The organism is Ruegeria sp. AB5, assembly GCF_056542645.1.
Map to the genome: position 1 here is coordinate 282,963 of NZ_JBQGAE010000002.1, position 108,715 is coordinate 391,677.

Annotated in this window: 124 protein-coding genes and 1 pseudogene (2 of these 125 only partly in view); 73 read left to right on the top strand and 52 right to left on the bottom strand. The window is 59.0% G+C overall.

Going from position 1 to position 108,715, the window contains the following annotated elements:
* On the top strand, positions 1-39 hold the 3' portion of the coding sequence (gene moaD, locus ACR0L4_RS06650; protein WP_170750002.1) for a molybdopterin converting factor subunit 1. The gene continues 207 nt to the left of window position 1, outside the view; only the last 39 of its 246 coding nucleotides appear in the window; its start codon lies beyond the left edge, outside the window; its stop codon occupies positions 37-39.
* Position 40: 1 nt separating this feature from the next.
* Positions 41-484, top strand: coding sequence for a molybdenum cofactor biosynthesis protein MoaE (locus ACR0L4_RS06655; RefSeq protein WP_170750001.1), 444 nt, complete (start codon positions 41-43; stop codon positions 482-484).
* Between the two features lie 14 nt (positions 485-498).
* Here the strand turns inward: ACR0L4_RS06655 and ACR0L4_RS06660 are convergent, their stop codons facing one another.
* The 3 genes from ACR0L4_RS06660 to ubiA form a co-directional block, all read right to left on the bottom strand.
* Positions 499-819, bottom strand: coding sequence for a hypothetical protein (locus ACR0L4_RS06660; protein WP_170446384.1), 321 nt, complete (start codon positions 817-819; stop codon positions 499-501).
* Position 820: 1 nt separating this feature from the next.
* Complete coding sequence (locus tag ACR0L4_RS06665) at positions 821-2,719, bottom strand: OmpA family protein (protein WP_170750000.1); 1,899 nt, start codon at positions 2,717-2,719, stop codon at positions 821-823.
* Between the two features lie 64 nt (positions 2,720-2,783).
* A complete protein-coding gene (gene ubiA / locus ACR0L4_RS06670; protein WP_480511550.1) occupies positions 2,784-3,746 on the bottom strand; it encodes a 4-hydroxybenzoate octaprenyltransferase in 963 nt (320 codons plus the stop codon).
* Between the two features lie 12 nt (positions 3,747-3,758).
* Here ubiA and ACR0L4_RS06675 point away from each other — a divergent pair, with 12 nt between their 5' ends.
* Positions 3,759-4,484 (top strand): 16S rRNA (uracil(1498)-N(3))-methyltransferase, encoded by a 726-nt coding sequence (locus ACR0L4_RS06675; RefSeq protein ID WP_480511552.1) that lies wholly within the window; start codon positions 3,759-3,761, stop codon positions 4,482-4,484.
* Between the two features lie 321 nt (positions 4,485-4,805).
* On the top strand, positions 4,806-4,955 hold the full coding sequence (locus tag ACR0L4_RS06680) for a hypothetical protein (protein ID WP_170749997.1): 150 nt from the start codon (positions 4,806-4,808) through the stop codon (positions 4,953-4,955).
* Between the two features lie 62 nt (positions 4,956-5,017).
* Here the strand turns inward: ACR0L4_RS06680 and ACR0L4_RS06685 are convergent.
* Positions 5,018-5,760, bottom strand: a protein-coding gene (locus ACR0L4_RS06685) for an IS5 family transposase (protein WP_480511554.1) whose coding sequence is annotated in 2 segments (ribosomal slippage) — positions 5,018-5,448 and positions 5,448-5,760 — 744 coding nt in all. Because the reading frame shifts where the segments join, the coding sequence is not laid out codon by codon here.
* Between the two features lie 30 nt (positions 5,761-5,790).
* On the opposite strand from ACR0L4_RS06685, the gene ACR0L4_RS06690 reads away from it, so the two are divergent.
* From ACR0L4_RS06690 to ACR0L4_RS06760, 15 genes are all read left to right on the top strand, one after another.
* Complete coding sequence (locus ACR0L4_RS06690; RefSeq protein WP_480511556.1) at positions 5,791-5,952, top strand: hypothetical protein; 162 nt, start codon at positions 5,791-5,793, stop codon at positions 5,950-5,952.
* 16 nt (positions 5,953-5,968) lie between these two features.
* Positions 5,969-6,127: a hypothetical protein gene (locus ACR0L4_RS06695; RefSeq protein WP_480511558.1), complete on the top strand. Its 159-nt coding sequence runs from the start codon at positions 5,969-5,971 to the stop codon at positions 6,125-6,127.
* A gap of 36 nt (positions 6,128-6,163) precedes the next feature.
* On the top strand, positions 6,164-6,760 hold the full coding sequence (locus tag ACR0L4_RS06700; protein WP_480511560.1) for a SapC family protein: 597 nt from the start codon (positions 6,164-6,166) through the stop codon (positions 6,758-6,760).
* A complete protein-coding gene (locus tag ACR0L4_RS06705; RefSeq protein ID WP_480511562.1) occupies positions 6,757-8,073 on the top strand; it encodes a TolC family protein in 1,317 nt (438 codons plus the stop codon). Before ACR0L4_RS06700 ends, ACR0L4_RS06705 begins: the two co-directional genes overlap by 4 nt.
* 8 nt (positions 8,074-8,081) lie before the next feature.
* A complete protein-coding gene (locus ACR0L4_RS06710; RefSeq protein WP_170749993.1) occupies positions 8,082-8,933 on the top strand; it encodes a hypothetical protein in 852 nt (283 codons plus the stop codon).
* A 179-nt stretch (positions 8,934-9,112) separates the two neighbouring features.
* The gene (locus tag ACR0L4_RS06715; RefSeq protein ID WP_170749992.1) at positions 9,113-9,448 is read left to right on the top strand and encodes an ATP-binding cassette domain-containing protein; all 336 of its coding nucleotides are present in this window, start codon (positions 9,113-9,115) and stop codon (positions 9,446-9,448) included.
* On the top strand, positions 9,438-9,632 hold the full coding sequence (locus ACR0L4_RS06720; protein ID WP_170749991.1) for a hypothetical protein: 195 nt from the start codon (positions 9,438-9,440) through the stop codon (positions 9,630-9,632). Before ACR0L4_RS06715 ends, ACR0L4_RS06720 begins: the two co-directional genes overlap by 11 nt.
* Complete coding sequence (locus ACR0L4_RS06725; RefSeq protein WP_170749990.1) at positions 9,604-10,311, top strand: beta-barrel domain-containing protein; 708 nt, start codon at positions 9,604-9,606, stop codon at positions 10,309-10,311. Before ACR0L4_RS06720 ends, ACR0L4_RS06725 begins: the two co-directional genes overlap by 29 nt.
* A 257-nt stretch (positions 10,312-10,568) precedes the next feature.
* On the top strand, positions 10,569-11,096 hold the full coding sequence (locus ACR0L4_RS06730; protein ID WP_480511565.1) for a hypothetical protein: 528 nt from the start codon (positions 10,569-10,571) through the stop codon (positions 11,094-11,096).
* A gap of 64 nt (positions 11,097-11,160) precedes the next feature.
* Positions 11,161-12,531 (top strand): glutamate--cysteine ligase, encoded by a 1,371-nt coding sequence (locus ACR0L4_RS06735; RefSeq protein WP_480511567.1) that lies wholly within the window; start codon positions 11,161-11,163, stop codon positions 12,529-12,531.
* Between the two features lie 471 nt (positions 12,532-13,002).
* A complete protein-coding gene (gene pheS, locus ACR0L4_RS06740) occupies positions 13,003-14,076 on the top strand; it encodes a phenylalanine--tRNA ligase subunit alpha (protein ID WP_480511569.1) in 1,074 nt (357 codons plus the stop codon).
* Positions 14,077-14,225: 149 nt separating this feature from the next.
* Positions 14,226-14,654, top strand: coding sequence for a hypothetical protein (locus ACR0L4_RS06745; protein WP_480511571.1), 429 nt, complete (start codon positions 14,226-14,228; stop codon positions 14,652-14,654).
* 334 nt (positions 14,655-14,988) lie between these two features.
* Entirely contained in the window at positions 14,989-15,795 is an 807-nt protein-coding gene (locus tag ACR0L4_RS06750) for a prolyl oligopeptidase family serine peptidase (RefSeq protein WP_170749985.1), read from the top strand.
* Between the two features lie 78 nt (positions 15,796-15,873).
* The gene (pheT, locus tag ACR0L4_RS06755) at positions 15,874-18,270 is read left to right on the top strand and encodes a phenylalanine--tRNA ligase subunit beta (RefSeq protein ID WP_480511574.1); all 2,397 of its coding nucleotides are present in this window, start codon (positions 15,874-15,876) and stop codon (positions 18,268-18,270) included.
* An 83-nt stretch (positions 18,271-18,353) separates the two neighbouring features.
* On the top strand, positions 18,354-18,806 hold the full coding sequence (locus tag ACR0L4_RS06760; RefSeq protein ID WP_480511576.1) for a YtoQ family protein: 453 nt from the start codon (positions 18,354-18,356) through the stop codon (positions 18,804-18,806).
* Positions 18,807-18,851: 45 nt separating this feature from the next.
* On the opposite strand, the gene ACR0L4_RS06765 is transcribed toward ACR0L4_RS06760, so the two are convergent.
* On the bottom strand, positions 18,852-19,550 hold the full coding sequence (locus tag ACR0L4_RS06765) for a glutathione S-transferase N-terminal domain-containing protein (RefSeq protein WP_170749982.1): 699 nt from the start codon (positions 19,548-19,550) through the stop codon (positions 18,852-18,854).
* Between the two features lie 261 nt (positions 19,551-19,811).
* Between ACR0L4_RS06765 and ACR0L4_RS06770 the strand changes: the two genes are divergently transcribed.
* The gene (locus ACR0L4_RS06770) at positions 19,812-20,573 is read left to right on the top strand and encodes a mechanosensitive ion channel family protein (RefSeq protein ID WP_480511804.1); all 762 of its coding nucleotides are present in this window, start codon (positions 19,812-19,814) and stop codon (positions 20,571-20,573) included.
* Positions 20,574-20,763: 190 nt separating this feature from the next.
* Here the strand turns inward: ACR0L4_RS06770 and ald are convergent, their stop codons facing one another.
* A complete protein-coding gene (gene ald, locus ACR0L4_RS06775; protein WP_480511578.1) occupies positions 20,764-21,882 on the bottom strand; it encodes an alanine dehydrogenase in 1,119 nt (372 codons plus the stop codon).
* A 138-nt stretch (positions 21,883-22,020) separates the two neighbouring features.
* Here ald and ACR0L4_RS06780 point away from each other — a divergent pair, with 138 nt between their 5' ends.
* Both ACR0L4_RS06780 and ppk2 read left to right on the top strand, forming a co-directional pair.
* Complete coding sequence (locus ACR0L4_RS06780) at positions 22,021-22,479, top strand: winged helix-turn-helix transcriptional regulator (protein WP_170749979.1); 459 nt, start codon at positions 22,021-22,023, stop codon at positions 22,477-22,479.
* 397 nt (positions 22,480-22,876) lie between these two features.
* Positions 22,877-23,794, top strand: a complete 918-nt coding sequence (gene ppk2, locus ACR0L4_RS06785) for a polyphosphate kinase 2 (RefSeq protein ID WP_170749978.1) — start codon at positions 22,877-22,879, stop codon at positions 23,792-23,794.
* 51 nt (positions 23,795-23,845) lie between these two features.
* Here the strand turns inward: ppk2 and ACR0L4_RS06790 are convergent, their stop codons facing one another.
* Together ACR0L4_RS06790 and rpsU are read right to left on the bottom strand one after the other, a co-directional pair.
* The gene (locus ACR0L4_RS06790; RefSeq protein ID WP_480511581.1) at positions 23,846-25,012 is read right to left on the bottom strand and encodes a CAP domain-containing protein; all 1,167 of its coding nucleotides are present in this window, start codon (positions 25,010-25,012) and stop codon (positions 23,846-23,848) included.
* A 299-nt stretch (positions 25,013-25,311) separates the two neighbouring features.
* The gene (gene rpsU, locus ACR0L4_RS06795) at positions 25,312-25,518 is read right to left on the bottom strand and encodes a 30S ribosomal protein S21 (RefSeq protein ID WP_005614280.1); all 207 of its coding nucleotides are present in this window, start codon (positions 25,516-25,518) and stop codon (positions 25,312-25,314) included.
* Between the two features lie 111 nt (positions 25,519-25,629).
* Here rpsU and ACR0L4_RS06800 point away from each other — a divergent pair, with 111 nt between their 5' ends.
* Together ACR0L4_RS06800 and ACR0L4_RS06805 are read left to right on the top strand one after the other, a co-directional pair.
* Positions 25,630-26,322 (top strand): COQ9 family protein, encoded by a 693-nt coding sequence (locus tag ACR0L4_RS06800; protein WP_480511583.1) that lies wholly within the window; start codon positions 25,630-25,632, stop codon positions 26,320-26,322.
* 55 nt (positions 26,323-26,377) lie between these two features.
* Positions 26,378-27,364: an NAD(P)H-quinone oxidoreductase gene (locus ACR0L4_RS06805; RefSeq protein WP_480511585.1), complete on the top strand. Its 987-nt coding sequence runs from the start codon at positions 26,378-26,380 to the stop codon at positions 27,362-27,364.
* A gap of 39 nt (positions 27,365-27,403) precedes the next feature.
* Here the strand turns inward: ACR0L4_RS06805 and ACR0L4_RS06810 are convergent, their stop codons facing one another.
* Positions 27,404-28,261: a DUF2189 domain-containing protein gene (locus tag ACR0L4_RS06810; protein ID WP_480511587.1), complete on the bottom strand. Its 858-nt coding sequence runs from the start codon at positions 28,259-28,261 to the stop codon at positions 27,404-27,406.
* A gap of 194 nt (positions 28,262-28,455) precedes the next feature.
* Between ACR0L4_RS06810 and ACR0L4_RS06815 the strand changes: the two genes are divergently transcribed.
* Positions 28,456-29,439, top strand: a complete 984-nt coding sequence (locus ACR0L4_RS06815; protein ID WP_170749973.1) for an NADPH:quinone reductase — start codon at positions 28,456-28,458, stop codon at positions 29,437-29,439.
* A 54-nt stretch (positions 29,440-29,493) separates the two neighbouring features.
* On the opposite strand, the gene ACR0L4_RS06820 is transcribed toward ACR0L4_RS06815, so the two are convergent.
* The 10 genes from ACR0L4_RS06820 to ACR0L4_RS06865 all read right to left on the bottom strand — a co-directional run bounded on the left by ACR0L4_RS06820 (position 29,494) and on the right by ACR0L4_RS06865 (position 36,093).
* Complete coding sequence (locus ACR0L4_RS06820; RefSeq protein ID WP_480511589.1) at positions 29,494-30,024, bottom strand: outer membrane protein; 531 nt, start codon at positions 30,022-30,024, stop codon at positions 29,494-29,496.
* Between the two features lie 262 nt (positions 30,025-30,286).
* On the bottom strand, positions 30,287-30,760 hold the full coding sequence (locus ACR0L4_RS06825) for a YHS domain-containing (seleno)protein (protein WP_480511591.1): 474 nt from the start codon (positions 30,758-30,760) through the stop codon (positions 30,287-30,289).
* 192 nt (positions 30,761-30,952) lie between these two features.
* Entirely contained in the window at positions 30,953-31,222 is a 270-nt protein-coding gene (locus ACR0L4_RS06830) for a hypothetical protein (RefSeq protein WP_170749970.1), read from the bottom strand.
* Entirely contained in the window at positions 31,219-31,824 is a 606-nt protein-coding gene (gene plsY / locus ACR0L4_RS06835) for a glycerol-3-phosphate 1-O-acyltransferase PlsY (RefSeq protein WP_170749969.1), read from the bottom strand. The genes ACR0L4_RS06830 and plsY overlap by 4 nt, the downstream gene beginning before the upstream one ends.
* The gene (pyrC, locus tag ACR0L4_RS06840; RefSeq protein ID WP_480511593.1) at positions 31,824-33,104 is read right to left on the bottom strand and encodes a dihydroorotase; all 1,281 of its coding nucleotides are present in this window, start codon (positions 33,102-33,104) and stop codon (positions 31,824-31,826) included. Before pyrC ends, plsY begins: the two co-directional genes overlap by 1 nt.
* Complete coding sequence (locus ACR0L4_RS06845) at positions 33,101-33,562, bottom strand: hypothetical protein (protein WP_480511595.1); 462 nt, start codon at positions 33,560-33,562, stop codon at positions 33,101-33,103. The genes pyrC and ACR0L4_RS06845 overlap by 4 nt, the downstream gene beginning before the upstream one ends.
* A complete protein-coding gene (locus tag ACR0L4_RS06850) occupies positions 33,559-33,945 on the bottom strand; it encodes a hypothetical protein (protein WP_480511597.1) in 387 nt (128 codons plus the stop codon). The genes ACR0L4_RS06845 and ACR0L4_RS06850 overlap by 4 nt, the downstream gene beginning before the upstream one ends.
* Entirely contained in the window at positions 33,930-34,454 is a 525-nt protein-coding gene (locus tag ACR0L4_RS06855) for a hypothetical protein (RefSeq protein ID WP_480511599.1), read from the bottom strand. Before ACR0L4_RS06855 ends, ACR0L4_RS06850 begins: the two co-directional genes overlap by 16 nt.
* Positions 34,451-35,386, bottom strand: coding sequence for an aspartate carbamoyltransferase catalytic subunit (locus ACR0L4_RS06860; RefSeq protein ID WP_480511601.1), 936 nt, complete (start codon positions 35,384-35,386; stop codon positions 34,451-34,453). Before ACR0L4_RS06860 ends, ACR0L4_RS06855 begins: the two co-directional genes overlap by 4 nt.
* 59 nt (positions 35,387-35,445) lie before the next feature.
* The gene (locus tag ACR0L4_RS06865) at positions 35,446-36,093 is read right to left on the bottom strand and encodes a scavenger receptor class F, member 2 (RefSeq protein ID WP_480511603.1); all 648 of its coding nucleotides are present in this window, start codon (positions 36,091-36,093) and stop codon (positions 35,446-35,448) included.
* A 51-nt stretch (positions 36,094-36,144) separates the two neighbouring features.
* Here ACR0L4_RS06865 and ACR0L4_RS06870 point away from each other — a divergent pair, with 51 nt between their 5' ends.
* From ACR0L4_RS06870 to ACR0L4_RS06895, 6 genes are all read left to right on the top strand, one after another.
* A complete protein-coding gene (locus ACR0L4_RS06870) occupies positions 36,145-36,909 on the top strand; it encodes a uracil-DNA glycosylase (protein ID WP_480511806.1) in 765 nt (254 codons plus the stop codon).
* The gene (locus ACR0L4_RS06875; protein ID WP_480511605.1) at positions 36,909-37,508 is read left to right on the top strand and encodes a metallophosphoesterase family protein; all 600 of its coding nucleotides are present in this window, start codon (positions 36,909-36,911) and stop codon (positions 37,506-37,508) included. The genes ACR0L4_RS06870 and ACR0L4_RS06875 overlap by 1 nt, the downstream gene beginning before the upstream one ends.
* Positions 37,505-38,125 carry a LysE family translocator gene (locus tag ACR0L4_RS06880; protein ID WP_480511608.1) on the top strand — a complete coding sequence of 207 codons (621 nt, stop codon included), beginning with the start codon at positions 37,505-37,507 and terminating at the stop codon, positions 38,123-38,125. The genes ACR0L4_RS06875 and ACR0L4_RS06880 overlap by 4 nt, the downstream gene beginning before the upstream one ends.
* Positions 38,126-38,131: 6 nt before the next feature.
* The gene (moaB, locus tag ACR0L4_RS06885) at positions 38,132-38,674 is read left to right on the top strand and encodes a molybdenum cofactor biosynthesis protein B (RefSeq protein ID WP_480511610.1); all 543 of its coding nucleotides are present in this window, start codon (positions 38,132-38,134) and stop codon (positions 38,672-38,674) included.
* A 106-nt stretch (positions 38,675-38,780) separates the two neighbouring features.
* On the top strand, positions 38,781-40,223 hold the full coding sequence (locus ACR0L4_RS06890) for an efflux RND transporter periplasmic adaptor subunit (RefSeq protein ID WP_480511612.1): 1,443 nt from the start codon (positions 38,781-38,783) through the stop codon (positions 40,221-40,223).
* Positions 40,224-40,228: 5 nt separating this feature from the next.
* Positions 40,229-43,630 (top strand): efflux RND transporter permease subunit, encoded by a 3,402-nt coding sequence (locus ACR0L4_RS06895; RefSeq protein ID WP_480511614.1) that lies wholly within the window; start codon positions 40,229-40,231, stop codon positions 43,628-43,630.
* On the opposite strand, the gene ACR0L4_RS06900 is transcribed toward ACR0L4_RS06895, so the two are convergent.
* The gene (locus ACR0L4_RS06900; protein WP_480511616.1) at positions 43,627-44,046 is read right to left on the bottom strand and encodes an NUDIX hydrolase; all 420 of its coding nucleotides are present in this window, start codon (positions 44,044-44,046) and stop codon (positions 43,627-43,629) included. The two genes, ACR0L4_RS06895 and ACR0L4_RS06900, sit on opposite strands and share 4 nt — an antisense overlap.
* Positions 44,047-44,050: 4 nt before the next feature.
* Complete coding sequence (locus ACR0L4_RS06905; RefSeq protein ID WP_480511618.1) at positions 44,051-44,860, bottom strand: protein-disulfide reductase DsbD domain-containing protein; 810 nt, start codon at positions 44,858-44,860, stop codon at positions 44,051-44,053.
* Positions 44,861-45,008: 148 nt separating this feature from the next.
* On the opposite strand from ACR0L4_RS06905, the gene ACR0L4_RS06910 reads away from it, so the two are divergent.
* Positions 45,009-45,563, top strand: coding sequence for a YqgE/AlgH family protein (locus tag ACR0L4_RS06910; RefSeq protein WP_480511621.1), 555 nt, complete (start codon positions 45,009-45,011; stop codon positions 45,561-45,563).
* Here the strand turns inward: ACR0L4_RS06910 and ACR0L4_RS06915 are convergent, their stop codons facing one another.
* A complete protein-coding gene (locus ACR0L4_RS06915; RefSeq protein WP_480511623.1) occupies positions 45,564-46,511 on the bottom strand; it encodes an L-threonylcarbamoyladenylate synthase in 948 nt (315 codons plus the stop codon). It abuts the gene before it with no gap.
* Between the two features lie 129 nt (positions 46,512-46,640).
* On the opposite strand from ACR0L4_RS06915, the gene ACR0L4_RS06920 reads away from it, so the two are divergent.
* From ACR0L4_RS06920 to ACR0L4_RS06950, 7 genes are all read left to right on the top strand, one after another.
* A complete protein-coding gene (locus tag ACR0L4_RS06920; RefSeq protein ID WP_480511625.1) occupies positions 46,641-48,344 on the top strand; it encodes an acyl-CoA dehydrogenase in 1,704 nt (567 codons plus the stop codon).
* The gene (locus ACR0L4_RS06925) at positions 48,344-49,390 is read left to right on the top strand and encodes an MBL fold metallo-hydrolase (protein ID WP_480511627.1); all 1,047 of its coding nucleotides are present in this window, start codon (positions 48,344-48,346) and stop codon (positions 49,388-49,390) included. Before ACR0L4_RS06920 ends, ACR0L4_RS06925 begins: the two co-directional genes overlap by 1 nt.
* 3 nt (positions 49,391-49,393) lie before the next feature.
* Positions 49,394-49,846, top strand: a complete 453-nt coding sequence (locus ACR0L4_RS06930) for a DUF6173 family protein (RefSeq protein ID WP_170749951.1) — start codon at positions 49,394-49,396, stop codon at positions 49,844-49,846.
* Between the two features lie 56 nt (positions 49,847-49,902).
* Positions 49,903-51,741: a glycerophosphodiester phosphodiesterase family protein gene (locus ACR0L4_RS06935; RefSeq protein ID WP_480511629.1), complete on the top strand. Its 1,839-nt coding sequence runs from the start codon at positions 49,903-49,905 to the stop codon at positions 51,739-51,741.
* The gene (locus tag ACR0L4_RS06940; protein ID WP_480511631.1) at positions 51,728-52,288 is read left to right on the top strand and encodes a hypothetical protein; all 561 of its coding nucleotides are present in this window, start codon (positions 51,728-51,730) and stop codon (positions 52,286-52,288) included. The genes ACR0L4_RS06935 and ACR0L4_RS06940 overlap by 14 nt, the downstream gene beginning before the upstream one ends.
* 67 nt (positions 52,289-52,355) lie before the next feature.
* Positions 52,356-52,490, top strand: a complete 135-nt coding sequence (locus tag ACR0L4_RS06945) for an aa3-type cytochrome c oxidase subunit IV (RefSeq protein WP_170749948.1) — start codon at positions 52,356-52,358, stop codon at positions 52,488-52,490.
* A gap of 17 nt (positions 52,491-52,507) precedes the next feature.
* Positions 52,508-53,140, top strand: coding sequence for a hypothetical protein (locus ACR0L4_RS06950; RefSeq protein ID WP_170749947.1), 633 nt, complete (start codon positions 52,508-52,510; stop codon positions 53,138-53,140).
* Here ACR0L4_RS06950 and ACR0L4_RS06955 read toward each other — a convergent pair.
* Both ACR0L4_RS06955 and ACR0L4_RS06960 read right to left on the bottom strand, forming a co-directional pair.
* A complete protein-coding gene (locus ACR0L4_RS06955) occupies positions 53,129-53,461 on the bottom strand; it encodes an AzlD domain-containing protein (RefSeq protein WP_480511633.1) in 333 nt (110 codons plus the stop codon). The two genes, ACR0L4_RS06950 and ACR0L4_RS06955, sit on opposite strands and share 12 nt — an antisense overlap.
* On the bottom strand, positions 53,458-54,174 hold the full coding sequence (locus tag ACR0L4_RS06960) for an AzlC family ABC transporter permease (protein ID WP_480511635.1): 717 nt from the start codon (positions 54,172-54,174) through the stop codon (positions 53,458-53,460). Before ACR0L4_RS06960 ends, ACR0L4_RS06955 begins: the two co-directional genes overlap by 4 nt.
* A 67-nt stretch (positions 54,175-54,241) precedes the next feature.
* Between ACR0L4_RS06960 and ACR0L4_RS06965 the strand changes: the two genes are divergently transcribed.
* From ACR0L4_RS06965 to ACR0L4_RS06985, 5 genes are read left to right on the top strand one after another with little or no spacing between them, the layout of a single operon-like run.
* Positions 54,242-55,114, top strand: coding sequence for a formate dehydrogenase accessory sulfurtransferase FdhD (locus tag ACR0L4_RS06965; protein WP_170750263.1), 873 nt, complete (start codon positions 54,242-54,244; stop codon positions 55,112-55,114).
* Positions 55,107-55,754 carry a molybdenum cofactor guanylyltransferase MobA gene (mobA, locus tag ACR0L4_RS06970; RefSeq protein ID WP_480511637.1) on the top strand — a complete coding sequence of 216 codons (648 nt, stop codon included), beginning with the start codon at positions 55,107-55,109 and terminating at the stop codon, positions 55,752-55,754. The genes ACR0L4_RS06965 and mobA overlap by 8 nt, the downstream gene beginning before the upstream one ends.
* Positions 55,751-56,242 (top strand): molybdopterin-guanine dinucleotide biosynthesis protein B, encoded by a 492-nt coding sequence (mobB, locus tag ACR0L4_RS06975; protein ID WP_480511639.1) that lies wholly within the window; start codon positions 55,751-55,753, stop codon positions 56,240-56,242. The genes mobA and mobB overlap by 4 nt, the downstream gene beginning before the upstream one ends.
* 20 nt (positions 56,243-56,262) lie before the next feature.
* Positions 56,263-58,308 carry a molybdenum cofactor synthesis domain-containing protein gene (locus ACR0L4_RS06980; protein ID WP_480511809.1) on the top strand — a complete coding sequence of 682 codons (2,046 nt, stop codon included), beginning with the start codon at positions 56,263-56,265 and terminating at the stop codon, positions 58,306-58,308.
* Positions 58,305-58,898 carry a GNAT family N-acetyltransferase gene (locus ACR0L4_RS06985; RefSeq protein ID WP_480511641.1) on the top strand — a complete coding sequence of 198 codons (594 nt, stop codon included), beginning with the start codon at positions 58,305-58,307 and terminating at the stop codon, positions 58,896-58,898. The genes ACR0L4_RS06980 and ACR0L4_RS06985 overlap by 4 nt, the downstream gene beginning before the upstream one ends.
* Here the strand turns inward: ACR0L4_RS06985 and ACR0L4_RS06990 are convergent.
* The 3 genes from ACR0L4_RS06990 to ACR0L4_RS07000 form a co-directional block, all read right to left on the bottom strand.
* The gene (locus ACR0L4_RS06990; protein WP_480511643.1) at positions 58,895-59,890 is read right to left on the bottom strand and encodes a hypothetical protein; all 996 of its coding nucleotides are present in this window, start codon (positions 59,888-59,890) and stop codon (positions 58,895-58,897) included. The two genes, ACR0L4_RS06985 and ACR0L4_RS06990, sit on opposite strands and share 4 nt — an antisense overlap.
* A gap of 14 nt (positions 59,891-59,904) precedes the next feature.
* Positions 59,905-60,375, bottom strand: coding sequence for a transcription elongation factor GreA (gene greA, locus ACR0L4_RS06995; protein WP_170749941.1), 471 nt, complete (start codon positions 60,373-60,375; stop codon positions 59,905-59,907).
* A gap of 235 nt (positions 60,376-60,610) precedes the next feature.
* Positions 60,611-60,991 carry a VOC family protein gene (locus ACR0L4_RS07000; protein WP_480511646.1) on the bottom strand — a complete coding sequence of 127 codons (381 nt, stop codon included), beginning with the start codon at positions 60,989-60,991 and terminating at the stop codon, positions 60,611-60,613.
* 86 nt (positions 60,992-61,077) lie between these two features.
* On the opposite strand from ACR0L4_RS07000, the gene soxR reads away from it, so the two are divergent.
* The 4 genes from soxR (at position 61,078) to ACR0L4_RS07020 (ending at position 65,944) form a co-directional block, all read left to right on the top strand.
* Positions 61,078-61,533, top strand: a complete 456-nt coding sequence (gene soxR, locus ACR0L4_RS07005) for a redox-sensitive transcriptional activator SoxR (RefSeq protein WP_170749939.1) — start codon at positions 61,078-61,080, stop codon at positions 61,531-61,533.
* Positions 61,534-61,669: 136 nt separating this feature from the next.
* The gene (locus tag ACR0L4_RS07010; RefSeq protein WP_480511648.1) at positions 61,670-63,316 is read left to right on the top strand and encodes an electron transfer flavoprotein-ubiquinone oxidoreductase; all 1,647 of its coding nucleotides are present in this window, start codon (positions 61,670-61,672) and stop codon (positions 63,314-63,316) included.
* Between the two features lie 101 nt (positions 63,317-63,417).
* On the top strand, positions 63,418-65,133 hold the full coding sequence (locus ACR0L4_RS07015; RefSeq protein WP_480511650.1) for a tetratricopeptide repeat protein: 1,716 nt from the start codon (positions 63,418-63,420) through the stop codon (positions 65,131-65,133).
* Positions 65,123-65,944: a 4-(cytidine 5'-diphospho)-2-C-methyl-D-erythritol kinase gene (locus tag ACR0L4_RS07020; RefSeq protein WP_480511652.1), complete on the top strand. Its 822-nt coding sequence runs from the start codon at positions 65,123-65,125 to the stop codon at positions 65,942-65,944. The genes ACR0L4_RS07015 and ACR0L4_RS07020 overlap by 11 nt, the downstream gene beginning before the upstream one ends.
* On the opposite strand, the gene ACR0L4_RS07025 is transcribed toward ACR0L4_RS07020, so the two are convergent.
* Positions 65,937-66,935, bottom strand: coding sequence for a polyprenyl synthetase family protein (locus tag ACR0L4_RS07025; protein ID WP_480511654.1), 999 nt, complete (start codon positions 66,933-66,935; stop codon positions 65,937-65,939). The genes ACR0L4_RS07020 and ACR0L4_RS07025 overlap by 8 nt on opposite strands.
* A 56-nt stretch (positions 66,936-66,991) precedes the next feature.
* Here ACR0L4_RS07025 and ACR0L4_RS07030 point away from each other — a divergent pair, with 56 nt between their 5' ends.
* The 3 genes from ACR0L4_RS07030 (at position 66,992) to ACR0L4_RS07040 (ending at position 68,263) form a co-directional block, all read left to right on the top strand.
* Positions 66,992-67,207 carry a putative signal transducing protein gene (locus ACR0L4_RS07030; protein ID WP_117870413.1) on the top strand — a complete coding sequence of 72 codons (216 nt, stop codon included), beginning with the start codon at positions 66,992-66,994 and terminating at the stop codon, positions 67,205-67,207.
* Positions 67,204-67,983, top strand: coding sequence for a tRNA1(Val) (adenine(37)-N6)-methyltransferase (locus ACR0L4_RS07035; RefSeq protein WP_480511656.1), 780 nt, complete (start codon positions 67,204-67,206; stop codon positions 67,981-67,983). Before ACR0L4_RS07030 ends, ACR0L4_RS07035 begins: the two co-directional genes overlap by 4 nt.
* A gap of 115 nt (positions 67,984-68,098) precedes the next feature.
* The gene (locus ACR0L4_RS07040; RefSeq protein ID WP_170749933.1) at positions 68,099-68,263 is read left to right on the top strand and encodes a DUF465 domain-containing protein; all 165 of its coding nucleotides are present in this window, start codon (positions 68,099-68,101) and stop codon (positions 68,261-68,263) included.
* Here the strand turns inward: ACR0L4_RS07040 and yddG are convergent.
* From yddG to ACR0L4_RS07090, 10 genes are all read right to left on the bottom strand, one after another.
* Positions 68,260-69,126 (bottom strand): aromatic amino acid exporter YddG, encoded by an 867-nt coding sequence (gene yddG / locus ACR0L4_RS07045; protein ID WP_480511659.1) that lies wholly within the window; start codon positions 69,124-69,126, stop codon positions 68,260-68,262. The genes ACR0L4_RS07040 and yddG overlap by 4 nt on opposite strands.
* Positions 69,123-70,070 (bottom strand): transcriptional regulator GcvA, encoded by a 948-nt coding sequence (locus ACR0L4_RS07050; protein WP_480511661.1) that lies wholly within the window; start codon positions 70,068-70,070, stop codon positions 69,123-69,125. Before ACR0L4_RS07050 ends, yddG begins: the two co-directional genes overlap by 4 nt.
* Positions 70,071-70,371: 301 nt before the next feature.
* A complete protein-coding gene (gene phbB, locus ACR0L4_RS07055; protein WP_170749930.1) occupies positions 70,372-71,094 on the bottom strand; it encodes an acetoacetyl-CoA reductase in 723 nt (240 codons plus the stop codon).
* Positions 71,095-71,280: 186 nt separating this feature from the next.
* Positions 71,281-72,456, bottom strand: coding sequence for an acetyl-CoA C-acyltransferase (locus ACR0L4_RS07060; RefSeq protein ID WP_170749929.1), 1,176 nt, complete (start codon positions 72,454-72,456; stop codon positions 71,281-71,283).
* 195 nt (positions 72,457-72,651) lie between these two features.
* Entirely contained in the window at positions 72,652-73,485 is an 834-nt protein-coding gene (locus tag ACR0L4_RS07065) for an EAL domain-containing protein (protein WP_480511664.1), read from the bottom strand.
* A 97-nt stretch (positions 73,486-73,582) separates the two neighbouring features.
* Positions 73,583-73,771, bottom strand: a complete 189-nt coding sequence (locus ACR0L4_RS07070; RefSeq protein ID WP_170749927.1) for a hypothetical protein — start codon at positions 73,769-73,771, stop codon at positions 73,583-73,585.
* Positions 73,772-73,865: 94 nt separating this feature from the next.
* Positions 73,866-74,837: a sterol desaturase family protein gene (locus ACR0L4_RS07075; protein ID WP_480511666.1), complete on the bottom strand. Its 972-nt coding sequence runs from the start codon at positions 74,835-74,837 to the stop codon at positions 73,866-73,868.
* Positions 74,834-75,220, bottom strand: a complete 387-nt coding sequence (locus tag ACR0L4_RS07080; protein ID WP_170749925.1) for a hypothetical protein — start codon at positions 75,218-75,220, stop codon at positions 74,834-74,836. The genes ACR0L4_RS07075 and ACR0L4_RS07080 overlap by 4 nt, the downstream gene beginning before the upstream one ends.
* 176 nt (positions 75,221-75,396) lie before the next feature.
* A complete protein-coding gene (locus ACR0L4_RS07085; protein WP_480511668.1) occupies positions 75,397-75,759 on the bottom strand; it encodes a hypothetical protein in 363 nt (120 codons plus the stop codon).
* Positions 75,760-75,813: 54 nt separating this feature from the next.
* The gene (locus ACR0L4_RS07090) at positions 75,814-76,380 is read right to left on the bottom strand and encodes a TlpA disulfide reductase family protein (protein WP_480511670.1); all 567 of its coding nucleotides are present in this window, start codon (positions 76,378-76,380) and stop codon (positions 75,814-75,816) included.
* Positions 76,381-76,401: 21 nt separating this feature from the next.
* Here ACR0L4_RS07090 and argH point away from each other — a divergent pair, with 21 nt between their 5' ends.
* From argH to ACR0L4_RS07115, 5 genes are all read left to right on the top strand, one after another.
* Positions 76,402-77,790, top strand: a complete 1,389-nt coding sequence (gene argH / locus ACR0L4_RS07095) for an argininosuccinate lyase (protein WP_480511672.1) — start codon at positions 76,402-76,404, stop codon at positions 77,788-77,790.
* A complete protein-coding gene (locus tag ACR0L4_RS07100; RefSeq protein WP_480511674.1) occupies positions 77,787-77,972 on the top strand; it encodes an argininosuccinate lyase in 186 nt (61 codons plus the stop codon). Before argH ends, ACR0L4_RS07100 begins: the two co-directional genes overlap by 4 nt.
* 91 nt (positions 77,973-78,063) lie before the next feature.
* Complete coding sequence (locus ACR0L4_RS07105) at positions 78,064-78,219, top strand: hypothetical protein (RefSeq protein ID WP_170749921.1); 156 nt, start codon at positions 78,064-78,066, stop codon at positions 78,217-78,219.
* 71 nt (positions 78,220-78,290) lie between these two features.
* Positions 78,291-79,556 (top strand): diaminopimelate decarboxylase, encoded by a 1,266-nt coding sequence (lysA, locus tag ACR0L4_RS07110; protein ID WP_480511676.1) that lies wholly within the window; start codon positions 78,291-78,293, stop codon positions 79,554-79,556.
* Between the two features lie 81 nt (positions 79,557-79,637).
* Positions 79,638-82,124: a TIGR02302 family protein gene (locus ACR0L4_RS07115; protein WP_480511811.1), complete on the top strand. Its 2,487-nt coding sequence runs from the start codon at positions 79,638-79,640 to the stop codon at positions 82,122-82,124.
* A gap of 7 nt (positions 82,125-82,131) precedes the next feature.
* On the opposite strand, the gene ACR0L4_RS07120 is transcribed toward ACR0L4_RS07115, so the two are convergent.
* Positions 82,132-82,845, bottom strand: coding sequence for a zinc-ribbon domain-containing protein (locus tag ACR0L4_RS07120; RefSeq protein ID WP_480511678.1), 714 nt, complete (start codon positions 82,843-82,845; stop codon positions 82,132-82,134).
* 184 nt (positions 82,846-83,029) lie between these two features.
* On the opposite strand from ACR0L4_RS07120, the gene ACR0L4_RS07125 reads away from it, so the two are divergent.
* The 4 genes from ACR0L4_RS07125 to ACR0L4_RS07140 are packed head-to-tail and all read left to right on the top strand — an operon-like array spanning position 83,030 to position 85,935.
* Positions 83,030-83,707, top strand: a complete 678-nt coding sequence (locus ACR0L4_RS07125) for a cell division ATP-binding protein FtsE (protein WP_480511680.1) — start codon at positions 83,030-83,032, stop codon at positions 83,705-83,707.
* Entirely contained in the window at positions 83,704-84,603 is a 900-nt protein-coding gene (locus tag ACR0L4_RS07130; protein WP_480511682.1) for a cell division protein FtsX, read from the top strand. The genes ACR0L4_RS07125 and ACR0L4_RS07130 overlap by 4 nt, the downstream gene beginning before the upstream one ends.
* Positions 84,603-85,343: a lysophospholipid acyltransferase family protein gene (locus ACR0L4_RS07135; RefSeq protein WP_480511684.1), complete on the top strand. Its 741-nt coding sequence runs from the start codon at positions 84,603-84,605 to the stop codon at positions 85,341-85,343. The genes ACR0L4_RS07130 and ACR0L4_RS07135 overlap by 1 nt, the downstream gene beginning before the upstream one ends.
* Positions 85,330-85,935 (top strand): pyridoxamine 5'-phosphate oxidase family protein, encoded by a 606-nt coding sequence (locus ACR0L4_RS07140; protein WP_480511686.1) that lies wholly within the window; start codon positions 85,330-85,332, stop codon positions 85,933-85,935. Before ACR0L4_RS07135 ends, ACR0L4_RS07140 begins: the two co-directional genes overlap by 14 nt.
* Before the next feature lie 21 nt (positions 85,936-85,956).
* Here ACR0L4_RS07140 and ACR0L4_RS07145 read toward each other — a convergent pair whose 3' ends face one another.
* The gene (locus tag ACR0L4_RS07145) at positions 85,957-86,550 is read right to left on the bottom strand and encodes an NAD(P)H-dependent oxidoreductase (protein WP_480511688.1); all 594 of its coding nucleotides are present in this window, start codon (positions 86,548-86,550) and stop codon (positions 85,957-85,959) included.
* Positions 86,551-86,651: 101 nt separating this feature from the next.
* On the opposite strand from ACR0L4_RS07145, the gene ACR0L4_RS07150 reads away from it, so the two are divergent.
* Positions 86,652-87,230: a TetR/AcrR family transcriptional regulator gene (locus tag ACR0L4_RS07150; RefSeq protein WP_480511690.1), complete on the top strand. Its 579-nt coding sequence runs from the start codon at positions 86,652-86,654 to the stop codon at positions 87,228-87,230.
* An 18-nt stretch (positions 87,231-87,248) separates the two neighbouring features.
* Here ACR0L4_RS07150 and lpdA read toward each other — a convergent pair whose 3' ends face one another.
* The 10 genes from lpdA to mdh all read right to left on the bottom strand — a co-directional run bounded on the left by lpdA (position 87,249) and on the right by mdh (position 98,772).
* On the bottom strand, positions 87,249-88,637 hold the full coding sequence (gene lpdA / locus ACR0L4_RS07155; protein WP_170749912.1) for a dihydrolipoyl dehydrogenase: 1,389 nt from the start codon (positions 88,635-88,637) through the stop codon (positions 87,249-87,251).
* Positions 88,638-88,710: 73 nt separating this feature from the next.
* A complete protein-coding gene (locus tag ACR0L4_RS07160; RefSeq protein ID WP_170749911.1) occupies positions 88,711-88,980 on the bottom strand; it encodes a hypothetical protein in 270 nt (89 codons plus the stop codon).
* A 2-nt stretch (positions 88,981-88,982) separates the two neighbouring features.
* Positions 88,983-90,494, bottom strand: coding sequence for a 2-oxoglutarate dehydrogenase complex dihydrolipoyllysine-residue succinyltransferase (gene odhB / locus ACR0L4_RS07165; protein WP_480511693.1), 1,512 nt, complete (start codon positions 90,492-90,494; stop codon positions 88,983-88,985).
* A 3-nt stretch (positions 90,495-90,497) separates the two neighbouring features.
* A complete protein-coding gene (locus ACR0L4_RS07170) occupies positions 90,498-93,455 on the bottom strand; it encodes a 2-oxoglutarate dehydrogenase E1 component (RefSeq protein ID WP_480511695.1) in 2,958 nt (985 codons plus the stop codon).
* Positions 93,452-93,994 carry a DUF805 domain-containing protein gene (locus ACR0L4_RS07175; protein ID WP_170749908.1) on the bottom strand — a complete coding sequence of 181 codons (543 nt, stop codon included), beginning with the start codon at positions 93,992-93,994 and terminating at the stop codon, positions 93,452-93,454. Before ACR0L4_RS07175 ends, ACR0L4_RS07170 begins: the two co-directional genes overlap by 4 nt.
* Positions 93,991-94,740, bottom strand: a complete 750-nt coding sequence (locus ACR0L4_RS07180) for a hypothetical protein (protein WP_170749907.1) — start codon at positions 94,738-94,740, stop codon at positions 93,991-93,993. Before ACR0L4_RS07180 ends, ACR0L4_RS07175 begins: the two co-directional genes overlap by 4 nt.
* An 80-nt stretch (positions 94,741-94,820) precedes the next feature.
* Complete coding sequence (sucD, locus tag ACR0L4_RS07185) at positions 94,821-95,702, bottom strand: succinate--CoA ligase subunit alpha (RefSeq protein ID WP_170749906.1); 882 nt, start codon at positions 95,700-95,702, stop codon at positions 94,821-94,823.
* Positions 95,703-95,739: 37 nt separating this feature from the next.
* Positions 95,740-96,300, bottom strand: a complete 561-nt coding sequence (locus ACR0L4_RS07190) for a hypothetical protein (protein ID WP_480511698.1) — start codon at positions 96,298-96,300, stop codon at positions 95,740-95,742.
* Positions 96,297-97,490 carry an ADP-forming succinate--CoA ligase subunit beta gene (gene sucC / locus ACR0L4_RS07195; RefSeq protein ID WP_480511700.1) on the bottom strand — a complete coding sequence of 398 codons (1,194 nt, stop codon included), beginning with the start codon at positions 97,488-97,490 and terminating at the stop codon, positions 96,297-96,299. The genes ACR0L4_RS07190 and sucC overlap by 4 nt, the downstream gene beginning before the upstream one ends.
* 319 nt (positions 97,491-97,809) lie before the next feature.
* Complete coding sequence (gene mdh, locus ACR0L4_RS07200; protein WP_170749904.1) at positions 97,810-98,772, bottom strand: malate dehydrogenase; 963 nt, start codon at positions 98,770-98,772, stop codon at positions 97,810-97,812.
* 160 nt (positions 98,773-98,932) lie between these two features.
* Between mdh and ACR0L4_RS07205 the strand changes: the two are divergent.
* Positions 98,933-99,688 (top strand): annotated as a pseudogene (locus ACR0L4_RS07205) (sulfite exporter TauE/SafE family protein).
* Here the strand turns inward: ACR0L4_RS07205 and ACR0L4_RS07210 are convergent.
* The gene (locus ACR0L4_RS07210) at positions 99,685-99,990 is read right to left on the bottom strand and encodes a hypothetical protein (RefSeq protein ID WP_480511702.1); all 306 of its coding nucleotides are present in this window, start codon (positions 99,988-99,990) and stop codon (positions 99,685-99,687) included. The pseudogene ACR0L4_RS07205 and the gene ACR0L4_RS07210 overlap by 4 nt on opposite strands.
* A gap of 169 nt (positions 99,991-100,159) precedes the next feature.
* Here ACR0L4_RS07210 and ACR0L4_RS07215 point away from each other — a divergent pair, with 169 nt between their 5' ends.
* From ACR0L4_RS07215 to ACR0L4_RS07265, 11 genes are all read left to right on the top strand, one after another.
* Positions 100,160-101,017 carry an HpcH/HpaI aldolase/citrate lyase family protein gene (locus ACR0L4_RS07215; protein WP_480511704.1) on the top strand — a complete coding sequence of 286 codons (858 nt, stop codon included), beginning with the start codon at positions 100,160-100,162 and terminating at the stop codon, positions 101,015-101,017.
* Between the two features lie 6 nt (positions 101,018-101,023).
* Complete coding sequence (locus ACR0L4_RS07220) at positions 101,024-101,575, top strand: NnrU family protein (protein ID WP_480511707.1); 552 nt, start codon at positions 101,024-101,026, stop codon at positions 101,573-101,575.
* Positions 101,576-101,593: 18 nt separating this feature from the next.
* Complete coding sequence (locus tag ACR0L4_RS07225; protein ID WP_480511709.1) at positions 101,594-101,800, top strand: DUF1737 domain-containing protein; 207 nt, start codon at positions 101,594-101,596, stop codon at positions 101,798-101,800.
* Complete coding sequence (locus tag ACR0L4_RS07230) at positions 101,800-102,828, top strand: MaoC family dehydratase (protein ID WP_480511711.1); 1,029 nt, start codon at positions 101,800-101,802, stop codon at positions 102,826-102,828. Before ACR0L4_RS07225 ends, ACR0L4_RS07230 begins: the two co-directional genes overlap by 1 nt.
* Before the next feature lie 53 nt (positions 102,829-102,881).
* On the top strand, positions 102,882-103,544 hold the full coding sequence (locus tag ACR0L4_RS07235; RefSeq protein ID WP_170749897.1) for a DUF1194 domain-containing protein: 663 nt from the start codon (positions 102,882-102,884) through the stop codon (positions 103,542-103,544).
* 211 nt (positions 103,545-103,755) lie between these two features.
* Positions 103,756-104,139: a succinate dehydrogenase, cytochrome b556 subunit gene (sdhC, locus tag ACR0L4_RS07240; protein WP_480511713.1), complete on the top strand. Its 384-nt coding sequence runs from the start codon at positions 103,756-103,758 to the stop codon at positions 104,137-104,139.
* 10 nt (positions 104,140-104,149) lie between these two features.
* Positions 104,150-104,521 (top strand): succinate dehydrogenase, hydrophobic membrane anchor protein, encoded by a 372-nt coding sequence (locus ACR0L4_RS07245; RefSeq protein WP_170749895.1) that lies wholly within the window; start codon positions 104,150-104,152, stop codon positions 104,519-104,521.
* A 22-nt stretch (positions 104,522-104,543) separates the two neighbouring features.
* Positions 104,544-106,352: a succinate dehydrogenase flavoprotein subunit gene (sdhA, locus tag ACR0L4_RS07250; RefSeq protein ID WP_170749894.1), complete on the top strand. Its 1,809-nt coding sequence runs from the start codon at positions 104,544-104,546 to the stop codon at positions 106,350-106,352.
* 99 nt (positions 106,353-106,451) lie between these two features.
* Positions 106,452-107,078, top strand: coding sequence for a sulfotransferase (locus ACR0L4_RS07255; RefSeq protein WP_480511716.1), 627 nt, complete (start codon positions 106,452-106,454; stop codon positions 107,076-107,078).
* 13 nt (positions 107,079-107,091) lie between these two features.
* A complete protein-coding gene (locus ACR0L4_RS07260; RefSeq protein WP_170749892.1) occupies positions 107,092-107,871 on the top strand; it encodes a succinate dehydrogenase iron-sulfur subunit in 780 nt (259 codons plus the stop codon).
* A 124-nt stretch (positions 107,872-107,995) separates the two neighbouring features.
* A complete protein-coding gene (locus tag ACR0L4_RS07265; RefSeq protein WP_480511718.1) occupies positions 107,996-108,142 on the top strand; it encodes a hypothetical protein in 147 nt (48 codons plus the stop codon).
* 281 nt (positions 108,143-108,423) lie between these two features.
* Here ACR0L4_RS07265 and deoD read toward each other — a convergent pair whose 3' ends face one another.
* Positions 108,424-108,715: the 3' end of a purine-nucleoside phosphorylase gene (deoD, locus tag ACR0L4_RS07270; protein WP_480511720.1), read on the bottom strand. 422 nt of this gene lie beyond the right edge of the window; the window shows 292 of its 714 coding nt (coding positions 423-714); the start codon falls outside the window, past its right edge; the stop codon is at positions 108,424-108,426.

Genomic DNA, 108,715 nt, shown 5'->3' on the forward strand with positions numbered 1-108,715 from the left:
CGCGAGGTGGCGTTCTTCCCACCGATGACCGGTGGCTGAGATGCGCGTCTCTGTTCAGCAGGAACCGTTCGATCTGGGGGCCGAGGCCAATGCCTTTGCCGCCGGAGACGATGCCAATGGCGCCGTTGTCACTTTCACTGGCATTGTTCGCGATCTTGCGTCGGGCGATCTGGATGCCATGGAGATCGAACACTACCCCGGCATGACCGAACGCGCCCTGACCAAGATCGCGCAAGAGGCAAAAGCCCGGTGGTCTTTGGGCGATGTCCTGGTGATCCACCGTCATGGCCGTCTGGCTCCGGGTGACCGGATCATGATGGTCGCCACCGCAGCGCCACACCGCAAAGATGCGTTTGAGGCGGCCGAGTATCTCATGGACTATCTTAAATCACGCGCCCCGTTCTGGAAAAAGGAAATCACCAAATCGGGTGCGGGATGGGTGGCTGCCAAGGATGAGGACGAAGACGCGCTAACGCGCTGGTAAGCTCCGTTCGTTAATCAATCTGCATTGTTGATCCGTCCGCGCAGTTCTTCCGCCTCCTGTCGGGCGGCGCGCAGGCCGTCCATTGCCGCCGCCAGTTCCGCCTCGGTCTGGGTCAGTTGGTTGGTCAGCTCGGCCTCGCGCTGTTGCAGGTAGGTGATGGCCTGATCGCGGGTTTCTTCTGCCTCGTGCAATTCCTGGCTCATGCGGTCCAGATCGGCTACGTCGCTCTGACGGACGCGGGACAGGCGATGCGCCAGCCAATTTGCGAACCAGCCCATGCAGAAGGCCGCGAACAGGATGATGGCGGTGGCGATGATGAATTCAATTCTGTTCAACTTACTGGTCCTCTGCACCCGCGTCAGATGCGGTCGTGTCGGTCTGGTCGTCCTCAGGAGCTTCCGCGTCGGATTCGGTGGCCTCGTTCGCCTCCGGGGTGATCAGGCGAAACTCAATCCGGCGGTTTTCTTCGCGACCTTCTTCGCTGTCATTGTCCGCGATGGGCTGCGTTTCCCCATAGCCGACAGCGGTATAGCTTGAGGTCGGGATTCGACGCCCGCGCAGCTCGTTCAGGATCGATTGTGCCCGTGCCTGACTGAGCTGCTGGTTCATCTCTTCGCGACCCTGGCTGTCGGTGTGGCCCTGAATCTCCATGCGGATGGGACCGCAGTCGCGTAGGATGTCGGCGATCTGGTTGACCGTATCGCGCGACCCTGAGGCAACCGTGGCCGAACCGGGTTCGAATGCGATCTTGCCGGCGGCCTGTACCTCGGCGATCCGTTCCTCGCACACTTCAGGATCGGGCAGGGCGTCTTCCGGCTCCGGCGGCGGCACATAGCTGATCGACAGGGTGAAGTCCTGCGCCTCGCCCAGCTTGTCCGACAGCAACCCGGCAATCCGCGCCTTGGCGTCCTCATCGTGGCTGACGCCACTCAGATCGACAGACTCCGGTGTCACGGTCAAGGCGCCGTTGTGCAACTGCGCCAGAGCCTCCAACCCGGTCAGAACGCGCACCGGCCAGTCCATCGGCAAATCCGGGGCCACGCGGGTGGCAGTATAGACATTATCCGACCCAAACGCGGCGCGGGCATAGCTGTCCACCATATCCCGTAGAATGTCATCGCCGACACGACCGCGCAGTTGAACCAGCCCTTCCGGGCTGCGGGTTGCCGAAAACTCGACCGGTCCGGCAACGTCTTCGGTTGCTGGTTCCGGCAATACGGCGTGCAGGGCAAAGACGTCTGGCAGGGCGCGTTCAAGCTCGCCGACCACGCGGTCGAACAAGGTGGGGTTGGTGCCTTGGGCCGCGATAAGAGTGATGTCCGCGTCTGACATTGTAACCGAGCCCTGACCAATTTCTGCAAGCGCCTGAATGCCCAGTTCCGCGGCCTCGGGCCACCGGGGCGAGGGCACACCCAGGCCAATCGTGCAGGAAGACGGCCCCGCAAGGCCCGCAGTTTGTGCGGCGGAAATGATGCGATCACGTGCCTGATTGTCCTGAGCTGAACATGCATCGAACTGACCACCGCTTTCGTCGATGAGATAGCGCAGCGTGAACGGGGTGATCACTGGACGCGGGGCCGAGATGGACAGGCCAATCCGCAGGCTTGGGGGTGCCGCGCGTGTCAGGTCCTGTTCCAGGTTTTCTTTTTCTTGCTGGCTTTTCGCAATCGCGGTGATCCGGACCAAACCGGGGCTTGCCGAGATTTTGGCCCGCGGCAGATCGGACAGGGCCGCCACTGCGTAAGCGATCGCGTCGTCCCAACCTTTGGGTTTTGGATAGTCGGCTGTCTCCATCAGATCCGAGACGGGCGGTGCCGCGTCCAGATCGCGCAGCCGGTCCATCAGGGCCTGGCGATCCATGCTGGCCGGGATCAGGCCGATGACGGATACGCCGCTGTCATTGCGCAGGATTTCGACCGAGAAATGCGGGGCGGCCAGCGCTGATGTCGCCGTCACATCCATTTCGTCAATGACCCGCGATGTATCGACTTCGGTTCCTGCGGCGGTCAGCGCGTTGAACCGTGTGGCTTCATCCGGTGCTGTCCCGGTCAGGACCACGCGCAGACCGTCGGATTCAACTTCGGCCCAGTCGTGGCCGCTCAGGTCCAACGCGCGTCGTACGGCGAATTCCGATGCATCCTCGACCTTTGTCACGGCATATCCCGCAAACAAAAGAGACAGCCCGGCGGAACCAAGGAAGATCAGGGAAACAGCTACAAAATAGGGCAGACGCATATGCGGGCTTGAGACTCCTCGGGCTTTTGCGCGGACTCTTACAGACCCCGGACCGCAGGTGCAATCAGAGCATCAGCGCGACGCAGAGGAAGATCAGCGGAATAAGGCCGGTATCGCGGTTCGAGCGGAACAGACGCAGAAGTTTTGCGTTGTCGTCGATATCCAGACTGCGCAACTGCCATGTCATGTGCCACCCCATGGCCCATGGGCCAAAGAGCGCAACGCAAACCGCCCAGATCGGGGCGTCGGGAACGCCTGCATCTATGATAGCCAAACCCAAAAGGGATACGGTTGAAATCAGAAAATACTTCAGCCATCTGGCCGTATCCGACCCGAACAGCCGGGCGGTTGACTTGATTCCGATCAGCGCATCGTCCTCGGCATCCTGATGGGCGTAGATCGTGTCATAAAACAACGTCCATGCAATTCCGGCCAGATACAGCGCCACCGCGGGCCATCCCAGCGACCCGGTATGGGCAACCCAGGCCAGCAGGGCACCCCAGTTGAACGCCAGCCCCAGAAAAACCTGCGGCCACCACGTAAAGCGCTTGGCGAACGGATACAAAGCGACGGGTGCCAATGACAACACACCCATCACAATCGCACCATTGTTGAAGCTGAGAAGAATTCCCAACGCCAGCAGCGCCTGTAGCCCCATCCAGATCACGGCCTGTCGGACGTTGACCTGACCGGAGGGGATCGGGCGGGACCGCGTGCGTTCGACCTGTGCGTCGAAGCGACGATCGGTAATGTCATTCCAGGTGCATCCGGCGCCACGCATCAAAAAAGCTCCGAACGCGCACCCTATGGCAATCCACAGATCCTCCGCCCTCGGTGAGCCGTCGCTCAGGATCGCCAATGCCAGCCCCCACCAGCACGGGATAAGCAGCAGCCATGTCCCGATGGGACGGTCCGCCCGGCTTAGGCGCAGATACGGGCGCAAGAAGGCGGGCGCGCGGGTGTCAACCCAATTGCCGGTGACGGCATCGGCGACCTGACCGTCTGGTGTTGGAGCATTGCCTTGCATATGTAGGGTCTCATGAGTGCGAAGATCAGACTGTATGTAGAGCAGCCCTTGGGTCAGGGGCAATCGGTTCCTTTGACGCGTGAACAGGCGCACTATCTGTTTGGCGTGATGCGGCAGAGTGTCGGGGCGCAAGTGGCCCTGTTCAACGGTCAGGACGGTGAATGGTTGGCCGAGGTGGCCGAGGCAGCCAAACGCGGTGGCGTGCTGACCTGTCTGCACCAGACCAAGCCATTGCAGTTGCCGCCAGACCTTTGGTTTTTGTTTGCACCGATCAAAAAGGCCCGCACCGATTTCATCGTCGAAAAGGCGGCCGAGATGGGCGCGGCGCAAATTCTGCCGGTGCAGACTGAATTCACCAACTCTGAACGCATACGGCAGGATCGATTGCAGGCCCATGCCGTAGAGGCGGCAGAGCAATGCGGTGGCACTTTCGTACCCGAGGTGGCCGATTTGCGCCGATTGGATCACGTGTTGGATACCTGGCCTCAAGATCGGCAGCTGATGTTCTGCAACGAGGCCGAAGTTGGATCGGCTTTGCGGCTGGCTGCACACAAAAAGGGCCAACCCTGGGCGATTCTTATTGGCCCCGAAGGTGGTTTTTCTGACCGAGAGCGCGCGCGTTTGTCCGCGTTGCCCTACGCGCATGTTGTCAGCCTGGGGCCGCGCATTCTGCGGGCAGACACCGCTGCGGTGGCGGCATTGACCATGTGGCAACAAGCCTTGGGCGATTGGTCCTGACTTGTTCGACCCGGACATTAGACGGGATACGGGAACACTTCATCAATCTGCCTGGAATTGTACGCGCGTTGCCGGCTGCTGACCTCGGACACCTTCTCCAATTGTGGAAACTCCCAATGCTGTTTCAGTGCATGAGGCAGCGGCGTGAGATGCGGGAATTCCGGGAATCAAGATGGTCAGAACGCTGCTCTTTCACGCAACCCCTTGAAAACAGGACAGCTTGAGTAGCTCGAAAACCATGAATTTGTTGACTGGTCTTCGGAAAGCCTGTTTTTTGTTGGTCAGTAAATTTAACAAGTGAAATGCAAATAGCGGGACAGTATGAAAAACGCTCTGATTGATTTCGTCGACGCATTGGCGGGGAAGATTTCCGCCGAAGATCGATGGAACGAAGCGATTGCGCAATCCAATCTTCCGGGCATTGATGCCATTTTGGTCGGAGAAGGCGACGGCGTCAAAAAGGAAATCTAATGGATGAACACAAACCTGCCAGAAGATCGGACCACCTAGGTTTTAGGCTCATTGATTTACATCTAGGACAGCACGGTGGCTGCGAGAACGATGGCCGACAGGAAGACTTTCGGGTATCTGTCATAGCGAGTGGCGACGCAGCGCCAGTCCTTCAATCGGCCGAACATGAACTCGATGCGGTTTCTGCGTTTGTAGCGACGCTTGTCGTACCGGATAGGCTTGTCGCGTGACTTTCGACCTGGGATGCGGGACTTCATTCCCAAGTCCTTAAGGGCTTCGCGGAACCAGTCTGCGTCATAGCCTCGATCCGCCAGCAGCCAGTCAGCCAATGGCAGACTGTTTACCAGAGCCCTGGCCCCTGTGTAGTCGCTAACCTGCCCAGCGGATATGAAGAAGCGGATGAGGCGTCCGAGGCTGTCAGTAACGGCATGCAACTTCGTATTCATGCCGCCCTTGGTTCGCCCGATCAGTCTGCCACGCCCCCCTTTTTCAACCGCAGGCTTGAGGCCGTGCGGTGTGCTTTGAGGTAGGTAGAGTCAATCATGATGGTCTTTCGATCGGTTCCTTCTGCAGCCAGTCCGGTCATGATCCCACCCATATCGCGCCACCGTTTCCGTAGGTTACATAGCGTCTTGGGCGGCCCAAATTCGCGAGGGGTATCAGACCACCGCAACCCGTTGCGATTGATGAAGACAATCCCACTCAGCACGCGTCGGTCATCAACCCTAGGCTTGCCGTGGCTCTTCGGAAAGCAAGGCTGAAGGCGAGACATCTGCTCGTCAGTCAGCCAGAATAGATTGCTCATCGCACCTCCTGAAACTCAGGGGCTTGAATCATGCAGCCACGTCGACTGCAACCAAATCAATGGGTCCAGAACTTGGGGGACACAATCGCGAACTTCACAAATTCAGACGTCAGCCAGTTTTCGGGGGGCTTCATTGATGGGTTCCTGAAATACTCGGAAATCGACTTGCCCCCGACATCGGAACTGGTGTGACGCTGCGGGGGTGCCTATGACTTCACCCGTCGCAAACAGACCGCGACCGCTGACTCAAGAAGGCTGCGCCGGTTTGCACTGGCGCAGTCCTTCGGATTTTCGCTTTGTAGTGCAGATGCCGTCAGTTCTGATCAGTGCCTCCGAATTGGCGGCGCTGACGCTGGAACTGCCCTAGTTTTTTGTCCCGGTTCGGGACAAATGGCGCGCGCTGGTGCCACTGCGCGCGTCTCGTAAGGCCAAATGTCCCTGGCTCAGGGCAGATGGCGGGTTGAGGCTGTGCACGGTTCCATTTTTACTGCGCGTTTACCCTTTTACCGTATTGCCGGAAGGGGACAGTCATGTGCTGGGCATTTGGCAAGACCCAGACTGCGTAGGCGCACAAGGCCAGTCTTTATACCAAGGGGGCGCGTTATCCCCTGTTCTTGAGCCTGTCGCGCGCGGGTTTGCTCAGTTTGTCACGGGGATGGAAATGATACACAAAATCGGATCCGCGTTGCAGGGGGCTGGCGTTCTGAAACAGGCCTCGGGCCCATACGGCGGAGGTGTCGCCCTGTTCGAACCGGATGAAGAGGCGTTGCGCCGCGCACCGGCGCAGGTCCTCGCATCGCTTGAGCAAAGCGGCGCGTTGGGAGCGGCACATACGCAGTTGTTGTCACGCCACAACTTAAAGAAACTGACAGCGCTCAAGGTTCCTTCCCAACCGCAAAATACTCCTGAAACGCGAGCAGAGGACCGCGCTTTTTTGGATGCATTGACCGATGATCTTTTTTCGGGCGCAGAACTGAAACCAGGAGCGTTGGCACCATGAAAGTATGGTTGTCGGTTGTAATGGCCACGATCATTTTGGCGGGCTGCAGCGAAGACTTGCAGGGAACACAGTCCTTTGATCCTGCAGCGGAAACTGCCCGAACCTCTGCCAGAACACAAAACAATCTGACGGGAACCGTGGCGCGGACGGAATTTGCGGAATTGGTCCGGACCTCTGTCGCCACATCACCCACCACGGCAGCCGGGGCCGCCAGTGTCCTTGCGTCCCGGTCGCGGATCGATGCGGAAAAGGGCGCCTTTCTACCCCAGATTGAAGCCGAGACGTCGCTGACTTCGGACGGGGATACCGTTCCGATCTTGCGCCTCAGCCAGATCATCTATGACGGCGGTAAAGTCTCTGGCCGCGTTGGATTGCGGCAGATCGAGGCGCGTCAGACTTGGTTGAACGAATTGTCAGAGTTGAGCGCGCTGAGCTTTGAAGCGATCGAGACCATTATCGATCTGGACCGCAATCGCCGTTTGGAGGAACAGGCCCGGCAGAATCTTGAGCGTACCAATGCCTTGGTCAGCGACCTGCAATCGCGCTTTGATGCGGGCGCCGGTTCAGTCGCCGATCTGTTGGCGGGGCAAGGGCGGCAATCAAACGCCGAAACTGAACTGGCGCAGGCACAAACGGATGTTGAATTGGCAACCGCAACCTGGATCGAGATTTTCGGAAGTCGCCCCGGCGCGATTCCGTCCATTCCCCCAGCGCCGGTCTTGTCCGCAGCCACCTCGCCAGAGATGGTCGAGCGCAGCCCGCGTCTTCGCACCCAGGTTGCTGTCAGCCAGGTGCGCCAGCAAGAGGTTGTGGTCGCAGAGCGTGCCACCCGACCGACGCTGTCGGCGATCCTTGAGACGGATTTCGATCAGGGCAGCATTGACGATGGGGCACAGGCCCGACTTGGTGTGTCCGTTCCGATCTATCAGGGCGGGTCGGCCCGCGCCAATGTTGAAACGGCCCGCGCCAATCTGCAACAAAGCGAGGCGGACGAAGAAGAATTGCGCCGCGAGTTGCAGCGCAACCTGTCGCAAGCGCTGGAAGAGACGAACTCGATCCAGCGACGGTTGGCCACGGCCCGCCGTGCGGTCGAGATCAACGAACAGGCGCTCGACGCAGCGCGGGGGCAATTCGACATCGGACGTTCGACGTTGGTCCAGATGCTGGATGCCCTGCGCGAATTGAATATAGCGCAAGTGCGGGTCATCCAACTTGAGGCGCAGGCGCGGCGGGCCGAATACGCGGTGCTCGCCGTAACCGGCGATATTCTGGACGCGTTAGGCGTAGCGCAAACAACCGATCCGACGTTGTGACGCCTACCATGACCCCAACCGCAACGGACCCGCTGATCACGCATCTTCAGCTTCTTACAGAGAGGATGGGTCACGGGTTGTCCGAGGCGGATTTCTTTCGAGTGTTCAAAGGCAACCACGAGGCCTTTGCGGTTGAAGACGCGGTAAGCGCTCTAGAGGCAGCAGGCTACAAGGCCGATTTCGGTAAGGCACGCTTGCTCAAACTCGACCCGATCCTGTTCCCTGTACTAGCGTTCGACGCGGACGGTGACCCCTTTGTGGTTCTGGACCGCGAAGACAAAGACCGTTTTCTTGTGATCGACGCCAGCAACGGCTCGACCGAGCCGCAAATCTGGCGGCGTCAGGACAAGCGCCTTATCAAAGCCCGTTGGATACTGCGTGCCTCACGCACACGCCGCTCGGATGAGGATCGTTCAACCCCACAGGGACATTGGTTCTGGTCCGCCTTCAGTGATCTGCGGGGCGTCTATGTGCAGATCATCTTGGCGGCAATGGTGACCAGTATTTTGGGTCTGGCGACGTCGCTGTTCACTATGGTGGTCTATGACCGCATCCTGCCGAATGAAGCGGTCGACAGCCTGTTGGCGCTGGTCGCAGGGGTCGGATTTGCACTGCTGTTCGATTTTCTGATCAAGAACCTGCGCTCGCGCTTTATCGACACGGCGGGCAAGCGCGCGGACCTGAAGATTGCCGAGCGGTTGTTCAATCATCCCATGGCACTGAAGATGAAGGCGCCGGCGGAGAGAACGGACGCATGGCTTCGATCCTGCGGGACTTTGAAGTGGTTCGCGACTTTTTCACCTCGGCTTCGCTTGTGGCTTTGGTTGACCTGCCGTTCCTGTTGGTTTTCATCGGTGTGATCTGGGCAATTGGCGGGCCACTGGCCCTTGTTCCAGCCATTGCGGTGCCGATCACTTTGCTGTCTGATCCTGGGCTTGTACGAACCTGATGACGGTGCGGTTCTGCTGGATGGTTTGGATGCGCGTGCGGTGTACCCGGTAGACAAGACCCGCAATATTGGTGCTGCCTTACAGGATTGTTGTCTGTTTTTCGGATCTTACGAGAAAACATCATCGCCGGGTGGTTTGGCTTCACCGATGATGAGGTCCATGGCAAGGCTACGATTTCACTGGCCGACAGGATCGCGGCGACACATCCACATGGGTATGACATGCAGGTGCATGAAGGGGGCGCAGGTGTGTCTGGCGGACAGCGTCAGGCGGTTGCCATTGCCCGGGCGTTGATTGGCGATCCACCAACGCTTGTCATGGATGAACCGACCTCGGGCATGGATGTACAATCCGAAGCGCAGGTCATCGACAATCCAAAAAAGCTGGCTGTCAGAGGATCGCACCTTTGTTCTGGTGACTCATAGAACCAGCCTGTTGCAGTTGGTAGACTGGGTGAATGTTCTGAATGGCGGCAAAGTCGCCTATGCCGGCAGCAAGGACGATATGCTTGTTCGCAATCGCCCGACAGCACCACCGTCGAAGGTGCGCTACTGGAAGCGGAACGGGTTTATTTTTGGCCATGGCAGCGCATCTGACAGCCGATCTTGAGGTTCTGGACGCCCGCCGCGAAATCAAGCTGGCCGAGATCGAAGCCGCCCGGATCAGCAAGGATGTCAACAACGAGACAATCGGGCATTTGGGAGAAGAGATCAGCGTCATCCAGCCTTTGGTAGAGCGCCGGATCGAAAGCCCCCTGGCGATGATCGATTTGCGCCGCGAACTCAGTCGTCAGAATGGTCAACTGAGTGATGCGGGAAACCGGATCCTGATGGCGGAGGCTGCTTTTACCGAGATTGACAGTCAGATTGTTGCCCGCACGCGCGAGTTCGGCTCGACCGCGAACCGGGAATTGACCGAAACGCAGGCCCGGCTGGCCGCGCTTGAGACGCGCCTTCCCGCCCTTCAGGCTCGATTGGCGCGCGCGGAAATCCGGGCCCCGGCGCGCGGGGTTGTCAATCAGGTCCTGATCTCGACACTGGGTGGCGTTGCTCAGCAAGGACAGACCGTGGCCGAGATCGTGCCGTTTGGCGATTCCGTTACAGTCGAGGCGTTTGTCGCGCCGGATGACATTGCCTTCATCCGACCGGATCAGGACGTGAAAGTTCGCAGTACGGCCTATGATGCCTCACGCTATGGCGCATTGGACGGGCGGGTGACACGGATCGGGGCCGATACGATTCTGGCCCCCGACGGGGAAACCTCGGTCTATGTGGTCGAGATACAGTAAGACGGATCGCTGACCGATGCGGACGGGAAAGCGCTGGACGTGATCCCGGGCATGGTCGCGCAGGTGGATATGCTTTCGGAACCCAAGACAGTTTTGGAATATCTGACCAAACCGGTGATCCGCGTCAAAGACCGTGCGTTCCGAGATTAGGATCGGAAATAGAACACCCCCTTGAAGATTGCGCGTGGTGGCCCGATTTTGAGCGGACCGGCTATTGACGAAGTTCGCCGTCACGGCGCTGAAACAGGAAGACCGATATGAGTTTCATTCGACCCGAAGCCAAGCTGGCCCTTTGGCGGTGGCGCGAGGTTGTTGTCGCGGCGTTTGTGCTGGTTCTGGGGCTCAGTTGGATCGGTGGCCCTGGCGGTTTGCTGGGTGTGTTGGGATGGTTGCTTGTTGCCCTATCGGTAGCTCTGACAGTCGTCGGCGTACAACGCGCCCGGTTTCGCACCGGGGCCGGTGGGCAGGGCGTGGTAAGCGTCGATGAGGGGCAGATCACCTATCTTGGCCCTTTGGATGGCGGCATTGTGGCTACCCGCGAAATCGAACGGCTAGCGCTCGACCCGACTTCGACCCCGGCACATTGGATACTGGATCAACCGGGCCAGCCGACGCTTCACATTCCTGTGAATGCGGAAGGGGCCGAGGCGCTGTTCGATGTATTCTCGACTTTGCCGGGGCTGAAAACGCAACAGATGCTTGCGGAACTGCATGGCGGCGCGCGACATCCGGTGGTGATTTGGGAACGCACGTCGTCGCGTCCGGCGCATCTCAGGCTGCATTGACACTGGCGTAGTTTGCCCCCACGACTGACCGAACGACAGACACATCAGGATCGGAGCACGGTTCATGTCCATCCCTCAGTCCGGCGGCGGTCCAATCGAGCGCCATGAGCAACTGGCCGAATATCTGGAATCCGGTTGCAAGCCCAAACCAGATTGGCGCATTGGCACCGAGCATGAGAAATTCGGATATTGCAAGGATACCCTGAAACCGCTGCCTTTCGAAGGCAAGCGCTCGATCGTTGCGGTGTTGGAAGGTCTGCGCGACCGGCATGGCTGGGGTGAAGTCCGCGAGGGCGGGCATCTGATCGGACTTGAAAAGGACGGTGCCAATGTCAGCCTGGAACCGGGTGGCGCGCTTGAGCTGTCGGGCGCACCGCTCGAAACCATCCACGAAACCTGTGACGAGGTGAACACGCATCTGCGTGAGGTGAAAGACATCGCGGACGAGATCGGTGTCGGGTTCATCGGCCTGGGTGCGGCCCCGATCTGGACCCATGACGAGATGCCGCTGATGCCCAAGGGGCGCTATCGGCTGATGAACGACTATATGGAAAAAGTCGGCACCATGGGTCGCGCCATGATGCGACGCACGTGCACTGTTCAGGTCAATATCGACTTTGGTTCCGAGGCCGACATGGTGCAAAAACTGCGCGTGGCGCTTGCGCTACAACCGGTGGCGACCGCACTGTTTGCCAACTCGCCCTTCTTTGAAGGCAAGGTGAACGGCCAGAAAAGCTGGCGCAGCTATATCTGGCGGCATCTGGATGACGCGCGTACCGGAATGCTGCCATTTGTGTTTGAAGAGGGTTTTGGGTTTGAACGCTACGTGCAATACGCGCTCGATGTACCGATGTATTTTGTCTATCGTGACGGTCAGTACATCAATGCACTGGGCATGTCGTTTCGGGACTTCCTGAAGGGCAAGTTGCCAGCGCTGCCGGGGGAAACCCCGACCCTGTCTGACTGGGCCGATCACCTTACCACAGCTTTCCCCGAAGCGCGGATCAAGAAGTTCATGGAGATGCGCGGCGCCGATGGTGGCCCGTGGCGCAGGCTGTGCGCGCTTCCCGCGTTTTGGGTCGGTCTGACCTATGATCAGGGCGCGTTGGACGCGGCCTGGGATCTGGTCAAAGGCTGGGACACCGAGACGCGCGAGGCGTTGCGGGTCGCAGCCGCCGAGGACGGGTTGCAGGCGCAGGTTGGCAACATCAACATGCATGATCTGGCGCGCGAGGTCGTTTCGATCTCGGAATCCGGTCTGAAGGCGCGCGCCTTCCCCGGGGCTGGTGGGCTCGTCCCCGACGAAACACATTTCCTGAATGCGCTGAAAGACAGTATCGAAACGGGCAAAGTCCCGGCAGACGAGTTGCTGGATCACTACAACGGCGACTGGAACGGCGACCTGACCCGGATATTCCCCGAATACAGCTACTGACAAAGGTGCCAAAAAACCGGCAGGGTTTGAAAATACTGTGCCAAGCCAGAGCTGCCGCCTTTCAATAGGGACCAGGGGCCGGATACTGGCCTGCGACCAACACCCCCGAGGGATAGTGCCCGTTTGCTGATCAACGGGTGCAGTGTGTGAGAGGCCCCCCGTGATATCCTCCACCACGTGCATCTGCTTTTCGACAAGCGTCAGCAGGTGAAGACGTCCGGTCTGGTTTAGGAAAGTTTCTTTCCGGCGCAAGAGGGGCTGGGCGTGCTCTTGGCGTTGACCCGGGCCAAACTGTTCGCCCTATTTCCTGATCTGCGCGGGTCTCTGACCGGTTATGGACCGGTCGTACGCCTGGTGCAGCAGGGCGGAAGCGTTGCATTGCTCCACGCGGCCTGATCGCCCTCTTGCTTTCGCGGGCGGCTGTGATAGCAGGACCTGAGCAGAATTCAGGGGCCACGATCAGGAAGCGTCATGGACGATCTAAAGGTAAAATATCTGGGTCAGATCGCCGAAGCGGGCGATGAGAACGTGCTTGAGGCGATCCGTGTTGCCGCCGTGGGTAAAAAAGGCGAAGTCGCGCTGAAAATGCGCGAGCTGGGCAAGATGACCCCCGAGGAACGTCAGGTCGCAGGCCCGGCTCTGAACGCACTGAAGGATGAGATCAACTCGGCCCTGTCCGCCAAGAAGGCCGCGCTGGCAGATGCCGCGCTGGATGAGCGTCTGCGCACTGAATGGCTAGACGTGACCTTGCCGACCCGCGCGCGTCGTCAGGGTTCGATCCACCCGGTCAGTCAGGCGACCGAGGAACTGACCGCGATCTTTGCCGAACTGGGTTTCTCGGTGGCCGAAGGGCCGCGGATCGAGACCGACTGGCACAACTTCGACGCCTTGAACATCCCGGGCCACCACCCCGCGCGGGCCGAGATGGACACGTTCTACATGCACCGCGCCGAGGGCGATAATCGCCCGCCACATGTGCTGCGCACCCATACGTCTCCGGTGCAGATCCGGTCGATGGAACTGCAGGGCGCGCCGATCCGCGTGATCTGTCCGGGCGGCGTCTACCGTGCCGATTATGACCAGACGCACACGCCGATGTTCCATCAGGTCGAGGGGCTGGCCATCGACAGGGACATCTCGATGGCGAACCTGAAATGGGTTCTGGAAGAGTTCGTGAAAGCGTATTTCGAGGTCGACGACGTCGAACTGCGCTTCCGCGCCTCGCACTTCCCTTTCACCGAGCCGTCAGCCGAGGTCGATATCCGCTGTTCCTGGGACAACGGCCAGCTGAAGATCGGTGAGGGCGACGACTGGATGGAGATTCTGGGGTCCGGCATGGTCCACCCCAAGGTGATTGCCGCGGGCAACATCGACCCCGAGGTCTATCAGGGCTTTGCCTTCGGGATCGGGATCGACCGTCTGGCGATGCTGAAATACGGCATTCCGGACCTGCGGGCGTTCTTTGATTCCGACCTGCGCTGGCTAAGGCACTACGGGTTCGCAGCGCTGGATATGCCGAACCTGCATGGTGGTTTGTCGCGGTGAACTATCACTTTCTGAGCGTCAATCGCGGAAGGTACTTGTGCCGGGAGCATGGGTCGTTTTGCGATAGTTCTGATGGTTATACGACAAACTGCCCGTTATGTTCTGCCGAGAGCAAACGTACTTGGGAAGTAAACCGAGTTGACCGCTCGTTGCAGGTTCTTGGAAATGTACAAGCTCGATCACAACGAGGTCTGGCGGTCGCGTCTGGGCTCCTTGGGGCTGCAAGTTTGGTTGGTTTGGCTGAAAAGATCACCGGATTGGGGATGCTCAAAAACAGTGATCTTTTTGCACCCGGCCTATTGGTTGGGCTTTCTACACTTTTGATTGCGATCTGGCTCTACTTGCTTTCGATGAAGCACATGGATGTGACGGTTGATGGGCGATTTGAAATACTCGAATTGAGCCAATGGGAGAAAAAGATCACTGGGTTCATCGGGCAGGTTGAGCGACTACACACCTTCGCCACTTATTTTCTCGGTGCTGCGATACTAACCTTTTCGTTAAGTCTTATTGTGCCGCCTGTTTGGGCTGAACTTGTAACCTATTGGCACAGGATAAATGGAACCATGGGTTTCTGAGTGCTGTTGCGCGGAGCAAAGGCCGATAGGCCGCCGCGCTATCGGTCGTTCATTTTGGCTCTATTGGTTCGAGCCCAATGGACGACACCGCCCGGACGGGCTGGCGATTTGTCTCCGCCAGCGCAACGCTCGAACAGTGCGCGGATTTGGCTGGGATAAAGTGCCCAATACAGAACTAGGATCGCCATCCCGCGGTCTGGCGACAGCGCGGCTCGGGGATTTGATCGGATGTAGGGTGGGCTTCAGCCCACCATGCGCCGGATGGTGGGGTGAAATCCCACCTTACACCAATATGTTATGTGACAGTGCGGCAGACGTCGCTAGGCTCGGGCCTATGATCTATCGATTGCTCTGCCTCTTGTTGCTCATCGCCTCACCGGTCTTTGCCATGGGACCGTGGAACACCGATTGCCACGACGACAACGCCTGTGAGGTCGGCGACCGTTCTTACCATGTGCTGGAACCTGATGGTTGGGATGGCGAAACGCCTCTGCCGGTGCTGTTGCATTTCCACGGCTGGGCGCGGCAGGGCGATGTGGTGGTGAACCATGAACGCATCGCCGGGGCGACCAAGCTGCGCGATGTGCTGTTGGTGGCTCCGAACGGGCTGGGCAAAAGTTGGAACTTCTGGACTGCTGATACCGCAGACGTGCCGTTCGCCGATCGGGTTCTTGAGGATGTGGCCCAACACTATCCCATTGATCCTGAACGCATCTATGCTTCGGGCTATTCCTACGGCGGCGCGATGGCGTGGCGGTTTGTTTGTCAGTCGGGCAATGACATCGCGGCGCTGCTGGCCGTTGCGGGCTCGATCCGCCAGACCGAGGACTGCCCGGAAGCCCCGCGCGAGGTGCGCCATGTACATGGGCTGGACGATACGGTGATGGATTTTCCCTTTGGGCCGGATGGCGATACCACCTATCCGGTGGCGCTGTGGAAAGCCAAGTTCGACTGCAACGTCGCGACCTCGCGTGGGGATTGGAGCGTGAAGCCCTTCCTGACGCTTAGCCGGATTGAGTGGACCGATTGCGCGCAAGGGCAGGTTACGCTGGACACCCACCCCGGCGGGCACTTTATTCCCCATGGCTGGATCGGCTGGCAGCTGGACGAACTTTTGGGCCGCACCCCCACCTATCCGTGAGCCGCAACGCTTGCACCTTGGCGCATTCTTTGTCATTGCCTGTGCCGACTGAATGTTTGCCGAAAAAGGCCCGCTGCAATGAAATTCACTCTGTCCTGGCTGAAAGACCACCTCGATACGGATGCGTCGGTTGATGAGATCGCCGAGGCGCTGACCGACCTTGGCCTTGAGGTCGAAGAGATCGTCAACCCGGCGGACCGGCTGGCGGGCTTTACGCTAGGCCATGTGAAACATGCCGAAAAGCACCCCGATGCCGACAAACTGCGGGTCTGTACCGTTGCAACCGATGAGGGCGATTTGCAGATCATCTGCGGCGCACCGAACGCGCGCGAAGGGATCACGGTCGTGGTTTGCAAGCCGGGCATGTATATCCCCGGTCTGGATATCACCATCAGCGTCGGCAAGATCCGCGGTGTCGAGAGCTTTGGTATGATGGCATCCGAGCGTGAGTTGGAGCTTTCGGACGAACATGACGGCATCATCGAACTGCCATCGGGCGAAGTGGGCGACAAATTCGTAGACTGGCTGGCCGAGAACGATCCGTCCAAGATAGACCCGATGATCGAGATTGCGATCACCCCGAACCGCCCGGATGCGCTGGGTGTTGCGGGTATCGCCCGCGATCTGGCCGCGCGCGGTGTGGGTACGCTGAAAGAACGCGCCTATGCCCCCGTGCCGGGCGATTTCGACAGTCCGATCAAGGTGACCATTGACGAGGACACGCTGGACGGCGCACCCCATTTCACCGGGCGTCTGATCAAGGGTGTGAAGAACGGACCCAGCCCGCAATGGCTGCAGGATCAGCTCAAGGCGATTGGTTTGCGTCCGATCTCGGCCTTGGTGGACATCACCAACTACATGACTTTCGATCACAACCGCCCGCTGCACGTGTTTGATGCGGACAAGGTTCAGGGCAACCTGCGGGTCCATCGCGCCAAAGGCGACGAGAAACTGGTGGCGCTGGACGAGAAGGAATACACGCTGCAACCGGGCATGATGGTGATCTCGGACGACAAAGGCCCCGAGTCGATCGCCGGGATCATGGGCGGTGAAGAGACCGGCTGTACCGAAGAGACGGTGAACGTATTTTTGGAAAGCGCGTTCTGGGATCACGTCCAGATCGCCCTGACGGGCCGCGCGCTGAAGATCAATTCCGACGCGCGCTATCGGTTCGAACGTGGGGTGGACCCGGACTACACACTGGAAGGGCTCGAACACGCTACCCAGATGATTCTGGATATCTGCGGGGGTGAAGCCTCGAATGTGGTCGAGGCGGGCAAGGCGCCGAACCATGCGCGGGCCTACAGACTGAATTCAGCGCGAGTACAGTCGCTGGTGGGAATGGACATTCCCGAAAGCGAGCAGCGCCAGACCCTGACACGTCTGGGTTTCCGTCTGGAAGGCGAAATGGCCCATGTGCCAAGTTGGCGGCCCGATATCATGGGCGAAGCCGATCTGGTCGAGGAAGTCGCGCGGATTGCCTCACTCACCAAGCTGCAGGGCAAGCCTTTGCCACGGGTAACAGACGGAATCCCGAAGCCCGTGATGACGCCGACGCAGCGCCGTCAGTCGATGGCGCGGCGGACCTGTGCTGCGCTGGGATACAATGAATGCGTATCTTACACCTTCATTGATCAGGCCGCTGCGGCGCTGTTCGGTGGCGGCGACGAGGCGACCCAGCTGGAAAACCCGATCTCGTCCGAGATGAGCCATATGCGCCCCGATCTGCTGCCCGGTCTGTTGCAGGCCGCAGCCCGCAATCAGGCGCGGGGCTATGCGGACGTGGCGCTGTTCGAGGTCGGCCCGGTCTTTCACGACGGCGAGCCCGGCGAACAGAAAACCCAGATTACAGGCCTGCTGGTTGGCCGCGATGGGCCAAAGGACGTGCACGGCGCGTCTCGTCCGGTTGATGTCTTTGATGCCAAGGCGGATGCCGAGGCCGTGCTTGCCGCAATTGGCGCACCCACCAAGGTTCAGATTCTGCGTGACGGTGATGCCTGGTGGCATCCGGGTCGTCACGGCAAGATCTGTCTGGGTCCCAAAAAGGTGTTGGGGGTGTTTGGTGAACTGCATCCTCGCATCCTGCAGGCGATGGATGTCAAAGGTCCGGCGATGGCCTTCACCATCTGGCCGGATGAGGTCCCGATGCCCCGCAAATCCGGAGCAACCCGCGCTGCGCTGGAACTGCGCGATCTGCAAGCGGTCGAGCGGGATTTTGCCTTTGTGGTCGGATCTGATGTCGAAGCTCTGACACTGGTGAATGCGGCGGCCGGGGCAGACAAGACATTGATCGAAAATGTCCGTGTCTTCGACGAATTTATCGGTGGCAGTCTGGGCGAGGGCAAGAAATCACTGGCCATCACCGTCCGGCTGCAACCCACGGATGCGACGCTGAAGGAAAAGGAGATCGAAGCGGTGGCCGAGAAGATCATCGCCAAGGTCTTGAAGGCAACCGGCGGCGTTCTGCGCGGCTGAGGTTGAAACCTTGTCCGGCGGTCGTATTTGAACAAAAAGACGGGGCGGGTTTCGCCCCTTTCCTAGAAAGACAGGAGTTGGCGATGTTGAACGTGTATCTGTCAGGTGAGATTCATACGGATTGGCGCGAAGAGATCATTCAGGGTTCGGCGAAGCTGGACCTGAACATTGTGTTCAGCAGTCCGGTGACGGATCACGGGGCGTCGGACGATTGCGGAGTTGCGATCCTGGGGGAGGAGCCGGACAAGTACTGGCATGACCACAAGGGCGCGATGGTCAATGCGATCCGGACCCGTAAGGGCATCTCGGACGCTGATATCGTCGTTGTGCGTTTTGGCGAAAAATACAAGCAATGGAACGCGGCCTTTGACGCCGGCTATGCGGCGGCATTGGGCAAATCAATCATCGTATTGCATGGTCCCGAACATCAGCATGCCTTGAAAGAGGTTGATGCGGCCGCACTCGCCGTCGCAGAACACCCTTCTCAGGTTGTTGAGATTCTTCGCTATGTCGAATTGGGCAGGTTGCCCGAGTAAACTTGGAAAAGGCGCGGCATGAAGATGCCGCTGCCCGTTTTTCGGTCAGCTTCTTGACGGTGTAACCAGACCTTTTTGAACGGCGGGACGGTCCAGGAACCGATCCAGATAGGCCGACAGATTGGTGTGGTCGTCCCAGCCGACAACCTCTTTCGCATCATAGAAATCCAACCCGCGCAGCCAAGGTGCGATGGCTATATCTGCGATCGAGTAGTCACCGGCGATCCAGTCCTGCCCCTCAAGCTGCGTGTTCACAACATTCAGCAGGCGCTTGGCTTCGTTGATGTATCGTTCGCGCGGGCGAGGGTCTTCGATTTCGCTTCCCGCGAATTTATGGAAGAAGCCCAATTGACCGAACATGGGCCCAACGCCGCCCATCTGGAACATCAGCCATTGGGTGACGCGGTGTTTGTCAGATGCGGTTTGGCCGATGAATTTTCCCGATTTTTCAGCCAGATACAATAGGATTGCCCCACTTTCGAACAGGCCGATCGGGGTTCCGTCCGGGCCATTTGGGTCGATGATCGCTGGGATTTTGTTGTTGGGATTCAGCGACAGGAACTCGGGGCTTTTGACATCGGCATCTGCCAGCGTAACCGTGTGCGCCTCATAGGGCAGGCCGGTTTCCTCCAACATGATTGATGCTTTGACGCCGTTCGGTGTGGGGAAGGAATAGAGTTGGATTCTGTCAGGGAACTTCGCCGGCCAGCGGGCCGTGATCGGGTGCGTTTCTGTATCCAGCATTGAGAAGGCTCCTGTTTCGGATACCGACAAACCTAGGTGGCGTGGGGCGATCTTGAAAGGCATACGGGCTGTGCGGTGCCGGTCAGTGTCTGTTTGCAGATGAACAACGGGGAAACCCGCTGGAACTCGCACCTAGACCAAATGATGGTTTTGCCTCACACTTTGGGGCATCCCGCGCGCAAGACGCGGGTTTCTTGTTGGACAAAGGAGACGCGCGTGGATGACGTCGTAACACAGGTGGGAGCATTCGCACCTCTGATCATGAGCGCAGTAAAGGCGCTGGTGGTTCTGATCATTGGTTGGATCGTTGCGGGCATAATCGCAGGGATAGTGCGCCGACGGATCAATTCGACACCACAGATTGACCCGACACTGGGCAACTTCATGGCCAGCCTTGTCAAATGGGTAATCCTGGCGATGGTTCTTGTGGCTGTGCTGGGGATATTCGGGATTGAGGCCACAAGCATCGTTGCCATTCTCGGTGCCGCCTCGCTGGCGATTGGTCTGGCGCTGCAAGGCACACTCAGCGATCTGGCGGCGGGTGTGATGCTGGTTGTGTTCCGCCCCTACAAGCTGGGCCAGTTTGTCGATATCGGAGGTACGTCGGGGACGGTAAAAGACCTGAACCTGTTCACGACCGAACTGGTCACTCCGGACAATGTGCAGATCATCGTACCGAATGGACAATCCTGGGGATCAATCATCACCAACTATTCGGCCCACGACACGCGCCGAGTCGATCTGGTTTTTGGCATCGACTATGGCGACAATGCCGATGAGGCCATGAAGATCATTCTGGATGTGGCAAATGCGGATGCACGTATTCACAAGGATCCCGAACCTTGGGTCCGTGTGACCAATCTGGGCGACAGCTCGGTTGATCTGACGGCCCGTCTATGGTGCGCAGCGGCGGACTACTGGGATGTGAAATTCGAACTCACAAAAGCAATCAAGGAGGCCTTCGATGCGAAAGGGGTCTCGATCCCTTACCCGCATTCGGTGGAGATTCAGAAACAGGGTTGAATGCTCCCGCCCGTCGATCGGGCATTGGAAATGCCCTCCTCCCGTTGGGCCTGGCGCCGCACAGTTGTGCGGCGCCTTTTCTGTGCCGCCAGCCGGGTTTTCAAACCAACCGCGCCGCGCCTGTGGCGCGGCGCTATGCCCAACGCTGCAAAGCGCCTTTGTCTAAAGGCGCTTTCAGGGGCGGGAGGGTTTACGACTTGATCACGACGTTTGGCGAGACGACGTCAATTCCGAGCGCCTTTCCGACCGCATAATACGTCAACTGTCCGGCATGTACGTTCAAGCCGTTCAGCAGGTGCGGATCGTCCTGACATGCCTGCTTCCAGCCTTTGTCGGCCAATGACAGCATGAACGGCATGGTTGCGTTGCCCAAAGCGATGGTCGAGGTGCGGGCGACAGCGCCCGGCATGTTGGCCACGCAATAGTGCATCACGCCATCAACCTCGTAAATCGGGTCGGCATGGGTCGTCGCGCGCGAGGTCTCGAAACAGCCACCCTGATCGATGGCCACATCCACGAGGACCGCACCGGGTTTCATGGTTGACAACTGTGCCCGGCTGATCAGCTTCGGAGCCGCGGCGCCCGGGATCAGAACCGCACCGATCACCATATCGGCGTCCTGAATCAACTCAGCGGTTGCGCCAGCGGTCGAGTATTGGTTTTTGAAACGACCGCCAAATACATCGTCGAGATAGCGCAAACGGGGTAATGACCGGTCAAGCACGGTCACATCCGCGCCCATACCTGCAGCAATCTGGGCCGCATGGGTGCCGACCACGCCACCGCCAATCACAACGACTTTCGCCGGGCCCACACCAGGGACGCCGCCCATCAGAACGCCGCGCCCGCCATTGGCCTTCTGCAAGGTCCAGGATCCGACCTGCGGCGCCAGACGGCCTGCCACTTCGGACATCGGCGCAAGCAGCGGCAATCCGCCGCTCGCGTCTGTTACCGTCTCGTAGGCGATTGCGGTACAGCCGGATTCAAGCAAGTCGTGGGTTTGATCCGGGTCAGGAGCAAGGTGCAGGTAGGTGAACAACAATTGCCCTTCGCGCAGCATCTTGCGTTCGATCGCTTGCGGCTCTTTAACCTTCACGATCATGTCGGCTGTTGCAAAGACGTCTTCAGCCGTGTCCACAATCCGGGCACCGGCGGCGATATAGGCATCATTGTCAAAGCCCGCGCCGATCCCGGCACCGGTTTCGATCAAGACCTCATGACCGCGCGCGACCGCTTCCTGCGCCGCGTTCGGGGTCATCCCGACCCGAAATTCCTGAGGTTTGATTTCCTTGGGGCAACCGATTCTCATGTGCACCTCCTCCGTTCCTAAGCTGCCTAAATTATGTGCATTTAGGGGCGCAATTTTTGTGAAACAATGCGTGCCTTTGTGCTGTTTGTTGAAAGAATTTCCCGTATTGTGGTCAAATGCTGCAAAGGATTTGCGTTGATGAGCCTTGATACGACCGATCGTAAGATTCTCTCTGCCCTGCAACGCAACGGCCGTATGTCGAATGCGGAGCTGTCTGATCAGGTGAATCTGTCTCCATCCGCCTGTCATCGCAGGGTACAGCGGTTGGAAGCAGAAGGGTACATTCGCAACTATGTTGCCCTGTTGGATGCCCGCAAGATGAACGTGCCAACTACGGTGTTTGTCGAGATCACGCTGCAAGGTCAGGCCGAGGAGGTTCTGGATGCGTTCGAAAAGGCCGTAGCCCGCATTCCAGATGTGCTTGAATGTCATCTGATGGCCGGAACCGCAGACTATATCCTGAAGGTGGTCGCCGAAAACACTGAGGATTTTGCCCGCATTCACCGCCAATACCTGTCGCGCTTGCCCAAGGTGGCGCAGATGCAAAGTTCGTTTGCCTTGCGCACAGTGTTCAAGACGACGGCATTGCCTGTCTGACGCTCAGGAAACAGCGCTATAGGGAAGCAGGACAAATCACACCTTGTTGAACCCAGAGTGTATCAGGTCCAGCACCGGTATCTGGCGAGGTGCACAGGGGGCCGGATTGCCGACCAGTCCTCACGCTGAGGGCCGCTGCTTCCTGGCTCCGAACCGTGTGCCGCTTGTATTGGCCGGGGCCCAACGCACCAGGCGTTTGGCCTATGGGCAAGGGTCTGCCTTGCGTCAATTCTACGGGTTGTATCCCGGATACGGTCGGGCCACATTCAAGGGACTGTCACCCTTGCGTTGTACAAATTTGGTTTCAGCGACGCGGTGTCGTCAATTTATCTGATGACATCATGCGGTTACACAGGCCCGCTACGGTGCGAACCCGAAAACTAATCAGGAGCTGACTTTGGACTACGAAAATAACGACACCCCCAAAGATTGGCTTGAGGCCGAGCTAGAAGACACGCTGGATGAAGATTTTGAGATCGAGTTCAGTGAACCCATGCTATCGATGGAGGTGCGCAAGATCTACAAGGACCAGCATCCGGATATGCTGGACCGCAAGGTCTATTTTCGAAATCTGTTGCGACTGCAGGCCGAGCTCATCCAGGTTCAGGACTGGGTTCAGCATACCGGTGCCAAAGTCTGTATTCTGTTCGAAGGTCGCGACAGCGCGGGCAAGGGGGGCGTGATCAAGCGGATCACTCAGCGCCTGAACCCCCGCGTGGCCCGCGTTGTGGCTTTGCCAGCGCCCAGCCGTCGGGAACAGAGTCAGTGGTATTTTCAGCGCTATGTCCCACATCTGCCCGCGGCAGGGGAAATCGTTTTGTTCGACCGCTCGTGGTACAACCGCGCCGGGGTTGAACGGGTAATGGGGTTTGCCTCGGAAGATCAGGTCGAGCAGTTTTTTCAAGACGTTCCGGAATTTGAGCGGATGCTGGTTCGGTCCGGGATTATCTTGCTGAAATACTGGTTCTCGATCACCGACGAGGAACAGCAGTTGCGATTCCTTATGCGCATTCATGACCCGATGAAACAGTGGAAGCTGTCACCGATGGATCTGGAATCCCGCATCCGATGGGAGTCTTACACCAAGGCGAAGGAAGACATGTTCTTCCGCACCAACATCCCCGAAGCGCCATGGTACATCGTGGAAGGCAATGACAAGAAACGCGAACGTTTGAACTGTATCGAGCATTTGTTGACCAAGATTCCCTACACAGATGTTCCGCAAGAAAAGGTCAATCTGCCCGATCGGCGCTATAATCCGGATTACGAGCGCCGCGTATTGCCGGATGAACTTCACGTACCGAAAATCTACTGACGCGGCAGGTTGGGATGCGAGGCAGCGGACTGCCTCGCACCGGGGTTGCGGTTAGGCCGCGTCCATCATGCAATCAAAGTTGTAGATGTTGATGAAGAAGACGTCACCGGAATCATCGGTGGCCATGTCTGAACAGGCCGGGGAATCGTCAACCGGCTCTGAGTCATCGACCATGACCACATCGAAATCGTCCTCTGGTTCGGACGGGGTCATGTCGTCGTCATTCCAAGCGAATTGATCAAACCTCGCCTGCAGACCTTCGATGATAGCTTCGATTTCTGCGAGGAAAGCCGCAACATCGAAACAGCCATCATCCGGGTCCTCTGTTTCGGTGACGTCGGTATCAGGGTCTTCCGTCTCCGGGTCCTCTGTTTCGGTGACGTCGGTATCAGGGTCTTCCGTCTCCGGGTCCACTGTTTCGGTGACGTCGGTGTCAGGGTCTTCTGTCTCCGGGTCCTCTGTTTCGGTGACGTCGGTGTCAGGGTCTTCTGTCTCCGGGTCCTCGGTTTCGGTGACATCGGTGTCAGGGTCTTCCTTCTCCGGGTCCTCTGTTTCGGTGACGTCGGTGCCGGGGTCTTCTGTCTCCGGATCCTCTGTTTCGGTGACGTCGGTGTCAGGGTCCTCTGTCTCCGGGTCTTGAGTTTCGGTGACGTCGGTTTCGGGCTCTTCCGGTGTCGGCTCTTCGGTTTCGGTCACATCGGTATCGGGTTCCTCTGGTGCCGGATCCTCAGGAGGAAGGGGCGTCACTACTGTCTCATCTGAGTCCAGCATCACCTCTGCATCCGTCGCCGCGAAGTTCTGGGTCACCATGACCGCATCAAAACCCTGCATCGAGCCGGTCTCGACGCCAATCCCGATATACTCGAAATCCGGGTTCAGAATGTTCGCACGATGGCCCGGGCTGTTCATCAGGTTCGCGTGCAGTTGCTCGACATCGTCGCTGATGCCGGGCGCGCCGCGTTCTGATTGCCAGGCAATGTTCTCGCCCGAGCGCCAGCTGCCTGTGAAATCAAACCCCGCGTCCTCCATCCGCTCTGTCGCGCTTGATCCGTCTTGTCCGGTGTGGCTGAACATATTGGTATCCAGCATCCAGGTGCTGTGATCTTCGGAAGATGCGTTCAGCTGTGTTTCCAGCTGCAGCGGGTTCAGCCCGCGGGATGTGCGCTCTTCGTTGATCAACTCCAGCATTTCTCGCTCGAATGTACTTGCAGTCGACATGGGTAGCCTCCGTTTTGATGTGTCGTCTGAGTAGACGAGGCCAGTTACAGGGGGCGAGGATTGGACTGATAGAGCGGGCCGCGTTTTAGGCGAGTTTTGGCGCTACAACGCTACCAATGCGAGATTCGCTGCGCTGCAAAATGCCGGGCAAAATGCTGCTGGTGCCAAAATGGCTGCTTGCCGCCGAAGGCCGGGCGGGACTCGGCGATTTGAGACCGGTCTTTAAAACGACAAACCCCCGGGCGGGGCCTCGGGGGTCGTCAAATAGTGTCATCCAAAGCTGGACGAGAGTCAGGTGCTTAGAGCAAACCTTCGCGCTGTGCTTTCTTACGTGCCAGTTTACGGGCACGGCGGATCGCTTCAGCTTTCTCGCGCGCTTTTTTCTCGGACGGTTTCTCGAAATGTTGCTTCAGCTTCATTTCACGGAACACGCCTTCGCGCTGCAGCTTTTTCTTCAGGGCACGAAGCGCCTGATCGACGTTATTGTCGCGAACACTAACCTGCATGTGGTTGTCACCACCTTTCTAGATAGAGTTGCAAGGAAATTGCAGGAGTTGGCCGTATAGCAAAGCCGTTCTATCTTGTCTAGTACTGGCCCCGAACACCGGAGAACTGCCATGACCGTCACATATGAAGAGACCAAACAGCAGCTGCTGGACGCAATCCTATTACATGTCCCGTTCGACGGTTGGTCGGAAACCAGCTTTCGCAGTGCAATTGGTGACTGCGATATGGACGCGGGTCTGGCCCGGGCAATCTGTCCCCGCGGGGCGGTCGATCTGGCACTGGCCTATCACGCACGTGGCGATCAAGCCATGCTGGACCGGATCAAGTCCGCGGATATGAGCGCGCTGAAGTTCCGCGAAAAAGTCGCGGCTGCCGTGCGGTTTCGCCTGGAGGCGGTCGAAGACAAAGAACTGGTGCGTCGAGGCATGACGCTGTTTTCCTTACCCACCTATGCGGCGGATGGGGCCAAAGCAGTCTGGGGTACTTGCGATCTGATCTGGGACGCGCTGGGCGACACGTCGGACGACGTGAACTGGTACACCAAACGCGCCACGTTGTCGGGGGTCTATTCCTCGACCTTGCTGTTCTGGCTGGGGGATGATTCGCCGGACCATCAGAAAAGCTGGGAATTTCTGGACCGTCGGATCGAAAACGTCATGCAGTTCGAAAAACTCAAGGCGCAGGTAAATGGAAACCCGCTGCTGAAACCCTTCCTTGCCGTGCCCAACTGGCTGGTCGGTCAGGTCAAGCCGCCAATGAAGATGCGGGCCGATTTGCCGGGGCTCTTGAACCCACGCAAGTAAGCGTCTGGGCCTTTGCCGTCGGGCCTGCTAGGCAATGGGCAAAGGAGAGTTTTCCATGACCCAGATGATGCGCGCCGTCGAAATCACTCAGCCGGGTGGCCCGGACGTTCTGAAGCTGACCGAGCGACCGATACCCGAAGCCGACGCAGGCCAGGTTGTCTTGAAGGTGGCTTATGCGGGCGTGAACCGCCCGGACGCCTTGCAGCGCGCCGGGGCCTACGATCCCCCACCCGGAGCCAGTGACCTGCCGGGGCTGGAAGCTTCGGGCGAAGTTGTGGCCGTGGGCTCGGGTGTTGAGGGCCTATCACTTGGTGACCAAGTCTGTGCGCTGCTGCCGGGTGGGGGCTATGCGGAATACGTCGCCACGCCCGCCGCTCATTGCCTGCCGGTGCCAGACGGGATGGATATGAAACAGGCTGCTTGCCTGCCTGAAACCTTTTTCACTGTCTGGTCCAATGTGTTCTCACGTGGCGGCCTGAAAGCCGGAGAGCGGTTTCTGGTCCATGGTGGCTCCAGCGGTATCGGAACCACCGCCATCCAGCTGGCGAACGCCTTCGGCGCGCGGGTCTTTGCAACAGCGGGGTCCGACGAAAAATGCGAGGCCTGCCTCAAGCTTGGTGCCGAAAAGGCGATCAATTATCGGGATGAGGATTTTGTTGGGGTCATGCGGGCCGAAGGTGGGGCAAACCTGATCCTCGACATGGTTGGCGGCGACTATATCCCGCGCAACGTGAAAGCTCTGGCCGAGGACGGGCGTCTGGTTCAGATCGCTTTTCTGCAAGGTCCCGTGGTCGAACTGAATTTTGCCCTGATGATGGTAAAGCGACTGACGCTGACCGGCAGCACATTGCGCCCGCAAAGCGATTTGGCCAAAGCCAAGATTGCGCAGGACCTGCGCGAGGCGGTCTGGCCGCTTCTGGACTCGGGCCGGGTCGCTCCGGTCATGGACAGCGAGTTTGATCTGGCAGAAGCCGCCGCCGCGCACGAGCGGATGGAGGCATCAAACCACATCGGCAAGATCGTCTTGAACGTCGCGGGCTAGTCGTGTCGGCGCGCGGCGTTTGTTTGCGCGCTGCTACGTTCAGGCGACGGCCCTGCGATAGAGGTGCCATGTTGCATGTCCCAGCACGGGCATCACGACGATCAGTCCCAGAAGCATCGGAATTGCCCCGATCACCAACAGCGCTGCGACGATAAAGCCCCAGGTCAGGATGATGCGGGGATTGTGCCGCAGGACCCGAACCGAGGTCACGACCGCCACCGGCAGCCCCACCTTGCGATCCAGCAAAAGCGGGAAGCTGACAACACTTATGGCAAGTGCACTGAGAGCAAACAAGAACCCGACAGCGGTTCCGACAATGACCATTGTCCAGCCCGCGCCGGTGGTGAAGACCTGCGCCACAAATGCGCCGAGTGACGCGGGTGGTTCTGGGCCGAGTGTCTGGACATAAATAGTTTGGGCCATCATCAGCCAGATCAGCAGCAGCATGACAAGATAAAAGCCCAATGCCAGAATCGCGCCGAACGAGGGTGAGCGGAAGACACCGAATGCATCGATCCAGTAGACCTCTGTTCCCTGTTCACGCTTGCGGCTGATTTCGTATAGCCCCACAGCCGCGACGGGTCCGATCAGGGCAAATCCAGCCACCAACGGCGCAAGCAGGGGAACCATGTTCAGATTCATTCCCATCCCGAACATCAGCAGTCCCGCGATGGGGTAGATCAGCACGAGAAAGATCGCGTCCGCCCGCGTATCCAGGAAATCCTGATATCCCGCCCTCAGGCAGGCGGATAAATCCTGCATCGTCAGCGTCTGCACCTTTGGCAACTGGCGCGTTTCGGAACTTCCGAGACGTGAAACGCTTTCTGTGACATGCTCGCTGGTCGCTCCAAGGCTTTGGGCGGCCCAGCTGATCGGGTTACCGATTGTTTTTGCCATCTTTCTTCCCTTCCTTGGCGAGTGGTGCGCCGCAGAACGAATCCGGCTTGAGGTTGCCCGTGGCCGGACCAGCCGGCAACGCCTGACACAACTATAGCACAGTTTTCGCATACACCGAATCACCACTGCGAGATTGCGCCGATTGCGCTGCGACAAACCCGTGCTAGCTTGAGAGCAGGCAAGAGGAGGTCAGCATGCAGCAAACTGCGCGTACAGTGGTCATTCAGGAATTCGGCGGGCCCGAGGTTTTACGGATCGAAGACAAACCGCTAGGCGATCCCGGCCCGGGTGAGGTGCGCATTCGCCACCATGCCTGTGGTCTGAATTTCATCGATGTCTACCAACGCTCAGGGCTTTATCCGCTCGACTTGCCACATGCCTTGGGCATGGAGGCGGCCGGTGTGATCGAGGCTGTGGGCGAAGGGGTTACGCATCTGCAACCGGGGCAACGTGCCGCCTATGCCAGCGCCCCTTCTGGTGCTTATTGCGAGGCCCGCGTGATGCCCGCTGCGCAAGTCTGCCCTCTGCCCGATGGCATTGAGTTCCAAACCGCCGCCGCGATGATGCTGAAGGGCATGACTGTCGAGTACCTTTTCCACCGCACAACTCCTCTAAGACGCGGTGACACGGTCCTGTTTCATGCCGCCGCCGGTGGCGTTGGGCTGATCGCCTGTCAATGGGCCAAATCAGAAGGCATCAAACTGATCGGCACCGCCGGGACGGATGAGAAATGCAGTCTGGCGCAATTCAACGGGGCCGCCCATTGCATCAACTACAAAACCGAGAATTTTGCAGAACGTGTGGCTGAACTGACCGATGGGAAAGGCGTGGATGTGGTGATGGATTCAGTTGGGGCCGACACTTTCGAAGGGTCGTTGGACTGTCTGAAACCGTTGGGGATGATGATTTCCTTCGGCAACGCTTCAGGCCCGGTTCCGCCGGTGGACATCGGCATTCTGGGACAGAAAGGCTCGCTAAAGATCACGCGCCCGACTCTGTTCACACATATTTCGGACCATGCAGTGTGTCAGGCGATGGCGCGACGACTGTTCGGAAAGGTTCAGGGCGCAGAGGTCAAAATCCACATAGACCAGCGTTTCCCGCTGGATCAGATCGCAGATGCCCATAGGGCCCTTGAAGCGCGCAAGACAACGGGCAGTACAATACTGGACGTCTGAACAAAAAGACCCGGCGAAATACGCCGGGTCCGATCCTGTCTGTCGGCAAATCTGTCAGAAGCGATATGCGGCGCGGAACTGAAGTGTCGTGGCGTCTACGTCCACTCCGCTCGAATTGAAGTTGTCAAATTCGTGGTACAGAAGCTCACCGGCAATGCTGACATTGGGTGCGATAATCTGTTCATAGCCTGCGCCGATGAACCAGCCATTGTCGCTGCCCAGATTGTCGGTGCCCGCATCGGCGTAGCCCCCGACACCGTAAAACAGGCCTTGAGGGTTCACCTTGTAGCCGGCACGCGCCTTGATACGCCAGACATCTTCGACCGTTGCTGGCCCCAGATCGACATCGGTCCAGTCATAGTCAAAGCCGCCGCCCACGACCCAGTCACCCAGATCATAGTCGTATCCAAGGATGAGACCGCCAATCGCAGCATCGCCATCAACGCCTGACACATTGGTGTCAACGTCGACGTAACCCAGCTGCAAACCACCATAGAACCCCGTCCAATTACCCGAGGATTGGGCCATCGCCGATCCGGCAACCAGGGTCGATACGGCTGTGATAAGCGCCAGTTTTCCTGTCATCTTTTGATCCTTTCATTCCAAGTCATTGCGCAATGGTCAGAGACTTGCTTGCGTTTATTGAATTAGTTACGGCCCTGCCTCAGGACCGGATCATCGTATTTATTAATTCCGTACCGATTTCTGCTACGTCCGATCATTGTCGAACGGCTTGCGCCCGGTGATTCCGGATCTGTCTCAATTAGATAGGTTGCGCGCAGGTGGCTTCAAACAAATTGCGGCGGCGGAACGATCCGCCGCCGACGCCAGTTGATTTGTCAGCGGATTATTGCTGCAACTCTGCGGGATCTTTGTCGGCGATGTCGTCCCAGTTCGCGCTGGCCTGTTCGATGAAGCCCGGAATATCGCCTTCCCAACGTTCCTGAATGTCTTGTGACAGGTTCAGATACAGTTTGTTGTCAACGATTTTCCAGTGGTTCGGATCACCATCAAACTTGAAGCCCATCGCAGCGCCGAATGCGCAGTATCCGCCGTAGGCGGGCAGATACGCCTCTGGGTTCGATTCGAATGCGACTTTGTTTTCCTCTGACGAAAAGCGGTACATCGCGTCATCGTGCAGCGTGGTGATACGGTAGTCGCCCTTGGTGGCTTCGCCTTCGGTGAAATAGGCGACCGGGTCGTAGCCCTGCATGGCCAGACCGGTCGAGCTGGCGTTGATTTCAACACCGGCTGCAAGGGTCGAAGTCGCAAGTGCAACAGACAGCGCAACGCCGCCGATCAGAGATTTAAACGTGTTCATTGCTTCACCTTTCGTGAAATGGGCCGCATCGCTACGCTAAAACTGCGAATGACGAGCCCAGGCTTTTGTCCTGTGAGGCCGGTAATTGGCCGCCACGAAAATTCAGGTGGGAAGTCGGCGGATCACGTTCAAAGCAATCAATTGTGATTGTGCGCAGTTGAAGAGCGCTTGTTCAAAAATGCGAAACTTGCGTCATGCATCCGGTGTTAACGCCAACACGAAACGGACCACTTTGTCCGCGGGCATTTCGCAGGGCCGCAGCAACGCGCCACTGATTTTCGTGTGATAGAGGTTCAGGCTGATATAGTCCGATCCGCCCAATTCCTGCGCGACCAGTTTGTGTGACTTACCTTCGGCCATCGATTGTCGCGACACCATATATCGCCGCGCATCAAAGGTCCCGGTGAACGTGCCGGTTGGCAATGCGTGGAATGCAGATAGAAAAGCGTCCGTTGGGGTCACGGTTTCCCGATTTTCGGCTCGGTCCCGGATTTGATGCGCGTCACGTTTGATTTGTGACGCCAATAGATCAGGATCGTCAGGACGATGCCAAGGAAGAATGTCGATCCATTGGTCAGCAGCATGATCCAGGTGGTCGATAAGGCCGCGGCGGCCAGAGCTCCGGCCGACGACATCCGCCAGATTGCCACCGCGACCAGCCAGGTCAGGCACAGGGCAATCCCGACACGCCAGTCCAGCGCCAGCCACAAGCCTATGAACGTTGCCACGCCCTTGCCGCCCCTGAATGCCAGCCACACTGGCAGACAATGGCCCAGAAACGCCATCAGAGCCGCAACCTGTGCCGCGTCGTCACCCGCATAGGCCCGCGCGAGTAGAACGGCCAGGACCCCTTTGCCGCCATCCAGAAGCAAAGTCAGCGCGGCGGCGGCCTTGTTGCCCGTCCGAAGCACATTGGTGGCCCCGATATTGCCCGAGCCGATCTGGCGCAGATTGCCCAACCCCATGACGCGCGCGATGATCAGACCGAAGGGGATTGATCCGATCAGATACCCCAGAACAGCCCACAGGATAAGTTCGTTCGTTGTGCTGTCGATCAAGGGCATCAGGGTCTCCGGAAGATTTCTTTGCCGGCCACGTAGGTTGCAAGGACCTTACCCTGCATTCGCTGCCCGTCAAACGGAGTGTTCTGCGATTTGGATTTCAGGGCAAACCGGTCTAGCACAAAAGGCACATCCGCGTCGAAAAAAACCAGATCCGCAGGGGCGCCCTTGGACAATCGACCGCTGTTCAAACCCAGCCGCTTTGCCGGGTTGAGGGCCATGGCCCGAAACAGTGTCGGCAGGTCCAGTTGGCCTGCGTGGTACAGGCGCAAGGCAGCGGGCAGCAGAGTTTCCAGGGCGACCGCGCCTGATGCGGCTTCTTCAAAGGGCAGGCGTTTGCTTTCTTCGTCCTGAGGGGTGTGCATCGAACTGATGGTGTCAATCAGCCCCGTTCGCAGCGCCTCGATCGCCGCTTGCCGGTCATCCTCGGACCGCAGCGGCGGTTTGACCTTGAAGAAGGTGCGATAGTCGGCCACGTCCAGCTCGTTCAGCGTCAGGTGATGGATCGAGGTCCCGGCGGTGATATCCAGACCGTTGCGCTTTGCACGCTCCAGCGCGGGCAGGGCGCGGGCGGTTGTGATCTGGTCAGCATGATAGGCTGCCCCGGTCATTTCCAACAAGGCAATGTCGCGGTCCAGCCCCATACGCTCGGCCATGGGCGATACGGCGGGCAACCCGCGCAAAGCGGCAAATTTTCCGCTGGTGGCAGCAGCCCCATTGCTCAGACCGGGCTCCTGTGGATGGGCAATGACCAGAGCGCCGCAGGACCGCGCGTAGGTCAGGGCGCGGGAAAACACCTTTGTGTTGGTGATGACGTGATCGCAATCGGTGAACGCTACGGCTCCTGCATCCTGCAGAAAGCCGATCTCGGTCATCTCGCGCCCCTCGCGCCCCTTGGTCAGAGCGGCCATAGGCAACACGTTGACTGAGGTGTCCGCCTGCGCACGGCGGGTAACAAATTCCAGGCTTTCCGGGGTATCGATCGCCGGGCTTGTATCGGGCCGCGTCACCATTGTGGTCACGCCACCTGCCGCCGCCGCCAGTCCGGCGGATTTATAACTTTCCTTGTGACGCTCGCCCGGTTCACACACTTTGACGCCGATATCGACAATTCCCGGGGCCAGGCATTTGCCGTTGCAGGCGATCACTTGCCCGTCGGTGGTTGGTGCCTCTGTGTCCCCCATCGCCACGATATGCCCGTCCTTGGCGTGCAGCCAGCCAATGCTATCCGTGCCGGATTCAGGGTCGATCAATCGGGCATCGGTAAAAACGACAGATGTCATGCTGAGGCCTCTCGGGCTGAGTTCAATGCCACCAAAGCAGCATCAGGATCGGACAGGTATTCGAATACCAGAAACAGGCGACGGGAAAACACCACGTTTTGATCATTGCGATGGTACTTCAGCGTGTTGTCGATACTGATGCGTCTGGGTTTGAACATCTCTTTGAGCCACCAGGTCTGACGTGTGGCGACGGCACAGACGCGTTGCGACCGAATAAATCGGTCCAGCCACATGACATAGGCCAAGACAGCCGAATTGCTGATCAGTTTCCTCGGGTCTCGCATGGTTTCGGCCAACCACATGACGGCCAGCCAGGCCAAACCGAGACAGGTGATCAGAAGTCGGCAGGCCCATCCGACGTGACCGAGGACGTGCTCCCGACGCGGTGTCCCGAACCTCAGGACATCTTCGGCCTCGGGTCTCCGCTTGCGCCACCAGCTTTCGTCCGCGCCGGTCATGTCATAGCCCTTTCGATGGCGGCTTTGGTGGCTGCGGGGTCCGCTTGGTATTTGATCAGGTGCTTGTCGCCGCCCGTGGTCACAAGCTGGACAAAGCTGCCCATCACGTTGACCGCTTCAATCTGGTTCAGCGCAACCTTGCGAGGGCCGGGGCCGGTCAGCAGGGTTTCGGTCATCTCCCAAGAGGTGTTCAGCTCTTCCGAGGCAAGGTACCAGGCGCGTATCCCGATGGCGGCAAGGCCAGCCGGTGCGCCAGTCCAGATATATGGGTTGCCGATCAGCCAGAGCACGACCATTGCCGCAGCCATTGCACCGGCTGCAAGCCATGCGTTTGTGCGGATATAGGCCCCTTTGTCGGGCGCGAAAATCACAGGATCAGCCACAAGACACCTCCGAGCAGCACCGCCATGACCAGAGCGAAGATAGCCGACCCCAGCCTTTGCGCCCGCGCCCGCGCCGCTTTGGGGGACACAGGCATCGCCGAATGGGGTTTGGCGCTTTCTGTTTTGATCTCACCACCAGTCCAGTTGGTTGCCTCCTCAGTGAACAGGCCAATCAGCTGCACACGTGAATCGGGGCTCAACGTCGCTGGACGCCCTTTGAACGCGGCACTGCGCAGGGCCATGACCCAACCATCGACCGCACCAAGCTTTGCGCGATCCAGTTGATCCTTGGACACGCCGCAGCCTTCGTTCAGGTAGCCGTAGAGACCCAGTTCCTCAAGGTCGGTCACGGGGAAAACGTCGATCTGATCCCCATCCAGATCCGTGGCGCCCAGTACCTGATCGACAGCACCGGGTTCGCGCAGGAACTTTGCTTCTTCCGGGCGCATGTCCAGGGCAAACAGGCGAACCACACCGTGTTCGTGCGGAGAGACGGTCAGATCGCTCATGCCGCCTCGCGCAGATTGCGGGCCAGCAATTCCATTGCAGCCATCCGGACGGCGACGCCCATCTCGACCTGTTCCTGAATCACGGATCGATTGATGTCGTCGGCCAGGGTTCCATCAATCTCAACCCCGCGGTTCATCGGTCCGGGGTGCATGACAATGGCATCGGGCTTGGCCTGCGCCAGCTTGGCCGCGTCCAGACCGTAGCGGTGGTAGTATTCGCGCTCCGAAGGGATGAAGCCGCCGTCCATCCGTTCTTTCTGAAGGCGCAGCATCATCACCACGTCGACGTCCTTGAGGCCTTCGGTCATGTCGTCAAAAATCTCGGCCCCGAACTCAGAGAATTGCGCAGGCACCAGCGTCGGTGGGCCGATCAGGCGGATGCGGTTCTCCATCTTGCCCAGCAGGATCAGGTTGGACCGCGCCACGCGGGAATGCGCGACATCACCGCAAATCGCGATGTTCAAGCGGTGCAAGCGTCCCTTTGCGCGACGGATGGTCAGTGCGTCCAGCAAAGCCTGCGTTGGGTGTTCATGCCTGCCGTCGCCTGCATTCAGCACGGCGCAATTCACCTTCTGCGCCAGCAGATCGACTGCGCCGGAATGCGGGTGCCGCACCACCAGAAGATCGGGATGCATTGCGTTCAACGTCATCGCCGTGTCGATCAGTGTCTCGCCCTTTTTGATCGAACTGGCCTGCATCGCCATATTCATCACATCCGCGCCCAACCGTTTACCCGCCAGTTCAAAGCTGGCCTGCGTCCGGGTCGAGTTTTCGAAAAACATGTTGATCTGGGTCAGCCCGGACAGCACGTCCGAATGCTTGGTCGATTGACGGTTCAGATCGACGTATTTTTCGGCCAGATCCAGGATGGCGGTGATGTCGGATTGTGACAGATGCTCGATGCCAAGAAGGTGACGATGGGCGAAACGCATGGGCGGGCTCCTGTCTGACAATCGGACCGCTTATAGAAAGCCGCGCGCGCCGAGGCAACCTAAGGATCGGACGCCTCAGGCAATTTCTCGCATCCACCTTCGGGCAGACACTGCTCGCCCGGTTTGCACCATTTGCCATGGCCGCAATCGATGGCTTTGATCGGAACACACCCCTGATGTTCGGAACACTTGAAGCCGGGACGGCATTGCGAACCGGTCTCCTCGCACAAGAACCACCCTGGGCGTGAACACCCGCCGCCCGGCAAGCAGGAGGAACCGCGCGCGCAGGTCAGACCGTCTTCGCATTTTTTTGGCGGACTGGGATCGAATTCGGGCGTGTTCCGCTCGCATTCGCCGCGCCCGTTGCAAAAACTGCCGCCGGGGCAATCCAGACGCGAGGTGCATTTGTTCGCCCCGGCCGGCGCGCAGCGGGTGCCTCCGGCCACGCAGCGTTCGAATGCACCACAACTGCGCCCGCCACCGCAATAGGTTCCGCCCAGCGGAATGCAGTGCCCGTCAAAGCTGCACCTTTGCCCGCCCGAACAGCAGCGGCTGCCACAGGCGAATTGTCCGGCGCGGCACTGATCATTGCGGTCGAACAGTTGCGCCGAGGCAGGGCCGCCGGTTGCGGTCAGCAGCAGGACAACCAGAAGGAATCGCAGGAATGACAGCATGATCCGGTCATGGTCGGTGCGACCCTGCGCCATGGCAAGGTCTATTCGCTTTCCCTCAGTCAAAAGCTGGTTAGATTGAGAAACATGGATTCGGGCTTGGACTATCATACCGCGCGCGCGCTGCTGGATTGGCAGATCGAACTGGGCGTGACCGAGGCCATCGGGGATGCTCCGGTGGATCGGTATGCGCTGCCCGATACTGCGCCCAAGACCAAGAAACCGACGGTCGCTCAGGCCGCGCCCGAGAAACCCACGCAGGTCGATCCGGTTGCCGTGGCAAAATCCGCGGCTCAGAATGCAGGGTCTTTGGACCAGCTGCGGATCGCAATGGAGGCGTTTGATCATTGTGAACTGAAACGCGGCGCGCGCCAGTTGGTGTTTGCTGATGGCACGCCGGGCGCGCGGGTGATGATCATTGGTGAGGCTCCGGGCCGCGACGAGGATCGCGAGGGCAAGCCATTCGTCGGGCGGGCGGGACAGTTGCTGGACCGGATGCTGGCGGCGATTGATCTGGATCGCGCTCAGAATGTCTATATCACCAACGTGCTGCCATGGCGGCCCCCGCAGAACCGCGACCCCAAGCCGGAAGAGATCGGCATGATGAAGCCGTTTCTGGAACGCCACGTGGCCTTGGCCAAGCCCGAGGTGCTGGTTGTGATGGGCAATATCAGCTGTCAGGCCGTTCTGGGCAAACGCGGGATCACGCGGTTGCGCGGCACCTGGGATCAGGCGCTGGATCTTCCGGTCATCCCGATGTTCCACCCCGCCTATCTGCTGCGCCAGCCGCAGATGAAGCGGCAGGCCTGGGCCGACTTGCTGGAGCTGAAAGCACGGCTGGGGGCAGGGTGATGCGCATTCTGACTTTTTCGGACTTGCACATGGCGCGCAACCGAGCAGCGGATTTGGTCACTGCCAGCGCCGAAGCGGATCTCGTGATCGGGGCCGGGGACTACTGCAACATGCGGCAGGGGCTGGGCGAGGCGATGCAGATGCTTTCTGGCATCTCGGCGCCGCTGGTTCTGGTTCCGGGCAATGCCGAAAGCAGCGAAGAACTGCTGGAGGCTGCGCCAGAAGGCGTGCACGTGCTGCACGGGACTGGCATGACGATTGATGGGTTGCGCCTGTTCGGTCTGGGCTATGGGGTTCCCCCCACGCCTTTTGGCGACTGGTCCTGTGATCTGACCGAGGCAGAGGCCACCGAGATGTTGGATCGCTGTGATGGGGCTGACATTCTGATCGTGCATTCTCCGCCCAAAGGGTTTGGGGATGTTACATCTCAAGGCTTGTCCGTCGGTTCGGTGGCGGTTCGCGATGCGGTGGAACGGGTTCAGCCCGGTCTAGTCTTCTGCGGTCACATCCATGACAGCTGGGGCTATCGTGGCAGGCTCGGGCGGTCAGAAATCGCCAATCTGGGGCCACAGGTAAACTGGTTCGAGGTAGCGTTATGATCGAAACCGTCACTTTGCTGGCATTCATTCCTGCGGCATTGGTTCTGAACTTCACGCCCGGCGCGGACATGATGTTCTGTTTCGGTCAAGGGTTGAAGTCTGGCGCGCGACCGGCCTTGGTGGCCAGCGCCGGGATTTCTTTGGGCCTGATGGTGCATGTGCTGCTGGCCGGATTGGGCCTTGGTGCTTTGGTATCCTCAATGCCGTGGCTGTTTGATGTGATCCGCTGGCTGGGCGTCGCTTATCTGCTGTATCTGGCCTGGGGCGCGATCCGGAACGGTGCCGTCTCGGCAGACGGTCCTGCAAAACCGACCCGCATGGCGTTTCGGGATGGGTTGGTGGTCAACCTGACCAACCCCAAGGTGATCTTGTTTGTTCTGGCCTTTATCCCGCAATTCGTCGATCCGGCCTCGGGTCCGATCCTGACGCAATTCCTGATCTTTGGCGTGATCATCGCGTTGGGTGGGTTTGTGGTGAACGGTCTGGTTGGTGTTTTTGCCGGGGGCGCGGGGCGGTTGCTGATCGGGAACCCGCGCGCTTCACGCATCATGGGTTGGGTCACCGGGGGAATTTTTGCTGCCCTCGCGCTGCGGCTGGCTATCATGGAAAGGGCCTGACACCTCATGTCACGCATTGACGAAAGCAAGGACTTCATTCCGGTCCGTATCGCTGTTCTGACCGTCTCGGACACCCGGACACTGGACCAAGACCGCTCGGGCCAGACGCTGGTGGATCGGATCGAACGGGCGGGCCATACCGTCGCGGACCGGCAGATTGTTCAGGATGAGCGTGGCGAAATTGCCGCCCAGTTGCGCCTTTGGATCGCTGACCCTGAGATCGATGTAGTGATCTCGACCGGGGGCACCGGTTTGACAGGGCGCGACGTGACGGTTGAGGCGCATCGCGACGTCTATGAGAAGGAAATCGAGGCGTTTGGTACAGTTTTCACGATAATCTCAATGGAGAAGATCGGAACCTCGGCTGTCCAATCCCGTGCCACCGGCGGCGTGGCCGGTGGCACCTACCTGTTCGCGCTGCCCGGCAGCCCGGGGGCCTGCAAGGATGCCTGGGACGGTATTCTGGAGAAACAGTTCGACTACCGCCATCGTCCCTGCAATTTTGTGGAAATAATGCCCAGATTGGACGAACATCTGCGACGGAAGTAGACTGGTCGTACGTTCAATACCTTATAACCGCTTTGTGGCTTGGCATATTTCCCCGCACGGCTACATTCTGCGGCAGGCAGCCCAATGCAACCGGGGTGAGTGATTAATGCGTTTCTTACGGCAGAGTCTTGTCGGAGTGTTTCTTGCGTCATTGACGCTGGCACTGCTGTTTGTGGCGGTGCAGATCATCACCGGCGCGGTGCAGGATGTTCTGACGCGTGAAAACGAACAACCGCAGGCACGCGAACGGGTTTTCGCAGTCACAGTCCGTCCCGCAGAATATGAAACCGTCACACCTCATCTGGAAGCTTTTGGCGAGGTGCAAAGCCGCCGCCGTCTGGAATTGCGGGCGGCGCTGGGCGGGCGAGTTATGTCACTGGCGGATGATTTTGAGGATGGTGGCACCGTCACGGCGGGTGAAATTCTGGTGGAGCTTGACCCGGCAGATGCACAATCGGCGCTTGATCGCGCCAAATCCGATCTTCTTGATGCACAGTTTGAGGAACGTGATGCCGAACGCTCGTTATTGCTGGCGCAAGATGAGTTGAAATCTGCCGAGGCGCAGGCAGAGCTGCGCGAACGTGCCCTGCAGCGGCAACGTGATCTGGAATCCCGGGGCGTCGGGGCTGCGGCCAGCGTGGAAGAGGCCGAACTGACAGCTGCAGTTGCTCAGCAATCGGTCTTGGCGCGGCGTATTGCATTGGCGCAGGCCGAGTCACGTGTGGATCAGGCCACAACCCTGCTGGCCCGGGCACGGATTGCGTTGGAAGCCGCTGAGCGTGATCTGGATGACATGACCATCCGCGCCCGGTTCGGGGGCACGCTAACGGATGTTACTTTGGTCGAAGGGCGACTGGTCTCAGCCAATGAAAAACTGGCCGAACTGGTCGATCCCAACGCCTTGGAAGTGGCGTTTAGGGTGTCCACCGCGCAATTCGTGCGGCTGCTGGATGAGGCCGGCGATCTGATTGACGCGCCCGTCACCATTTCGCTTGAGGTCACGGGAACCGATCTGACCGCCTCGGGTCGCATCAGCCGGGACAGCGGCTCGGCAGGCGAAGGGCAGACGGGTCGGCTTATCTATGCGAGGCTCGCGGACGCCTCGGGCTTCAAACCCGGTGATTTTGTGACCGTCACGGTAGAGGAGCAGCCATTGACGCAGGTCGTCCGGTTGCCGTCCTCGGTTCTGGATGCCGCCGGATCGGTTCTGGTTCTTGGCACGGATGACCGGCTAGAGGCGCTGCCAGTGCAATTGATCCGTCGGCAGGGAGATGAGGTTCTGCTGCGCGGCGAGGGCTTGCAAGGGCGTGAGGTTGTGATCGGTCGAACGCCGCTTCTTGGCCCGGGTGTACAGGTGCGTCCGCTTCGAACTGAGGCGCGCGCCGGCATGGTTGAACTGACCGATACCCAGCGCGCGCAACTGATGGCCCAGGTTGAGGCGAGCGAAGGTATGCCCCCGGATGAAAAAACGCGCATGCTGGGGCAGCTTGAAGAGGCGAAAGTGCCCGCCTCTCTGGTCCGTCGCATCGAAAACCGGGCCGGAGGCTAGGCACCATGATGCGCGAGATCCCCGGCGCGGCAAGTGGTATCCTCAGTTACTTCACCCGGCACCGGACGGTGGCCAACCTGCTTTTGCTGGTCATGCTGGTCCTGGGCGCTGCGGCGATCCCGAACATGCGGGCACAATTCTTTCCGGATGTCGTGCTTGAGCGGGTTGACGTCAACGTCGAATGGGAAGGCGCGGGTCCAGAGGATGTCGACAACGGCATCGTGCAATTGCTGGAACCCGAGTTGTTGGCGGTGGAAGGCGTAACGTCCACCACGACGACCTCTCGGGAAGGGTCAGCAAGAATCCGGCTGGAGTTCGAGCCGAACTGGGACATGTCTCGCGCTGTTGAAGAGGTGCGCACTGCCGTCGACAGCGTCACGAACCTGCCCGAAGATGCCGAGGAACCCACGATACGGCGCGGGGCGTGGCGCGACAGGGTTACGGACGTGGTCGTCACCGGCCCGGTTGCCCCGGATCAGCTGGCCAAGTTCACTGACGAACTGATCAACCGCCTGTTTGCGGCAGGCGTCACCCGCACCACGATCCGCGGCCTCGCCGCCCCCCGTGTCGTGGTAGAGGTGCCGACGGCGCAATTGATCGCCAATGATGTTGCGATGGCCGACATTGCCTCGGCTATTTCAGCAGAGGTCAACGCAAACCCGGCAGGAGATGTAACCGGGGCCAATGCCCGCATTCGCACAGGTGCCGAAAAACGCACTCCGGAAGAGATCGAAACCATCGCTCTGCGAACCTTCGCGGATGGTTCAAAGCTGTTTGTTGGCGATCTAGCGCAGATTCGGATCGAAGGGGTTGATCGCAACCGCAGTTACTTTGTCGGTGATCATCCGGCGATGTCCATCCGGGTGGACCGGTCAAATCTTGGCGATGCGATAGAGATCCAACATACGGTCGAGGATGTTGTGACCGAAATGCAGGCGAGCCTGCCCGAAGGGGTTACGGTGGAACTGATCCGTACCCGCGCGCAGGCTATTACCGACCGATTGGACATTCTGATCGACAATGGGCTGGTCGGTCTTGGGCTTGTCGTGTGCCTGCTGTTTCTGTTCCTGAATGCGCGCATCGCCTTCTGGGTGGCAGCAGGTATTCCCGTTGCCATGTCGGCGGCCATTGCGCTGATGTATCTGGGGGGCTTGTCCCTAAACATGGTGTCGTTGTTCGGTTTGATCATCACGCTGGGGATCGTGGTCGATGACGCCATCGTCGTGGGCGAACACGCCGATTTTCGCGCCCGTCGTCTGGGTGAGGCGCCCATGGTCGCGGCCGAGCGCGCGGCCCGACGGATGGCCATGCCTGTGTTTGCGGCCACCATCACCACTGTGATCGCGTTCTTTGGCCTGACACTTGTGGGTGGCCGGTTCGGAGAGCTGATCCGAGATATCCCCTTCACCGTGATAGCGGTACTGGCCGCTTCGTTGATCGAGTGCTTCCTGATCCTGCCCAACCACATGGCCCACGCCATTGCGCATTCCGCCAAGGAACACTGGTATGATCTGCCCAACCGTGTCGTCAATCGCGGTTTCCGCTGGGTGCGGGACAACCTGTTCCGCCCGTTCATTGCCTGGGTGATCTGGGCGCGCTACGTGGTCGTGGCGCTTATGGTCGTGATCCTCGCCAGCCAGATTGCGCTGTTTATCCGGGGCGACGTGAACTGGCGCTTTTTCAACGCACCCGAGCGTGGATCGGTCACCGGCAACTTCATCATGGCCGAGGGCGCGACCCGGGCTGATACACTGGCCATGATGCACGAGTTGCAGCGCGCCACCGACGAACTGGGCCTGATCTACCAGGAACGCCATGGGCGCAACCCCATCGACTATGTATTGGCCGAGATCGGTGGCAGCGCTGGATTTGGTCTGTCTGCCGCCGAAGGCAAGGATGAGGATCTGCTGGGCGGTATCTCGATCGAGCTGATCGATGCCGATCTGCGCCCTTATTCCAGCTTTGAATTTGTAGGTGAGTTGCAGGACTTTGTCCCCCGTCATCCCAAAGTCGAGCTGCTGAGCTTCCGGGGCTGGCGTTCAGGCCCCGGTGGCGATGCCATTGATGTGCAGTTCTATGGTGCGGATGTGAATACGCTGAAGGCAGCCTCCGAGGATTTGCAGACCGAGCTGTCGAAATACACCGAGGTCTCGGCGCTGGAAGACAATCTTGCCTATGACAAGGAAGAATACATCCTCGACCTGACCGCGCAGGGTCAGGCGCTGGGCTTTCGTATCGAAACACTGGGCCGGGTACTGCGAAACCGGCTAAACGGGATCGAGGCTGCAACCTTCCCCGACGGCCCGCGCAGTGCCGAGATTCGTGTGGAACTGCCTGAGGGTGAACTGACCGCCGATTTCCTTGAGCGTACCCTGATGCGCACGCCCGACGGGGTATATGTCCCTCTGGCAGATATCGTTTCGGTCGAACGCAAATCCGGCTTTTCGACCGTGCGGCGTGAGAACGGGTTGCGCGTGATCTCGGTGAATGGAGACATCTCCGAAGATGATCCGACCCGCGCGGCAGAGATCGGGCGGGCGCTGAACGAAGACATCCTGCCGCGTATCGCCGCCGAACGTCAGGTCGACTGGCGCATGGCGGGGCTGAGCGAACAGGAAGATGAATTCCTGTCCGAGGCCCGCACCGGCCTGATCCTGTGTCTGACCGGCATCTACCTGGTTCTGGCCTGGGTTTTTGCCAGTTGGTCGCGGCCTTTGGTCGTGATGGCGATCATTCCCTTTGGGTTGGTGGGCGCGATTTGGGGGCACTACATCTGGGAAGTGCCGCTGAGTATGTTTACCGTCGTCGGGCTGTTGGGGATGACCGGCATCATCATCAACGATTCAATTGTTTTGGTGACCACGATTGACGGGTATCAGCAGGAGCGTGGGCTGGTGCCTTCGATTGTTGAAGGTACGGCTGATCGATTGCGCCCGGTCATGCTGACCACTCTGACGACAGTGCTGGGGCTGACACCCCTGCTGTATGAAGGCTCGCAACAGGCACAGTTCCTTAAACCCACGGTGATCACACTGGTCTATGGTCTGGGCTTCGGTATGCTGCTCGTGCTTGTACTGGTGCCTGCCTTGCTGGCGATTCTGAACGATGTCGCGCGCCCGATGACCGCGATGCGCCGGGCCGCCCGGGCACCGGACCGGGTGGTTCAGGGCGCGCTGGCGGCGACCGCGCTGGTGTTGGCGCTTTGGTTCGGAATAACCATGGTCTGGCCGATGGTCACCGATGCGCCTTTGGGTCTTCTGGCGGGGTTTTATGGTGCAGAAGACGCGCCAGCGGTCCTGCAGATGGGGCTGGGGGCCTTTCTGGCCGGTGCCATCCCGATTGTGATCCTGAGTGTGTTGCTGTCCGGGCTGCTTTACACCCGGCTCAGAGCACGCGCCGAGGCCTAACCCGCGCGCAGAGCGATGTCCAACAGGCTGCCAACCCGTGCGCTCATCGGCAGATGGCCCTGCCGTACTTGCTCGATGGGAAACCAGCGCGCGTCCAGCGCGTCATCTCCGGCAAGGGGTGCGCCAGACCTAAAGCTGCAGGCCACTCCGACCAACAGATAGTGAGACAGGACGTGACCGCTCTCATCCCGCCTCAGCAGGTCCAGATTGTCCAGATAGCCTGTGGGTTCCGCAGTGATCGAGGTTTCCTCAAGCAATTCGCGTTGCGCCGCCTGCATGACGGTTTCACCCCATTCCACATGGCCACCGGGGAACCCCCATAGGCCCCGGTCGGGTTCTTTGCTGCGCTGCACCAGTAGAACCTGACTTTCGTGCAGCACAACGGCCAGCGCACCAATCTTTGGGGTTTGGGTCATGCGCTCAGCCTGCGGTGCAGCCCTGAATGTCGACGGCATGATCGGCGCCCAGAACCGTGATCCGAATCTCGGATCGGTCCAGCGCAAACGGTGCGCCCGAGGCATTGATCACTTCCGAGCGTGCGATCAGCGTATCGCCTTGCCTATGTGTTTCGGGTTGCGACGCCCAGAGGATCGGGTTCCCCGGTTCGATCACGGTGATTTCTTTCCCACCCGCCGAAGGCATGGTCACCCGCGCCTCGATCTGTATACCGTCCGAGGTTGGTGTCAGGTGGCAACTGGCTTTGGCGACGTGGGCTTCGCGGGCTGAATAGGGGCGTTGCGCCAGCGCGGCAGCAATCGCGGGATTGCGGTCTGCATCTGTATCGACCCGATGGTCGAAATCCAGACGCTGGGGGATGCAGACATCCTTGCAGACGCCAAGATCCATTTCACCGCGCAATCGAACGGGTTTTGCCGGGTTCGACGGTGTGATTTCGACCGGAAGCACCAGTTGATCCTGATACCCGATCGATTGCAGCCCGTTTTGGTCGAAAATCTCGGGTGCCGGCCACGTGATGCGAACATCGCCCACGTTGCCGGACCCGCTCCAGTCGAATTGCGGAGGGATGCCAGCGTCGCCGGGTGCCCGCCAATAGGTCTTCCAACCGTCCTTCAGGGTCAATCGCAGCGCCCCCAGATAGGTGCCATTCTGGGTGCGTCCCCCATCAAGAATGTCCAGCGCGACAACACCGTCCAAGCTCTGCGCCGAAGCAGGCGCGGACAGGCCAAGGCAGGCGACCAGAAGGGCGACGGAAGATTTCATACGAGTCATCATACCCCATTACATGCGCCGTGAGACCCCGAATTCCAAGTCACGTTCGGGTCACCACGATGAAATCTGTTGAAATCGGGTTTGGTCCCTTGCCAATTCAGGCTCTGCAGGGCCATTGTTGAGGTGCAACAAGAATGAGATATTCCGCATGGACCTGACCGGAAAACTGTTGATTGCGATGCCGGGGATGGGCGATCCACGCTTCGATCATTCGGTCGTTTTCGTCTGCAGTTACGGCGATGATGGTGCGATGGGTCTGATTGTCAACAAGCCGTCGGATCTGCGGTTCAAGACCTTGCTGGGACAGCTCAACATTCCCTGCCGCATCCCGATCATAGGCGAACGTGTGGTCCATTTCGGAGGCCCGGTCGAGATGTCGCGCGGCTTCGTTCTGCACAGCGCCGACTATGATGCAAACCTGCATTCGATGCAGATTTCGGATGATTTCAGCATGACGGCAACACTGGACGTTCTGGAAGACATGGCTGCGGGGCGCGGACCGCTGAATGCCATGCTGGCGTTGGGTTATTCCGGCTGGGGGCCAGGCCAGCTGGAGGATGAGATTGCCATGAATGGCTGGCTGACGGCTGATGCCTCCTCGAATTTGGTGTTCGACGTGGCTGATGACGATAAGTGGGAAAGCGCCTTAGCCTCGCTGGGTGTTGACCCGCTGACCTTGTCGGCCAGCGCCGGGCGCGCCTGATCAGCTGTCACGTGGCGCAGCAGCCCGGCGCAGGCGGTCGTTGATCGCCACCCCCAACCCATGATCTGGGATCAAGGATACCGCAATCGGGCGCCCGGTTTGATTCAGGTTGTGCAAGGCCGCAAACAGGTTTGCTGCCGCTTCAGTTAAGTTGCCAGTTTCAGACAGGTTCAGGTCACAAGCAACCGGGCCAAACCCCAATAGAACCTCGTCACCTTGTGCTGCTTCAGCATTCAGCCGAACAGGTGCATCCGGGGCGTAGTGCGATTGCAACTGTCCCGGCGCTGTCAGCAGATCACCTGATTTGTGTAAGTGAAGACGGGTGTTCAGGGCGGCCTCGATCTGTTCCAGCGCAACGCCGCCGGGGCGCAACAGGCTGGGGTCTCCGGCCAGACCGACGATGGTGGATTCCAGCCCGACACCGCAGGGTCCGTCATCGAGAACCGCAGCGATGCGTCCGCCCAGTCCTGCATGCACATGGGCCGCAGTCGTGGGGCTGATCTGCCCGGACGGATTGGCCGACGGTGCTGCAACCGGTCGGTCAACAGCTGCCAGCAAAGCGCGCGCCGTGGGATGAGCCGGGACGCGGACGGCCAAGGTGTCCAATCCGGCCGTGACCAAAGACGACACCCCATGTCCGGGCCGCAGGGGCAGAACCAGCGTCAGCGGACCGGGCCAGAAAGCCTGTGCCAGCTGCTCGGCTTGATCGGACCATTCCACAAACCGCTGTGCCGCCTCGACCGAGGCGACATGTGCAATAAGCGGATTAAAGCTGGGGCGGCCCTTGGCCTCGTAGATCCCGGCCACGGCTTCTCCGTTTCGGGCATCTCCCCCCAGACCATAGACAGTTTCGGTCGGGAAGGCGACAAGCAGGCCCTGACGCAACAGGTCAGCGGCACGGGCGATGCCGTCTGGGTTGGCCGTCAGGTCAAGAGTGGTGGGGATCATATCTGGTGACGCCGCGTTTTGGTTGCTTGCAACATAGGGAATAGTAGGTAATCCCCATACGCACCGATGCATAGTGGCGCGGATCAGAGAATCCAAGTCCGCCCGTGCAGACAGACCCCGAGGGAAGCCATGCCGTACCGCGCCCCACTCAATGACTATGAATTCCTGCTCAACCACGTGGTCGGATTTGACCAGATTTCAGCAACTGAAAGGTTTGCCGAAGCCACTCCGGACGTGGTCACAGCGATCCTGACCGAGGCGGGCAAGATGTGCGAAGAGGTTCTGGCCCCTTTGCAACGCCCCGGCGATCTGGAGCCCGCGCGGCTGGAAAACGGCGTGGTACGCACCTCACCTGGCTATGTCGATGGCTGGAAGGCCATTGCCGAGGGCGGCTGGATCGGGATGAGCGGTGACCCGGACTATGGCGGGATGGGGTTGCCGATGACGGTCACCTCGGCCGTTAACGAGATGATGGCTGCGGCCTGCCTTTCGCTGCAGGTGGCCCCTTTGATGACACAGGGCCAGATCGAAGCGCTTGAGGCGCATGCCAGTGACGACCTCAAGGCTCTCTACCTGCCCAAACTGATGTCTGGGGCCTATGCGGGCACGATGAACCTGACCGAACCGCAGGCCGGATCGGATGTCGGTTCCCTGGCCACGCGGGCAGAACCCACCGGGGACGGAACCTACGCCGTCACCGGTCAGAAGATTTACATCTCGTGGGGCGACAACGATTTCTGCGAGAATATCTGCCATCTGGTTCTGGCACGTCTGCCGGGGGCGGTGTCAGGAACCAAAGGTATCTCGCTGTTTCTGGTGCCGAAATACGTGCCGGATGAACAGGGCAATCCCGGCGCCGCCAATGATCTGAGCGTTGTGTCACTGGAGCACAAACTGGGCCTGCATGGATCTCCGACCTGTGTAATGCAGTATGACGGTGCCAAGGGTTGGCTGGTTGGAAAAGAGCATGGCGGTATGGCGGCCATGTTCACCATGATGAACAACGCGCGACTGGGCGTCGGCGGTCAGGGGATCGGCGCGGGCGAAGGGGCCTATCAGCACGCCTTGGCCTACGCGATGGAGCGAAAGCAAGGCAAAACGCCGTCGGGTACGATCATCGACCACGCAGATGTACGCCGCATGCTGACCGAGATGCGCGCGGATGTGTTTGCAGCGCGGGCAATCATGCTGGCCAATGCGGCAGCGATCGATATGGCGCAGGCGACGCAGGATGCGGAATGGGCAGCGCGGGCGGCGTTGTTGACCCCGATTGGCAAGGCATTTGGAACACAGACCGGCATGCGCGTGGCTGAAACCGGCGTGCAAGTGCATGGCGGTATGGGCTTTGTCGAGGAAACGGGTGCGGCGCAGTATTACCGTGATGTTCGCGTGACTGCGATCTACGAAGGAACCAACGGTATTCAGGCGATGGATCTGGTCGCGCGCAAGATGATGGACGGTGGCGAGGCCGCCGCGCGTTTGCTGGACGAAATCGAAGACCATGCTGAACAGGCCAGGGCCAAGATGCCCGATCTCGCCAGTCCGGTATGGGAAGCCACCGAGTCCCAGCGCGAAGCAACCGAATGGTTGGTGTCGCAGGATGACATGAATGCGCGCTTTGCCGGCGCGGCGGCCTATCTGCGCGCCTTCGCGCGGGTTTTGGGCGGGCATTACCATCTGGCCGCAGCGCTTGCCGATCCTGATGGCCCGCGGGCGCGGCTGGCTCGGTATTACATAAACACACTGCTGCCCGAACACGCGGGTCTTTTGGCGCAGGCGCAGAACGGGGCAGAGGACCTGTTTGCACTCAGCACCGAAGATTTGGTTGCGTAATGGACGGCTCTGAGGCCTCGGGCATCAGATACCCATGGTCCGAACCGCCCGCTCCGGGCGAGGCCATAGAGATCGCCGAAGGTGTGCTGTGGATGCGCCTTCCGCTGCCGATGGCGCTGGACCACGTCAATATCTACGCGCTTGACGATGGGGACGGGTGGACGGTGGTCGACACCGGGCTGTCGTCAAACAAAACGCGGCGGCTCTGGGCAACGCTGATCTCTGGCCCACTGGCCGGAAAGCCGATACGCCGTGTTGTTGTCACGCATCACCATCCCGACCACGTAGGCAATGCCGGCTGGTTTCAAGCCGAGCATGGGGCGGAATTGGTCACAAGCCGCACCGCGTGGCTGTTTGCGCGGATGCTGACGCTGGACGTGCAGGAAAACTGGCCGCAGGAGACGCTGGACTTCTACCAGAGCGCAGGTATGGACGCCGAGTTTCTGGAAAAGCGCAAGGCGGATCGTCCATTCAACTTTGCCGACACAGTCTATCCGATGCCGCTTGGGTTTACACGGGTCAAGCAGGGTGACGTGGTCCGTATGGGCGGGCGCAATTGGGACGTGCATATGGGCAACGGACACGCGCCCGAACATGCAACGTTCTGGAGCCGCGACGACCATCTGGTGCTGAGTGGCGATCAGATCCTTGGCTCGATCAGTCCGAATCTGGGGGTCTACGCGACCGAGCCCATGGCGGATCCGGTCTCGGACTGGTTGGAAGCCTGCGAGCGGTTGCAGACCCTGACACGCTCCGATCATCTTGTGTTGGGGGGGCACAAACTCCCCTTTACCGGTCTTCCCGTGCGTATGCGGCAGTTGATCGAAAACCACCACGGCGCGCTACAGCGGCTGCAGGACTATCTGGCTGAACCAAAAGCCGCAGCCGAGTGTTTCGCGCCGCTGTTCAAAAGAACGATCCGCGAAGGCGAATACGGGCTTGCGCTGGTTGAAGCGGTTGCACACCTGAACCATCTTTATCACAGTGGAGCAGTGATCCGGACGCGGCGCGCGGACGGGGCGTGGATGTACCAGCGCAAAGGGTGATGTATGCAGGACAAGATCGAAACCTCGGCAGAGGCCGCTGAAGCGGCCGCAATGCCGCGGTGCTATGAGGTTCATGCCGACTCAGAGGCGGAATCGGGCACCCAGCCTTTGCCCGGACAACTGCAAAAGCCGGTTGAGAACAAGAGCCCCGCCCAATGGGCTTATGAACGCCTGATCCTCTATATCCAGAATTTTGAGAAAACGCTGGATGGCGATCATGAGGTTGCGATGGGCTTTACCGGCGGTGACGCAGGGGTGATGCGCATTCAGGGAATGGGCTATTTCGATCCCGACATCATCACTTTCTTCGGCTCGGACGGGTCGGGCGCACGTACGCAACTGGTTCAGCATGTCAGCCAGTTGAACGTGATGCTGCGCGCCTTGCCGAAATCGGTCGAAGACAAACCCGCCAATCGCATCGGGTTTCGTCTGGCCGCGGATCTCGAAGACAGCTGACTTGCAATTCCTGCGTGCACGGCCTTGAATGAATGCATCATTCCGGGGGCGTCCGCATGTCAGTTTTCTCAGCCGTTACAAATGCCTATTCCAGTGCATGGGCTCGGCGCAGGGTGTTTGTACCGATCTATATCGCCGTCAGGCTGCTGTTGATTGCACTGATCGCGCCCGCAGTCGCGCTGGCTGTCAATCTGGCTGTCTCGCTGTCCAATCAAACGGCGCTGACGGATCAGGACATCGCGACTTTCGTTCTGTCGCCTGCCGGTTTTATCGCGGCTATCGTTGTGCTGAGCGTGTTTCTGATGGCCGAAGTTTTTGTCTTTGCTGTCATGGCTGGTTCACTGCGAATGGGGGAAACTGACCCGTGGCGCGCGGGCAGTTCTGCAATTGGGCTTGTCCTGTCGCATTTGCCCTCATTGTTTGGCTTTGCCGCGCGTTTCATATTGCGGGTGCTGCTTCTGGCGTTGCCTTTTCTGGCGGTCGCCGGGCTGATCGCGTGGTGGACGCTGACCGAGTATGACATCAACTACTACCTGACCTTCCATCCGCCCGCGTTCTGGATCGCGGTGCTGTTGATCGGCGCAGTGGTTTTGGTCATGGCCTGGGTGCTGATCCGCAAATTGTCGGCTTGGGCGCTTTCGCTGCATCTGGTGCTGTTCGAACACGTCCACCCTGCGCATGTGTTCAACATCAGCGCCGCGCGCATGCATGGCAAACGCGGGCAATTGAAGTTGACGTTGGTTTTGTGGCTGGGTCTGCGCCTTGTGATTGCAGCAGTGATTGCCTGGGTGGCAGGGCTTTTGTTTGCGCTGGTGCCACTACAGGAAAGCGATAATCTGCGGCTGGCCTTGATCTACAGCTTGGTGATTGCAGGACTTTGGTCTCTGGCCGGACTGGTATTGGCAGCCAGCGCGCTGGGTGCATTGGCGGTTCTGCTTGACCGGTTCTTTGAGCCTCAGACGGATGAGCCACCGCACCCCGTGCCGCGCCGATTGCAGGCCCCGTTGCTCACGACAATGGGTTTGGCTGCAGCAGCTGTTTTGATTGGGGGGTGGTTCGGGCAAAGCCTGTTGGAACGTGTCCAGGCCCCAGACCATGCAGATGTCATTGGCCATCGCGGAGCGGCTGCCTTGCGGCCCGAAAACACTTTGGCCTCGGTCGAAAAAGCGATTGAGGATGGCGCGGATTGGGTCGAGATCGATGTGCAGGAATCGGCGGATGGCGTTGTCATCGTCGCGCATGATAGCGATTTCATGAAACTGGCCGGGGTCCCGACCAAGGTTTGGGATGCCACGATGGAGGATGTGGCGAACATAGATATCGGCAGCTGGTTCGGCCCTGAATATGCCGATCAACGCACACCGACGTTGCGAGAGGTCTTGCAGGCCTCCAAGGGCAGATCCAAGGTCATAATTGAGCTAAAGTACTACGGCCACGATGTGGATTTGGAAAACAGGGTCGCGGCTTTGGTTGAAGAATTCGAAATGCAGGACGACATCGCCACAATGTCCCTGAAATACCCGGCCGTGCAAAAGATGAAAGCGTTGCGCCCGGATTGGCGCGCGGGCGTGCTGGCTGCTACGGCTGTGGGCGATCTGTCTGGGCTGGACGGCGATTTTGTTGCCGTAAATGCAGCAACCGTATCTCCGGGCTTGATCCGCTCGGTTCACGAGGCGGGCAAGGATATCTATGTCTGGACGGTCAATGACCCGTTGCAAATGTCGGCGATGGCATCGATGGGCGTCGATGGGCTGATTACAGACCGCCCGGCCATGGCGCGGGAGGTTCTGCGGGTCCGCGCTGAAATGGGGCCAGCCGAGCGATTGTTGCTGTGGCTCGCAACAACCTTCGGTATGCAGATCGATACACAGGCAATGCGTGATGACAGCCCGTAATCTGCTTTTGGTGCTTGTCGGTCTGGCGTCTCCGGCTGCGGCACAAGATCTGATGCGGTCGGTCGAGATGCCCTCGCATCGGGCCCTGATCGCGCAGCGCGGCGAGGTGGATCCGGTCCCATTTGAAACAGATGGATGTTCAGGCGGCCTGTCTGCCAGTTGGCGTTGGGTCGCCGACACATTCCCGCAGATCGGCGAGCTGTATCAGGAACACCCGCCTTGGGAAGACTGTTGCGTGACCCATGACCGGGCCTACCACAACGCCGGTGGCGCGTCACTGCCCGAACAGAGCTATGACGCGCGCCTGTCTGCGGACGAAGCGCTGCGCGCGTGTGTCATACGCCACGGTGACACACATGCCGAAGATTACGCCGCACAGTACGGCATGACGCCCGAACAGGTTCGTTCGGTCCATTCCTTGACTGCAGACGCCATGTTTGGCGCCGTCCGATTCGGAGGCGGCCCGTGCAGCGGCCTGCCGTGGCGCTGGGGGTTTGGTTATCCGGGCTGTTTCGTGTTTGGAGACCGCGCCCCTGCGCGCGAATGACGTGGTGACAGGCCACATGTTTTCCATTATCCAACGGTTAAACACGCGAATTGGGAATCTGAGACTCATGGCTGAACACAAGCACGGCGAAATGGACACTACCGTTCAAACCAAAACCTTCGATGGCTTTATCCGCACCACTGTGTGGTGCTGCGTCGCCATCGGTGCGATTCTGTTGTTTCTGGCGCTCTACGCTTCGTAAGTCTTTCGGGGTCGACCGTGTTCAGGATTTTGATCGCCTGCCTGCTGGCGGCAACCGTAGCAGGCTGTGCGGTCTCGAAACGGCCGCAAGCCGACCAGTCCGAGATTGTGGCGCGGTCCTACCGTGACCCGGGGCCGTCTACCCTGACACTTTACACGATGATCAACACGCGCACCGGTTCGGGGGCGCATACCTCGCTGATGATAGGTGGCAGCGAGAGGGTGATCTTTGACCCGGCAGGTTCGTTTCAGGCCGATATCGTGCCTTCCAGAAACGACGTGCTGTACGGTATTACCCCGGCGGTCGAACGCGCCTATCGCAGCTCGCATGCGCGCGAGACGCATTTCGCCCGCATCCAGACAATCGAAGTGACGCCACAGCAGGCCGAAATAGCCTTGCAATTGGCGAAACAGGCCGGGCCCGTGGCGGGATCCTATTGCGCCAATTCAACCGCGCGCCTGTTGCAACAGGTGCCAGGCTTTGAGCAGATCGAAGTCACCTTTTTCCCAAAAAAACTGTCCGAGCAATTTGCCGAGCTTCCCGGTGTTGTCACCGAAGAGTATCGCGAAAACGACGATGCCGATTTGCAGAAAGGTCTGGCGGCGAACAACGCGGCGCTGAACCAGTTGGACGCGGCTTCAACCCAGTAGATACAGCAATCCGAACAACGTCGCCGCGCCCGAGAAGATCGCGGCCAGTACATTCTTTGTGAACAGCCCGACGGCCAGCGTCACCGCTGCGGCTGCCATTCGGGCGGCATCCGGTTGGCCTTCGGTTGCCGCGGGCCAGACGACCAGTGGCGCAATCAGGGCCGGCAGGATCGCGACGGCTGTGTACCGCAGGTGCCGCAACAGCCAGGGCGGCATCGGGCGGTCGCCCACAAGCCCGATAAAGGTGAATCGCAGCGCAAAGCTGCCAATGGCCAGCCCGATTATGATGGTCCAGAGGGTGATCGGGTCAAACTGGGTCATGCGCGGGCCTTTACACGTTCGAACAGAACCTCGGCCTGCGCGCCTGCGATCATACCTGCCGTGCCGGCGATCAACAGACCCAGATTGAACGGGACCGCCACGGCAAGCAATGACACGACCAGCGCCACAAGGGCGGCAATCACATGGGGTACAGTGCGCATCATCGGCCCCAGCATGGCGAGGAAGGTGATCGGCAAGGCAAAATCCAGCGCCCAGCTATCGGGAATTCGGGTGCCCAGGACTGCGCCCAGATAGGTGGCTACGATCCAGCACGGGGTGATTGGCGTGACCGAGCCAAAGAAATACGCCATGCGCCGCGCCACGGTCATATCGGGTTCCTTCTCGAACTGAACGATCGAGCAGGCATAGGACTGATCAACTGTCATATAGGCGGCAAAGGCCCTTTGCCACAATGGAGCCGCACCGAGATAGGGCGTCAGCGAGGCGGAATACATTGCCACCCTCAGGTTCACCGCCAGCGCCGAGGCCAGCACGATTGCCGTTGGCGTATTCTCTTGCAACAGTTGCAGCGCTGTGAACTGAGCCGCGCCCGCGAAAACGGTGGCCGAGAAGGCGACGACCTGCACGACATTCAACCCGGCTTCGGTTGCGAAAACGCCGAAAAGGGTTCCAAACGGGATCGCCACAAAGATGAACGGTGTCCCGTCGCGAAATCCCTTCCAGAAGTATGACTTGGATGTGGCGTCTGCCATGGCGAAATCCTATGGTGATCGCAGCAGAAGTAGCGGTGTTGGGGAGGGGTTGCAATTGGCTACGGAAATGGATGTTTCAGGTTTCATCATCGCACCTGATCCCGGCGCGGCCCGTCTGACCCGCGCCGTGGAAGGTGTGGACCAGAATGGTGAAGTCAGCCAAATCTCGGTTGTTGAGGAACGTCCGTTGACGATTTTCCTGAACGCGCAGGAAATTGTGACCGCGATGACCATCGGGGACTACCCCGAATATCTGGCGCTGGGATTTCTGCGCAATCAGGGCATGTTGCTGGCCGATGATCAGATTACGCGGGTCGACTATGACGAGGATCTGGAAACCGTTGTTGTTCGCACCGCGCGCGAGACATCTTATGAGGACAAGCTGAAAAAGAAGACCCGCACCAGCGGGTGCGCCGTGGGCACGGTCTTCGGTGACATGATGGAGGGGTTAGAGGATGTGCGCCTGCCACAGGTTCAGGTTCGCACCTCCTGGCTGTATGATCTGGCGGCCAAAATCAATCGCACCCCGTCCCTGTACCTTGAAGCCGGGGCGATCCATGGCACGATCCTGTGCCGCGAAAATCACCCTCTGGTTTACATGGAGGATGTGGGCCGCCACAACGCGGTCGACAAAATCGCAGGCTGGATGCTGTCCGAGTCAGAGACAGCTGCCGACAAGATTCTCTATACGACAGGGCGCCTGACCTCCGAGATGGTGATCAAAACGGCCATGATGGGCATCCCGGTTCTGGCGTCACGCTCGGGGTTCACTGCCTGGGGCGTCGAGATCGCGCGCGAGGTCGGACTGACCCTGATCGGCCGGATGCGCGGGCAGCGATATGTCTGCCTGTCGGGTGAGGACCGGCTGGTGCGCGACGTGGACCCGGCGAGCGTCTCAGTCGAGGACAAGAAGCACCGGCGGAAGAGTTCCAATGATTGATAAACCGATAGGAATCATCCTCGCAGGCGGGCTTGCCACCCGTATGGGTGGTGGCGACAAGGGTCTGTTGCAGATTGGCGGGCAGAGCCTGCTGTCTCATGTCATCGACCGGCTGTCGCCGCAAGTGAACCAACTGGCCTTGAACGCCAATGGCGATCCCACGCGGTTCTCGGATTTGAACCTGCCCATCTTGCCAGATACGATTGAGGGGTACGCAGGACCCCTGGCCGGAGTGCTGGCCGGGCTCGACTGGGCGGCAGAACAGGGCGCGGACAGTGTCGTCACAGCTGCCGCCGACACGCCGTTTTTCCCGCGCGATCTGGTGGATCGGCTCACCAAGGCTTCTCAGGGCCAATCGCATCCTCTGGTGCTGGCGACAACGCCGCGTTCGGGCGAGGAGGCATTGAAATCCGGTGGCGGCAGGCGGGTCAACCGGCATCCGACCTTTGGCCTGTGGCCGGTCGCGTTGCGCGATGATCTGCGTGCGGCCTTGAATGACGGGTTGCGCAAGGTCGTTCTGTGGACAGATCAGCATGACGGGCGCGAGGCGCTCTTCCCTACCGACCCGTTTGATCCGTTTTTCAACGTGAACACCCCGGATGATCTGGCGCGTGCGGAACGATTGTTGGAGCAGACATGAGGATTTACGGCGTCACCGGATGGAAAAATGCGGGCAAAACCGGATTGATGGAACGGCTTGTGGCCGAGATCACCGGGCGCGGGTTCACCTTGTCTACGGTCAAACACGCCCATCATTCTTTTGATGTCGACCAACCGGGCCGGGACAGCTACCGCCACAGAACCGCAGGCGCCAGCGAGGTGCTGCTTGCTTCGGGGCAGCGCGTCGCATTGATGCAGGAACTGCGTGACGCGCCGGAGCCTTCTCTTGAAGTATTATTGACCCGTCTTTCGCCGGTCGATCTGGTGCTGATCGAGGGGTATAAGCGCGAACGTCACCCCAAGGTCGAAGCGTTTCGCGCCGAACCGGGCAATGATCTGATTGCGACCCGGGATGACACGATCCGGGCGGTGGCAAGCGATACCCCGCTGGACTTGGACAGACCGGTTTTTGACCTGAACGACACAAAAGCGATTGCCGATTTCATCCTGTCCGAGGTCGGTTTGTGAGCCTGTTCGACAGCTTTGCGATGGTGGATTGGTCAGGCGGCAACGACACCGGACCCCGACCGCGCAAAGATGCGATCTGGGCTTGTGTCGTGCGCAATGGAAAGGTGCAGGCGCTGGACTATCTGCGCAATCGCGAAATCGCAGAAGCTTGGCTAAAGGCATTGATCGGGACTGAACTGGCCGCAGGCCGACGTATGCTGTTGGGCTTTGATTTCCCTTTCGGCTACCCTAGCGGCTTTGCCGAGGCGATCACGGGCGCCAACGACCCACTGACTTTGTGGGATTGGTTCGAGGCGCGGATCGAGGATTCTCCGGGCGCGAACAACCGGTTCGACGTGGCAGGGCAGATCAACAGGATGTTTGGTGGCCAAGGGCCATTCTGGATGAATGCCCTCCGGCGCGAGATCAAGGGATTGCCCCGCACGAAACAAGGCTATTTCAACCCGTTCGCTGATCGCCGCGCAGTTGAGCGACGGGCCAAAGGCAGCTTTACCTGTTGGCAGATGGCCGGTGCCGGTGCGGTCGGAGGGCAGGTGATGATGGGCCTGCCGGTGTTGAACCGGTTGCGGCATGCATATGGTGACAAGGTCGCGGTTTGGCCGTTTCAACCGCTGGACAAGCCCGTGGCTTTTGTCGAGATTTGGCCCTCGTTGAACCTTGGCTCCGCTCCGGTGGATCGGATCAAGGATGCCTGGCAGGTGGAACAGGTTGCCTTGACTCTGGCGCGGTTGACAGATCAGGAATTGGCCGAGCAATTGAATGTCTCAGCCCCAGAGGAGGGGTGGATCTTGGGTGTACCGCAGGACAAACCGAACATTGCGCCTCCGCCGTTGCGAAACGATTGTTTTGCGTTGCCTGCAGGGGTGAACTGGACACCGGTGGATGACGCGCTGAACTTGCTGCGTGATCGACTAAGGCCGCTGACCGGGGTCGAGATCGTGCCGCTTGCCACCGCCATGGGCCGGGTTCTGGCCCGCGATGTGGTCGCAAAACGTTCGAATCCGCCACAGCCCAATACGGCGGTGGATGGTTTTGGGTTTGCCGGACCTGCCGAGGACGGGCCGCAGGTCATGCCTCTGACCACAGGTCGTGCGGCTGCGGGTGTCCCTTTTGATGGGTCTGTGCCCACGGGCCACGCCCTTCGTATCCTGACCGGAGCCGCGCTACCCGGAGGGGTAGATACGGTTATTCTGGAAGAGGACGTGACCGTTCAGGACGGGCATATCGCGTTCAACGGGCCTTTGAAGAAAGGTGCCAACACCCGCCGCGCCGGAGAGGACGTGGTCGAGGGCGACATAGCCTTGCCCGCCGGGCGCAGGCTGGCGCCCGCGGATATGGCCCTGTTGTCTGCCGTTGGTGTTTCACAAGTGCCGACCCACAAAGCCCTTCTCGTTGCGGTGTTGTCGACGGGGGACGAGCTTGTCGAGCCGGGGGATACGGCAGGGCTGGGGCAAATCTTCGACGCGAACCGCCCGATGTTGTTGTCGCTTGTTGAACGAATGGGCTTTGTGCCGGTCGATATGGGCCGTGTTGCGGATAACCGAGAGATATTGCGCACGCGACTGGATGAGGCCGCGACACAGGCGGATGTGATCCTGACCAGCGGTGGCGCTTCGGCTGGGGATGAGGATCATGTCTCGGCCCTGCTGAGCGCAGAGGGCGCGATGCAAGAATGGCGGATCGCGCTGAAACCCGGTCGTCCTTTGGCTTTGGGTATGTGGTCGGGCACGCCGGTCTTTGGACTGCCGGGCAACCCTGTGGCCGCCATGGTCTGCACATTGATCTTCGCTCGTCCCGCCTTGTGCCTGATGTCGGGCGAGGGGTGGGTTGATCCGCAGGGATTCGACGTGCCCGCCGCGTTTGAAAAACGCAAGAAACCTGGTCGCCGCGAATATCTGCGCGCGCGTCTGCGTGACGGGACGGCCGAGGTTTTCCATTCGGAGGGGTCTGGCCGCATCAGTGGTCTGAGTTGGGCCGAAGGATTGGTCGAGATCGAAGACGCGGCACGGCATATCCGACCGGGTGATCCGGTGCGTTTTATCCCCTATGGCAGTTTCGGCTTGTGAGCGTAACGATCTCACACGGGTTCAGCGATGCAGAGCGGCATCAAGCCGCCGCCCTGTTCTGGCAGGCCTTTGCGGACAAGCTGCACAAGGTTATGGGCCCTGACCACAAGGGGCGGGCCTTTTTTGAAAGCGCTCTGAACCCCGATTTCGCCTTGGTCGCGCGGGATGCGTCAGGTCGGATGTTGGGTCTTGCCGGATTTAAAACCTCTGATGGCGGTCTGGCCGGTGGCACCCTGTCGGACATCGCGCAGGTCTATGGCTGGTTCGGCGCGCTTTGGCGTGGAATGGTGCTGAACCTTCTGGATCGGGATCTGAAACCCGGTGTCTTTCAAATGGACGGGATATTTGTCGCCGTCGAAGCACGAGGGCAAGGCATCGGAACCACGCTTTTGTCCGCAATCAAATCCGAAGCGCAACGTCGCGGCATGACCGAGGTCCAGTTGGATGTCATTGATACCAACCGCCGCGCAATAGCCTTGTACGCACGCGAAGGATTTCGGGTGGTAAGCCACGAAAGAAACGGCCTTTTGAGCTATCTGTTCGGGTTCAGCGGGGCCACCAAGATGAGCTGGGCGGTCACGCCAGTTTAGTCGAATGTCCCGGCGACGCGTCCCAGCAGCATGAAGGCCCGCGCTGTTCTGGTGTCGCCAAGCGACGTCAGTTCCGCATCGCTGGCATTGGGTTCGAACTCGACAATCATATTGTCGAACCGCCGCAGAAAGTGATGGGCCGCGTCCCTGAAAATCGGGTCCTGTTTCATTCGCGCTGCTGTCAGCGCCAGCGAGGATCGATCCCGAATACCACCCAGAGCCGCAACCGATCGCCCACGGGCGCCTTGGGCGAACTGCCGCCAAATCTCGGGCCGCGCCATATCGGGGCGCAGGTCGTCCATATAGATACCTTCCTGGCTGAGCAGGGTCAGAACGTCCTGCGAGGCCTGCACCAATTGGGCGGTCTTCCGGTCTTTCAGCGCCATCCGCAGGGCGTTGAACCCTTCGGTGTCTTTTTCGGTTTCAGGAAAGTTCAGCGCACGGATGAAGATATCGGTCGTCAGCGGCGGCGCGATCTCTTCGGCTGTGGTGCCAAGCGCCAGCGAGGTCTGATCGCCCTGCGCAGGCGCAGGTTGACTTTCTGACACAAGGTCCCGCCTTTTGCTCGAGAACGTGGCCAGAGCGTTTTCAGCGTTCTTGGTCGCTGCCGCAATTTCATCCAGTTTCTTGGTGACTGTCGGCTCATACGAGCTGGCCGCGCGCTGTTGTTGCAGAACATAGGCCTGGCGGATCGCGTCAACCGCCGTCTGCAACCTTGCGCTCTCTTCGCGCATAACGCGGCTGGCGCGCATCGCTGTCGCTGCGACCCAGATCATCGCCACGGGCATAAATACCGCCAGGAAGGTCACGATGAAACCGCCGCCCTGCGTCTGGTCGGGCAATACAAGAAACACAACCGAAACCACCAGCCAGATGACGCTAAGCACCCCGGCTGCGATTTCGATCGAAGTTACAGTCGACCGTTCTGGGCGGTCATAAATGCCCAGCGAGGTTGGTCGTTCGCTTTCCTGGTCAGGTTGGGTCCCCGACATAACAGACGCTCCGGTCAGGCGTATTCGATACTCAGAACTTCGTAGGATCGCACACCGCCGGGCGTGCGGACTTCGACACTGTCGCCTTCGTCCTTGCCGATCAGGGCGCGGGCGATGGGCGATTTGATATTCAGCAGGCCGTTTTCGATGTTGGCCTCATATTCTCCAACAATCTGCCAGGTCTTTTCCTCGTCGGTGTCTTCATCGACGAGCGTGACCTTGGCCCCGAACTTGATTGCACCGGACAGTTTGGCCGGGTCGATCACATCGGCCAGCGACAGGATGCCCTCAAGCTCTTTGATGCGACCTTCGATAAAGCCCTGCTTTTCGCGGGCCGAATGGTATTCGGCATTTTCCTTCAGATCACCCAGTTCCCGCGCCGAAGCAATGGCTTCGATGATTGCCGGGCGCTCGACGGATTTGAGGTTTTTCAGCTCGGCCTCGAGCGCGGCATTACCCGCAGGCGTCATTGGAATCTTTTCCATAGTCTCGTCGTCCACGCATAAATTGAGCCGCCCCGCCGCAGGGAGAGCGTCGGGGCGAGTGATGGGTCATTCAGTACCTGACCCAAATGGGGCGCGAATTGCAAGAGGCCAAGGGGGGGTCGTCATTCATTTCGCAACTTAGCGCCGCTCGGATGGGTTTGGGCGGCGCCTGTGACGATGATCGGGGGGCTTGTGCCGACGCCATCGGTGCGACGGTGCACACAGCCACAACATCTCAATCATACTGAACCACCTCAAACTCGATTCCGTTGTCGTCATCGAAGTAGAACCTTTTGCCTGGTTCGTAATCCGCATGGTTATGCGGGGAGAACCCGGCCTCGCGCACCCTGGCTTCGGTTGCGTCGATATCTTCAACCAATACGCCGACATGGTTGAGGCCTCCGACAATATCGTAACTGCTTTCGCCGGCCGGTTTCGGGTGCTCGGGTGCGTAGAGCGCCAGATAGGTGTGCTGAGAGCCCACATGCACAGTATACCCGCCAGCAATCGCGGGTCCTTCCCATCGGGTTTTCCAGCCAAACACCTTTTGCATCCATTCGGCAGATGCCTTTGGATCGCTGACAGTGAAATTGGTGTGTTCAAGCGTCGCCGTCATGGCATGTCCTTTCTTGTTGAGCTTTCTCCCGACTCACCGTAATTTCTAAACCTAACTTTAGGTCAAGGAATTTTTGAGGATCGGATATGGCGGTATCTGAAGGGCTTGCAATTGGCGCATTGGCGCGGCGGACCGGGTTGGCGGTATCGGCAATCCGGTATTACGAGGCACAGGGCCTGATCTCGCCTTGGCGCAACGCGGGCGGGCAAAGGCGGTATCAGAGGGCCGATATCAGGCGGCTGAGCTTTGTCATGATCGCCCAGCAATTCGGCCTGACCTTGCCGGAAATCCGCGAGGTACTGTCTGGTCTGCCCGGAAATCGAACGCCGACGCCGAAGGATTGGAAAGAAATCAGCCTGACCCTGCGGGCCCATCTGGACCAGCGAATCGACACGCTGACGCGCTTGCGCGACAATCTGGATGGGTGCATCGGGTGCGGCTGTCTCAGTCTGCCAAAATGCGCCCTTTACAACCCCGATGATCGGGCCAAATTGAAGGGAAGCGGGCCGAGATACCTGATGGGTGACGCTCCAAACGATTAATCTGCCGCAATGAGGCATTGTTACGCCGTGTTTCGATTGACCAAGGTCTTTTCGACCGGGTAATCAGCCGGGAAACAAAATTGCGCAGACCATGCGGTGAGAGCGCCAATTCGGAAAGTTAGCTAAGGAGCCCGCGATGGCCGACATTGAACGCGAAGCGATGGAATACGACGTTGTGATCGTGGGGGCAGGCCCCGCGGGTCTGTCGGCGGCGATCCGATTGAAACAGCTTGATGCCGACCTGAACGTCGTGGTTCTGGAAAAGGGTTCGGAAGTGGGCGCGCATATCCTGTCGGGCGCGGTTCTTGATCCTTGCGGTCTGGACGCGCTGATCCCGGACTGGAAAGAAAAAGGCGCTCCGCTGAACACTCCGGTTCATGAAGACAATTTCTACATGTTGGGTGAGGCCGGTCAGATACGCATCCCCAACTTCCCGATGCCGCCGCTGATGAACAACCACGGCAACTACATCGTGTCGATGGGCAATGTCTGCCGCTGGATGGCAGAACAGGCCGAGGAACTGGGCGTCGAGGTATTCCCCGGCATGGCGTGTTCAGAACTGGTCTACGGTGACAATGGCGAGGTCAAAGGCGTTGTGGCCGGTGTCTTCGGTCTGGAGCCCGATGGATCTTATGGCCCGAACACCGAGCCCGGAATGGAACTGCACGGCAAATATGTCTTCCTGTCGGAAGGCGTGCGTGGATCGCTGTCCAAGGAAGTCATCGCCAAATACGACCTGTCTGCCGGGAAAGAGCCTCAGAAATACGGCGTTGGCATGAAAGAGATCTGGGAAATCGACCCGGCCAAGCACAAAGAAGGCAGTGTCACGCACACGATGGGTTGGCCGCTGGGCAGCAACGCCGGTGGCGGGTCGTTCATCTATCATCTTGAAAACAATCAGGTCTATGTCGGTTTCGTCGTTCACCTGAATTACAAGAACCCGCACCTGTATCCCTACATGGAATTCCAGCGCTTCAAGCACCACCCGATGGTGGCCGAGTTGCTGAAAGGCGGTAAGCGCGTGGCCTACGGTGCGCGTGCGATCACCGAGGGCGGCTATCAATCGATGCCGAAACTGGTCGCGCCGGGTGTGGCGCTGCTGGGCTGTTCCGCCGGTATGGTCAACGTGCCGCGCATCAAGGGCAACCACAACGCGATGCTGTCGGGCAAGGCCGCGGCCGAGGCCGCCTATGACGCCATCAAGGCCGAGCGTTCGGGCGATGAACTGACCGCTTACGAAACCGACGTGCGTGAAGGCGCAATTGGCGCAGACCTGAAAAAAGTCCGCAACGTCAAGCCGCTGTGGTCCAAGTATGGCTTGACGGCGTCACTCATGCTGGGTGGCATGGATATGTGGACCAATACGCTGGGCTTTTCGCTGCTGGGGACGCTTGGCCACGGCAAGAACGACGCGGAAGCAACCGAAGAGGCCAGCAAGCACAAGCCGATCGACTATCCAAAGCCCGATGGCACGCTGTCTTTCGACCGCCTGACCAACGTGTCCTTTGCCGCGACCAATCACGAGGAAAGCCAGCCTTGTCACCTGAAACTGGGTGATCCGTCGATCCCGGTCAAAGTGAACATGCCCAAGTTCGATGAACCGGCCCAACGCTATTGCCCGGCTGGTGTGTACGAGGTGGTCGAGGATGAAGACGGCCCGAGATTCGTGATCAACTTTCAGAACTGCGTTCATTGCAAAACCTGCGATATCAAGGACCCCAGCCAGAACATCACCTGGACCACGCCGCAGGGCGGGGATGGCCCGAATTATCCCAACATGTAAGCAAAAACTTGGGCACTGGCAGGGTCGTGAAGGCTCTGCCATTGCCTCTTACCAGCCAAGGCCCTAGCTTAACGTGCAGTCAACGATAGTAAGGCAGGATTTTGGTGGTTTCCCTGATTCGTCGCGCGGCGCTGGTCGCGCTGCTTTCATCTTCCGTCGCGGCCCCGGCATTTTCGGATACCGGATCAGGCTCGTATTTGGCCGGGCGGCAAGCGATCTACGAGAAAGACTATTCCGCAGCCGAACGATACTATGCGCAGGCGTTGAAATCTGATCCGCAGAATGCGCTGCTGTTGGAAAGCGTCGTGGTCGCGCGTTTGGCTTTGGGAGAAATCGAGCGCGCCTTGCCGATTGCACAGACAATAGAAAAGGCCGGTTTGGCCAGTCAGGCGGCGCGGATTGTCATTTCCGCCAATCTCATTGCCAACGGTGAGCTGGATGACTTGCTGGCCCGCGATCCCGAAACGCAAGGCGTGGGCCCTCTGGTTGATGGCCTCATGACCGCCTGGGCGTATCTGGGGCAGGGTGAGATGACCAAGGCGATGGATCAGTTCGACGAGGTCTCGTCGCAAGAGGGCCTGCGCGAGTTTGCCTTGTATCACAAAGCCATGGCATTGGCCTCTATCGGTGATTTCGAAGGGTCCGAGGCGATTCTTGCAGCCGACGAAGGGGCTGTTGCACGGTTCTCGCGCCGCGCAGCTTTGGCCCGGGCCGAGGTTATGTCGCAACTCGACCAGAATGAAGACGCCCTGCAATTTCTGGATGAGGTGTTTCAGGCCGGAAGTGATCCGTCGATCGAAGATTACACCAACCGTCTGACGGCAGATGAAACGCTGCCTTTCACGCATGTGCGCACTGCGCAGGATGGGATGGCCGAAATTTTCTTCTCGGTCGGGGCTGCGCTGAACGCCGAGGCCTCTCATGATTACGTGCTGCTCTATTCCCGCACGGCCAGTTTCCTGCGTCCGGATCACGTCGATTCCATCCTGATGAGCGCCGAGCTGCTGTCGGAACTTGGTCAGCATGATCTGGCGGTTGAGGCTTATCGTGCAGTGCCGCCGGGTAGTACAGATCATCATGTGGCTGAGTTGGGACGAGCCGAAGTGCTGGGGCAGTCCGGCAGGATTGAGGCCGCTGTCGAGGTTCTGCAATCTCTGGCGGCGCAAAAGCCGGATCTGCCCAGTGTACACATTGCCTTGGCCGATTTGCAGCGGCGCCAGGAAAGCTATGCGGCTGCGGTCGAGTCCTATGACACCGCGATCGGCCTGACGGACACCGCATCTCGTGGAAACTGGTTCCTGCACTATGCGCGTGGGATTTCTCATGAACGGTTGAAGCAGTGGGATGAGGCTGAGGCCGATTTTCGTCGCGCGCTGGAACTGAACCCGGATCAGCCACAGGTTCTGAACTATCTGGGCTATTCGCTGGTCGAACGGCGTGAAAAGCTGGATGAGGCGCTGGACATGATCGAGCGCGCCGTCGCGGCGCGTCCGGATAGCGGCTATATTGTTGACAGTCTGGGGTGGGTTCTGTTCCGCCTTGGTCGCTATGAAGAGGCCGTGGGGCACATGGAACGCGCGGTCGAGCTGATGCCGGTTGATCCTGTGGTCAACGACCATCTGGGCGATGTCTACTGGGCCGTTGGGCGCGCGCGTGAGGCTGAATTCCAGTGGAAACGGGCCCTGTCCTTCGTTGATCCCGAAGACACCGATGGTGAGGCTGATCCTGAGCGTATCCGCCGCAAGCTTGAGGTCGGTCTGGACGCGGTTCTGGCCGAAGAAGGCGCCGACCCGCTGAAGGTCGCCAATGGCAACTAAGGCCTTTGCGCCGGCCAAGATCAATCTGACCCTGCATGTGACCGGCCAACGCGCGGACGGGTATCACCTTCTGGATTCGCTCGTGGTCTTCGCCGATCTGGGGGATCAGCTGGAGTTTGATCCGGGGTCAGAGCTTTCGATCACGGTTGCCGGAGAGCATGCAAAAGGCGTCCCAACAGACAGCCGTAATCTTGTCTGGCAAGCAGCTGAGACTGTGGGTTGGACAGGCCACATCTCGTTGAACAAGGTACTGCCGCACGGCGGAGGAATTGGCGGGGGGTCGTCTGATGCGGCGGCCACGTTGCGCTATGTTGCCAAGCAGGGTTACGATTTCGTGTCTGATCTGCCGATCTCGCTTGGGGCGGACATTCCGGTTTGCATGGTGGCCCGGGCGGCGAGAATGCGTGGGATCGGAGAGCAGGTCGAAGCATTAAGCTTGCCCGAGATGCCTGCATTGCTGGTGAACCCGGGCGTCGACGTTCCAACAAGTGCGGTATTCAAGTCAATGGCATCGCGGGACAATCCCGCAATGCAGCAAGATATTCCAACGTTTGAGGGTTTGGAGGATTGTGCCGAATGGCTATCGGACCAAAGGAACGATCTTCAGAATCCGGCCATGGCGCTTGCGCCTCAGATCAGGCAGGTGCTTGAGGACCTGGCAGCTACGCAGGACGTACTTTTGGCGCGGATGTCGGGTTCGGGATCGACCTGTTTTGCGCTTTACCCGTCGATGAAGGCCGCACAGTTCGCGGCCTATGAGATCGGGGCGGCCCATCCGACCTGGTGGTGCCGCGCGACCCAGCTCAGCTAAGCCGCGCCACCACGTAATTCGCCAATTCGCGCAGCAACGTGCGGATCTCGTGATCCGGCAGAACATCCAGGGACGCTTTGGCCTTGTTGGCCCATCCCAGCGCATCCTGACGGGTCGCTTCGAGGGTCTGATACTTGTTCATCAATCTCAGCGCATGCTCCAGATCACCCTCTTCCTGACGACCCCGCTCGATGGTCCGCTCCCAGAAGGCGCGCTCGTCCGATGTGGCCTGTGCCACGGCCTTGATCACAGGCAGTGTCAACTTGCGTTCCCTGAAATCGTCTCCCACGTTCTTACCGGTCGTTTTGCTGTCGCCCTGATAGTCAAGCAGATCATCGGCAATCTGAAAGGCGATCCCCAACGCGTCCCCGTATTCAAACAGAGCCTTTACCTGCGTTTCCGACGCACCGGCAATGACGCCGCCCACTTCGGTCGCGGCTGAGAACAAGGCTGCGGTCTTGCCGCGTACAACCTGCAAGTACACGGCCTCATCCGTGCCCAGATCGGTGGCTGCGGTCATTTGCAGCACTTCGCCCTCGGCAATTGTAGCCGAAGCATTGGCGAGAATGTCCAGAACCCGCAGAGACCCGGTTTCCACCATCAATTGGAAACTGCGGGAAAAAAGATAGTCGCCAACCAGTACGCTGGACTTGTTGTCCCACAGCAGGTTTGCGGTCGGCCGCCCGCGCCGCTGCGCACTTTCGTCAACCACATCGTCATGCAAGAGGGTCGCGGTATGAATGAACTCAACTGTCGCGGCCAGACGCACGTGATGCTCGCCCGCATAGCCAAACAGTCGCGCCGCCGCCAATGTCAGCATCGGGCGCAGACGCTTGCCGCCCGCTTCGACCAGATGCGCTGTCACCTCGGGAATACGAGGCGCGTGGTCGGACGCCATCCGCGTGCGGATCAGCGTGTTCACCGCCTCCATTTCGCCCGTTAGTATTTCGGCTAACCGCTCATGCGGTTTCGAGATTGTGCTGACGTCCATCACACTCCTGATACAAGGCTCGACTTCTGCCTTGCCTTGCCCTTACATCCATCCCCATGAAAGAACTATTGCGCAGCACCGATCCGACAATCCTGGCTTTTGCATCCGCCCTTCTTGAAGGCGAGGATATAGACTGCTTTCAGATGGACGTAAATATGAGCATCCTGGAAGGCGGGATCGGAATCTTTCCTCGCCGTCTTATGGTCCGAACCGAAGACCTGACCCGTGCCGAGCGCGTGATGCGCGACAACGAGATCCCGCTGGGGCGATGACCCGCTTCGATGATCACGCCCTCAGCCGGAATGACTTTCTTGGCGGACAGCTGCGTTTGTGGCAGCCCGTCTCGGGATATCGCGCTGGGGTAGATCCTGTTTTGTTGGCAGCTTCTGTGCCTGCCATTTCGGGCCAATCAGTGCTGGAACTTGGGTGCGGTGCCGGGGCAGCGATCCTTTGTTTGGCCGCCCGGGTGCCTGGACTGGATCTCTGCGGCGTCGAACTCCAACCGGCTTATGCGGAATTGGCCCGCCGCAATGCCACGGATAACGCGTTCAGGGTGGATGTTGTTCAGGCCGATCTGACCGCATTGCCAGCCGAGCTGAAGCAGCGACAATTTGACCTTGTGATCGCCAACCCGCCGTATTACCGCGCAGGGGCCCACAGCTCGGCCAGCGATCACGGGCGCAAGATCGCCTTGGGTGAACAGACGCCTTTGACCGAGTGGTTCGATGTGGCCACAAGACGACTGGCCCCGCGCGGTTACCTGCACATGATCCAAAAGGCTGACCGCCTGCCGGATATGTTGATGGCGTGTCAGCGGCGGTTGGGATCGGTCGAAGTATTGCCTTTGACAGCGCGGACAGGCCGAGAGGCCGAGTTGGTGATTCTGCGTGCACGCAAAGGTGGACGGGCGTCATTTCGGCTGCATGCACCTGTGATTTTGCATGTGGGCGACCGGCATGAACGGGACGGTGAAAGCTATTCCCCCGAAGTCTCTGCGGTACTGAGAGATGGCGCTGCCCTGGGCCCGTTTCACACTGATCGGCAATGACCAGCCGAATTTGTCGGATTTGTTACAGATTCTGTGCGCCTGCAGCGTGACAGGGTGGAAACGATGTGCTCAACTTCTTAGGTGATATCTAGACATTTAAACAAGGAGGATCGCCATGAGCGTGAGCGCACATCTGACGGAACTGAAGAAGAAGCACGAATCTCTCGGTCTCGAAGTGGAACAAGCCCAACGCTCGCCAGGCATCGATGATCTCCATGTCGCCCAGCTCAAAAAACAAAAACTAAGGCTAAAAGAAGAGATCGAGCGCCTGTCGACTTAGCCCTTCAGGCTGGCGCGTGCCGCAACCACGGCACCGCCCGTTATCAAAACCGCCGCGATCGCCAGTGTCCATGTTGGCATGGCGATCCCGGCAAGAACCAGAACAACAGTGGACAACAAAGGCGCAGCATAAGAACTGGTTCCCAGCATCTGAATATCGCCCAGTTTGACGCCAATATCCCACACATAGAACGCCAAACCTACAGGCCCCAGTCCCAGGGCCAGTGTTGATACCCAACTGAGCGTTGAGCCCGGCCAGACGGTTGTCTCCAACACAAAATGCAGGGCCCACGACGCAATGGCCGTCAGCACGCAGAACACAGCGACCGAGCTTGTAGGGGTTTCGCCCAGTTTTCGGGACAGAACCGAATAGCCGGACCATGTCAGGGCGCAGAGAAAGGCAAGCGCATAGCCGGGGAGGTGGTCGAGTTGAAACCCCGCACCCCCGCCTCCGGTGATGATCAGCGCCGCGCCTGCAAAGCCCAGACACGCTCCGACAAGGTGGCCGGCGCGCAGGTGCTCGCCGGGCAGCAGACCCGAGAACAGTACAATGAGCAGTGGCCAGAGATAGGCGATCAGACCTGCCTCAGCCGCAGGAGCCATTCGCAGCGCTGAGAAATAGAGCGCATGGTAGCCGAACAGGCCGATGGTTCCGAAGGCGTAGATCTTCCAGTTGATGGTACGCAGCTTTGAAAGCCCTCCAGACCTCCATGTCCAGATCAACCCCAGAAAACCGCCGATACTAAAACAGATGGCGTTCAGCAACAGCGGCGGTGTCGGGGCTGAGCCGACCGTAAAAAGGGCCAGCAGAGACCAAAGCAGGACCGCGATGAACCCGATGGCAGTGGCGCGATTTCTGGTCATTTGGCTGAGACGTCTTCCACGGGGATGATGGTGAACTCATCCGAGATATGCGCGGTCTTTTCAATCTCGGACGCGAACCAATCGCGGAATGCCGCGACCTGTGGTCGGTTTTCCGCCCCGGGCAGACACAAAAACCGAAACCGCCCCTTGGTTTCGATGGCTGTTTTGAAAGGGGCGACAAGGCGCCCCTCGATCATATCCTTGATGATCATGGCCCGCCGTCCCAACGCAACGCCCATCCCCGCAACTGCGGCGTCAATCGCGTGATCTGCATTCGAAAAATGTGCGCCATGTGTCGGTGTGAACTTTATGCCGACAGCCTGAAACCACGTGGGCCAATCGGCAGGCGGTTTCAGAAACGCGATTGAATCATCGTGTATCAGAGGGGCATCGCGCAGGCTTTCGGGCGTTGTGAATTGCTCGGCCAGTTCGGGTGTCATGACTGGGGTCAGCCATTCTTTGCGAACCGGTAAGCAGTATAGTCCATCGTCCTCACCATGGCCAAACCGGATCGCGACATCCACATCGTCATGTTCAAGATCCATGTTGCGCAAGGTGGCAGAGAACCTCAGATCGATTTCCGGATGCGCGCGCGCAAAGTCATAGAGGCGCGGTGCCAACCATTTGGCCGTCAGCGCAGGCCCGGCTGTCACTGTCAGCGTGGTGTTGTCCTGCAATCTGCGCGTTGCGGCCCAAGCAGACTTGAGCGTCGCGAACCCTTCAGCCGTTCCGGGCGCAAGTGTTTTGCCTGCTTCGGTCAGATCCACTGCTCGGTTCAGGCGTTTGAACAACGGGTGCCCCAAATGTTCCTCAAGCGATTTGATCTGGAAGGACAGAGCTGCGGGGGTCACGTTCAGCTCGTCTGCGGCCTTGGCAAAAGACATATGGCGCGCGGCGGCGTCGAAAGCCCGTAATGCGGTAAGAGGGGGAAGCCTGTCGCTCATTTGAGTTAAGTAAATCTTATCTGAACAGTTGAAAACTCTCGTTTGTACGTCTTGAAATCAAACGTCATATTCAACCCAAGTCAAGTTCAGCTTTAGTCAAGAGGATATGTCATGATCGAGATGTCGACAAACCCGTCCGTTCAAGCTGCGATCCGTCGCGCGCACAAGGAACGCAGCAAAGTTGTTCATCAGGCCTGGGGATGGTTGTTCGGTTCCCGCTGACCGCAGCGCGCGCGGGCTTACGGGATTAAGAAGGGCCGGTCTGAATGGACCGGCCCACTTTCGTTGCGATGATCCAAGATCAGACGAAGAACTGCGCACCGTTTGCCGAAATGGTCGAGCCATTGATGAACTGCGAATCATCCGAAGCCAGGAAAGCCACGCAGCGGGCGATTTCTTCCGGTTCACCCAGTCGGCCCGCCGGGATCTGTCCGATGATCGATTCACGGACCTTCTCTGGTACGGCCATCACCATTTCCGTTGCGATGTATCCGGGGCAGATCGCGTTGGCCGTGATGCCTGCACGCGCGCCTTCTTGTGCCAGTGATTTCACGATGCCAAGGTCGCCAGCCTTGGTGGCAGCATAATTCACCTGTGCGAACTGGCCTTTTTGCCCATTGATCGAGCTGATGACGATAACGCGGCCAAATTTCCGTTCGCGCATTCCGGGCCAGATCGGATGTACTGTGTTGAACACGCCGGTCAGGTTGGTATCGATCACATCTTTCCACTGGTCTGGGGTCATTTTGTGGAACGGCGCATCGCGGGTGATACCTGCATTGGCCACCACGATGTCGATGGGGCCAACCTCGGCCTCGACTTTTTCGAGTCCCGCTTTGGATTCGTCATAGTCGGCCACGTTCCATTTGTAGGTGGCGATGCCGGTTTCACCGGTGAACTTTGCGGCGGCTTCATCGTTTCCTGCATAGGTGGCCGCAACATTGTACCCTTCGGCCTTGAGCGCCTTGGAAATTGCTGCGCCAATGCCGCGGGAACCGCCGGTGACGAGTGCTGTACGTGCCATTTAGGAATCCTCCAAATTTAGTCGGCTTGGTAATTCTGTTACTCTGAGGGGTCGGGTTGCGCAATATCGTTTCGTCAGTATTTTGATCTTTCCGGTCTTCAATATTGTCGCATCCAAGAGATATCGATGAATTGTAACAAAAAAGGGCGCCGGATAGGCGCCCTTTCTATTGGGAAGTCAAGGCACTTAGTCGCGCTCCACGCACAGCGCAACGCCCATGCCGCCACCGATGCAAAGAGTCGCCAGACCCTTTTTGGCGTCACGGCGTTTCATTTCGAACAGCAGCGTGTTCAGAACCCGGCAACCCGAGGCGCCAATCGGGTGGCCGATGGCAATCGCCCCACCGTTGACATTCACGATCGATGGGTCCCAACCCATGTCTTTGTTTACGGCACAGGCCTGCGCGGCAAAGGCTTCGTTAGCTTCGACCAGATCCAGATCGTCAACCGACCAGCCCGCTTTCTCGAGCGCCTTGCGCGAGGCATAGATCGGGCCAACGCCCATGATCGACGGGTCCAGACCAGCTGTGGCGTAAGAGGCAATACGGGCCAGAGGCTCGATTCCGCGCTTCTCGGCATTTTCAGCCGACATCAGCAGGGTGGCTGCCGCACCGTCGTTCAAGCCCGAGGCGTTGGCCGCGGTGACTGATCCGTCCTTGGTGAAGGCAGGGCGCAGTTTGGCCATGGCTTCCATTGTCGCGCCGTGGCGGATGTATTCGTCTTTGTCCATCACGATGTCGCCCTTGCGGGTCTTGATGGTGAAGGGCACGATCTCGTCCGCGAACTTGCCAGCGTTCTGTGCCGCTTCGGCTTTGTTCTGCGAGGCAACTGCGAATTCGTCCTGCTGATCCCGGCTGATCTGCCATTTCTCGGCGACGTTTTCAGCAGTTTGGCCCATGTGATAGCCGTTGAAGGCGTCCCACAGCCCGTCGCGGATCATGGTGTCGATATATTTCATGTCGCCCATCTTATGACCGGCACGCAAGGCAGCGGCATGGGGTGAGAGGGTCATGTTTTCCTGCCCACCGGCTGCGACGATGTCCGCATCGCCCAGCTGAATGTGCTGGGCACCCAGAGCAACAGCCCGCAGACCCGAACCACAGACCTGATTGATGCCCCAGGCCGCGCTTTCCTGCGGCAGACCGGCGTTGATATGTGCCTGGCGGGCAGGGTTCTGGCCCTGAGCGGCTGTCAGTACCTGACCCATGATGGTTTCGCTGACTTCGCCTTTTTCAACTCCGGCGCGTTCTACAACTGCTTCCAGGACGGCGGCGCCCAGATCATGTGCAGGGGTGTTCGCAAACGAGCCGCTAAAGCTGCCGACGCCTGTACGCGCGGCGGATGCGATTACTACATTGGTCATACAATCAGTCCTTTACCGTCATGGTCCTGTGGGAAATCTGACGGCGCAGGGCGCAGAGTATCCCTCTGCATGCAACAAGAGCGCCCGGTGTTCCCCGCTCCAGTACCTCTTGCCATAGCGCAACGCTGCATGCGCAGCAACGGACAGCTTGTCTCAGCGTCAGCCAAAGCAGGTCGCCGTGCGCCGGTATTTCAATTAAGTTCCTGTTCTAGAAGTACTTTCCGGGTTCCACGGTGGGGATATCGTTGGCGCACCGAACAAATATCCCTGCAGGCAATCCACGCCGCATGCTGTCAGAAACGCGGCGTCCTGCGGATTTTCGACCGATTCGGCCGTGATCAAAATCTCAAACTCGCGCGCAACTGCGATCAAGGCTCGGACCAGAGCCTGATTGTCCGGGTTGCTGCTGACGTCACGCACGAACTGACCGTCAATTTTTGCGGCATCAAACAGAAATTCCCGAAAGTGCCGAAAGCTGAAGTTGCTTGCGCCAAAATCATCCAGCGCGAACGCAATGCCGCGTTCTTGCAACCGGTCCATCAGATCGATGACAAGTTCCGGTACCTGCATGGCCGAACTTTCCGAGATTTCCAGGATCAAACGTTCCCCCAAACTTCTGTCGCGCTTGAGAAAGCGATCCAATATCCGTGACCAGTGCGAGTATCCGATAGACCGCGCAGACATGTTTATGGACAGGCGGATGTCAGGGTTCTGCACCAAGGTTCGAAGGCCCATTTCCAGCGCAACACAATCCAGCTGGCGCCCAATAGGTGTGTTTTCAACCTGCGGCATGAAATCCCGCGCGGGGATCACCCGCCCGGTTTCGTCCAGAACGCGGATCAATCCTTCGTAGAACGCGACGCTGTGCGGAGACTGGGCCTGAATAACCGGCTGAAAAGCCAGTTTGCATTGTTTGTGCTTCACAGCTTCGGTGGCCATATACAGCACGGAACGATCCCTGCTGGATACAGCTGAAGACAGGGGGCTGTCTGCCCCTGGTGGTAAACCTTCATTTTCCTTGTCTGGCATGACCCATGAATCCCCGAGCGATCCCGCATTGATCTTGGGTCACAGTGTCAGGGGAAACAGGTGAATCTGTCGTTAACGTGTGTCGGATTTTCTGTGACTAGCGTGCGGACTGCCAGGCGCGCCCTAAAGACGCTGCCGCCCCGAAGACGGCACCCATCACACCCAACATCATCATTGCAAATCCCAGCAGGATCAGGGCGGACACGGCGGTGCCGATGGCTGCAATCATTGCCAAAACCAGACCAAAAAGTCCTACTGCAGTCGATACAGTTGTTACGCGGGTCATTTCGGCCTCCGGTCACTGGTTACGCCACACCTGACCGCCGATATGGACTGCCCATGGCGGATTTCAAGTCACGTAGCCATGCCGATAGCGTGTATCAGGCCCGCTTTGCTATGGAATTAGGCGGATTTTCACCGAACTGCTCGAATCCGGGCGTTCCCTGGTCTTCGGGATGCCGCGCAAGATGCTTGGCCTTGATCTGTTCAGAACTGTCCCTGCTGCCATCGTGGCTGTAGCCTGGCGGCGCAAAACAATAGGCCAACCTTTGGCGCAGCGTCAGTCCGGATTGGGTCGCATCGCGCCATATACCGACCCATTCGTGGAACGCGACGCGCAGCGGGTTGAAGGTACCGATGTTGTGCACCAGACCATAGTCGACGCGGTCGTCCTCCTGCTCGGGGACGAACGTCCCGAACATCTTGTCCCAGATGATGAGGACGCCCGCATAGTTGCAATCCAGGTAGCGTGCGTTGCGACCGTGATGGGCACGGTGGTGGCTGGGCGTGTTCATCACCGCCTCGAACCAGCGGGGCATTTTGCCAATGGCTTCGGTGTGGATCCAGAATTGATAGATCAGGTTCAAACCGCCGACAAACAGAACCATGGCAGGGTGGAACCCCAGCAGGATCAGCGGTGCGCGGACCACCATCATGAAGGTAAACGTATAGGTCCAGGTTTGCCGAAGCGCGGTGGTCAGGTTGTAGTGCTGTGAACTGTGGTGGTTCACATGGCTGGCCCAGACCCAGCGAATGCGATGACCAAAGCGATGCACCCAATAGTACCGCAGGTCATCCAAAACGAAACACAGGATAATCACAGGAATCGAAGTGCCCAGGTTCAGGGGTGTGATCTGCCACAGCCACATGAAGAACCCGTAGGCGATAAACCCCAGCAAGAAGCCGGACGCAATGTTGCCCGCCCCCATGATCAGCGAAGTTACGGCGTCTCTGGTCTCATACCGACCCCCACGTTTTTTAAGCGTGATCCAAAGAAATTCAGCCAGAATCGCGGCAATGAAAAAAGGTACCGCCCATTGTACGGCGTCGGGAAAGCTCACGTGGTCGGTCATGAGGGGTCCATCAGATTCTGCCAATGCTGGCGTTCGATGTCGTCCAAGTGAACGACAACCTTGGGTGTGGCGAAATCGTGAAAGCGGAATTCAAATCCGTTTGGGTGTTCGATCCAATCGTAGTCCAGAAGATGCCGTGCCACGGTGTCTGCCCCGAAGGACCAAATTATGCCCGGTCCCGCGTCGGTCCGAACCAACGCGGCATGGCCATCAAGCGAGACGGTAACATCGATCACGACGTCATTGGGAAAATGACGCAGCCAGTCCGACTGCGCGGTCTCAAGGGTCAGGATGCGCTGCTCTGACCGACCGCTGAAATGCAGTAGCAGTGTGATTGCGGCAATCCCTCCGACCACAAGAACAAGCAGTATCTCAAGCGGCATGACCTTCTCCCCGCCGGCAGAGTGCAAAGCGGGGAGGTCTCTGTCAAAGGTGGCGTGGCGTCATGTGTGGACGAGGCTCTTGCCACGTCCGTTTCGTCAACAGATCGGATGCATGAAAAAACCGGCCAGTTCGGGCCGGCTTTCGCTAGGTGTTTTTAATACAATGTGTTTTCGCCCTAGTTCGAAATCGTCATGGTGGACGTGTCCCCTTTTCCCTTCTCTCGCGTAAAGGTAATCTGATCACCATCGATAGTCACTTTTTGGCAGTCTTCCGGCAGTTGGTTTTTGCCGATAATCACGTTTCTGCAGAAGTATTTCTTGTTCCAGACCCAGGCGCCGACAATTTTCCCATTCTTGCCAGCGTCGCCCTGGATTTTCCCGTCCGCCGAAACGATCAGCCAAGTATTTCCGCTCACCAGTTTTTTGCCGTCGACGACCTCAAGAAACTGACTTTCCTTGCGAATTTCCTTGGCTTTGGCAGTAGCTGCCGCGACCATGGCAATGCTTGCTACTACGGCCAGCGAAACAAATTTGTTCATAAACCTTCTCCCTCGTTAAAACCGAAGGACTTTAGCATGATTCTCAGGCGGTTCTTAGCTTTTTGAATCGACGAGAGTCGAAACAATCGCTTTGGCACTGTCCGAGTTCCATTCAGCATCGCCGATCAGGCGGGCGATCTCATTGCCATCCGGGTCGATGATCACCGTAATCGGCAAACCGATGACACCCATCTCACGCGCAACAGCCTGCGAGGGGTCCTGATGGCGGGGCAGGTTATGGATGCCGTTTTCTTCGAAGAATTTCTTGATCCCGGCGGGTGAGTTGCGCCCGGTGGCCAGTGTCAGAACCTCGAATTTATCGCCGCCGAATTCTTGTTGCAGTTCTGCAATCTGGGGCATCTCTTTTCGGCATGGGGCACACCATGTGGCCCAGAAATTCAACAGGACGTATTTGCCCTTGTAGTCCGCAAGAGACCCGGTTCCGCCGTCATCTTCCAGCTGAAACTGAACCGCTTTCACGGGTTTGGGTTCTTTGTGCAGGATCAGGCGTTTCAGGCTGTCTTCCCGCAGCGGTGCGAGTGTCTCGGCATCCGCAGCCAAAGCCGCGTTTGCACCCAGCGCAAGGGCCATATAAAGGGGGATCAGACGAAATAGGCGCATATCAACTCCGGGTTTTCTTACATGACCGATCAATCTTCGAACCAGATGTGGGGCGGCCGCTTTGCCGCCGGTCCAGACGCGATCATGGAGGCAATCAATGCCTCGATCGGGTTCGATCAGCGGATGGCAGCCCAGGACATCGCAGGCTCGCGCGCCCATGCAGCCATGTTGGCTGCCACAGGCGTTATAACTGATAGTGATGCTGAAGCTATTCGGGAAGGGCTGCTCACCGTATTGTCAGAAATTCAGAGCGGGGCGTTTCAGTTCTCGACCGCGCTGGAAGACATCCACATGAATGTCGAGGCGCGCCTGAAAGTGGTCATTGGCGAACCCGCGGGCCGTCTGCACACGGGCCGGTCGCGCAATGACCAAGTGGCAACGGATTTCAAACTGTGGGTCCGTGATCAGTTTGATGCCGCCGAAACCGGCCTGCTGGCGCTGATCCGCGCGCTTTTGGCGCAGGCTGAGGCCGGGGCGGATTGGGTCATGCCGGGCTTTACCCATCTGCAAACCGCGCAGCCGGTCACCTGGGGTCATCACATGATGGCATATGTCGAGATGTTTGGCCGCGACCTATCCCGCGTTCGCAATGCCCGCGCGCGGATGAACGAATCCCCGCTGGGCGCTGCCGCGCTGGCTGGCACCTCTTTCCCCATCGACCGGCATATGACGGCCGAGGCGCTTGGATTTGACCGCCCCGCCGCGAACTCGCTGGACGCGGTCAGCGACCGCGACTTTGCGTTGGAGTTCCTGTCGACCGCCTCGATCTGCGCCATTCACCTGTCGCGCTTTGCCGAAGAACTGGTGATCTGGTCCTCGGCCCAGTTCCGCTTTGTCACCTTGTCGGACCGGTTCTCAACCGGCTCGTCGATCATGCCGCAAAAGAAGAACCCGGATGCGGCGGAACTGATCCGCGCCAAGGTTGGGCGCATCTATGGCGCCAATACCGCGCTGATGATGGTGATGAAGGGCCTGCCGCTGGCCTATTCCAAGGACATGCAGGAAGACAAGGAACAGGTGTTTGACGCCGCCGATAACTGGATGCTGGCGCTGGCTGCTATGGAGGGCATGGTCAAGGACATGACCGCCAACCGCGACAGCCTGGCTGCGGCCGCCGGGTCCGGGTTTTCAACCGCGACCGATCTGGCCGACTGGCTGGTGCGGGTGCTGGGCCTGCCCTTCCGTGATGCGCATCACGTGACGGGATCGCTGGTGGCCATGGCAGAGGGCAAGGGATGCGACCTGCCCGATCTGACGCTGGAAGACATGCAATCCGTTCATGCCGAGATCACCGAGGATGTCTATTCTGTCCTTACCGTCCAAAACTCGGTAAACTCGCGCCAGTCCTATGGTGGTACGGCCCCCGATCAGGTGCGGGCCCAGATCGAACGATGGAAGGCGATGGTATGATGTTTCTCGTGCGCATAGCTGTGATCGTAGCGGCCGGTTTCGCATTGGCCGGCTGCGGCGCAGATGGAGAGCCAGTGCAGCCGACGGCAAGCCTTGGCGTCGGCGTCGGCTCCAGCGGAACCTATGTCGGAGGCGGCGTCGGTCTGAGGCGCGGAGGCTTGGGGATTTATTTGGGCGTCTGACGACTCGCCAGGTTGCAATTTATTGCGAACCCCCCATTTAAAATCGGTTGCACTTGGGTGCGGCCTGAACCCACGGAAAAAGACTGTTTTCATGCGTATTATCGGACTTTTGCTTGCATTTGTGGCTTTGGCCGCGTGTGAACCAGCCTCGGCACCGCGCCCCGCGCCGGAAGAGGCGACCAACCAATCGGGGTCGGGGGTCAAGGTGTCCGGTTATGCGCGGGTTGGTGTCTCGACCGAATTCTGATCCGTTCCAAACTTGGGGATTCAGCGCGAATCCATTGAACCGCATGCAGGTTTTGGTCTAAGCGCGCTGTCATGGATCACTTTCTCTACCGCGACGGCGCGCTTTACGCCGAGGATGTCCCGATCTCCGAAATCGCAGCTGCGGTCGGAACGCCCTTCTACGTGTATTCGACGGCAACCCTGTTGCGGCATTTCAAGCTGTTCGACGATGCGCTGGACGGCACGGACCACCTTGTGTGCTACGCCATGAAGGCGGCCAGCAATCAGGCGATCCTAAAAACGCTTGCGCAGGCTGGTGCTGGAATGGACGTGGTGTCAGGCGGGGAATACATGCGCGCCAAGGCCGCAGGTGTGCCGGGCGACAAGATCGTCTTCTCAGGCGTTGGCAAGACGGCTGATGAGATACGGACCGCCCTGACGGGCGGCATCCGTCAGTTCAACGTCGAATCCGAGCCCGAGATGGACGTGATCAACGCCGCCGCGCTGGATCTGGGTGTCGTCGCTCCGATCACCGTTCGGGTAAACCCGGATGTGGATGCCAAGACCCACGCCAAGATCGCAACCGGTAAATCCGAGAACAAGTTCGGCATCCCCATTTCGCGCGCGTCCGAGGTTTATGCCCGCGCCGCAGCGCTGCCCGGGCTGGAGGTGATCGGCATTGACGTCCATATCGGCTCTCAATTGACCGAGCTGGAGCCGTTCGAACTTGCCTATATGAAAGTTGCCGAACTGACCGAACACTTGCGGTCCGAGGGTCACGATATCCGGCGGCTAGATCTGGGGGGCGGGCTTGGCATTCCCTATACCCGCTCGAACGATGCGCCGCCTCTTCCGGTGGAATACGGCGCTTTGATCAAGAAAACACTGGGTCATCTGGGGTGCGAGATTGAAATTGAACCCGGTCGCCTGATTTCGGGTAATGCGGGATTGATGGTCAGCAAGGTGATCTATGTGAAGTCCGGTGAAGGTCGCGACTTCCTGATCTTGGATGGCGCAATGAATGATCTGATCCGACCTGCGATGTATGAGGCGTATCACGACATTGTCGCGGTGCAGGAGCCTGCTGCAGGTGTTGAGCAACAGCCCTATGACATTGTTGGCCCGGTCTGCGAATCCGGTGATACGTTTGCGAAACAGCGTGACATGCCACCTTTGTCACCGGGCGATTTGATCGCCTTCCGCAGCGCCGGGGCCTATGGCGCGGTGATGGCCAGCGAATACAATACGCGCCCCCTGATCCCCGAGGTTTTGGTGAACGGGGATCAATTTGCTGTAATTCGTGAACGCCCGAGCTTTGACGAAATCATAAACCGCGATACCATACCAGAGTGGCTCTGACGCGATAGGCGCGCGGGCCCAACCCGGAGGCCCGCCTTGAGCGATAAACCAAACCTGCCCGTTCCACGTCTAACTGTGTGGATGACTCATGCCGGAATGCTGGCCGAGCGGGTTTTGCGGGCATTCTGGCCGTTTTTCTCGGTTCTGATGACACTTTTGGCCGCGCTGATGCTGGGTCTTCAGGATCTGGTCAGGGTCGAGGTCGTTTGGGTTTCGGCGGTGATTGCGGCCTTGGCCACCATCACTTGTGCGATCATTGGCGTCCGGCGATTCCATCTGCCAAGCCGGGCTGAGGCACTGGTGCGGCTGGATGAAACCCTGCCGGGACGTCCAATTCAGGCCCTGATGGACGATCAGGCCATTGGCGCGGCGGATGCAGATTCGGTTGCGTTGTGGCGGGCGCACAAAGCCCGTATGGCGCAGCGCGCCGCGCAAGCGGGTGCCGTCAAACCCGATTTGCGATTGGCTGCCCGAGACCCCTATGCGCTGCGTTACGCGGCTCTGCTGGCTTTGGTGGTCGCAGTATTGTTCGGGTCGGTCTGGCGTATCGGTTCGGTGGCCGAGATGACCCCGGGGACCGCTGTGGCCGGGCAGGGTCCGACATGGGAAGGGTGGGTGGAACCTCCGCGTTACACCGGCTTGCCGACATTGTATCTGGCGGATCAATCCGGGCCCAATCTTTCGATTCCACAGGGCAGCCGTATTACCCTGCGCTTTTATGGGGAGGTTGGCGCCCATAGCCTGACCGAAACCGGTTCAGTCCTTGGCACCGAAGGCGCAACCGACGCTGAACAGGAGTTTGTTGTCGCCCGCTCTGGCCAGATGCGGATCGACGGGCCTGCGGGTCAGGAGTGGGCTTTGGATGTTCTCGCAGACACTCCACCCAGTATTGCCGTGGCCGGTGCGGCCGAGTCCGAGGCTGGTGGGCAGATGAAATTGCCCTTTGCGGCCGCTGACGACTATGGGGTCGTCTCTGGATCTGCACTGATCGAGCTTGATCTGGACTCGGTCGATCGCCGATACGGGCTGATCTCTGAACCCGAGCCGCGTGAGGTCATCGAGGTGCAGTTGCCGATGCCGATCACCGGGGATCGGGCGGATTTCACAGAAGACCTGATCGAAGATTTCTCGCAACACCCCTGGGCGCATCTTCCGGTACGGATCACTTTGATGGCGCGCGATGCGTCGGATCAACAATCCTCATCCGAACCGCACATGACGGCTTTGCCCGCGCGGCGCTTTTTTGATCCTTTGGCCGCGGCAGTGATCGAACAACGCCGGGACCTGCTTTGGGCACGCTCAAATGCGTCGAGGGTGGCCCAGATGCTACGGGCGGTCTCACATCGGCCCGAGGACCTGTTCCGTTCGGATACAGCCTATTTGCGTCTTCGTGTTTTGTTGCGGCGGCTTGAAACCTTCACCACCTATGGGTTGAAACCGGAACAGCAGGCAGAGATTGCGCAGGCGCTGTGGGATCTGGCGGTTCAAATCGAGGACGGGACGCTGGCAGATGCGTTGGAGAGGATGCGCCGCGCACAAGAGCGCCTGACCGAGGCCATGCAGAACGGGGCCAGTGACGAAGAGATTGCCGAACTGATGCAGGAACTGCGTGAAGCCACACAGGATTATATGCGTCAGTTGCAACGTCTTGCTCAGGAAAATGGCGAGGGCGGCGAACGTCAACAGGGCCAAAACGGCGAAAGCATGCAGATGACCCAGGACGATCTTCAGGCCATGATGGATCGTATCCAGGAATTGATGGAACAGGGCCGGATGGCCGAAGCGCAGCAGGCGCTGGAAGAGTTTCAGCAGATGATGGAGAACATGCGCGTTACCCAAGGCCAAGGACAGGGCGGTCAGTCCGAGGGCCAGCAGGCCATGGAAGGTCTGGCCGAGACGCTGCGCGAGCAGCAGGGCCTCAGTGATCAGGCTTTCCGTGATTTGCAGGAGCAATTCAATCCCGATGCGCAAGCTGGACAAAGCCAGGGCAACGAGGGGCGCTCGGGTGGTCAGGGCCGGGGGCAACGCCACGAAGGTGATGGCGGCCAGGGTCAGGCCGGTGACGGTGAGCAGGGTCAGGGATCACTGGCCGACCAGCAACAGGCGCTGCGGGATGAGCTGAACCGGCAGCAGCAGGGCTTGCCCGGTGCGGGCACCCCCGACGGAGAGGCTGCGCGCGACGCGCTGGATCGCGCGGGTCGAGCCATGGAAGAGGCGGAAGATGCCCTGCGCGGAGATGATCTGGCCGAGGCGATAGATCGTCAGTCCGACGCAATGGAGGCCCTGCGTGAAGGCATGCGCTCGCTGGGTGAGGCCATGGCGCAGAACCAGCAGAACCAGCCGGGGCAAGGCACCCAGGAAGGCGAAGCGCAAGCCAACAATCGCGATCCGCTGGGCCGCAACCCGGGCGCGGCCGGGTCTATTTCGACAGAGGACAATTTGCTGCAGGGCGAAGATGTCTATCGCCGCGCGCGTGAACTGCTGGATGAAATTCGCCGCCGGACCGGCGAATCCGACCGACCGGAGATCGAGTTGGAATACCTCAAGCGTCTGTTGGAGCGGTTCTGAACCGTTACTACTGAGAAGCGCCAGACCCGGCCTGCGTCTCAAGCCAGATGCGCGCCTGATCTATCATGGAGACATAGGAACTGAGAACCGGATCAGCTTGTGGAACAGCCTCGCCGATCTTTTGCGCATTGCCGTAGATCAGGTACAGGATCACGCCAATGATCAGCATCAGGGCGAGACCGCGCACAAACCCGCCGGATTTGCGAACCGGTGGCTCATCGTCCGGGGTATCTTCGCTGAGCATTCCGGAATTGATCGCCTCGATATCCGGCAGCGCGTCTTTCTGTCCCGAATCCTCGGCGGTTTCGGTCGCAGCCGGGCGCTTGGGATGGAACTCCAGATCCGCAACCTCATCCAGCGCCAGATCGGGCTGCATCTCAAGGCCGCTGCCTTCCTGAGAACGCAATTCGGCCTCGCGCGCTGCTTCCTCTTGCAAAATGTTGGCGACTGCGGGGTCTACATTGCCTTTTGAAGCAGTCTCAGGCGCGGAGGGCGTGTCCCCAGAAGGCGGTTCCGCCTGCTCTGGTGTGGGCTCTGTCACAGTAGCGGTTTCCGGGTCTGCGGCGGTCTCGGCCGCAGGTTCCGGCGCGGCCACGGCCGGGTGTTTCGCCTGAAACCATGTCTGGTCGCAAGCCGAGCACTGAACATCGCGCCCCTCATCGGGGATGACCTCGTCTGGCACCTCGTACTGTGCGCCACAATTCGGACATGTAAGTCTCATACTGCCTCCCCGGCCCGACGATCGGTCCGATAGTAGTTTTTTCAGGGATGATATTCCGTTAAGACCCAACAGCAAAGGGCGTTTTCGGTTTCACAGGTCAAGTGTCGCCAATTGGACTCGGTGCAGGCATTGAAACCGCAGCCGCGCTCGGGCAAGAAGAGCGGCAAAAGAACTGGGGGCACCTGTGATCGAGCTGGAAAATGTCAGCTACACTTATGGCGGCGGCGCGTTGCTGAGCGATGTTTCGGTCAAGCTGCAGCCGGGCTCGTTCCACTTTCTGACCGGACCGTCCGGGGCTGGCAAGACGACGTTGCTGAAACTCTGCTACGGAGCCTTGTTGCCGACCTCGGGGCGGCTGAGTGTGTTTGACGAAGATATCGCGCGTCTGGATCGGGACCAGATGGCCCTTCTGCGCCGTCGGGTCGGTGTTGTGCATCAGGATTGTCAGTTTCTGGATCACATGACACTGGCCGAAAACGTGGCACTACCGCTGATGGTGTCTGGTCGAGCAGAGACGGCAGAGCAGGATAACCTGAGCGAACTTTTGACATGGGTCGGGCTGGGTGCCCGTCTGGACGCACATCCGCCCGAGCTGTCGGGCGGCGAACGTCAGCGCGCGGCCTTGGCCCGCGCCGTGATCCTGTCGCCCGATGTGGTGCTGGCGGATGAGCCGACCGGCAACGTGGATTGGGAGATGTCCCAACGGCTGCTGAGCCTGTTGATCGAATTGAATCGCATGGGCAAAACCGTTCTGATCGCGACCCATGACCTTAGCTTGATCCGGGCGGCCAAAAGCCAGGTTCAGGCCCGTGTCCTGCGTATTGCGCAACGTAAATTGCAATTGGCCGGAGCGGATCTATGAGCAAAGGTGACATCCGCAACCTGCTGCGCCGCGACACACGTGCCGACCGAGTCGTGCCACCAACGGGTTACACGGCCCAGCTGACGCTGTTCGTTTCGGGCGCGATGGGTTTTCTGGCTGTGTTCGCTCTGGCTTTGTCGCTGGCTTCTGGGCGGGTCGCGGATCGCTGGGCGTCAGAACTGGCGGGGGCTGCCACCCTGCGCATCAACGCCCCAGCCGAGCAAATGGCGGCCCAGACCGAAACCGCCCTGACGGTGTTGCGCCAGACGCCGGGTGTTGCGTCGGCCCGTGCGTTGACCGCCGAAGAACAGGCAGCTCTTCTGTCCCCTTGGTTTGGCGCTGACTTGCCGCTTGAAACCCTGCCCATTCCGCAACTCATCGAAATTATCGAAGGTGATTCCGGTCTGGACGCGGCCGGTCTGCGCCTGCGGTTGGGGGCTGAAGTTCCCGGAGCCGTTCTGGACGATCATACCCGCTGGCGCGAGCCTTTGGTGGATGCGGCCACGTCCCTGCGACGGGTCGGCTGGATCTCGATCCTGCTGATCGGCGGTGCGACTGCGGCCATGATCACGCTGGCCGCGAACGCGTCGCTTGCGGCGAATGCCAAGATAATCGAAGTGCTGCGTCAGGTGGGCGCGCGCGATCGGTTCATCGCAGGTGCATTTGTCCGCCGTTTTACCTTTCGCGCGTTTTTTGGCGCATTTGTCGGAACAGTTCTGGGTATGACAGGTGTCTTGTTGTTGCCCGAAGCATCGGATGAGGGTGGTTTCCTGACCGGGGTCGGGTTTCAGGGCCTTGGCTGGGTTTTGCCACTGCTGATTCCAATACTCGGCGCAGTGGTTGCGTTTTTTGCGACCTGGACCGCCGCGTGGCGCAAGTTGAAGGAGCTTTCGTGATGTCCATGGCTTTTCAGTGGGTCCGCTCGCTGGTCTTCATGTTCGTGATCTATGTCTGGATGCTGATCCTGGGCCTCGTGTTTCTGCCGTACGCGATTTTTGCAAAACGGGGCGCGCTGCGCGCCTGCAAGACCTATGCAAGCAGCACGATTTGGCTGGCGCGTTGGATGGTTGGCATTCGGTGCGACGTGCGCGGCGTGGTTCCCACGGGTGAGGTTGTGGTCGGGGCCAAGCACCAGTCTTTCCTCGACATCATCATAATCTTCAACGCGGTTCCGCACGGCAAGTTCATCATGAAGCGAGAGCTGTTGTGGACGCCGATCATTGGCATGTATGCCCGCCGTCTGGGCTGTATTCCGGTCAATCGGGGTAAGAAAGGTGCGGCCGTCGCCAAGATGGTGAAGGATGTCGCCAAGGAATTCACCGAACCTGGACAGTTGGTGATCTATCCGCAAGGGACCCGTGTCGCGCCCGGGATCAAGAAACCCTACAAGGTTGGTACGGCGGTTCTGTACGAAGGTCTGGGATTCCCCTGTGTGCCCGTGGCAACAAATGCGGGTGTGTTCTGGCCGCGCACCGGGATTATGCGTAAACCCGGTCTGGCAATTGTCGATTTCTTGGACCCGATCGAGCCCGGCGTTGGCCGAAACGATTTCTTGGCCCGCTTGGAAGATGTGATTGAAACACGTTCTGACGCGTTGATGCAAGAAGTGGGGTTTAAACCCGATGGAGTTCATTGAAGACATTCCGGCGCTCGAGGCCCTGTATGGCACGCCGGGGGCGCCAGCTCTGCGCAAAGTGGCACATTGCTTGACGCCGCTCTATCGCAAATGGATCATGGCGTCGCGCCTGTGTGTGCTGAGTACTGTCGGCCCCGAAGGCGTAGACGGAAGCCCGCGTGGCGATGATGGACCCGTTGTGCAGGAGCTTGATCCCAACACATTGGCGCTGCCGGATTGGCGCGGAAATAACCGTCTGGATTCATTGCGCAACATTGTCCGCGATCCGCGTGTCTCATTGATGTTCATGATCCCCGGTTCGAACAACGTGGTGCGGTTGAACGGAACCGCTCGATTGACCGCGGATGAGGCACTGCGAGGCCGGTTTGCCCGGCAAGGCAAACACCCGGCGACTGTGATCGTCATTCAGATCGACGAAATCTACACCCAATGCGCCCGAGCGCTGATGCGGGCCGGAACTTGGCTCAGGGCCAACGAAACCACAGGCTTGCCAACAGTGGGTGAGATTTTGGCGGAAGCCTCGAATGGCGAAGAAGGCGGCGCGCAATATGATCAGGAATGGGGACCACGCGCCGCCAAAACAATGTGGTAGGCATTAAGCGTAGCGGCCAATTCAAATTGCGGCCGCACCGATCCTGGCCACTTTGGTGACCCAACGATCAATGCTTCCCGGTTTGGGATAGCTGGCTCCGGCGAAATAGGTGAAGCGTGTGGGTTTGAACCCCACAAAGCCGAGAATCTGATCCCGAACTTGCCGGATCAGTGCCTGCCGATAGATCAGCCGCATAAACCAACCCGGTGTATCCGACGTCAGTATCACCCGCGCCGTGCGCCCGGTCAGCATCGGGGTAGGGAAACCGATCTTGGTGGTGTTGCGGGTGTCGAATGTACGTCCGGGAATGAACATCCGGTCGATCAAACCCTTGAGCTTGGCAGGCAATCCGCCCCACCACATCGGTGTTGTCAGCACCAGATGCTCGCTCCATTCGAAATCCTGAAGGACCTGTTCCAGAACCGGCTCAAGCGGTTTGAAGTCGTGATAATTCCCCTGACCAAAGTCGTGATCAAACTCCAGATCACTCAAATGCACCAGCCGGACATCGTGCCCCTTGTCGCGGGCAGCCGCAGCATAGGTCTGAGCAAAGGTTCGCGACAGGCTGCTTTCAGCAGGGTGACCGTCGAGGATGAGTATTTTCTTGAGTTGCATGAGATTCTCCAAAAATGACCGTGGTCAATTAATAGGATGAAAAAATGACCACGGTCAATATTAAATTTGACCACGGTCAAAAAAATATGTAACCAAGCGATATGCCCAAGACGATACAAAAACGCACCCTTAAGACGCGCGCAGCCCTGATTTCCGCTGCCGAGGACGTTATCCAAAAGGGTGGATACGAAGCTTTGCGCGTCGAAGACGTTGTAAAGGTCGCTGGCGTGGCCAAAGGAACTTTTTTCGCTCATTTCCGAGACAAAGACGCGCTTATGGAAATACTGATGGCGGAAAAACTGAATGCTTTGTTCGATCAAATCGAGTCGGGCAAACCGCCCCAGAACGTGCCAGATATCATTGCGGCCCTGGAGCCGGTGCACAGCTTTATGACGGCCGAGCGCTATGTGTTCGATCTGTTGATCAGATATTCAGGTGCGACTGCGATCGCCGAGATTGGACCGATAGCCTATTGCTTCGAACGGTATTTCAGAATCGTGATGATGTGGCTAGAAGACGCTGATGTTCGCAAGGATGTCCCCTCGGAACTGCTTGCCGAAGGTGTGCAGGCTTTTGCAATTCAGGCGATGTCGCTGAAGTATTGTGCCCTACACGCGTCGACCAGCTTTATCGATAGGCTGGAGGTCTATCTTGAAGCGTGGTTGTCCCCGGCGAACTAGTCGCCGGGGTCGAGGCACCTAGCTGTGAATTGGCCCGTCACCGCACGCCAGCGCAGCTTCACGCACGGCTTCGGAATAGGTCGGGTGCGCGTGGCAGGTCAGGGCCAAATCTTCGGCGGATGCGCCAAATTCCATCGCAACGCAGACTTCGTGGATCAGGTCGCCCGCTGCCGGTCCAATGATATGGGCACCCAGAATGCGGTCGGTTTCCTTGTCCGCCAGGATTTTCACAAACCCGTCCGAGGCAAAGTTTGCCTTGGCACGGCCATTGCCCATGAACATGAATTTGCCGACCTTATATGCCCGGCCCTGTTCTTTCAGGGTCGTCTCGGTTTCGCCCACATTGGCGACCTCGGGCCATGTGTAGATCACGCCCGGAATGACGCCATAGTTGACGTGACCATGCTTGCCAGCGACTTGTTCGGCGGCGGCCATGCCTTCGTCTTCGGCCTTATGCGCCAGCATCGGGCCTTCGGTCACGTCGCCGATGGCATAGATGCCCGGCACGTTGGTCTGCCAATCGGCGCCCACCTTGATCTGGCCGCGCGGGGTCATCTCGACGCCCAGAGCGTCCAGCCCCAAGCCGTCCGAGAAGGGCTTGCGCCCGGTGGCAACCAGAACCGCATCGGCATCGATCACATGTTCGCTGTCATCCTTGAGCAGCTTGTATGTCACCTTGGCCTTGGTCTTGGAGGCCTCGGTCTTTTGCACCGCTGCACCCATGATGAATTTCAGGCCCTGCTTTTTAAGGATGCGCTGGAAGGTTTTCTGAACCTCAGGGTCCATGCCCGGTGTGATTTCCTTGAGGAATTCGATCACCGTGACCTCGGCACCCAGACGGCTGTAGACCGAGCCCAGTTCCAGCCCGATCACGCCTGCGCCGATGACAACCATTTTTTTCGGGATTTTGCCCAGCGCCAGCGCACCGGTTGAGGTCACGACAACTTTCTCGTCCACCTCAACACCGGGCAGCGCGGATGGCTCGGACCCCGACGCGATGATGATGTTCTTGGCCTCGTGCACCTCGTCGCCGACCTTGACCTGACCGGGCGCGGGGATCGAACCCCAGCCTTTGAGCCAGTCGATCTTGTTCTTCTTGAACAGGAACTCGATGCCCTTGGTGTTGCCGTCGATGACCTCATCCTTATAGGCCTGCATCTGCTTCCAATCGACCGACGGGCTTTTGCCCTTAAGGCCCATCGTGGCAAAGTTATGCTCGGCCTCGTGCAGCTGATGGCTGGCATGCAGCAGGGCCTTGGACGGGATGCAGCCCACGTTCAGGCAGGTGCCGCCCAACGTCTCGCGACCCTCGACCACGGCGGTTTTCAGACCCAGCTGGGCACAGCGGATGGCGCAGACATAGCCGCCGGGGCCTGCTCCGATTACGATGACGTCGTAGTTTGCCATTATATTCTCCTAAATCGACCGGCCGTCCGGTGCCTGCATGATCCGGCATTCATGGACCAGATCATGATTATCTTCAAACCGGTTCCAGCAGCTTGATTGTGATATGGGCGACCCCGCCACGCTCATGATGCATGGCCAGTTCCTCGGACCCAAAGAAGGCCCGCGCCTTGTCCAGATCCAGAACTTCAAACATGGCGATTGCATGGTCCTTCTGGTCCGGGTCGCGCCATATATGCAGGTCGTGGATGCCCGCGGCTTTGCGCGCGGGCTCGTCCTCGCGGAACACTTTCAGCCAGACATCGAAATCGGCTACGTCGGCCTGCCAAAGTACATGCGTTGCCATGGTTACAGATCCATCAACAGGCGGCGCGGGTCTTCCAGCGCCTCTTTCACGCGGACAAGGAAGGTCACCGCGCCTTTGCCGTCAACGATCCGGTGGTCATAGGACAGCGCCAGATACATCATTGGGCGGATCACGACCTGACCGTTGATGGCCATGGGGCGGTCCTGAATCTTGTGCATGCCCAGAATGCCCGATTGCGGCGGGTTCAGGATTGGCGAGGACATCAAGGAGCCATAGACACCCCCGTTCGAGATGGTGAACGTGCCGCCCTGCATTTCTTCCATGCTCAGCTTGCCGTCACGGGCGCGTTTGCCCTTTTCGGCGATGGCCTTCTCGATCGCCGCAAAAGACATCGAATCGGCATCGCGAATGACCGGCACGACCAAACCGGTCGGTGTACCGGCAGCGACACCCATATGCACAAAGTTCTTGTAGACGATGTCGGTGCCGTCGATCTCGGCATTCACCTCGGGTACTTCTTTCAACGCATGGCAGCAGGCCTTGGTGAAGAAGGACATAAAGCCCAGGCGGACGCCGTGCTTCTTCTCGAACTGGTCCTTGTACTGGCTACGCAGAGCCATCACCTCGGTCATGTCCACCTCGTTATAGGTGGTCAGCATGGCAGCGGTGTTCTGGCTGTCTTTCAGGCGTTTGGCGATGGTCTGGCGCAAGCGGGTCATCTTGACCCGTTCCTCGCGCGCGGCATCACTGGCGGCAACTGGGGCCCGTGGGGCTGCGGCGGGGGCCGCCGCAGGCGCGGGGGCCGGGGCGGCGGCGGTTGCCACGGCGCGGGCCACGTCTTCTTTCATGATGCGCCCGTCGCGACCGGTTCCGGTGACCTGATCGGCGGACATGCCGGCCTCGGCCATGGCTTTTTCGGCCGAAGGTGCATTGGCCACGTCCTTGCCTGTGGCTGCTGCTGCCGGTGCCGCTGCGGGGGCTGCTGCCGGGGCAGTGCCTGCGCCCGATCCTGAAATCACGGCCAGCTTGGCCGAAGCATCGACAGTGGTGCCCTCGGGCGCGGTTATTTCCGCAAGAACACCCGCAGCGGGGGCCGGAACCTCGACCGAGACCTTGTCGGTCTCCAACTCGCACAGCATCTCGTCCTGCGCAACGCTGTCGCCGACCTGCTTGAACCAGGTCGAAACGGTTGCCTCGGTGACGGATTCTCCAAGGGTCGGCACCATCACATCGACGCTGCCGCCAGAGGATGCCGGAGCCGCAGCAGGCGCAGGTGCAGGTGCAGGTGCGGCGGCCGGGGCCGGGGCGGCCCCTTCGCCAGCGACGATAGTAGCCAGCAGCGCATCAACGCCGACGGTTTCACCTTCGGCGGCGACAATCTCGCCCATTACGCCTGCGGCAGGGGCGGGGACCTCGACCGTCACCTTGTCGGTTTCAAGCTCACAGAGCATCTCATCCACGGCCACGGCATCACCCGGTTTCTTGAACCAGGTCGCAACCGTGGCTTCGGTAACAGATTCGCCAAGCGTGGGAACACGAACTTCAATGGTCATCGTTTACTTTCCTTCGAGGCTCAGCGCTTCGTTCACGAGCGCTTCTTGTTGAGCTTTGTGTTGGCTGGCCAGACCCGTCGCAGGCGAGGCCGAGGTTGCGCGGCCGACATAACGCGGCCGTGTGTGGGTGGCGCCAATACGGGTCAGCACCCATTCGATGTTGGGTTCAATAAAGGTCCATGCACCCTGGTTTTTGGGTTCTTCCTGACACCAGACGATTTCGGCCCCTTTGAAGCGTTCGAGCTCGTTGATCAGCGAATGCGCCGGGAACGGGTAATACTGTTCGATCCGCATCAGATAGACATCGTCGATGCCACGGGCATCGCGCTCTTCCAACAGGTCATAGTAGACCTTGCCGGAACACAGGACCACGCGCTTGATCTTGTCGTCCGTGACCAGTTTTGTGTCAGAATTGCCATGTTGCGCATCGTCCCACAACACCCGGTGGAAGCTGGAGCCCGTGGTGAAATCTGCAGCCGTGCTGACCGCCAGCTTGTGGCGCAGCAGGGATTTCGGCGTCACCAGGATAAGCGGCTTGCGGAAGGTGCGGTGCAACTGGCGGCGCAGAATGTGGAAATAGTTCGCAGGTGTCGTGCAGTTCGCCACGATCCAGTTGTCCTGACCGCACATCTGCAAGAACCGCTCCAACCGGGCCGAGCTGTGCTCGGGCCCCTGTCCTTCAAACCCGTGGGGCAACAGGTTTACCAGACCGGACATCCGCAGCCATTTGCTTTCGCCCGAGCTGATGAACTGGTCGAACATGATCTGAGCACCATTGGCGAAGTCACCAAATTGCGCCTCCCACAGAACCAGAGCGTTGGGTTCGGCCAGAGAGTATCCGTATTCGAACCCCAACACAGCATATTCCGAGAGCATCGAGTCGATGACTTCGTAGTGCGATTGACCGTCACGAATGTGGTTCAGAGGGTAGTAGCGTTCTTCGGTTTCCTGATGAACAAAGCCCGAGTGCCGCTGAGAAAACGTGCCGCGTGTGGCGTCCTGACCCGATAGACGAACCGGATATCCTTCGGTCAGCAACGAGCCAAAGGCAAGGGCTTCGCCAGTGGCCCAGTCAAAGCCTTTCCCGGTTTCGAACATCTGTTTCTTGTGGTCGAGAAGACGCCCCACGGTTCTGTGCAGCGTAAAGTCCCCGGGGGCCGTGGTCAGGGCAGCACCAATCTGGTTCAGCGTTTCCACCGCAATCGCGGTGTCACCGCGTACATATTCTTCCTTGTTCTTGTCCAGATGTGACCAGCGCCCGTCAAGCCAGTCGGCCTTGTTGGGTTTGTAGTCCTTGCCGGCCTCGAACTCATCATTCAGATGCGCCTGGAATGCGGCCTTCATATCCTCAATCTCGCCTTCGGGGATCAGCCCGTCTTTGACCAGACGCTCTGTATACAACGACAGCGTCGTCTTATGCGTCTTGATCTTCTTGTACATGATCGGGTTGGTGAACATGGGCTCGTCGCCCTCGTTGTGCCCGAACCGGCGGTAGCAGAAGATGTCGATGACCACGTCCTTGTGGAACTTTTGCCGGAACTCGGTGGCCACCTTGGCCGCGTGTGTGACGGCCTCGGGGTCATCACCATTGACGTGAAAGATTGGCGCCTCGACCATCAAGGCAATGTCAGTGGGATACGGGCTGGACCGCGAGAAATGCGGTGCAGTGGTAAAGCCAATCTGGTTGTTCACGACGATATGCATGGTGCCGCCGGTCTTGTGCCCGCGCAGACCTGACAGGCCGAAACCTTCGGCTACGACACCCTGACCGGCAAAAGCCGCGTCGCCGTGCAACAGAATGGCCATCACCTTGGTCCGGTCGGAATCCTTCAACTGATCCTGCTTGGCGCGGACCTTGCCCAGAACAACCGGGTTGACCGCCTCAAGGTGCGACGGGTTTGCGGTCAGCGAAAGGTGGACAGAGTTGCCGTCAAACTCGCGGTCACTGGACGCGCCGAGGTGGTATTTCACGTCGCCCGAACCATCCACGTCCTCGGGTTTGAAGCTGCCGCCTTGAAATTCGTTGAAAATGGCGCGATAGGGCTTGCCCATCACGTTGGCCAGAATGTTCAGACGACCCCGGTGGGGCATCCCGATGACGATGTCACTCAGACCCAGCGCACCACCGCGCTTGATGATCTGTTCCATCGCCGGGATCAGCGCTTCACCACCGTCGAGACCGAACCGCTTGGTGCCCATGTATTTGACGTGCAGGAATTTCTCGAAACCTTCGGCCTCGACCATCTTGTTCAGGATCGCCTTGCGGCCCTCCTTGGTGAAGGCGATTTCCTTGCCATACCCCTCGATCCGCTCTTTCAGCCACGCGGCCTGCTCGGGATCCGAAATGTGCATGTATTGCAGCGCAAATGTACCGCAATATGTCCGCTTCACGATCTCGACGATCTGACGCATCGAGGCGACCTGAAGCCCAAGAACGTTGTCGATGAAAATCGGGCGATCCATGTCGGCGTCGGTAAAGCCGTAGGTCCTGGGGTCCAGCTCAGGGTGATTGGTGGCGGCCCGCATGCCCAGCGGGTCCAGATCGGCGGCCAGATGGCCCCGGATACGATAGGCCCGGATCAGCATCAGGGCACGCAGGCTGTCAAGAACGGCGCGTTTGATCTGATCGTCGCTGACCTGAACGCCCTTGTCTGCGGCCTTTTCCTTGATCTTTGTGCCTGCCGCCTTGGCATCAATCTCGGCCCATTCACCCGTAAGCGCGCTGGTCAGATCATCTGCAGGCATCGGTGGCCAGTCGGTCCGCGCCCAGGAAGGTCCTTCGGCCTCGCGCTGCACGTCTGGCGAGGCGTCGCCCATAGCCTTGAAGAACTCGGCCCAAGCGGCATCCACCGCACCGGGGTTCTTGGTGTACTGGGCATAAAGCTGCTCCAGATACTCGGCATTGTGCCCCTGCATGAAGCTGGAAGCGTGAAACGCGGAATTGGGCGTATGTTCGGTCATTGGGCTACCTCATATGGGTTGGGACCGTATTGGTTGGTGCCTGGCTGACTGGGGCGGGCCAGCCACCACAGAACCAGGAGGGGCGACACAAACAAAACAAGCAGTGTCGGAAGAACAATCAACAGCGTGGCGCGGGTGAACAGGATGTCCAGATTGCCGCCATGCTGGAAATGCGAGGCAAGGCCGATGCCAAAGACCAGAACCGCCCCGGCAGCGAAGATCAGCAGGATCGGCAGCAGAGCATAAAGCCCGCTGCGTCCGGTATCATGCATCCGTCGCCACGCCACCGCCAGATGCGGAAAGAAGACGATCAGGCTGACGATGCTTTGCACAGGTTGCGAGGACGTAGCTGCGACGGATTTGGATGTTTCGGTTTCGGTCACTGCAACTTGCGTGAAGAACTGCGCATCAATGATCCCGGCAATAATGCTCCAGATCACGATGAACAGGAAAAAGAACCAGTATTCGGGCCGTGAGGCACGCCCCGAGAAGGTGAAGAACTTGGAGAAACAAGTGCGGATGGCGTGGGAGAAGGTCATGGGTTGTCCAACCCTGTTTTTCGTCTGATCTCCAATGCAAACGCAACGTTGGGTTCTCTCCCATAGTCTTCAATAAACTGGGCCTCATCAAATCGATGAAACTGAGTCATCGCATCGCCCGCACCGAGTTGCGGTTCCAGCATAGGCCGATCGACTAGGTACCCAACTTTCACAAGCAATGCCATCAGACCTGTGAGCGGTTTATGTGGTGGGTTATCCGTAGTGTAAACCATAACAACCCGCGAAGGGCCGAATTCGGATTCGTGGGTTTGTGCATCGAAATCCCAAATCGCGTTCTTGATCGTGGTTACATCTTTTTTCGAGGCGCTAAAGTACCTGCAACCCAGTATCTCTCCAGGGATATTTGATTGATCATACAAAATTAAAAAAGCTCTGGGTTCTTGCGTCCACAGCAACGCATCGTATGCACCGCTCTCTGATACTTCAGAGATGGTGTCCAGGAGCGATTGCAAGTCGGGTATGGTGCCAGTTGCCGTATCCAAGCCAAAAGTATTGAACCTTTGATCAACCAAAACATGAAAGAGAGAGCCGTCTGCCACAAGTTCCGGCACCAAATCAGGATAAGGCGCTCGGAACGCCGTCCATCCCCGCGCCTTGAACATTTCTGCGACAGATGCTCGATCACTTGTTGCCCAAGTGCACAGATCAAAAACATCGCGGGTCGGTTTTGTGAACGAGGGATCAGCTTTGGCAGCACTTCCGAACACAAACAATAATGCGAACATGGCAGGCACCAAGAAAAGCTCCAGGCGAGAGGATATCTCCCCTCGCCGGAACCTAGAGTTTTCTCGGTGCAGCAGCATTGTTACCCAATCGCTTCCAACACTGCCTCACCCAGCTGCGCCGGGCTTTCGGCCACGACGATACCAGCCGAGCGCATGGCTTCGATCTTGTCCTCGGCGCCGCCTTTGCCACCGGCGACAATCGCGCCCGCGTGGCCCATACGGCGGCCCGGAGGGGCTGTGCGGCCTGCGATGAAACCAGCGGTCGGCTTCTTGCGGCCCTTCTTGGCCTCATCCGCCAGGAACTGCGCGGCCTCTTCTTCGGCCGAGCCACCGATCTCACCGATCATGATGATCGAATGGGTTTCGTCATCGGCCAGGAACCATTCCAGCACGTCGATATGCTCGGTGCCCTTGATCGGGTCGCCGCCGATGCCCACACAGGTGGACTGGCCCAGACCCACATCGGTGGTCTGCTTGACGGCCTCATAGGTCAGGGTGCCCGAACGCGATACAACGCCGACCGAGCCGCGCTTGTGGATGTGGCCGGGCATGATGCCGATCTTGCAGGCGTCGGGCGTGATGACACCGGGGCAGTTCGGACCGATCAGGCGCGAGCTTGAGCCTTCCAGAGCTCGTTTGACTTTCATCATGTCCAGAACCGGGATGCCTTCGGTGATGCAGACGATCACTTCCATTTCGGCGTCAATCGCTTCAAGGATCGAGTCAGCCGCGAAGGGCGGCGGCACATAGATCACCGAGGCGTTGGCTTCGGTCACGTGCTTGGCCTCGTGGACCGAGTTGAACACGGGCAGGCCCAGATGCTCCATCCCGCCTTTGCCGGGGGTCACGCCGCCGACCATCTTGGTGCCATACGCAATGGCCTGTTCAGAGTGGAATGTGCCCTGCGAGCCGGTAAAGCCCTGACAGATCACTTTGGTATTTTCGTCGATGAGGACTGCCATTTGGCGTTCTCCTTTATTGGATTTCTGAGGGCAGCGCCTATTCGTCGTAAATCAGCGACGGGACTCTTCCCTGCGGAACTGGTTGAGAAATCAGAAACACGTTGCTTGTCGTGCTCCCCATGTCTTTTGCGTCGTGTGTAAGAAGGCTGCCGTTTGGAAGCTGGATAGCGTATTCGAACCTTTCGGATGGAAACTCTTTTTCAGTTCCTGAGCCCACTGCCGAGTGGGCTGCATTCAAAATTGCATTCCCAATGACTGACGAAGGTTCGGAACTTACCGCTCTAATGCCGCAGACCTCGACGTCAGATGCACCTGGGAGGTTCTGAAGGCCAACATAGATCTTGCTATTCGGCACGACATAAACTGAATGAATTGGACCTAGATCCTTTGAGGAATTCAGCGAAGCAACGCGGGCGTTACTTTGAAAATTTCCGAAATCAGGAAGGCTTGCCAGACAAGTGCTTGAGAATGCATTAGCCGCTTGTTGCGCAACGCTTCCTCCGGAAGAAAGCCTTGAAGGGCTTTCAACACATGCAGAAAGCAAAGCGCTCGCGGCCAATAATCCCGGCAATAGGCTTATACGACGGGCTGTGTTCACCCCTTTACCGCCTTCACGATCTTCTCGGCACCGTCTTTCAGGTTGTCCGCCGCGATCACGTCCAGGCCAGAGGTGTTGATGATCTCTTTGCCCTTCTCGACATTCGTGCCTTCCAGACGCACGACCAGCGGAACTTTCAGGCCGACCTCTTTCACCGCGGCCACGACGCCTTCGGCGATGACGTCACAGCGCATGATGCCGCCGAAGATGTTGACCAGAATGCCTTTGACCTGCGGGTCTGAGGTGATGATCTTGAACGCCTCGGTCACTTTCTCTTTGGTTGCACCGCCGCCCACGTCGAGGAAGTTGGCAGGCTCGGCCCCATACAGCTTGATGATGTCCATTGTGGCCATCGCCAGACCTGCACCGTTGACCATGCAGCCAATCTCACCATCCAGCGCGATGTAGTTCAGGTCGTATTTCGAGGCTTCCAGTTCCTTGGGGTCTTCCTCGGTCGTGTCGCGCAACTCGGCGATATCGGGGTGGCGGTAGACCGCGTTGCCGTCAAAGCCGACCTTGGCGTCCAGCACCTTGAGGTCGCCGCTGTCTGACACGATCAGCGGGTTGATTTCCAGCATCTCCATGTCTTTCTCGACGAAGGCGGCGTAGAGCTGGCTCATCAGCTTGACGCATTGCTTGACCTGTGCGCCTTGCAGGCCCAGCGAAAAGGCGATGCGGCGGCCGTGATAGGCCTGATAACCTGTCGCGGGGTCGACCGAGAAGGACAGGATTTTCTCGGGTGTGGCAGCCGCGACTTCCTCGATGTCCATACCGCCTTCGGTCGAACACACAAACGAGATACGGCTGGTTTGGCGATCCACCAGCAGGGCCAGGTACAGTTCGCGTTCGATGCCGGACCCGGCCTCGATATAGATGCGGTTGACCTGTTTGCCTGCGGGGCCGGTCTGATGGGTGACCAGCGTGCGGCCAAGCATCTTCTTGGCTTCTTCGGCGGCTTCTTCGACCGACTTGGTCAGGCGTACACCGCCTTTCTCACCGGCGTCGGCCTCTTTGAAGGAACCCTTGCCGCGGCCACCCGCGTGAATCTGAGCTTTGACAACCCATAGTGGGCCGTCCAGCTCACCTGCAGCGGTTTTGGCTTCCTCGGCGCGCAGAACCGCGCGACCGTCGGAGACCGGGGCACCATAGCTGCGCAAAAGAGCTTTGGCCTGATATTCGTGAATATTCATCGAAACTGTCCCGTTTGACTACGATTGGATCGATATAGCCGTGTGTAGGACGCAAATATAAAGGGTTTTTTGCCAAGGCGTCGGAATTTAGCGAAGATTTTTGGTATTTGTGATCACGCTTTTTTGGGGTGTGATCACAAAAATGAGCCGTAGATATGTTTGATTCGACGACTTCAGGAATTCTGGGAAAAATATGTGTATTGAAGGCTTTTGCGCCGTTTGCGCCAACAGTCCTGACGCCTTTGAAGATGCCTCACTGCCCTGAAGCGGAAAACCGGCCCACCAATGGAGCCGGTTCCAAGTCTTGACGTCAAGGGTATTAGGCCAACGAGCTGTCGATACCTTTGCACGCGTCGATCAGACCTTTCACGGCGTTTACGGAATTGTCGAAACCGGCCTGCTCGTCTTCGTTCAGTTTGATGTCGACGATACGCTCGATACCGCCAGCCCCGATCACAGTCGGAACGCCGACATACATGCCATCTACGCCCAACTCGCCGGTGCAGTAAGCGGCGCAGGGCAGAACGCGTTTTTGGTCTTTCAGATAGGCTTCGGCCATTTCGATCGCTGAGGTTGCCGGCGCGTAGTAGGCCGAACCGGTTTTCAGCAGGCCAACGATTTCGGCGCCTCCGTCGCGAGTGCGTTGCACGATGGCGTCCAGCTTTTCCTGCGTGGTCCAGCCCATCTCGACCAGATCGGGCAGCGGGATACCTGCAACGGTCGAGTAGCGAACCGACGGAACCATAGTGTCGCCGTGGCCACCCAGAACGAAGGCGGTGACGTCACGCATCGAGACGTTGAACTCTTCCGACAGGAAATGTGCGAAGCGGCCCGAGTCAAGAACGCCTGCCATACCGCAGACCTTGTTGTGCGGCAGGCCCGAGAACTCGCGCAGAGCCCAGACCATCGCGTCCAGAGGGTTGGTAATGCAGATCACGAACGCGTCGGGTGCGTGGGCCGCGATGCCTTCGCCAACCGATTTCATGACTTTCAGGTTGATGCCCAACAGGTCGTCTCGGCTCATGCCGGGCTTGCGCGCAACACCGGCGGTGACGATGCAGACGTCCGCGCCAGCGATGTCGGCATAGTCACTGGTGCCTGACATTGCGGCGTCGAATCCTTCGGACGGGCCGGATTCAGCAATGTCGAGCGCTTTGCCTTGCGGCAATCCGTCGGCGATGTCGAACAGGACAACGTCCCCCAGTTCTTTAACAGCTGCGAGATGGGCAAGTGTGCCGCCGATGTTGCCCGCGCCGATCAGCGCGATCTTGGGTCTGGCCATTTGGAGTGTCTCCGATCGGTTTTGAAATCGCGGCTGTGCTAGTCCTTAAAACGCCTTTGTGCAAGTGTTCTGGCGCGCGGCATGCCACCGCATACCGTTTGCGCACCCCGGTCTGATTGCGCTAAACGGCCTATGATACAAGCCAATTCCGGGGCGCTGCATGGTCGAACTGAACCTGTTGTTTTTTGCTGTTGCGATCCCTGCGGTGATCTTTGCGGGCATCTCAAAGGGCGGGTTCGGCTCGGGTGTTGCCTTTGCGTCCTCTTCGATTCTGGCGTTGATTTTGGAGCCGGGGCAGGCGCTTGCCGTGATGCTGCCGATCCTGATGTTGATCGATCTGGTCACGCTTGGTCCATACTGAAAGCGATGGAACTGGCCGGATTCCCGCGTGTTGATCCTGGGCGGTGTGCCCGGGGTTCTTTTGGGCATGTGGCTTTATCGCATGACTGCCGATGATCTGCTGCGTCTGCTGATCGGAGGGATATCGGTAGGTTTCGTGATCTGGCATATGGCGCAGACAAGAGGCTGGGTGCGCGGTTTTGCGGAACGTCTGCCGCCCACCGCGGGTCTTGTCGCTGGACTTGTTGCCGGTTTTACCAGTTTCGTCAGCCATGCCGGTGGGCCACCCGCCGCCGTTTACCTGCTGTCGCAACGTCTGTCGAAGACCGAGTTTCAGGCTTCGACCGTACTGGTGTTCTGGGTGATCAATATCGTGAAATTTGTGCCCTATGCCTATTTGGGCCTGTTCACTTGGAATATTGCCCTGGCAAATGTGTTGTTGGCGCCCTTCGCGATTTTGGGGGCGTGGTTGGGCGTTCGGGCACACTTCATGATGTCCGAGCGCCTATTCTTTGGGGTCGCCTATGTGCTGCTGACCCTGACCGGCAGCAAATTGATTTGGGATGCATTGACTTAGGCGTTGGGTGGAAGGGCATCCGCAATCTGTTCATACGCCTGACCTGACGCAACAAGGCAGGTCATCCCATCCGGCAGCGTTACGGTGATCGTCCAACTACCGGTTTCATCCGAGGCGAACAGCTCCATCACCGCCCCTTGCCGGGCAATGCCGATCCCTTTGCGTGTCTCGCCATAGGTCCCAGCAAGACGCTTCAAAACATCCGCGCGCGTGGCGCAGTTGCGTGTTTGTGCCTGCACCTGTTGCGCCGCCAAAACCATGATTCCCAGCCCAACTGTCATTTTCAGGATTGTTTTCTTCATCGCTGATTCCTTCTGTCACCTACGGCCAAAAGCCTGCGTGCAAGAGGGCGATATTCTGTTAATGCAAAGGGCGTTGCGTCACTTATGCTGCAATGCGGCGATTTTGACCTTGAACTTTCCTGAAAAAAATGCCCCTTTTCGCGCAATATTCTTTCAAAGGGAGAGGTCAATGGATCCTCGTCAGCGCCCATATCGATCGGTTCTTTATATCCCCGGCTCTCGTGACCGGGCGCTGGACAAGGCTCGGACCCTGCCGGTTGATGCCATCATCTTCGATCTGGAAGACGCGGTTGCCGCTGACGAAAAGGCCAATGCACGGGTGACGTTGAAGGCTGCTCTGGCCGCTGGTGGATATGGGCCTAGGGTCAAGATCGTACGCATCAATGGGCTGGATACGCCGTGGGGTCGGGCGGATGCCGAAACCGTATGCGAGATGGATGCGGATGTTGTTTTGCTGCCCAAGGTGAATTCGGCTGCGGATGTGGATGCGCTTGCCACCATCACCGGAGACCTACCGATTTGGGCGATGATGGAGACGCCGCGCGGCATGTTGAACGCAGCCGAGATTGCTGCGCACCCTTTGATGGCTGGCTTCGTGATGGGTACGAACGACCTTGCCAAGGATTTGCAAACGCGGTTTCGCCCGGACCGTCTTCCACTGATGACCTCGCTGGGTTTGTGTGTGTTGGCTGCCAAGACCGAGGGGCTGACCATCGTTGACGGCGTCTATAACGCTTTCAAGGATGGCGAAGGCCTGGCGGCCGAGTGCGAACAGGGCCGCGACATGGGTTTCGATGGCAAGACCTTGATCCACCCGGCGCAGATCGACATCACCAACGCCGCCTTTGCGCCCTCGGATGCCGAAATCGATTTGGCCCGCCGCCAGATTCGCGCGTTTGAAGAGACCGAAGCCCAAGGGCAGGGCGTTGCTGTCGTGGACGGCAAGATTGTCGAAAATCTGCATGTTGTAACCGCCCGTGAAATTCTGGCAAAAGCAGAGGCGATTTCAGCTTTGCAAGCGGGGTAAGCCAGCATGGGCTTTGTTCTACTGATCCTTGGGGTGGCACTGTGGTGGGCCGCCCATCTGTTCAAACGTGTGATGCCGGCGCAGCGCGCGGCGATGGGCAATGGCGGCAAAGGCGCTGTGGCGCTGGCGTTGGTTGCGGCGATCCTGCTGATGATCTTCGGTTATCGCATGACCGACACCGTGTTCGTCTGGGCCCCACCAACCTTCATGGTCCACATCAACAACCTGTTGGTTCTGATCGCAATCTACATGATGAGCCCGGCAGGCACCAAGGGCCGCTTGTTGAACAAGCTGCGTCACCCGATGCTGGCTGGGTTCAAGCTATGGGCTTTCGCACATTTGCTGGTAAACGGCGATTTGGCCTCAATCATCCTGTTTGGCGGGCTGCTGGCCTGGGCGGTGGTCGAAGTGATCGTCATCAACAAATCCGAACCCGAATGGACACCTGCCGTGCCCGGCACCTACGGCAAGGACGCGATGTTCTTTGTCGCTTCGATCGTCCTGTTGGGTGTGATTGGATACATCCACGGGCTGGTCGGTCCGTCCCCGTTTGGATGATAAAGGGGGGTTGAGACAATGGCAAATCTCTATCGTCTGTTGACCGAAGAAGACACCTCGGCCTTCTGTCACAAGGTCTCTGACGCGCTGGCAAAGGGATGGGTGCTGCACGGCGATCCGTCCTATGCCTTCGATCCGGTCAATAACGTCATGCGCTGCGCGCAGGCCGTGACCAAACAGGTCGAGGCCGACTATTCCCCTGACATGAAATTGGGACAGCAATAATGGCAAAAACCAATCCGGGCCGTTTCTTCGAGGACTACGCTGTTGGGCAGGTTCTGCACCATGCCGTCCCCCGCACCGTCACGGAAGGTGAACGGGGCCTTTACCACGCGCTCTATCCTGCGCGCCATGCGCTCTATTCCTCGGATGAATTCGCGCGGGCCTGTGGGTTGCAGGAAAGCCCCATCGACGATCTGGCAGCATTCCATGTGGTCTTCGGAAAAACCGTCCCGGATGTCTCGCTCAACGCGGTGGCCAATCTTGGCTATGCCGAGGGGCGCTGGCTGCTTCCGGTCTACGCAGGCGATACCCTGCGTTCGGTGTCCGAGGTGATCGGGGTCAAGCAGAACTCGAATGGCAAAACCGGAGTAGTCTGGGTGCGGACGCGCGGCCTGAACCAGTTGGACGAAGTTGTCCTTGAATATGTCCGCTGGGTCATGGTGCGCAAAGCAAACCACGAAACCCCAGCGCCCGAGACTGTGGTGCCTGAGCTTAAAAAGGTACTGGCGCCCGGTGATCTGGTTGTTCCCGAGGGGCTGGATTTCTCGACCTACAATTTCGAGCTGGCAGGCGAGCGGCATCGTTGGGGCGACTATGAGATTGGCGAAACTATTGACCATGTAGACGGTGTGACCGTGGAAGAGGCCGAGCATATGCTGGCCACCCGCCTGTGGCAGAACACGGCCAAAGTGCATTTCGATCTGACCGTCCGGCCTGAGGGCCGCTTGATCTATGGCGGCCATGTGATCTCGATGGCGCGGACCCTGTCTTTCAATGGGCTCGCCAACGCGCAGATGATCGTCGGGCTGAACGGCGGAGCGCACGCCAATCCCTGTTTTGCGGGGGACACGATCAAGGCCTGGTCCGAGGTTCTCGACAAAGCCGAAACCGGCGTTCCGGGGGTCGGCGCGTTGCGCTTGCGTCTGGTGGCGACCAAAGGCGGCACGCCGTTCGAACTGCGCGGGGAAAATGGCAAATACCTGCCCGAGGTATTGTTGGACCTCGACTATTGGGCATTGATGCCGATATAGGCGGATCGCAGCGATGTGAATGCAAGGCGCGCAATCCATGCTACGTTGCCGCCATGCGGTTGTTTCGCTCTCTTGTAGCTTGCCTTTGCCTGGCCCCACCAGCCATTGCCTGTGATCTGGCACTGGCCTTGGCGGTCGATGTCTCGGGCTCGGTCGATACCGAAGAGTACAGAATACAGATGGATGGGCTGGCCGCGGGACTGCGCGATCCGGTGGTCTCAGAGGCGCTGGTCCGGGGCCAAGCGCAGTTGATGCTGGTGCAATGGACCGGCGCGTCCCGCCAGCGCGTGACCATTCCCTGGACCCGAATCGACAGTTTTGATGCGCTCGATACCTTCGCCGCCCAAGTTGCCGCCGACCCGAGGGTCTGGCGCAATTTCTCGACTGCAATCGGAGAGGCGCTGGAAACCACGTTGAGCCGTTTTGATGCTGTATCGCAGTGCAAGCGCCATCTGATTGACATTTCCGGGGACGGGGTCTCGAACGAAGGCGTCGAGCCTGCTCAGATCCACGGCCTTTTGCGCTCTCGCGGGATTGTCGTAAATGCCATTGCCATCGAAGAAAGCGAACCCGATCTGACCGCCTATTTCTTTGAAAATGTCATCTTCGGCGAAGGCGCGTTCGTGGTCTCGGCCTCTGGGTTCGAAGACTATCCAGAGCGGATTCGGAAAAAGCTGCTGCGCGAGGTAACGCAGCAATCCGCTTCCGTAAAGTGACAAAGGCAGATTCGTGATCACATTGCTTTGGTATTGAAAACGCTAACATTGGCTCAGCGGAATATGATTTGTGATCACATGGAAATGAGTGTGATCACATAATGGGTAAAACAGGCGATTTGGATTGAATTTCCGCATTTTTCCGCCCGCAACACGTGACAGACGGGCAAAAAATAGTAAAACCAGCGATAGCCAACCAAGAGGAGCCGCCATGGCCGATGTCAATCGGGGCAACCGCCCGCTCTCGCCACATATTATGATCTACCGCCCTCAGATGACCTCCATATCCTCGATCATGGTCAGGGTTTCCGGGCTTGGAGTTTTTGCAGTCGTCATCCTGGTTGTTTGGTGGCTTCTTGCTTCGTCATCATCCGAAAGCGCATTTGCGTTGATCGACAGCTTCTTGACCAGCTGGTTTGGCACGCTGATCCTGATCGTTGCGACCTGGGCGCTTTGGTATCACACCCTGGGCCGGTTGCGTCATGTGCTTTGGGATTTCGGCTATTGTCTGGACGTCAATCTGTCCGAGAAGTTGGGCCTGGGCATGTTTGTCGGTGCCACTATCCTGACAATCCTTACAGTGCTAGTGGTCTAAGGAGGCGGACATGCGATATCTGACAGACCGCAAACGCGCGCAAGGGCTGGGCGCAGGCAAATCCGGAACGCAAACGCATTGGCGGGTCATGGTTCGTGCGATGATCCTTACGGTTTTGGTTCCGGTTTTCGTAATCACGTTCGGCACAGGTTTTGGCGGTACCTACGAAGAGGTCCTTGCCTATTTCAGTCGTCCTTTCCCGGCCATCGTCACAGCTCTGACACTGGTCGTTGGTTTGCAGCAGCTTATGTATGAAGCTCAGGAAACCATCGAAGACTATGTTCATGGGATCCTTGAAAAAGTCTCTCTCGTTGCGATGTGGGCGCTGGGCTACACGCTGATGGCAGCCGGGCTGTTTGCCCTAGTCAAGCTGGCCCTGTGACGCGCGGTAAGGAACAAGAATTATGACAGCAGCATATGAATATGAAACCCACGAGTACGACGTCGTTGTCGTAGGCGCTGGTGGTGCAGGTCTGCGCGCTACGCTGGGTATGGCCGAGCAGGGCCTGCGGACGGCTTGTGTCAGCAAGGTTTTCCCGACACGCTCGCACACCGTTGCCGCGCAGGGCGGGATCGCAGCGTCCTTGTCGAACATGGGACCGGACCATTGGCAATGGCACATGTATGACACCGTCAAGGGCTCGGACTGGCTGGGCGATACCGACGCGATGGAGTACCTGGCGCGAGAAGCGCCAAAGGCGGTGTACGAGCTGGAACACTACGGTGTGCCTTTCAGCCGGACAGAAGAGGGCAAGATATACCAGCGTCCCTTTGGTGGCCACACCACCGAGTTCGGCGAAGGCCCCGCGGTGCAGCGCACCTGCGCCGCTGCTGACCGGACCGGCCACGCGATCCTGCATACCCTGTATGGTCAATCGCTGAAGAACAATGCCGAGTTCTACATCGAATACTTCGCCATCGACCTGATCATGTCCGAAGACGGGCAATGTCAGGGCGTCGTCTGTTGGAAGCTGGACGATGGCACCATGCATGTGTTCAACGCCAAGATGGTTGTGCTGGCGACCGGTGGTTATGGCCGCGCGTATTTCAGCGCCACTTCGGCCCATACCTGCACCGGTGACGGCGGCGGCATGGTGGCCCGCGCGGGTCTGGCGCTGCAGGATATGGAGTTTGTTCAGTTCCACCCGACCGGCATTTACGGCTCGGGCTGCCTGATCACCGAGGGCGCGCGCGGTGAAGGCGGATATCTGACCAACTCGGAAGGCGAACGGTTCATGGAGCGTTATGCGCCCCAATACAAAGACCTTGCGCCGCGCGACTACGTCTCGCGTTCGATGACCATGGAAATCCGCGAAGGGCGCGGTGTGGGTGCGGAAGGCGACCACATTCACCTGAACCTGTCGCACTTGCCTGCGGAAGCCCTGGCCGAGCGTCTGCCGGGCATTTCGGAAAGCGCCAAGATTTTCGCAGGTGTTGATGTGACTAAGGAACCAATCCCGGTTCTGCCGACTGTTCACTACAACATGGGCGGTATCCCGACGAACTACTGGGGTGAAGTTCTTAACCCGACCGCCGAAGACCCGACCGCTGTGGTCCCGGGTCTGATGGCTGTGGGCGAGGCAGGGTGTGCTTCGGTTCACGGTGCGAACCGTTTGGGTTCGAATTCTCTGATCGACCTTGTGGTGTTTGGCCGCGCAGCGGCGATCCGTGCGGGCAAGGTTGTAGATGCCGAGGCCCCGAACCCGGTTTTGAATCAGGCATCGGTCGACAAAGCCTTTGACCGTTTCGATACCATCCGCAACGCCGATGGTGGAATCGCCACCGCCGACCTTCGTCTTGAGATGCAGAAAACCATGCAGGCGGATGCGGCTGTTTTCCGAACCGCCAAGACCATGGCGGAAGGCGTCGAGAAGATGACCGCCATCGCTGCCAAGATGGACGACGTTAAGGTCACCGACCGCTCACTGGTCTGGAACAGCGACCTGATGGAGACGCTGGAGCTGACCAACTTGATGCCCAATGCACTGGCCACCATCGTTGGGGCCGAGGCGCGTAAAGAGTCCCGAGGCGCTCACGCTCATGAGGACTTCAGCGACCGTGATGACAAGACCTGGCGTGTGCATACTGTCAGTCGGGTTGAGGGCAACACGGTCGATCTCAGCTATCGCCCGGTGATCGTTGATCCGCTGACGAACGAAGATCAGGGCGGGATCAGTCTGAAAAAGATCGCGCCCAAGGCGCGGACCTTCTAGGGGAGGCGGACGTCAGGCAATGCGGTGCATGCACCTCATACCCAAGGACGACGCAACGACGTCCAACCGTTCGGCACCAAATGGTGTCCGGAGGCGGGTATGACGGTCGAAGTGCTCCGCTCTACCCAAACCGATCCGAAAATCATTCTGATTGGTTTGAACCGCTGTGCGACGACTTCGTTCCATAGGCTGTTTCAGGACAGTGGCATTTCGTCAGTGCATTGGGTGGACGACCAAGGCGACAACCTCGCGCATCGCATGGTGACCAACATGGCGATGGGCCGGAAACCCCTGGACGGGTTTGGGGCGGTCAGGGCCTTTACCGACATTGCCTTTGTAAATGCGCGATTCATGCTGGATGGCACACGGTTTTTCCGCGAGCTGCACGCCGCCTACCCGGACGCCTATTTCCTGCTGAACACGCGCGATGCGGACGATTGGATCGCCTCGCGCGCGCGTCACAGCAAAGGCGGGTATCTGGAACGCTGCTGCAAGGCAAATGGGATGTGCGCAGACGACGTAAAACAGGGCTGGCGCCAAATGTATGATGTGCACCACGCCGAAGTGCAGGCCTATTTCCGGGGCAATTCGAAATTTCTGCGCTTTGATATCGACCGGGACGACCCAGAGGCTATCGCCAATTGGGTCTCGCCGGATTTTGACGTGAACGTTGCCCATTGGGGGCACTACAATCGAGGCGCGTCCGAGCGCGCCCGGACAGGCTGAATGGAGAATTGACATGGTTCAACTGACCCTGCCCAAGAATTCCCGGATCACAACCGGCAAGACCTGGCCCAAACCGGACGGCGCTAGTAATGTGCGCAAGTTCCAGATCTATCGCTGGAACCCGGATGATGGCCAGAACCCGCGTGTCGACACCTATTTCGTCGATATGGACACCTGCGGCCCGATGATCCTGGACGCGCTGATCAAGATCAAGAACGAGATTGACCCGACCCTGACCTTCCGCCGGTCCTGCCGGGAGGGGATCTGTGGCTCCTGCGCAATGAATATCGACGGGATCAACACGCTGGCCTGTATCTATGGCATGGATGAGATCAAGGGCGACGTGAAAATTTATCCGCTGCCGCATATGCCGGTGGTCAAGGACCTGATCCCGGACCTGACCCATTTCTATGCCCAGCATGCCAGCATCATGCCGTGGCTTGAGACCAAGACCAACCGCCCGGCAAAAGAGTGGAAGCAGTCCATCGAGGACCGTAAGAAACTGGATGGTCTGTATGAATGCGTGATGTGCGCCAGTTGCTCGACCTCATGCCCCAGCTACTGGTGGAACGGCGACCGCTATCTCGGCCCCGCAGCACTGTTGCATGCCTATCGCTGGATTATCGACAGCCGTGACGAGGCCACGGGCGAACGTCTGGACGAGTTGGAAGACCCGTTCAAGCTCTATCGTTGCCACACCATCATGAACTGCGCCAAGACCTGCCCCAAGGGCCTGAACCCGGCGGCGGCGATTGCCCATATCAAGAAGATGATGGTCGAACGCTCAGTGTGATTGACGCCAGCACTTGCCGTATTGCGGCAAGTGCATGCCCCTTTTGCAAATTCGGACGGTGTTGTCAGCTAGAAAACGCAGTATCTTTGCAGAAGGGAGGAGTGACGGAAACAGGATCACTCCGATGCAGACAGAATCTCAGAACTCAAAACTCTCGGCCAAAGACGCATTGGCGCTGCTTGAACAGGCTTGGGCGTACTACACACCCGAACCGGCACCTGTTGACACGCAGCACGAACCGGATTTGTTCGAATACGCAAACGCGGCGTGACCTTGCTGGCGGGCTTGCCAGACAGGTCGCGAACAGGTGAAATGAAAACATGCCTGTTCTTTTGCTTCTCTTGGCTGCCGGAGTGTTCGCCTATTTCTACTGGCGGTCTCGTACGTCATCTCTGACGAGGGATTGTCGATGGCGACTGCACCGAAGTGAAGGGCAATGGGTATGCGCCTACTGCGGCGCAGAATCGGAAGGTCAGGCAAGTCCCACGAAGTGTTTGCGGCAATCCGCAGGAAAATGAATATCGGGCAGAGACGTGCTCTGCCCGTACAGGGTCAACTTGCGTTCGGGAATGCGGCGGTCAAGGCGATCTCGACCATATCGCCAAAGCTCTGCTCACGATCAGAAGACGGTAGCGCTGCGCCCGTCAGCAGATGATCCGAAACAGTCAGAACTGCCAAGGCCCGACACCTGTGACGTGCGGCCAGTATGTAAAGCTCGGCTGCTTCCATCTCGACGCCCAGAATACCGTGCCGTACCATTTGTTCGTTCAGGTCAGGGCGTTCATCGTAAAAAACGTCCGAGGAGTAGATTCCGCCGACATGGGTCGGCGTGCCCTTGTCAGCC

What these genes read in the sequence shown, in the direction of transcription:
- ACR0L4_RS06655 (WP_170750001.1), top strand. Translation starts at nt 41, where the DNA reads ATGCGCGTCTCTGTTCAGCAGGAACCGTTCGATCTGGGGGCCGAGGCC.
- ACR0L4_RS06665 (WP_170750000.1), bottom strand. Translation starts at nt 2,719, where the DNA reads ATGCGTCTGCCCTATTTTGTAGCTGTTTCCCTGATCTTCCTTGGTTCC.
- ubiA (WP_480511550.1), bottom strand. Translation starts at nt 3,746, where the DNA reads ATGCAAGGCAATGCTCCAACACCAGACGGTCAGGTCGCCGATGCCGTC.
- ACR0L4_RS06675 (WP_480511552.1), top strand. Translation starts at nt 3,759, where the DNA reads ATGAGTGCGAAGATCAGACTGTATGTAGAGCAGCCCTTGGGTCAGGGG.
- ACR0L4_RS06680 (WP_170749997.1), top strand. Translation starts at nt 4,806, where the DNA reads ATGAAAAACGCTCTGATTGATTTCGTCGACGCATTGGCGGGGAAGATT.
- ACR0L4_RS06690 (WP_480511556.1), top strand. Translation starts at nt 5,791, where the DNA reads ATGCAGCCACGTCGACTGCAACCAAATCAATGGGTCCAGAACTTGGGG.
- ACR0L4_RS06695 (WP_480511558.1), top strand. Translation starts at nt 5,969, where the DNA reads ATGACTTCACCCGTCGCAAACAGACCGCGACCGCTGACTCAAGAAGGC.
- ACR0L4_RS06705 (WP_480511562.1), top strand. Translation starts at nt 6,757, where the DNA reads ATGAAAGTATGGTTGTCGGTTGTAATGGCCACGATCATTTTGGCGGGC.
- ACR0L4_RS06710 (WP_170749993.1), top strand. Translation starts at nt 8,082, where the DNA reads ATGACCCCAACCGCAACGGACCCGCTGATCACGCATCTTCAGCTTCTT.
- ACR0L4_RS06725 (WP_170749990.1), top strand. Translation starts at nt 9,604, where the DNA reads ATGGCAGCGCATCTGACAGCCGATCTTGAGGTTCTGGACGCCCGCCGC.
- ACR0L4_RS06730 (WP_480511565.1), top strand. Translation starts at nt 10,569, where the DNA reads ATGAGTTTCATTCGACCCGAAGCCAAGCTGGCCCTTTGGCGGTGGCGC.
- ACR0L4_RS06735 (WP_480511567.1), top strand. Translation starts at nt 11,161, where the DNA reads ATGTCCATCCCTCAGTCCGGCGGCGGTCCAATCGAGCGCCATGAGCAA.
- pheS (WP_480511569.1), top strand. Translation starts at nt 13,003, where the DNA reads ATGGACGATCTAAAGGTAAAATATCTGGGTCAGATCGCCGAAGCGGGC.
- ACR0L4_RS06750 (WP_170749985.1), top strand. Translation starts at nt 14,989, where the DNA reads ATGATCTATCGATTGCTCTGCCTCTTGTTGCTCATCGCCTCACCGGTC.
- pheT (WP_480511574.1), top strand. Translation starts at nt 15,874, where the DNA reads ATGAAATTCACTCTGTCCTGGCTGAAAGACCACCTCGATACGGATGCG.
- ACR0L4_RS06760 (WP_480511576.1), top strand. Translation starts at nt 18,354, where the DNA reads ATGTTGAACGTGTATCTGTCAGGTGAGATTCATACGGATTGGCGCGAA.
- ACR0L4_RS06765 (WP_170749982.1), bottom strand. Translation starts at nt 19,550, where the DNA reads ATGCTGGATACAGAAACGCACCCGATCACGGCCCGCTGGCCGGCGAAG.
- ACR0L4_RS06770 (WP_480511804.1), top strand. Translation starts at nt 19,812, where the DNA reads ATGAGCGCAGTAAAGGCGCTGGTGGTTCTGATCATTGGTTGGATCGTT.
- ald (WP_480511578.1), bottom strand. Translation starts at nt 21,882, where the DNA reads ATGAGAATCGGTTGCCCCAAGGAAATCAAACCTCAGGAATTTCGGGTC.
- ACR0L4_RS06780 (WP_170749979.1), top strand. Translation starts at nt 22,021, where the DNA reads ATGAGCCTTGATACGACCGATCGTAAGATTCTCTCTGCCCTGCAACGC.
- ACR0L4_RS06790 (WP_480511581.1), bottom strand. Translation starts at nt 25,012, where the DNA reads ATGTCGACTGCAAGTACATTCGAGCGAGAAATGCTGGAGTTGATCAAC.
- rpsU (WP_005614280.1), bottom strand. Translation starts at nt 25,518, where the DNA reads ATGCAGGTTAGTGTTCGCGACAATAACGTCGATCAGGCGCTTCGTGCC.
- ACR0L4_RS06800 (WP_480511583.1), top strand. Translation starts at nt 25,630, where the DNA reads ATGACCGTCACATATGAAGAGACCAAACAGCAGCTGCTGGACGCAATC.
- ACR0L4_RS06805 (WP_480511585.1), top strand. Translation starts at nt 26,378, where the DNA reads ATGACCCAGATGATGCGCGCCGTCGAAATCACTCAGCCGGGTGGCCCG.
- ACR0L4_RS06810 (WP_480511587.1), bottom strand. Translation starts at nt 28,261, where the DNA reads ATGGCAAAAACAATCGGTAACCCGATCAGCTGGGCCGCCCAAAGCCTT.
- ACR0L4_RS06815 (WP_170749973.1), top strand. Translation starts at nt 28,456, where the DNA reads ATGCAGCAAACTGCGCGTACAGTGGTCATTCAGGAATTCGGCGGGCCC.
- ACR0L4_RS06820 (WP_480511589.1), bottom strand. Translation starts at nt 30,024, where the DNA reads ATGACAGGAAAACTGGCGCTTATCACAGCCGTATCGACCCTGGTTGCC.
- ACR0L4_RS06825 (WP_480511591.1), bottom strand. Translation starts at nt 30,760, where the DNA reads ATGAACACGTTTAAATCTCTGATCGGCGGCGTTGCGCTGTCTGTTGCA.
- plsY (WP_170749969.1), bottom strand. Translation starts at nt 31,824, where the DNA reads ATGCCCTTGATCGACAGCACAACGAACGAACTTATCCTGTGGGCTGTT.
- pyrC (WP_480511593.1), bottom strand. Translation starts at nt 33,104, where the DNA reads ATGACATCTGTCGTTTTTACCGATGCCCGATTGATCGACCCTGAATCC.
- ACR0L4_RS06845 (WP_480511595.1), bottom strand. Translation starts at nt 33,562, where the DNA reads ATGACCGGCGCGGACGAAAGCTGGTGGCGCAAGCGGAGACCCGAGGCC.
- ACR0L4_RS06855 (WP_480511599.1), bottom strand. Translation starts at nt 34,454, where the DNA reads ATGAGCGATCTGACCGTCTCTCCGCACGAACACGGTGTGGTTCGCCTG.
- ACR0L4_RS06860 (WP_480511601.1), bottom strand. Translation starts at nt 35,386, where the DNA reads ATGCGTTTCGCCCATCGTCACCTTCTTGGCATCGAGCATCTGTCACAA.
- ACR0L4_RS06865 (WP_480511603.1), bottom strand. Translation starts at nt 36,093, where the DNA reads ATGGCGCAGGGTCGCACCGACCATGACCGGATCATGCTGTCATTCCTG.
- ACR0L4_RS06870 (WP_480511806.1), top strand. Translation starts at nt 36,145, where the DNA reads ATGGATTCGGGCTTGGACTATCATACCGCGCGCGCGCTGCTGGATTGG.
- ACR0L4_RS06875 (WP_480511605.1), top strand. Translation starts at nt 36,909, where the DNA reads ATGCGCATTCTGACTTTTTCGGACTTGCACATGGCGCGCAACCGAGCA.
- ACR0L4_RS06880 (WP_480511608.1), top strand. Translation starts at nt 37,505, where the DNA reads ATGATCGAAACCGTCACTTTGCTGGCATTCATTCCTGCGGCATTGGTT.
- moaB (WP_480511610.1), top strand. Translation starts at nt 38,132, where the DNA reads ATGTCACGCATTGACGAAAGCAAGGACTTCATTCCGGTCCGTATCGCT.
- ACR0L4_RS06890 (WP_480511612.1), top strand. Translation starts at nt 38,781, where the DNA reads ATGCGTTTCTTACGGCAGAGTCTTGTCGGAGTGTTTCTTGCGTCATTG.
- ACR0L4_RS06895 (WP_480511614.1), top strand. Translation starts at nt 40,229, where the DNA reads ATGATGCGCGAGATCCCCGGCGCGGCAAGTGGTATCCTCAGTTACTTC.
- ACR0L4_RS06900 (WP_480511616.1), bottom strand. Translation starts at nt 44,046, where the DNA reads ATGACCCAAACCCCAAAGATTGGTGCGCTGGCCGTTGTGCTGCACGAA.
- ACR0L4_RS06905 (WP_480511618.1), bottom strand. Translation starts at nt 44,860, where the DNA reads ATGACTCGTATGAAATCTTCCGTCGCCCTTCTGGTCGCCTGCCTTGGC.
- ACR0L4_RS06910 (WP_480511621.1), top strand. Translation starts at nt 45,009, where the DNA reads ATGGACCTGACCGGAAAACTGTTGATTGCGATGCCGGGGATGGGCGAT.
- ACR0L4_RS06915 (WP_480511623.1), bottom strand. Translation starts at nt 46,511, where the DNA reads ATGATCCCCACCACTCTTGACCTGACGGCCAACCCAGACGGCATCGCC.
- ACR0L4_RS06920 (WP_480511625.1), top strand. Translation starts at nt 46,641, where the DNA reads ATGCCGTACCGCGCCCCACTCAATGACTATGAATTCCTGCTCAACCAC.
- ACR0L4_RS06925 (WP_480511627.1), top strand. Translation starts at nt 48,344, where the DNA reads ATGGACGGCTCTGAGGCCTCGGGCATCAGATACCCATGGTCCGAACCG.
- ACR0L4_RS06930 (WP_170749951.1), top strand. Translation starts at nt 49,394, where the DNA reads ATGCAGGACAAGATCGAAACCTCGGCAGAGGCCGCTGAAGCGGCCGCA.
- ACR0L4_RS06935 (WP_480511629.1), top strand. Translation starts at nt 49,903, where the DNA reads ATGTCAGTTTTCTCAGCCGTTACAAATGCCTATTCCAGTGCATGGGCT.
- ACR0L4_RS06940 (WP_480511631.1), top strand. Translation starts at nt 51,728, where the DNA reads ATGACAGCCCGTAATCTGCTTTTGGTGCTTGTCGGTCTGGCGTCTCCG.
- ACR0L4_RS06945 (WP_170749948.1), top strand. Translation starts at nt 52,356, where the DNA reads ATGGCTGAACACAAGCACGGCGAAATGGACACTACCGTTCAAACCAAA.
- ACR0L4_RS06955 (WP_480511633.1), bottom strand. Translation starts at nt 53,461, where the DNA reads ATGACCCAGTTTGACCCGATCACCCTCTGGACCATCATAATCGGGCTG.
- ACR0L4_RS06960 (WP_480511635.1), bottom strand. Translation starts at nt 54,174, where the DNA reads ATGGCAGACGCCACATCCAAGTCATACTTCTGGAAGGGATTTCGCGAC.
- ACR0L4_RS06965 (WP_170750263.1), top strand. Translation starts at nt 54,242, where the DNA reads ATGGATGTTTCAGGTTTCATCATCGCACCTGATCCCGGCGCGGCCCGT.
- mobA (WP_480511637.1), top strand. Translation starts at nt 55,107, where the DNA reads ATGATTGATAAACCGATAGGAATCATCCTCGCAGGCGGGCTTGCCACC.
- mobB (WP_480511639.1), top strand. Translation starts at nt 55,751, where the DNA reads ATGAGGATTTACGGCGTCACCGGATGGAAAAATGCGGGCAAAACCGGA.
- ACR0L4_RS06980 (WP_480511809.1), top strand. Translation starts at nt 56,263, where the DNA reads ATGGTGGATTGGTCAGGCGGCAACGACACCGGACCCCGACCGCGCAAA.
- ACR0L4_RS06990 (WP_480511643.1), bottom strand. Translation starts at nt 59,890, where the DNA reads ATGTCGGGGACCCAACCTGACCAGGAAAGCGAACGACCAACCTCGCTG.
- greA (WP_170749941.1), bottom strand. Translation starts at nt 60,375, where the DNA reads ATGGAAAAGATTCCAATGACGCCTGCGGGTAATGCCGCGCTCGAGGCC.
- ACR0L4_RS07000 (WP_480511646.1), bottom strand. Translation starts at nt 60,991, where the DNA reads ATGACGGCGACGCTTGAACACACCAATTTCACTGTCAGCGATCCAAAG.
- soxR (WP_170749939.1), top strand. Translation starts at nt 61,078, where the DNA reads ATGGCGGTATCTGAAGGGCTTGCAATTGGCGCATTGGCGCGGCGGACC.
- ACR0L4_RS07010 (WP_480511648.1), top strand. Translation starts at nt 61,670, where the DNA reads ATGGCCGACATTGAACGCGAAGCGATGGAATACGACGTTGTGATCGTG.
- ACR0L4_RS07020 (WP_480511652.1), top strand. Translation starts at nt 65,123, where the DNA reads ATGGCAACTAAGGCCTTTGCGCCGGCCAAGATCAATCTGACCCTGCAT.
- ACR0L4_RS07025 (WP_480511654.1), bottom strand. Translation starts at nt 66,935, where the DNA reads ATGGACGTCAGCACAATCTCGAAACCGCATGAGCGGTTAGCCGAAATA.
- ACR0L4_RS07030 (WP_117870413.1), top strand. Translation starts at nt 66,992, where the DNA reads ATGAAAGAACTATTGCGCAGCACCGATCCGACAATCCTGGCTTTTGCA.
- ACR0L4_RS07035 (WP_480511656.1), top strand. Translation starts at nt 67,204, where the DNA reads ATGACCCGCTTCGATGATCACGCCCTCAGCCGGAATGACTTTCTTGGC.
- ACR0L4_RS07040 (WP_170749933.1), top strand. Translation starts at nt 68,099, where the DNA reads ATGAGCGTGAGCGCACATCTGACGGAACTGAAGAAGAAGCACGAATCT.
- yddG (WP_480511659.1), bottom strand. Translation starts at nt 69,126, where the DNA reads ATGACCAGAAATCGCGCCACTGCCATCGGGTTCATCGCGGTCCTGCTT.
- ACR0L4_RS07050 (WP_480511661.1), bottom strand. Translation starts at nt 70,070, where the DNA reads ATGAGCGACAGGCTTCCCCCTCTTACCGCATTACGGGCTTTCGACGCC.
- phbB (WP_170749930.1), bottom strand. Translation starts at nt 71,094, where the DNA reads ATGGCACGTACAGCACTCGTCACCGGCGGTTCCCGCGGCATTGGCGCA.
- ACR0L4_RS07060 (WP_170749929.1), bottom strand. Translation starts at nt 72,456, where the DNA reads ATGACCAATGTAGTAATCGCATCCGCCGCGCGTACAGGCGTCGGCAGC.
- ACR0L4_RS07065 (WP_480511664.1), bottom strand. Translation starts at nt 73,485, where the DNA reads ATGCCAGACAAGGAAAATGAAGGTTTACCACCAGGGGCAGACAGCCCC.
- ACR0L4_RS07070 (WP_170749927.1), bottom strand. Translation starts at nt 73,771, where the DNA reads ATGACCCGCGTAACAACTGTATCGACTGCAGTAGGACTTTTTGGTCTG.
- ACR0L4_RS07075 (WP_480511666.1), bottom strand. Translation starts at nt 74,837, where the DNA reads ATGACCGACCACGTGAGCTTTCCCGACGCCGTACAATGGGCGGTACCT.
- ACR0L4_RS07080 (WP_170749925.1), bottom strand. Translation starts at nt 75,220, where the DNA reads ATGCCGCTTGAGATACTGCTTGTTCTTGTGGTCGGAGGGATTGCCGCA.
- ACR0L4_RS07085 (WP_480511668.1), bottom strand. Translation starts at nt 75,759, where the DNA reads ATGAACAAATTTGTTTCGCTGGCCGTAGTAGCAAGCATTGCCATGGTC.
- ACR0L4_RS07090 (WP_480511670.1), bottom strand. Translation starts at nt 76,380, where the DNA reads ATGCGCCTATTTCGTCTGATCCCCCTTTATATGGCCCTTGCGCTGGGT.
- argH (WP_480511672.1), top strand. Translation starts at nt 76,402, where the DNA reads ATGACCGATCAATCTTCGAACCAGATGTGGGGCGGCCGCTTTGCCGCC.
- ACR0L4_RS07100 (WP_480511674.1), top strand. Translation starts at nt 77,787, where the DNA reads ATGATGTTTCTCGTGCGCATAGCTGTGATCGTAGCGGCCGGTTTCGCA.
- ACR0L4_RS07105 (WP_170749921.1), top strand. Translation starts at nt 78,064, where the DNA reads ATGCGTATTATCGGACTTTTGCTTGCATTTGTGGCTTTGGCCGCGTGT.
- lysA (WP_480511676.1), top strand. Translation starts at nt 78,291, where the DNA reads ATGGATCACTTTCTCTACCGCGACGGCGCGCTTTACGCCGAGGATGTC.
- ACR0L4_RS07115 (WP_480511811.1), top strand. Translation starts at nt 79,638, where the DNA reads ATGACTCATGCCGGAATGCTGGCCGAGCGGGTTTTGCGGGCATTCTGG.
- ACR0L4_RS07120 (WP_480511678.1), bottom strand. Translation starts at nt 82,845, where the DNA reads ATGAGACTTACATGTCCGAATTGTGGCGCACAGTACGAGGTGCCAGAC.
- ACR0L4_RS07130 (WP_480511682.1), top strand. Translation starts at nt 83,704, where the DNA reads ATGAGCAAAGGTGACATCCGCAACCTGCTGCGCCGCGACACACGTGCC.
- ACR0L4_RS07135 (WP_480511684.1), top strand. Translation starts at nt 84,603, where the DNA reads ATGTCCATGGCTTTTCAGTGGGTCCGCTCGCTGGTCTTCATGTTCGTG.
- ACR0L4_RS07140 (WP_480511686.1), top strand. Translation starts at nt 85,330, where the DNA reads ATGGAGTTCATTGAAGACATTCCGGCGCTCGAGGCCCTGTATGGCACG.
- ACR0L4_RS07145 (WP_480511688.1), bottom strand. Translation starts at nt 86,550, where the DNA reads ATGCAACTCAAGAAAATACTCATCCTCGACGGTCACCCTGCTGAAAGC.
- ACR0L4_RS07150 (WP_480511690.1), top strand. Translation starts at nt 86,652, where the DNA reads ATGCCCAAGACGATACAAAAACGCACCCTTAAGACGCGCGCAGCCCTG.
- lpdA (WP_170749912.1), bottom strand. Translation starts at nt 88,637, where the DNA reads ATGGCAAACTACGACGTCATCGTAATCGGAGCAGGCCCCGGCGGCTAT.
- ACR0L4_RS07160 (WP_170749911.1), bottom strand. Translation starts at nt 88,980, where the DNA reads ATGGCAACGCATGTACTTTGGCAGGCCGACGTAGCCGATTTCGATGTC.
- odhB (WP_480511693.1), bottom strand. Translation starts at nt 90,494, where the DNA reads ATGACCATTGAAGTTCGTGTTCCCACGCTTGGCGAATCTGTTACCGAA.
- ACR0L4_RS07170 (WP_480511695.1), bottom strand. Translation starts at nt 93,455, where the DNA reads ATGACCGAACATACGCCCAATTCCGCGTTTCACGCTTCCAGCTTCATG.
- ACR0L4_RS07175 (WP_170749908.1), bottom strand. Translation starts at nt 93,994, where the DNA reads ATGACCTTCTCCCACGCCATCCGCACTTGTTTCTCCAAGTTCTTCACC.
- ACR0L4_RS07180 (WP_170749907.1), bottom strand. Translation starts at nt 94,740, where the DNA reads ATGTTCGCATTATTGTTTGTGTTCGGAAGTGCTGCCAAAGCTGATCCC.
- sucD (WP_170749906.1), bottom strand. Translation starts at nt 95,702, where the DNA reads ATGGCAGTCCTCATCGACGAAAATACCAAAGTGATCTGTCAGGGCTTT.
- sucC (WP_480511700.1), bottom strand. Translation starts at nt 97,490, where the DNA reads ATGAATATTCACGAATATCAGGCCAAAGCTCTTTTGCGCAGCTATGGT.
- mdh (WP_170749904.1), bottom strand. Translation starts at nt 98,772, where the DNA reads ATGGCCAGACCCAAGATCGCGCTGATCGGCGCGGGCAACATCGGCGGC.
- ACR0L4_RS07210 (WP_480511702.1), bottom strand. Translation starts at nt 99,990, where the DNA reads ATGAAGAAAACAATCCTGAAAATGACAGTTGGGCTGGGAATCATGGTT.
- ACR0L4_RS07215 (WP_480511704.1), top strand. Translation starts at nt 100,160, where the DNA reads ATGGATCCTCGTCAGCGCCCATATCGATCGGTTCTTTATATCCCCGGC.
- ACR0L4_RS07220 (WP_480511707.1), top strand. Translation starts at nt 101,024, where the DNA reads ATGGGCTTTGTTCTACTGATCCTTGGGGTGGCACTGTGGTGGGCCGCC.
- ACR0L4_RS07225 (WP_480511709.1), top strand. Translation starts at nt 101,594, where the DNA reads ATGGCAAATCTCTATCGTCTGTTGACCGAAGAAGACACCTCGGCCTTC.
- ACR0L4_RS07230 (WP_480511711.1), top strand. Translation starts at nt 101,800, where the DNA reads ATGGCAAAAACCAATCCGGGCCGTTTCTTCGAGGACTACGCTGTTGGG.
- ACR0L4_RS07235 (WP_170749897.1), top strand. Translation starts at nt 102,882, where the DNA reads ATGCGGTTGTTTCGCTCTCTTGTAGCTTGCCTTTGCCTGGCCCCACCA.
- sdhC (WP_480511713.1), top strand. Translation starts at nt 103,756, where the DNA reads ATGGCCGATGTCAATCGGGGCAACCGCCCGCTCTCGCCACATATTATG.
- ACR0L4_RS07245 (WP_170749895.1), top strand. Translation starts at nt 104,150, where the DNA reads ATGCGATATCTGACAGACCGCAAACGCGCGCAAGGGCTGGGCGCAGGC.
- sdhA (WP_170749894.1), top strand. Translation starts at nt 104,544, where the DNA reads ATGACAGCAGCATATGAATATGAAACCCACGAGTACGACGTCGTTGTC.
- ACR0L4_RS07255 (WP_480511716.1), top strand. Translation starts at nt 106,452, where the DNA reads ATGACGGTCGAAGTGCTCCGCTCTACCCAAACCGATCCGAAAATCATT.
- ACR0L4_RS07260 (WP_170749892.1), top strand. Translation starts at nt 107,092, where the DNA reads ATGGTTCAACTGACCCTGCCCAAGAATTCCCGGATCACAACCGGCAAG.
- ACR0L4_RS07265 (WP_480511718.1), top strand. Translation starts at nt 107,996, where the DNA reads ATGCAGACAGAATCTCAGAACTCAAAACTCTCGGCCAAAGACGCATTG.